Annotated in this window: 77 protein-coding genes and 3 pseudogenes; 37 read left to right on the forward strand and 43 right to left on the reverse strand. The window is 55.2% G+C overall.

Annotation, left to right across the window (positions count from 1 at the left end; genetic code table 11):
- The 4 genes and pseudogenes from JJB97_RS05200 to JJB97_RS05215 all read left to right on the forward strand — a co-directional run.
- On the forward strand, positions 1 to 418 hold a 418-nt coding region (locus JJB97_RS05200), incomplete at its 5' end, for an integrase core domain-containing protein (protein ID WP_238712975.1).
- Positions 419 to 458: 40 nt separating this feature from the next.
- Positions 459 to 590, forward strand: a pseudogene (locus JJB97_RS05205) (ATP-binding protein); the annotation flags it as partial.
- Positions 591 to 1,285: 695 nt separating this feature from the next.
- On the forward strand, positions 1,286 to 2,377 hold the full coding sequence (locus JJB97_RS05210; protein WP_317980907.1) for a porin: 1,092 nt from the start codon (positions 1,286 to 1,288) through the stop codon (positions 2,375 to 2,377).
- 182 nt (positions 2,378 to 2,559) lie between these two features.
- On the forward strand, positions 2,560 to 3,750 hold the full coding sequence (locus JJB97_RS05215; protein ID WP_238712976.1) for an amino acid aminotransferase: 1,191 nt from the start codon (positions 2,560 to 2,562) through the stop codon (positions 3,748 to 3,750).
- A 231-nt stretch (positions 3,751 to 3,981) separates the two neighbouring features.
- Here JJB97_RS05215 and JJB97_RS05220 read toward each other — a convergent pair whose 3' ends face one another.
- From JJB97_RS05220 to cmoM, 7 genes are all read right to left on the reverse strand, one after another.
- Positions 3,982 to 4,614 carry an MBL fold metallo-hydrolase gene (locus tag JJB97_RS05220; protein ID WP_238712977.1) on the reverse strand — a complete coding sequence of 211 codons (633 nt, stop codon included), beginning with the start codon at positions 4,612 to 4,614 and terminating at the stop codon, positions 3,982 to 3,984.
- Between the two features lie 34 nt (positions 4,615 to 4,648).
- A complete protein-coding gene (locus JJB97_RS05225; RefSeq protein WP_238712978.1) occupies positions 4,649 to 5,197 on the reverse strand; it encodes a YcbK family protein in 549 nt (182 codons plus the stop codon).
- A 303-nt stretch (positions 5,198 to 5,500) separates the two neighbouring features.
- Complete coding sequence (gene ldtD, locus JJB97_RS05230) at positions 5,501 to 7,270, reverse strand: L,D-transpeptidase (RefSeq protein ID WP_238712979.1); 1,770 nt, start codon at positions 7,268 to 7,270, stop codon at positions 5,501 to 5,503.
- Between the two features lie 200 nt (positions 7,271 to 7,470).
- Entirely contained in the window at positions 7,471 to 11,922 is a 4,452-nt protein-coding gene (mukB, locus tag JJB97_RS05235; RefSeq protein WP_238713043.1) for a chromosome partition protein MukB, read from the reverse strand.
- Complete coding sequence (gene mukE, locus JJB97_RS05240) at positions 11,915 to 12,634, reverse strand: chromosome partition protein MukE (RefSeq protein ID WP_238712980.1); 720 nt, start codon at positions 12,632 to 12,634, stop codon at positions 11,915 to 11,917. Before mukE ends, mukB begins: the two co-directional genes overlap by 8 nt.
- A complete protein-coding gene (gene mukF, locus JJB97_RS05245; RefSeq protein ID WP_238712981.1) occupies positions 12,615 to 13,937 on the reverse strand; it encodes a chromosome partition protein MukF in 1,323 nt (440 codons plus the stop codon). Before mukF ends, mukE begins: the two co-directional genes overlap by 20 nt.
- 3 nt (positions 13,938 to 13,940) lie before the next feature.
- A complete protein-coding gene (gene cmoM, locus JJB97_RS05250; RefSeq protein WP_238713044.1) occupies positions 13,941 to 14,720 on the reverse strand; it encodes a tRNA uridine 5-oxyacetic acid(34) methyltransferase CmoM in 780 nt (259 codons plus the stop codon).
- Between the two features lie 133 nt (positions 14,721 to 14,853).
- Here cmoM and elyC point away from each other — a divergent pair, with 133 nt between their 5' ends.
- Entirely contained in the window at positions 14,854 to 15,627 is a 774-nt protein-coding gene (elyC, locus tag JJB97_RS05255; protein WP_238712982.1) for an envelope biogenesis factor ElyC, read from the forward strand.
- Here the strand turns inward: elyC and JJB97_RS05260 are convergent.
- The 12 genes from JJB97_RS05260 to JJB97_RS05320 all read right to left on the reverse strand — a co-directional run bounded on the left by JJB97_RS05260 (position 15,610) and on the right by JJB97_RS05320 (position 29,760).
- Positions 15,610 to 16,500, reverse strand: coding sequence for a YcbJ family phosphotransferase (locus JJB97_RS05260; protein WP_238712983.1), 891 nt, complete (start codon positions 16,498 to 16,500; stop codon positions 15,610 to 15,612). The genes elyC and JJB97_RS05260 overlap by 18 nt on opposite strands.
- Before the next feature lie 357 nt (positions 16,501 to 16,857).
- Positions 16,858 to 17,619 carry a 3-deoxy-manno-octulosonate cytidylyltransferase gene (kdsB, locus tag JJB97_RS05265; RefSeq protein ID WP_238712984.1) on the reverse strand — a complete coding sequence of 254 codons (762 nt, stop codon included), beginning with the start codon at positions 17,617 to 17,619 and terminating at the stop codon, positions 16,858 to 16,860.
- Entirely contained in the window at positions 17,616 to 17,798 is a 183-nt protein-coding gene (ycaR, locus tag JJB97_RS05270) for a protein YcaR (protein ID WP_238712985.1), read from the reverse strand. The genes kdsB and ycaR overlap by 4 nt, the downstream gene beginning before the upstream one ends.
- A gap of 455 nt (positions 17,799 to 18,253) precedes the next feature.
- Complete coding sequence (gene lpxK, locus JJB97_RS05280; protein WP_238712986.1) at positions 18,254 to 19,252, reverse strand: tetraacyldisaccharide 4'-kinase; 999 nt, start codon at positions 19,250 to 19,252, stop codon at positions 18,254 to 18,256.
- Positions 19,249 to 20,997, reverse strand: a complete 1,749-nt coding sequence (msbA, locus tag JJB97_RS05285) for a lipid A ABC transporter ATP-binding protein/permease MsbA (protein WP_238712987.1) — start codon at positions 20,995 to 20,997, stop codon at positions 19,249 to 19,251. Before msbA ends, lpxK begins: the two co-directional genes overlap by 4 nt.
- Before the next feature lie 35 nt (positions 20,998 to 21,032).
- Complete coding sequence (locus JJB97_RS05290; RefSeq protein WP_238712988.1) at positions 21,033 to 23,294, reverse strand: DNA internalization-related competence protein ComEC/Rec2; 2,262 nt, start codon at positions 23,292 to 23,294, stop codon at positions 21,033 to 21,035.
- A gap of 559 nt (positions 23,295 to 23,853) precedes the next feature.
- The gene (gene ihfB, locus JJB97_RS05295; RefSeq protein WP_238712989.1) at positions 23,854 to 24,138 is read right to left on the reverse strand and encodes an integration host factor subunit beta; all 285 of its coding nucleotides are present in this window, start codon (positions 24,136 to 24,138) and stop codon (positions 23,854 to 23,856) included.
- A gap of 88 nt (positions 24,139 to 24,226) precedes the next feature.
- Complete coding sequence (gene rpsA / locus JJB97_RS05300) at positions 24,227 to 25,900, reverse strand: 30S ribosomal protein S1 (protein WP_238712990.1); 1,674 nt, start codon at positions 25,898 to 25,900, stop codon at positions 24,227 to 24,229.
- A gap of 154 nt (positions 25,901 to 26,054) precedes the next feature.
- Positions 26,055 to 26,741: a (d)CMP kinase gene (cmk, locus tag JJB97_RS05305; RefSeq protein ID WP_238712991.1), complete on the reverse strand. Its 687-nt coding sequence runs from the start codon at positions 26,739 to 26,741 to the stop codon at positions 26,055 to 26,057.
- 210 nt (positions 26,742 to 26,951) lie between these two features.
- Complete coding sequence (gene aroA / locus JJB97_RS05310; protein ID WP_238712992.1) at positions 26,952 to 28,238, reverse strand: 3-phosphoshikimate 1-carboxyvinyltransferase; 1,287 nt, start codon at positions 28,236 to 28,238, stop codon at positions 26,952 to 26,954.
- A 65-nt stretch (positions 28,239 to 28,303) separates the two neighbouring features.
- Positions 28,304 to 29,392 (reverse strand): 3-phosphoserine/phosphohydroxythreonine transaminase, encoded by a 1,089-nt coding sequence (gene serC / locus JJB97_RS05315; protein ID WP_238712993.1) that lies wholly within the window; start codon positions 29,390 to 29,392, stop codon positions 28,304 to 28,306.
- A 218-nt stretch (positions 29,393 to 29,610) separates the two neighbouring features.
- A complete protein-coding gene (locus tag JJB97_RS05320) occupies positions 29,611 to 29,760 on the reverse strand; it encodes a hypothetical protein (protein ID WP_399198118.1) in 150 nt (49 codons plus the stop codon).
- A 134-nt stretch (positions 29,761 to 29,894) separates the two neighbouring features.
- Between JJB97_RS05320 and ycaO the strand changes: the two genes are divergently transcribed.
- The 5 genes from ycaO to JJB97_RS18840 all read left to right on the forward strand — a co-directional run bounded on the left by ycaO (position 29,895) and on the right by JJB97_RS18840 (position 36,800).
- Entirely contained in the window at positions 29,895 to 31,658 is a 1,764-nt protein-coding gene (ycaO, locus tag JJB97_RS05325; RefSeq protein ID WP_238712994.1) for a 30S ribosomal protein S12 methylthiotransferase accessory factor YcaO, read from the forward strand.
- A 398-nt stretch (positions 31,659 to 32,056) separates the two neighbouring features.
- Positions 32,057 to 32,914: a formate transporter FocA gene (gene focA, locus JJB97_RS05330; RefSeq protein ID WP_238712995.1), complete on the forward strand. Its 858-nt coding sequence runs from the start codon at positions 32,057 to 32,059 to the stop codon at positions 32,912 to 32,914.
- 49 nt (positions 32,915 to 32,963) lie between these two features.
- Positions 32,964 to 35,246, forward strand: coding sequence for a formate C-acetyltransferase (gene pflB / locus JJB97_RS05335; RefSeq protein ID WP_238712996.1), 2,283 nt, complete (start codon positions 32,964 to 32,966; stop codon positions 35,244 to 35,246).
- 222 nt (positions 35,247 to 35,468) lie between these two features.
- Positions 35,469 to 36,212, forward strand: coding sequence for a pyruvate formate lyase 1-activating protein (gene pflA / locus JJB97_RS05340; protein ID WP_238712997.1), 744 nt, complete (start codon positions 35,469 to 35,471; stop codon positions 36,210 to 36,212).
- Between the two features lie 255 nt (positions 36,213 to 36,467).
- On the forward strand, positions 36,468 to 36,800 hold the full coding sequence (locus JJB97_RS18840) for a PA3715 family protein (RefSeq protein WP_451923532.1): 333 nt from the start codon (positions 36,468 to 36,470) through the stop codon (positions 36,798 to 36,800).
- Between the two features lie 303 nt (positions 36,801 to 37,103).
- Here the strand turns inward: JJB97_RS18840 and JJB97_RS05345 are convergent, their stop codons facing one another.
- From JJB97_RS05345 to lrp, 6 genes are all read right to left on the reverse strand, one after another.
- Positions 37,104 to 38,252 (reverse strand): MFS transporter, encoded by a 1,149-nt coding sequence (locus tag JJB97_RS05345; RefSeq protein ID WP_238712998.1) that lies wholly within the window; start codon positions 38,250 to 38,252, stop codon positions 37,104 to 37,106.
- Positions 38,253 to 39,043: 791 nt separating this feature from the next.
- Complete coding sequence (gene serS, locus JJB97_RS05350; protein WP_238712999.1) at positions 39,044 to 40,336, reverse strand: serine--tRNA ligase; 1,293 nt, start codon at positions 40,334 to 40,336, stop codon at positions 39,044 to 39,046.
- A 145-nt stretch (positions 40,337 to 40,481) separates the two neighbouring features.
- A complete protein-coding gene (locus JJB97_RS05355) occupies positions 40,482 to 41,825 on the reverse strand; it encodes a replication-associated recombination protein A (RefSeq protein WP_238713045.1) in 1,344 nt (447 codons plus the stop codon).
- A 7-nt stretch (positions 41,826 to 41,832) separates the two neighbouring features.
- Entirely contained in the window at positions 41,833 to 42,444 is a 612-nt protein-coding gene (gene lolA / locus JJB97_RS05360) for an outer membrane lipoprotein chaperone LolA (protein WP_238713000.1), read from the reverse strand.
- 123 nt (positions 42,445 to 42,567) lie between these two features.
- Positions 42,568 to 46,302 carry a DNA translocase FtsK 4TM domain-containing protein gene (locus JJB97_RS05365; protein ID WP_238713001.1) on the reverse strand — a complete coding sequence of 1,245 codons (3,735 nt, stop codon included), beginning with the start codon at positions 46,300 to 46,302 and terminating at the stop codon, positions 42,568 to 42,570.
- A gap of 121 nt (positions 46,303 to 46,423) precedes the next feature.
- The gene (gene lrp / locus JJB97_RS05370) at positions 46,424 to 46,918 is read right to left on the reverse strand and encodes a leucine-responsive transcriptional regulator Lrp (protein WP_000228469.1); all 495 of its coding nucleotides are present in this window, start codon (positions 46,916 to 46,918) and stop codon (positions 46,424 to 46,426) included.
- 439 nt (positions 46,919 to 47,357) lie between these two features.
- On the opposite strand from lrp, the gene trxB reads away from it, so the two are divergent.
- The 5 genes from trxB (at position 47,358) to infA (ending at position 53,173) form a co-directional block, all read left to right on the forward strand.
- Positions 47,358 to 48,323 (forward strand): thioredoxin-disulfide reductase, encoded by a 966-nt coding sequence (trxB, locus tag JJB97_RS05375; RefSeq protein ID WP_238713002.1) that lies wholly within the window; start codon positions 47,358 to 47,360, stop codon positions 48,321 to 48,323.
- 122 nt (positions 48,324 to 48,445) lie between these two features.
- Positions 48,446 to 50,209 (forward strand): heme ABC transporter permease/ATP-binding protein CydD, encoded by a 1,764-nt coding sequence (gene cydD, locus JJB97_RS05380; RefSeq protein WP_238713003.1) that lies wholly within the window; start codon positions 48,446 to 48,448, stop codon positions 50,207 to 50,209.
- Positions 50,210 to 51,931 carry a heme ABC transporter ATP-binding protein/permease CydC gene (cydC, locus tag JJB97_RS05385; protein ID WP_238713004.1) on the forward strand — a complete coding sequence of 574 codons (1,722 nt, stop codon included), beginning with the start codon at positions 50,210 to 50,212 and terminating at the stop codon, positions 51,929 to 51,931.
- 41 nt (positions 51,932 to 51,972) lie between these two features.
- Positions 51,973 to 52,674, forward strand: a complete 702-nt coding sequence (aat, locus tag JJB97_RS05390) for a leucyl/phenylalanyl-tRNA--protein transferase (protein WP_238713005.1) — start codon at positions 51,973 to 51,975, stop codon at positions 52,672 to 52,674.
- Between the two features lie 280 nt (positions 52,675 to 52,954).
- Positions 52,955 to 53,173, forward strand: coding sequence for a translation initiation factor IF-1 (gene infA, locus JJB97_RS05395; protein ID WP_001040187.1), 219 nt, complete (start codon positions 52,955 to 52,957; stop codon positions 53,171 to 53,173).
- Between the two features lie 470 nt (positions 53,174 to 53,643).
- Here the strand turns inward: infA and clpA are convergent, their stop codons facing one another.
- Together clpA and clpS are read right to left on the reverse strand one after the other, a co-directional pair.
- Complete coding sequence (gene clpA, locus JJB97_RS05400) at positions 53,644 to 55,923, reverse strand: ATP-dependent Clp protease ATP-binding subunit ClpA (RefSeq protein WP_238713006.1); 2,280 nt, start codon at positions 55,921 to 55,923, stop codon at positions 53,644 to 53,646.
- 28 nt (positions 55,924 to 55,951) lie between these two features.
- Positions 55,952 to 56,272, reverse strand: coding sequence for an ATP-dependent Clp protease adapter ClpS (gene clpS, locus JJB97_RS05405; RefSeq protein ID WP_238713007.1), 321 nt, complete (start codon positions 56,270 to 56,272; stop codon positions 55,952 to 55,954).
- Between the two features lie 320 nt (positions 56,273 to 56,592).
- Between clpS and cspD the strand changes: the two genes are divergently transcribed.
- Positions 56,593 to 56,814 (forward strand): cold shock-like protein CspD, encoded by a 222-nt coding sequence (gene cspD, locus JJB97_RS05410; RefSeq protein WP_238713008.1) that lies wholly within the window; start codon positions 56,593 to 56,595, stop codon positions 56,812 to 56,814.
- A 64-nt stretch (positions 56,815 to 56,878) separates the two neighbouring features.
- On the opposite strand, the gene macB is transcribed toward cspD, so the two are convergent.
- From macB to JJB97_RS05425, 3 genes are all read right to left on the reverse strand, one after another.
- A complete protein-coding gene (gene macB / locus JJB97_RS05415; protein ID WP_238713009.1) occupies positions 56,879 to 58,822 on the reverse strand; it encodes a macrolide ABC transporter ATP-binding protein/permease MacB in 1,944 nt (647 codons plus the stop codon).
- Positions 58,819 to 59,934 (reverse strand): macrolide transporter subunit MacA, encoded by a 1,116-nt coding sequence (gene macA, locus JJB97_RS05420; protein WP_238713010.1) that lies wholly within the window; start codon positions 59,932 to 59,934, stop codon positions 58,819 to 58,821. Before macA ends, macB begins: the two co-directional genes overlap by 4 nt.
- Before the next feature lie 252 nt (positions 59,935 to 60,186).
- Positions 60,187 to 61,845, reverse strand: coding sequence for an ATP-dependent endonuclease (locus JJB97_RS05425; protein WP_238713011.1), 1,659 nt, complete (start codon positions 61,843 to 61,845; stop codon positions 60,187 to 60,189).
- 435 nt (positions 61,846 to 62,280) lie between these two features.
- Between JJB97_RS05425 and aqpZ the strand changes: the two genes are divergently transcribed.
- The 8 genes from aqpZ to JJB97_RS05465 all read left to right on the forward strand — a co-directional run bounded on the left by aqpZ (position 62,281) and on the right by JJB97_RS05465 (position 72,199).
- The gene (gene aqpZ, locus JJB97_RS05430) at positions 62,281 to 62,976 is read left to right on the forward strand and encodes an aquaporin Z (protein ID WP_238713012.1); all 696 of its coding nucleotides are present in this window, start codon (positions 62,281 to 62,283) and stop codon (positions 62,974 to 62,976) included.
- 124 nt (positions 62,977 to 63,100) lie between these two features.
- On the forward strand, positions 63,101 to 63,997 hold the full coding sequence (locus JJB97_RS05435; protein ID WP_238713013.1) for a lysine exporter LysO family protein: 897 nt from the start codon (positions 63,101 to 63,103) through the stop codon (positions 63,995 to 63,997).
- A 143-nt stretch (positions 63,998 to 64,140) separates the two neighbouring features.
- Entirely contained in the window at positions 64,141 to 65,793 is a 1,653-nt protein-coding gene (hcp, locus tag JJB97_RS05440) for a hydroxylamine reductase (protein WP_238713014.1), read from the forward strand.
- A 10-nt stretch (positions 65,794 to 65,803) separates the two neighbouring features.
- The gene (hcr, locus tag JJB97_RS05445) at positions 65,804 to 66,772 is read left to right on the forward strand and encodes an NADH oxidoreductase (protein ID WP_238713046.1); all 969 of its coding nucleotides are present in this window, start codon (positions 65,804 to 65,806) and stop codon (positions 66,770 to 66,772) included.
- A gap of 101 nt (positions 66,773 to 66,873) precedes the next feature.
- A complete protein-coding gene (poxB, locus tag JJB97_RS05450; RefSeq protein ID WP_238713015.1) occupies positions 66,874 to 68,592 on the forward strand; it encodes a ubiquinone-dependent pyruvate dehydrogenase in 1,719 nt (572 codons plus the stop codon).
- 37 nt (positions 68,593 to 68,629) lie between these two features.
- On the forward strand, positions 68,630 to 69,631 hold the full coding sequence (gene ltaE, locus JJB97_RS05455) for a low-specificity L-threonine aldolase (RefSeq protein WP_238713016.1): 1,002 nt from the start codon (positions 68,630 to 68,632) through the stop codon (positions 69,629 to 69,631).
- A 15-nt stretch (positions 69,632 to 69,646) separates the two neighbouring features.
- Positions 69,647 to 71,095, forward strand: coding sequence for a DUF2867 domain-containing protein (locus tag JJB97_RS05460; RefSeq protein WP_238713017.1), 1,449 nt, complete (start codon positions 69,647 to 69,649; stop codon positions 71,093 to 71,095).
- Between the two features lie 90 nt (positions 71,096 to 71,185).
- Complete coding sequence (locus JJB97_RS05465) at positions 71,186 to 72,199, forward strand: NAD-dependent epimerase/dehydratase family protein (RefSeq protein ID WP_238713018.1); 1,014 nt, start codon at positions 71,186 to 71,188, stop codon at positions 72,197 to 72,199.
- Between the two features lie 149 nt (positions 72,200 to 72,348).
- On the opposite strand, the gene JJB97_RS05470 is transcribed toward JJB97_RS05465, so the two are convergent.
- Both JJB97_RS05470 and JJB97_RS05475 read right to left on the reverse strand, forming a co-directional pair.
- Positions 72,349 to 73,179 (reverse strand): N-acetylmuramoyl-L-alanine amidase, encoded by an 831-nt coding sequence (locus tag JJB97_RS05470; RefSeq protein ID WP_238713019.1) that lies wholly within the window; start codon positions 73,177 to 73,179, stop codon positions 72,349 to 72,351.
- A complete protein-coding gene (locus JJB97_RS05475; RefSeq protein WP_238713020.1) occupies positions 73,176 to 73,496 on the reverse strand; it encodes a heavy metal-binding domain-containing protein in 321 nt (106 codons plus the stop codon). Before JJB97_RS05475 ends, JJB97_RS05470 begins: the two co-directional genes overlap by 4 nt.
- A gap of 184 nt (positions 73,497 to 73,680) precedes the next feature.
- Here JJB97_RS05475 and JJB97_RS05480 point away from each other — a divergent pair, with 184 nt between their 5' ends.
- The 6 genes from JJB97_RS05480 to artJ (JJB97_RS05505) all read left to right on the forward strand — a co-directional run bounded on the left by JJB97_RS05480 (position 73,681) and on the right by artJ (JJB97_RS05505) (position 78,554).
- Positions 73,681 to 74,223 (forward strand): lipoprotein, encoded by a 543-nt coding sequence (locus JJB97_RS05480; protein WP_238713021.1) that lies wholly within the window; start codon positions 73,681 to 73,683, stop codon positions 74,221 to 74,223.
- Between the two features lie 198 nt (positions 74,224 to 74,421).
- Complete coding sequence (gene artP, locus JJB97_RS05485; RefSeq protein WP_238713022.1) at positions 74,422 to 75,150, forward strand: arginine ABC transporter ATP-binding protein ArtP; 729 nt, start codon at positions 74,422 to 74,424, stop codon at positions 75,148 to 75,150.
- A 22-nt stretch (positions 75,151 to 75,172) separates the two neighbouring features.
- Entirely contained in the window at positions 75,173 to 75,904 is a 732-nt protein-coding gene (gene artJ, locus JJB97_RS05490; protein WP_238713023.1) for an arginine ABC transporter substrate-binding protein, read from the forward strand.
- A gap of 8 nt (positions 75,905 to 75,912) precedes the next feature.
- A complete protein-coding gene (artQ, locus tag JJB97_RS05495) occupies positions 75,913 to 76,629 on the forward strand; it encodes an arginine ABC transporter permease ArtQ (protein ID WP_238713024.1) in 717 nt (238 codons plus the stop codon).
- Positions 76,629 to 77,297 carry an arginine ABC transporter permease ArtM gene (artM, locus tag JJB97_RS05500; protein WP_238713025.1) on the forward strand — a complete coding sequence of 223 codons (669 nt, stop codon included), beginning with the start codon at positions 76,629 to 76,631 and terminating at the stop codon, positions 77,295 to 77,297. The genes artQ and artM overlap by 1 nt, the downstream gene beginning before the upstream one ends.
- 525 nt (positions 77,298 to 77,822) lie before the next feature.
- Positions 77,823 to 78,554, forward strand: coding sequence for an ABC transporter substrate-binding protein ArtJ (gene artJ / locus JJB97_RS05505; RefSeq protein WP_238713026.1), 732 nt, complete (start codon positions 77,823 to 77,825; stop codon positions 78,552 to 78,554).
- A gap of 81 nt (positions 78,555 to 78,635) precedes the next feature.
- Here the strand turns inward: artJ (JJB97_RS05505) and rlmC are convergent, their stop codons facing one another.
- From rlmC to ybjM, 7 genes are all read right to left on the reverse strand, one after another.
- Positions 78,636 to 79,781, reverse strand: coding sequence for a 23S rRNA (uracil(747)-C(5))-methyltransferase RlmC (rlmC, locus tag JJB97_RS05510; RefSeq protein ID WP_238713027.1), 1,146 nt, complete (start codon positions 79,779 to 79,781; stop codon positions 78,636 to 78,638).
- A 98-nt stretch (positions 79,782 to 79,879) separates the two neighbouring features.
- Positions 79,880 to 80,347 (reverse strand): YbjO family protein, encoded by a 468-nt coding sequence (locus JJB97_RS05515; RefSeq protein WP_238713028.1) that lies wholly within the window; start codon positions 80,345 to 80,347, stop codon positions 79,880 to 79,882.
- A gap of 122 nt (positions 80,348 to 80,469) precedes the next feature.
- Positions 80,470 to 80,637: a hypothetical protein gene (locus tag JJB97_RS05520; protein WP_238713029.1), complete on the reverse strand. Its 168-nt coding sequence runs from the start codon at positions 80,635 to 80,637 to the stop codon at positions 80,470 to 80,472.
- Positions 80,638 to 80,762: 125 nt separating this feature from the next.
- A complete protein-coding gene (locus JJB97_RS05525) occupies positions 80,763 to 81,242 on the reverse strand; it encodes a YbjN domain-containing protein (protein WP_238713030.1) in 480 nt (159 codons plus the stop codon).
- Positions 81,243 to 81,331: 89 nt separating this feature from the next.
- Positions 81,332 to 82,234, reverse strand: a complete 903-nt coding sequence (rimK, locus tag JJB97_RS05530) for a 30S ribosomal protein S6--L-glutamate ligase (RefSeq protein ID WP_238713031.1) — start codon at positions 82,232 to 82,234, stop codon at positions 81,332 to 81,334.
- Positions 82,235 to 82,323: 89 nt separating this feature from the next.
- Complete coding sequence (nfsA, locus tag JJB97_RS05535; RefSeq protein ID WP_238713032.1) at positions 82,324 to 83,046, reverse strand: oxygen-insensitive NADPH nitroreductase; 723 nt, start codon at positions 83,044 to 83,046, stop codon at positions 82,324 to 82,326.
- A gap of 313 nt (positions 83,047 to 83,359) precedes the next feature.
- Positions 83,360 to 83,743 (reverse strand): inner membrane protein YbjM, encoded by a 384-nt coding sequence (ybjM, locus tag JJB97_RS05540; RefSeq protein WP_238713033.1) that lies wholly within the window; start codon positions 83,741 to 83,743, stop codon positions 83,360 to 83,362.
- 294 nt (positions 83,744 to 84,037) lie between these two features.
- On the opposite strand from ybjM, the gene JJB97_RS05545 reads away from it, so the two are divergent.
- From JJB97_RS05545 to JJB97_RS05555, 3 genes are all read left to right on the forward strand, one after another.
- Positions 84,038 to 85,726 carry an aspartate:alanine antiporter gene (locus JJB97_RS05545; protein WP_238713034.1) on the forward strand — a complete coding sequence of 563 codons (1,689 nt, stop codon included), beginning with the start codon at positions 84,038 to 84,040 and terminating at the stop codon, positions 85,724 to 85,726.
- A 407-nt stretch (positions 85,727 to 86,133) separates the two neighbouring features.
- A complete protein-coding gene (locus JJB97_RS05550; protein ID WP_238713035.1) occupies positions 86,134 to 87,351 on the forward strand; it encodes an MFS transporter in 1,218 nt (405 codons plus the stop codon).
- Between the two features lie 256 nt (positions 87,352 to 87,607).
- The gene (locus JJB97_RS05555) at positions 87,608 to 88,420 is read left to right on the forward strand and encodes a Cof-type HAD-IIB family hydrolase (RefSeq protein WP_238713036.1); all 813 of its coding nucleotides are present in this window, start codon (positions 87,608 to 87,610) and stop codon (positions 88,418 to 88,420) included.
- 135 nt (positions 88,421 to 88,555) lie between these two features.
- On the opposite strand, the gene JJB97_RS05560 is transcribed toward JJB97_RS05555, so the two are convergent.
- Positions 88,556 to 89,785, reverse strand: coding sequence for an MFS transporter (locus JJB97_RS05560; protein WP_238713037.1), 1,230 nt, complete (start codon positions 89,783 to 89,785; stop codon positions 88,556 to 88,558).
- A gap of 580 nt (positions 89,786 to 90,365) precedes the next feature.
- On the opposite strand from JJB97_RS05560, the gene ybjG reads away from it, so the two are divergent.
- Together ybjG and deoR are read left to right on the forward strand one after the other, a co-directional pair.
- Positions 90,366 to 90,974, forward strand: a complete 609-nt coding sequence (gene ybjG, locus JJB97_RS05565) for an undecaprenyl-diphosphate phosphatase (protein ID WP_238713038.1) — start codon at positions 90,366 to 90,368, stop codon at positions 90,972 to 90,974.
- Between the two features lie 72 nt (positions 90,975 to 91,046).
- Positions 91,047 to 91,808 carry a DNA-binding transcriptional repressor DeoR gene (gene deoR, locus JJB97_RS05570; protein ID WP_238713039.1) on the forward strand — a complete coding sequence of 254 codons (762 nt, stop codon included), beginning with the start codon at positions 91,047 to 91,049 and terminating at the stop codon, positions 91,806 to 91,808.
- Positions 91,809 to 92,044: 236 nt separating this feature from the next.
- Here deoR and dacC read toward each other — a convergent pair whose 3' ends face one another.
- The 3 genes from dacC to JJB97_RS05585 all read right to left on the reverse strand — a co-directional run bounded on the left by dacC (position 92,045) and on the right by JJB97_RS05585 (position 95,610).
- Positions 92,045 to 93,235, reverse strand: a complete 1,191-nt coding sequence (gene dacC, locus JJB97_RS05575) for a serine-type D-Ala-D-Ala carboxypeptidase (protein ID WP_238713040.1) — start codon at positions 93,233 to 93,235, stop codon at positions 92,045 to 92,047.
- 823 nt (positions 93,236 to 94,058) lie between these two features.
- Complete coding sequence (locus tag JJB97_RS05580) at positions 94,059 to 95,165, reverse strand: PQQ-dependent sugar dehydrogenase (RefSeq protein WP_399198146.1); 1,107 nt, start codon at positions 95,163 to 95,165, stop codon at positions 94,059 to 94,061.
- 58 nt (positions 95,166 to 95,223) lie between these two features.
- Complete coding sequence (locus JJB97_RS05585; protein ID WP_238713041.1) at positions 95,224 to 95,610, reverse strand: biofilm formation regulator BssR; 387 nt, start codon at positions 95,608 to 95,610, stop codon at positions 95,224 to 95,226.
- 174 nt (positions 95,611 to 95,784) lie between these two features.
- Here JJB97_RS05585 and JJB97_RS05590 point away from each other — a divergent pair.
- Both JJB97_RS05590 and JJB97_RS05595 read left to right on the forward strand, forming a co-directional pair.
- Positions 95,785 to 96,075: pseudogene (locus JJB97_RS05590) on the forward strand (IS3 family transposase); the annotation flags it as partial.
- Between the two features lie 57 nt (positions 96,076 to 96,132).
- Positions 96,133 to 96,803 (forward strand): annotated as a pseudogene (locus JJB97_RS05595) (IS256 family transposase); the annotation flags it as partial.
- Positions 96,804 to 96,955: the final 152 nt, after the last annotated feature.

The raw sequence follows: 96,955 nt of genomic DNA on the forward strand, positions 1-96,955 counted from the left end.
CATGATCGTTGGATGGCGGGTCTCATCATCAATGGAGACGACGTTCGTCCTGGATGCGCTGGAGCAGACGCTGTGGGCCCGTCGCCCAGCGGAACCCCTCCATCACAGCGATAAAGGCTCGCAGTACGTCTCACTGGCATACACCTGGCGGCTTCAGGATGCCGGGCTGCTGGCATCGACAGGCAGCACAGGCGACTCTTACGATAATGCAATGGCCGAAAGTATCAACGGACTTTACAAAGCAGAGGTGATACACCGTAAGAGCTGGAAAAGCCACGCAGAAGTAGAACTGGCCACGCTGGCATGGGTGGACTGGTACAACAATCGCAGGCTGATGGAGAGGCTGGGCCACATCCCACCGGCTGAAGCCGAAAAAACATATTATGCTTCCAGAAACTGTAACAATCTGGCAGCCTGAGCTTCCTGTCTTAACTCTCTCCAGGATTACCGGGGCGGTTCAGTTGCTGCACCACTCAACCACAGTGAATATAAAAGGAGAAAGTTACCGGTTGAAGGAAAAACGCAAAGCTGGAGTGTTGGCTAAAAACGCAACGCCAATCAGTGATGATGAAATGGCGGAAAGCGGATAACAGAAGTGATCAAATAGCGGACATTAAAAATGGCGAAAAATGGCCATAAATCTTGGCGTTGACAGTGTCCCTTAATCCAGCCTGGATGAACGGAACATCCACTGAGCCCGCATGACAATACCGCACTGGCTTTTCATACCCGCTTTTGTCATGCGCTTTTTTCTTTATTTACCCGACGCCCGCATAATGAGACCAGAATAGCGATTTTTGCAAATTCAGGGCGCGCCGAAAATATGTCTGAATGTGTCTTTAAAATCACTTTATAGATACATTTCCCGGACAAAATACGCGATTTAATCAACAAATTTATATCAACGTCTGCCAGGAATTTTACATTAAGAACAATCAAGAAAAGTGAAGCGATGAAATAACATAACTGAATGCAGATCGTTTTATTCTTCCTTAAAACATCCTTATTTTCAGTGAGATATATAAATAAGTTTTGCTATTTTCATCCATTTTCTGAAATTTGAGGTATCTCACAAAGTTCCCGCAAATACACATTTAGAAACACATATTTTCTTGTTGATACGTTTTATGCATATTTGTATCATTTTACGGCTAGCGCAACGGTATCTCCGATGGAAAGATGCCGTTCAGACACAGAAAGACACTAAACTTTCTTCAATAGTTACGTAAGGAATTATTGACGGCAGTGGCAGGTGTCCATAAAAAACCAATGAGGGTAACAACTAATGATGAAGCGTAATTTCCTGGCAGTGGCTATTCCTGCCCTACTGGCTGCAGGTTCAGTCAACGCAGCAGAAATCTATAACAAAAACGCTAACAAGCTGGATCTGTACGGCAAAGTTGCGGCAGAGCACTCATGGGTAACTAACGGCAACAACACCACCAATAAAGACGGCACTTACGCGCAGTTGGGCTTTAAAGGTGAAACTCAGATTAACGATTCCCTGACCGGCTACGGCCAGTGGGAATACCGTGCGTATGCCAACACCGAAGAAGGCAATCAGGTTAACAAAACGCGCCTGGCTTATGCGGGTCTGAAAATTGCTGATGCGGGTTCTCTGGACTATGGCCGTAACTACGGCATCGTTTACGATGTTGAATCCTGGACCGATATGTCGCCTTCTTTCTCTGGCGAAACCTGGGCAGGCAGCACCGATAACTACATGACCAACCGCACCACCGGCGTGCTGACCTATCGCAACAGCGATTTCTTCGGTCTGGTTGACGGCCTGCACTTCGGCGCGCAGTACCAGGGCAAAAATGAAGGCCGTAGCGTAAACCAGCAAAACGGCGACGGTTTCGGTTTCTCTCTGGGCTATGACTACGAAGGTTTCGGCATCATCGGCGCCTACAGCAAAGCTGACCGTTCAGACAAGCAGGCAGCCGATGGCGAAGGCAAAAACGCTGAGTCCTGGGCGATGGGTCTGAAATACGACGCGAACAATATCTACCTGGCCGCCGTATACTCCGAAACCCGTAATTTGAACTATGTATCTGATGGTATCGCCTATACCGCACTGAACAAAACGCAGAACTTTGAAGCGATTGCGCAGTATCAGTTCGACTTCGGCCTGCGTCCGTCCATTTCTTATGTGAAGAGCAAAGGTAAAGATCTGCCAGTTGGCGCTAACGGCTACTCCGATGCCACCCTGGCTGAGTACGTGACTTTAGGCGCGACTTACTACTTCAATAAGAACTTCAGCGTATACGGCGACTACCGTATCAACCTGCTTGACCAGAACGCGTTCACGCGTGATTACGGCAGCTACGTAGGCGTTGACGATCAGGCTATGCTGGGTGTCGCTTACCAGTTCTAATCCGGGATAACGTATAAACGTTTTCTAAAAAACAGGGCTTCGGCCCTGTTTTTTTACGCCTGAAGTCAAACTGTTAAAGTAATTTGACCTTGCACGCTCTTTTTCATGCAAACGGTTGGCATTTTATTCGCCAGGCGGTAACCTGAAAAACGAATCTCTTCTGATATCAATGGAACCTCGTCATGTTTGAAAACATTACCGCTGCCCCTGCCGATCCTATTCTTGGACTGGCCGATCTGTTTCGCGCCGACGAACGCCCAACCAAAATTAATCTCGGTATCGGGGTTTACAAGGATGAAACGGGCAAAACACCAGTTCTGACCAGCGTGAAAAAAGCTGAACAATATTTGCTGGAAAATGAAACCACAAAAAACTACCTGGGAATAGACGGCATTGCGGAATTTGGCCGCTGCACTCAGGAACTGCTGTTTGGAAAGGGTAGCCCCCTTATTGAAGAGAGGCGTGCAAAAACGGCGCAAACGCCGGGAGGTACTGGCGCACTGCGTGTGGCTGCAGACTTCCTTGCACAAAATACTGCGGTAAAACGCGTCTGGGTGAGTAACCCCAGTTGGCCTAATCATAAGAGCGTGTTTGGCTCAGCGGGGCTGGAGGTGTGCGAGTACAGCTATTACGACGCGCAGAACCATGCGCTGGACTTTGATGCGCTGGTAAACAGTCTCCAGGCCGCGCAGGCAGGCGATGTGGTATTATTCCACGGCTGCTGCCATAACCCTACGGGTATCGACCCAACGCTGGAACAGTGGGAGAAACTGGCCGCCATGTCGAAAGAGAAAGGCTGGCTGCCGCTATTCGACTTTGCCTACCAGGGCTTTGCCCGGGGGCTGGAGGAGGATGCTGAAGGCTTGCGCGTCTTTGCCGCAACGCATAAAGAACTCATTGTCGCCAGTTCCTACTCTAAAAACTTCGGCTTATATAATGAGCGCGTAGGCGCCTGTACGCTGGTTACCGCTAACGAAGAGCAGGCCGGACGCGCGTTCAGCCAGATGAAGGCGTGCATTCGCGCCAACTACTCCAACCCACCGGCGCACGGCGCGGCCGTAGTGGCGACCATACTCAGCAATAACGCGCTGCGCGCTATCTGGGAGCAGGAGCTAACCGATATGCGCCAGCGTATCCAGCGTATGCGTCAACTGTTTGTCAATACGCTACAGGAAAAAGGCGCAAATCGTGATTTCAGCTTTATCATCAGGCAAAACGGTATGTTCTCTTTCAGCGGACTGACTAAAGAGCAAGTTTTACGTCTGCGTGAAGAATTCGGCGTCTATGCCGTAGCATCTGGCCGCGTCAATGTAGCAGGCATGACGCCAGATAATATGGCGCCGCTTTGTGAAGCCATTGTTGCCGTACTCTAAACATACGGCGTGCTGAAAAAAGAGCCGCATCGCGGCTCTCAGAATGATGACAAAGCGGACAAAACACGCCTGCGCTCGCTTTGCAGCTAACAGACAAAAATAATTTCGCTGATTTCCCGGGTCTATTTTACTGATATTTTCAGGCTAAAACGCCACAGGGTTGCGCCTGCGGCCATAAGCCGCCTGGCAGGCGGCTTTATAACCCTGGTCCTGAGGTGGCCAGGCCCGGCGTTAAGCCTGCAAAAAAGGATTGTGTCGTTTTTCATCGCCCAGCGTGGAAAGCGGGCCGTGGCCGGGAATAAACGTTATCTCGTCCCCCAGCGGCAGCAGCTTATTTTTAATCGACGCGATAAGCTGGTTATGGTCACCGCGAGGAAAATCAGTTCGGCCAACGCTGTCTTTAAAAATTACGTCTCCGGATATCAACAGCTTTGAAGAGGCGTCAAAAAACACGACATGTCCCGGCGTATGGCCCGGGCAGTGCAGTACCTGCAACCGGATTTTTCCAACGGTAACGGTATCGCCCTCTTCCAGCCAGCGATCGGGCGTCAGCGGTTGACACTCTTGCAGACCAAACATTTTGCTCTGCTGGGGCAAACCCTGAAGCCAGAATTCATCTTCTTTTTGTGGCCCGACGACAGGAACCGAATAATGCTGCGCCAACTCCGCAGCCGCACCGACGTGATCGAGATGACCATGCGTTAGTAAAATTTGCGTCACTGTCACGCCCTGTGCATCGACTTCCTGTTTAATGCGCCCGGCATCTCCTCCGGGATCGACCAGCGCCCCCAGGCGTGTCTCAGGGCACCCAATTAATGTACAGTTCTGGGCAAACGCCGTGACCGGAATAATGTGATAAATCATACCGTGTTTCTGGCCCTGGCCAGACCTCCGTTAATTACCAGTGCCTGACAGGCCCGGTATCTATGTGCACAAAGTTGCTGCGCGGGTAGTATCCCACACCGCCTGCCCTCATTGCCAATGCAGCTTTACGCACGTTACTTAACGCAACGCCTTCAATATGAAAATCCATCGCTCTGCCTTTAGTGTGATAGCTGTTTTTCGCCACGCCGCGGCTGTGCGCGCGCAGATTGCTGTTGGTTGCCAGCGAGCGATAACCTGAAATGAGCTGAACCTGTTTACGGGTGCCAAGCAGCCCCTGAAGGCGGAACAATTGGTCAAACAGTTGAGGATCTATCGTTTTCACTTTATTGGCTCGATAATCGCGGAAGAAATAGTTAAGACGGGCCAGTTCATCCTGAATGTAGCCTCTGCCATCAAAAAATTCGGCTTTAATCGTCTCACCGGTATGAAGGTTGTTTAGCGTCAAAATACGCGGGCGAGGCGTGGAGAGTGTGGCAAACGCGGACGTAGGCAAGAGAGCGGCTCCCAACGCTACGCCACCCAACGCCAGCAGCTTGCGGCGATTTGCGTCTAATTTTTCCATGTTATTCAGGTCTGCAAAATAAAAATGATCGTTATCCCAAAAAATACTTCGGCAGCAACGGCGGGGTTTGGCCTTTTTTTCCAGTGAGTTAAAGCTGTTAACTTAACACTCTGGAAACATCCCGCATCGTGCGGCGCGCGTCGAGCAGTTGGGTATATATGCACTTCTGGCGCACAAACGCACCTTAACCGGCTAAATTCCATGCGTCAAGGTGCCCGGCCCCCGTCAGACGCAGGCCGGGAGATGGCGCCCAACCGTTACTGACATAAAATGACAACTGTTAATGCCCTAAAATTACAGGCATTAACGAATCAATTTTTCTACTTTCGATAATATCTGGCTGCCGGTTCGCGCACTGAGATCGTAATTGTAAATATCTGTTCGATACTGTGTCCTGCCGTCCTTCCCTACAAAAGCGGTCAAATAATAAAGATTAACGGGAATACTTTGGCGAATATTCACATAGCGCGTATTCCCTTCTTTGAGCGTGGAGGAAACCCGGGCATTGTTCCACCCAGCGTCCTGGAGCAGCATATTGGCAAGCTCAGAGGCTTTATCCACCCTGACGCAACCGGAACTGAGCGCACGCGCCGGGCGCTTGAATAAATTATGGTTAGGCGTGTCATGCAGATAGATCGCGTCTGAACTCGGCATATTAAATTTATAACGTCCCAGCGCGTTTGTCGGGCCCGGCGCCTGCTGGAAACGGAAGGGTAAATTAGACGCCGTAATGGAAGACCAGTTAACCATTCGGGGATTCACTGCTTCCGCATTGCTGCTCCAGCCGCGCAATACTTTATAATTGTGTCGCTCAAGATAACCCGGATCGTTGTACAGCTTCGGCAAAATATCATTACGCGCCAGCGTGGGCGGCACATTCCACGGCGGGTTCAGCACCACATTATTAAGCGCGCTGCTCATCATGGGCGTTTTGCGATCCGGGCGACCGACGATAACACGCGACGACAGCGCCGGATTCCCATCTACCCAGTATGTGAGTGAGTAGTCAGGGATATTAACCATAATCCCGGTATCGGTTTTACCTGGCAGAAGACGCAGGCGCTGAATATTGAGCGCCAGCACGCCTGCGCGCACCTGCGGGGTCATATTTAACGCATCGCGAGTCGACGTACCGATCACGCCATCGGCTCCTATTCCCTGCCAGGTCTGAAAGCGTTTTACGGCAGCAACCAGCGTATTGTCATAAATCCTTGAACCTTTTGGGGCTTTAGCATCAGGCCCATCGCCTGGCAACGCAATAGCCGGGCCGCCGTCAAGCATACCGGTGCGAACCAGTATTTCACGCAGCGCAGGCACATCCGCGCTGCGCTGACCCGGGCGCAAGGTAGCGCGGGCTTTCATTTGCGGCCAGGGGCGCGTGTCCGATACCAGTTCCCGCAATGCGGCATGCATCACGCTGTACTGCGGATGATGCGGCGCGAGCGTCGCGACAAAGTTAGCCACCGTACCCCGGTCAACGGCAATTTGCCACTGGTTAATGACCGCCAGCGGCGGCGTTTCAGTTTTGTACGGCGTCTCGCTATAAAGCCAACGATTACCCTGAGTAGGAATAGAAGAGACAAACTGCAAATAACCAATCATAGCGTCAGACAATACGATATCGCGGGCAATACCGCTGACTGATGGATTGGTTAACAGCTCTACCCAGGCGGTAAATTTCGGCTGAAAACCGGCAATGGCGACTTCAGCAAGCTGCTGCTGAAAAGCGCGTACGGCCTGTGCGTTTTCCCACATCGGCTTCATATCGCGCGCGGCATACAACAGCGAAAGCGCGCTCAGGTAAGTGGGCGTGTAGCCGGAAGGGAGATGAGAGAGAAGCTGAGTCTGGGATTGCACCGCAGCCATACCGCCGTCAGGCGACCCCATCAAGCCAACCATAGCAGGCGACGGCATCATCTGATCGTTCATACTAAACGGTTGCGCAGTTTCGGCGGCCGAAGCGTCTGTAGGGATCACTTCCGGTTCGTCTGCCTGAACGACAAGCGTTAACAGGCTCAGGACCAGACCAGCAACGGCCGACCTTCGAAAACGACATAATTTCGTGAGCAACATCCCTTGCCTCCTGGTTGATCATTGCCTTTTCGACAGACTTATACTGAGTATATAAAGAGAGTTTCCCTTCTGCTCGTCGTAGTGTAAAGAAATTTAGCGCTGATAAAAATCAAAATATCAATTATGTTAAACCTGTTATTTTAACGAAACAGCCCTCTCTCTGTTCAGAGAAAGGGCTGTTTCAGGGCGGCGCGATTTATTCAGGAGGCATCCGCCGCGCGGGCAGGCAGGGTTTCCGGCAGCGGGGTTGCAAAACCACGCAGCCCAACGACGTGAACATGCTCCTGATTCTGAATGACTTTACGCACAAGCTTATAGGTCGTGCCTTTTTCCGGGCTGATGTTTTCAGGCGCCGCGATAATCAGTTGCATCTCCAGACGCTCGCACAGCTCGAACAGCGTATTAATAGAGCGAGCGTCAAGTCGCGCCGCCTCATCCAGAAACAGCAGACGACACGGCGAAATGTCCTTGCCGCGCAGGCGACGGGACTCCTCTTCCCATGACTGCACGACCATCACCAGGATAGACATACCGGTACCAATGGCTTCACCGGTGGACAGCGCCCCGCTCTCGGCCCGCAGCCAGCCGTCTGAACCACGGTTAACTTCCACTTCCATTTCCAGGTAGTTGCGATAATCCAACAGCTCTTCACCGATAGTTTGCGCAGTGCGGTTTCCCATCTCAATCTGCGGATTCAGACGCTGCCACAGCTTCGCCAGCGCTTCGGAAAATGTCAGGCGGTTGCTGTTAAACAGATCCTGATGCTGGCCGTGCTCTTCAGACAATACATCAAGCAGCATAGAGTGCGTTTCGCGCACGTTAACGTTCAGACGCACGCTGTTAACCTGACCAAAGGAGACGCTTTGCAGCCCCTGGTTTAGCATGCGAATGCGGTTCTGCTCGCGCTGGATGGTTTTACGGATGATGTTCGCTACGCTGCGGGAGCTTATCGCCAGCTTCTGTTCACGCGCGGTCAGTTCCTCAGTCAGGCGGCTCAGCTCAATTTCCATCTGTTCGATGGCCTCAACCGGATCGTCGGTGCGAATAATATCCTGACGAATGCGCTCGCGCAGATGCTGGTATACCGCCACAAAGAACTGGATCTTACGTTCAGGACGCCTGGGATCTTCCGACAAACGCAGCACATCGCGCAGATGCTCATTATCCGCCACCGCCAGACGCAGCGCGCCAAGCGCCTTATCCGACATAGAACGCAGATTGTCGCCAGACTCGTACGCCAGCTCACGACGGTGCAGGCGGCGCTCAACGCCGTTTTCCTTCACCATACGCATCACCGCGCACCAGCCCGCCTTCGAGGTCACCACCTGTTCACGCTTTTCAAAATAGTCGCGCTCGTGACGCTTAATTTTACGCGTCAGGTTATCCATTTCCGCTTCGCAGTAGGTCAATTGTTTCTCAAGCTGACTTCTGCGCGAACGGTTATTGCTAAGGGCCGTATGCAGCTCATCACGACGCGCTCTGGCACGCTCTTCGGCGCCGGCATCGGCGCGCACGCCGATATCCTTAAGCTCTTTATACAAATCGGCAAGCAACTCGCGCTTGGTGTCATACGAGCTTTTGAGCGAGGCCAGTAACTGGCTGTACTGGCTAAGCTGGGCTGCATGGCCGCGTAGCGCTTCACGGGCGCGGCTCCGTTCCGCTTCTGCCTGCTCCAGACGCTGGCGCAGCTTCTCATTGAGATCGCTGTTGCCGCTGAGCATCTGCGCTGAGTCGCTGTAGCTAAAGTGAGCGCGACGCTGCACCACTTCGGTCAGCGCAAACGCCTGCTGGCGCGCCTCACGCTGAACCTGCTGCGCGCGCTCGTAATCCTGTTTCAGTTGTTCAAACTGTTCAGGATCGTTTTGCAGTACCGAGGCTACCAGCTCAAGCTTTGTGAGCTGATTGCCATGCTGCTGAATAAAGTGCGCCGCCTCCTGCGCTTCATCCAGGCGCGCCTGAATTTCATCGCGGCGGTCGCCCAGCGTGTCGTCTTCGAGCAGGTTCAGGCGCGGTAGCAGGCGGTTGAGCTGGGCAATCCCCTCTTTTGCCTGCTCAAACTGGCTGCGCTGCTGTTGATTATCGTTTTCATGAGCGCTGATTTCGCGCTCGATTTCCCCCCGACGACCGTTCAACTGACGGATTTCCGCCTCCGGGTCATCCTCAAAGGCAACAGACAGATGCTGACCGATAAAGCGGCTGAAGGCCTGATGAAGGCGCTGGGTTTTCTGTACGTCAAAAGAGAGCGTTGCATAGCGCTCCGCCAGCGTTTCACGCTCGGCATGCAGCGCCTCAATACGGCTTTCACGCGCCGCGCGTCCAAACAGCGGCAGCGTCGGGAAACGTGAGTAACGCCACTGGCGGTCGGCCACTTTCACAACGACCGCTTTTTCCAGTTCTTCGGCGCTGAACACGCTGTCGTCAAAGGACTGCGGATCGCCTTCAATGAGATATAAATCTTCCGGGCAGTCTTCCAGACCGTCGAGCTGCTCGCGCACCCGCGACAGATCCGGCACGACAATCGCATGGCGTGACGGCCCGTACAACGCTGAAAAATAGGGCGCGTCATCAAGGCTGACGTCATCATAAATTTCAGACAATAATACGCCGCCAAAGCGTTCAGCCAGCGCGTTAAGGCGCGCGTCTTCGGCGCCGCCCGGCTGGCTCAGGCGTTCAATTTCTTCATCAACGGCGTTCTTACAAGCGCTGACTTCGTCACGCTCAACGGTCGCTTCACGCTCACGCTCCAGTATCTGCTGGAGATATTCGGTTACGTCAGAAGCGCTTTCAAACTCGGCCCCGCTCTGCTCGCAAAGCTGGTGAAGACCGTTTTGGGCGGCAAGCCAAATCGGCGCGCGCTGGGTCAGCAAACGAATGCGTCCCTGAATCTGCTCCAGCTCCTGGCGCAGCGACATACGCTGCTCGCTTGCAGCCGACACATTGTCCTGAAGCGCCGCAATGCGCTCTTCCAGCTCTGCGGCAAATGCTTCGAGCTCATCCGGCTCAAAACCGCGCCCCTGACGCTTGCAGAATTCACCCAGCAAACGTTCGGCGTCCTGCTGCTCGCGCAGGCGCTGCTCCAGCTCGTTAAGCCGCAGACGCAGCCCCTGAAGCTGCTGCGCCTGATGGCGCTGCTCTGAGGCATCGCGCAGCAAATTGCGCGCGACGCTCCAGGCCTCGCTGCGGCTCACCGGGCCATTAATGGCCGTAACAAGTTGATAAGCTTCCTCAAATTGCGCGTGTGCGGCGCGCGAAACGCTCATCTTCTGATCGAGAGACAACAGTTTTTCGGTCGCTTCCTGCTCTTTAGCCTGGAAGGTTTCCAGCCACTCGTCGGCGCTTTCCGCGGACAAATCCGGTAGATGGCACAGCTCACGGGCACGCTCCAGCGCCTGTAGCGCCTGCTGATACTGAATGGCGCGCGTTTGCTGTACGTCCAGCGCCTGTTGATAGTCGGCAAGCTGGCTTTTCAGTTCATCCACCTCAAGCTCTGCGGACTCGGCGCGGGCCTCGTTCTCTTCCTGCCGCTCCTGCGCTTCGCCAACCACTTCAGTTTGTTCTTCAAGGCGCGCCTGCAACTCTTCAAGATCCGCTTCGTAGCGCTCGATTTTTTCCTGCTGGCGCAGCGCGGTTTGCACCAGGTTCAGGTGATCGCTTGCGGCCTGATAGTCGGTTTCAAGGTCGCCTTCAGCCCCCGCGTGCTCCGCCAGTTCGCGCGCCATCTCAACATGCTTAAACTGTTCTGAGCACAGTTGCTGGCGGCTGGTATTCATTTCACGGCGCAGCTCCAGCGCCTGATCGAGATGAATACGCCTTTCATTGGCGTGGCGCATATAGTCTGCCGCCACATAGTCAGTCGCTTCGGATATCAGGTGTTTAAACAGATCGCGATCGGACTGAGTAACGCGGATGGCTTCCAGCGTCATGCGGTTTTCACGCAGCGCGGCCTCCATGTCCTGGAAAGCCTTACGCACGCCGCCGTTTTCCGGCAGCAGATAATCGCGCAGCGACCGGGTAATGGCGCTGGAAATACCGCCGTAAAGCGACGCTTCAATCAGCTTATAATATTTGCTGCGATCGGAGGCTGAACGCAGGCGGCGCGCCACCACGCCCAAATCAAACATCAGCGAGTGATAGTCGGTAATAGAGTTAAACTGCTTAAACTGTACGCCTTCAATGGCTTCGACTTTATCTTTTAGCTCATTGAGCGCCAGCACGCGCGCCTGGCGATTGCTCAGCGTTTCAGTCACAAGCTGCGTGGGGAGAATGGATGTCGGTAAACCCTGGATGGCAAACGGTTTAATATCCACTTTGCGATCGCGCCCGGCAACCTGCTGCAAACGCACGCCCACCAGCACCCGCTGGCGACGCGAGTTCACGACATCAAGCATGGAATAGCAAACGCCAGCCCTGAGCTTACCGTGCAGGCCCTTATCGCGCGAACCGCTGGTGGCCCCCGCCTCAGTCGTATTACGGAAATGCAGCAGCGTCAAATCAGGAATAAGCGCTGTAACAAAGGCCGCCATTGTTGTCGATTTGCCGGCGCCGTTGCCGCCTGAAAGCGTGGTGACCAGTTCATCAAGATCGAACGTGCGCGCGAAAAAGCCGTTCCAGTTAATCAGGGTCAGCGAGCGAAATTTACCGCGTTCAATCATTTTCATCCCCGGCGTTGTCATCATCCTGACGGGCATCGTCGCTCTCGTCATCGTTCAGTTGCAGATGGTTTTCGACAGGCATTGCTTCACCGTCGCGAATCAGGCGCTTTTGCGCTTCGCGCGCATCGTCGCCGCTACGCACGTCTGCGCCAAAGCGGAACACCGATTCAGTAATGCGAAACTTACTGCTGTCATGCCCGGTAAACCAGATCATGCCGAGGCGACGCAGGCGAGTGAGCGAAGAGCGCACTTTCTCCTGTAATTTTTGCCTGTCCAGATCGGTGCCGGTGGAACGGTTATTCACAAGCTTTAACAGCTTGCTTTCATCCGCCAGCGCCAGCAGTTCATCGTAAAGCTCCTGCTGCGTGAAAATCCCCTCGTTCGCCAGGCGCTCCGGGCTGAGGTAGAGATAACAAAGGATTTTTCCTACCAACATATCCAGTTCAGAAAGCACCGAGCGTGAAATAAGGGTGGTGGAACGCGGGCGCAGGTAGAAAAAACCTTCCGGCGCGCGAATAAGCTCTACATTGTAACGCCCGTAAAACTCTTCGAGCGGCTCCTGGAAGTCCATCAGAAAAGCGTGGTTATCCAGCTCATCCAGACCAATATGTTTACCCGCGCGCAGTTGGCTATCCAGCGCGGGAAAAAGTGGGTTGACTAACGCCTGCGCCAGCTTAACCGGCATAAATTGTTCAATATTTGTCAATGACATGCGCCTGTACTCTGGCTCCGTAATCATTAATCGGCTGCCAGGAGGCTGGCAGGCCAATAAAATCGGCTTCGGCGACGCCCAGGCGCACGGCCTGGTCAACGACGATGCGCGCCACATCGAAATGGCGCGCGCGCGGATATTGCGTGAGATACTCACGCATCACAATGCTGAGATCCAACGGCATATTTTGGGTTTTGTAGACCGCCAGCGCAGCCTCAATCATGGCCGCCAACTGTTCGCGAATCTCATTAAACTCTTCAAATTCCAGCTCGGACGGCAGCTCGCCGGTCACTTCTTCATCGCGCAGGGCCATCTCTTCATCACGCATATCCAGCAGGCGATCGGCATTGGCATACGTCAGCGCCCAGGGGGCGTCAAAATAGTTCTGTACCGACTGGCGCAGGCGTTGGGCAAACACGCGGTTTTTATCCATATCGATCGCGGTACGGATAAATTTATGTACGTGACGATCGTAGCCAATCCACAGATCAATAGCCTGCTGCCCCCAACTGGTAATGCGGTCGAGCTTGGTTTGCAGATCAAACACCAGGTTGTCGATAAAGTGTAAATTATCCATACCCATCGCCGCCTCCTGGATACGCAGCAGGTTGGCCTGCAGCTTATCGCCTGCGGCCTCAAGCGTATCCTGCAATTCACGCAGCGTACCGGACGTTTCCGACAACAGCACTTCACAACTGGAAATAGCTGCGCGCCAGTCTTTATTCAACAGCGCGGCAATATCTTCTTTTACCTGATTTTGCTGCTCGTCCATCACGCGCTGGGTAAGATCGATACTGTCGAAAATCTCCGCTACCGAATATTTTAACGGCGCAAATACATGGCGATGCCAGTGAAATTCGTCCCCGCCCTCGGCGGCGGCGGCGGCGGCGCTTTTCAACTCGCCGGCCACCACGGAAAGCTGCATAGATAGACGCAGCGTGGAGAACTCTCGCTGGCGAATATAATAGTCGGTAATGCCAATGCCCAGCGGAGTGAGGCGGTAAATGGCGTTGCCTTCCGCCAGCTCGCTGGTAAAGCGGTTAAACAGGCGCTGGCGCACCATATCATTGATCGCGTTGTTGGCTCGCTGGGCAATAGTTTCGCTGCTCTGTTCATAAACGTCGCTGACGTGGCGAAAAGCGTCTATTAATTCGCCTTCCGTCAGTTCGCCGTCCAGCCGCTCGCCGTTGAGCGTAGCGACCGCCAGCAAAAAAGCGAGCCTGTCGCCCGGCAGCGAAATAGAAAAATCGTTTTTCCTGGCCCAGGCAACCAGTTCAGGCACTGTCTGGGAAAAATCACTCATAGCTTATCCCTGGTTCTCCGGCTTTTGCGCAATAACGTGAATATAACGCCCCATACTTATCCAGGGCTCCTGCCGGCAATATTGCGTTTCGAGCGCGAGAAGCTGGTCAAAACAGTCGCGCTGTTGATGCTTTTCACGCAGATAATCATGGAACACCCGCACGCCGGTTTTGCTGGCGATACGCCAGCCCGTTTGTTCAAGCCAGCGGTAAACCTGCTCCGGCTGTAGCGGATTATCAGGCGAAAGGGTGCGTTTTTTCTTTTTCGGCATCCCTGAGCGCACATAAGAGAAGTTTCCCGCCACCATATTGTGCATCAGAAGGCCGTTAGCATTGTAGAACATCAACGACAGCGCGCCGCCAGGGGTCAGATACGACCATAGCGACGCCAGTATCGCGCAAGGGTCGGCCACCCATTCGAGCACCGCATGAAACAATATCAGATCAACCGGGCTTTCCAAATGCTCGCCGACCTGCTGGGCGGAAGAATGTATAAAATGCATGTTCCCGCTCACAGCTTTTTCTTCAGCATGACGCCGCGCCCGCGCCACCATTTCCACAGATAAATCACACAGCGTAACGTGATGGCCCATTTCGGCCAGACGGCAGGCGTTCTGCCCTTCTCCGCCGCCTGCATCAAGCACGCGTAACCTGCGCGGCGCAAAGCCCGCCAGAAGCACCTCCAGATCCTGCCACAAAATGGCCTGACGCAGCCGCCCTTTGGTCGTACCGTAAATATTGCGCGCAAACTTTTCGGCAATGTCGTCGAAATTGCGATCGTTCATCGCCAGCACTCCCTGAGCCATGCGCCCGTTACACAAAGCCGCTATTCTGGCATACCCGGCGGGAGAATGAAGCCTTATGGTGTAATATCGCCGGAATTTCTCGGCCACATGCTTAAAAAAGGAACAAAGCACGATGCTTTTTACGCTGAAAAAATACATTGGCGGCCTGCTGATGCCGCTGCCTTTACTGCTGTTGCTAATGGGCATCGCGATTGCGCTGCTGTGGTTTTCCCGCTGGCAAAAAAGCGCGCGCGCAATATTAACGCTGGGCTGGTTAACGCTGTTGTTGATTAGCCTGCAACCCGTCGCTGATAACATGCTCGCGCGTATTGAAAAACGCTACCCCACCTGGCGCGGCGGCGAAAAGGTCAGTTATATCGTGGTGCTCGGCGGCGGCTATACCTGGAACCCGGACTGGGCGCCCGGCTCTAATCTTACCAGCAACAGCCTGCCGCGCGTTGTCGAAGGCGTACGCCTGTGGTTAGCGAATCCCGGTGCAAAAATGATTTTTACCGGCGCCGCCGCGCCCGCTAATCCAGTCAGCACGGCCGAGGCGGGCGCTCGCGTAGCGCAAAGTCTTGGCGTTCCACGAACGGAAATTGTGACGCTGGATAAGCCCAGGGATACTGAAGAAGAAGCGGCTGGCGTGGCGAAATTGCTGGGCCAGCAGCCATTTTTACTGGTGACGTCCGCATCGCATCTGCCGCGGGCGATGATTTACTTCCACCGACATGGGCTAAATCCTCTGCCAGCGCCTGCTAATCAACTGGCCATCACTTCGCCGCTGCAAATGTTTGAGCGGGTAATTCCATCACCCGTATGGTTGATGCACAGCGATCGCGTCGTTTATGAAACTCTGGGGCAGCTCTGGCAGCAATTAAAAGGCGCATCACAGCCAGGGGAGTAACGCCTTCGCGGCGGCATCAAACGCAGGCCGATTCATGCGCCCACAGCTAACCAGACGCGCAACTTCATTCCACAATATGTACAGCCAGCGCCGCCACAGGAAAGACTCCGCCACCGGCGCGCGCTGCAAATAATGCCACAGCAGGCTTTCCGACATCCCCTGCTCCTGAAGGCGAAACAGATCGTATTCGCGCGGCGCCCACAGTATAGCGCCCGGATTCATCACCGCGCTCAGCCGATCGCTGCGCGCGTCTTTAAGCATACTGCCCAGGGTGAAATTACCGTGTACCAATACGCAGGTGTCGGTAAAATTATCAAACAGCCGCGGCAGCGCTTCACGGCTGCGAAACAGCAGCCGGTTATCCTGCATGGTCAGGCTACCGCTTTTAAGTTTACTCACCGTACTCCACAACACGTCTATCCGCTGGCGATACCAGACTGGCCACCGGTTTTCCTGCGTACTGTCAACATCCCCCACACAGCCCTGACTGTCAATCTGATGCCAGCTCAGCAGGGCCTCAATAATCTCTTCTTTAAGCTGCGCCCAGCGCTGAGGCGTACGAGCGGGCGCTTCAACGGATACTCCGCGCAGACGTTCAATAATCAATACATCCTGACCGGTTATGCCCTCATGGGTAATAACGCCATAAACGGCTGGCATTCTCACCGTAGCATAGCGTGCCAGCAGCGACATTTTCCAGGCGATGCGGCTTGCCACGCCCGGCGCGGCGTAACACTTTGCCAGCAGCGGCATAGCCGTCCCTCTGGCATCATAGACGGACCACAGCGTGGTCTCCGGCGTTTCGCTCACGCACTCCAGCCGACTTAGCGGCTCTCCCAGCAAATGACTCAGTTCAGCGCGCAGTCGCTCCATTTGCGTTAACCCTTATTGAAAGACGGGTCTTTATGATGTGCCTGCAACACACGAATGTCACCCCATCATGTCAATGCAAATGATAAGCGCTAAGAACAAAGGACCCAGCGGATTCGCTTCTGGCAAGCTCGCTGTTATTCGAATGCGCCCGCCCTGACAGCGCAATGGTGTATTCGCCGCAAAAAGGCAAGGCGGTTGACAACCCCAGGGCCGAACAAACTCCGCCTGAAATATCAGAAAGTACACCCCGTAAAATTAACAAGTTGATTGTTAACCACTGACTACAGCGAGGGCAACATACCGTTTTTACCCTTTCTGCCGCCCCCTCTGAGCGTTGTCAGCCAGCGCGCCTGGCGTTCATAATCGCCAGTGCTGGCGCATTTCAGCGCGCACGCGTTCAAGATCTTCAGGCGTATCAACCCCCGTGCCGGGTAGCTGTTTAGCCACGTCAACGTGGATTTTTTCGCCGTACCACAGCACGCGCAACTGCTCAAGCATCTCAATATGTTCCAGCGGGCCTGGCGCCCAGCTAACATAACGCCGGATAAATCCCGCACGATAGCCATAAATGCCGATATGGCGCAGCAGCGTATCGCCAATGCTGTCACGCGACCGGGCGAAGCGATCGCGATCCCAGGGTATGGTGGCGCGTGAGAAATAAAGCGCATACCCTTGCGCATCGCGCACCACTTTTACGACATTTGGATTAAACGCCTCTTCAGCATCGCGTATCGGTACCGCCAGCGTCGCCATACCCACGCCGCTGGCAATCAGGTTATCGGCCACCTGGCGCACGATAACCGGCGGAATAGCCGGCTCATCGCCCTGCACATTCACAATGGGCACGTCGTCGGTAAAACCGCACTTTTCCACGACTTCAGCCAGGCGCTCCGTACCGGATTGATGGTCAGAGCGGGTCATACAAACCTCACCGCCCACGGCCTGTACGGCGCGCGCTACGTCTTTATGATCGGTCGCGACAATAATACGCGCCGCGCCCGCTTCACGAGCGCGATCCAGCACGTGAACAATCATCGGTTTGCCGTTAATGTCTTTCAGCGGTTTGCCCGGCAGGCGCGTGGAGGCGTATCGGGCGGGGATAATGGCGACAAAACTCATGGTCTGCTCTCTTGCGCGCTTAGCGGGCGCGCTTCATTTTCCAGCAATACCGGTATACCGTCGCGCAGCGGAAAAGCCAGCGCATCCGCTTTGCAGATTAACTCCTGCGTTTCTTTATTAAACCAGAGTTTACCGTTGCAAACGGGGCAGGCGATGATTTCAAGCAAGCGATGATCCATAATTCCTCCAGAATGGACCGGGGAGCAAGAGACGCTCAGAATAACACAGGGTCGCCCGGAATTTCCCGGCGTTTGCCCCGCCGCGGCGTCAGAAACGCAGGACGCGATGCCAACACAATGTCGTTTGCGTCCTCCCGGCGGGCAAATTCATCCGACGCGACGCAGACTGCGGATTAGCCCTTCGCCCGGCGTCACCGCCGCTTCCGGCCACAAATTGAAACTACAAGCCTGGCCGGCTTGCGGCGCATTTTAGCGTTCACAGACCCCACCCGCGCGCCACAACATTGATAATATCTTTTTGCAGCAGCGACATGCGAAGAATGGCGGCAAGCAAATTCCGCAGCCGGGCACGGCGAGGCGGCCTTTGCAATAATCCCCCGGCGCGAAGCGCAGGTCAGGGCAAGCTGCAACGAAATTCATGCAGCAAACACGCAACCTTCGGTAAGACTTGCGGCCTACGACAGTTTACCGACCTCCTGGCGCGCAAGCGCGGTCAGTTCCGCCAGCAGCTTCTCTGCCGCCGGGTCAGTTAATTCGGCCTCCACCGGTAAATACCACCAGTCGTCACGGGCAAAAGCCCGGCATTTGACCGCGTCTTTTTCAGTCATCAGCAGCGTTTGCCCCGGTTGATAAAAACGGGCGACCTGCGCTTCGCTCAGCGCCTGATGGTCAGCCAACGCGACGGTTTTCTCCACCGCTACGCCACACTGTTTAAGCGTGGCGAAAAAACGCGGCGGGTGCCCAATCCCCGCCATCGCAACCACATGCTCAAGCTCGCTCACCGGGCGTTTTTCACCGTTTAGCAAGTTTACAGCCTGCCCCGGGCGCAGGCGCATAGCAATTTCACCGGTACGGGCGCCGCCTCCGTTAACAATAACGGCATCCACGTTTTTCAGCCGCCCCGCGCGCTCGCGCATAGGTCCTGCGGGCAGCCACCAGCCGTTGCCAAAACGGCGCACGCCGTCGATGACAACAATTTCTTTATCACGGGCCAACGCATAGTGCTGAAGTCCATCGTCAGCAATCACTATTTGCGGCGCATGCGTTTCAATTAACGCCTGCACCGCTGCGCTGCGCTGCGGCGCAACGGCCACAGGCACGCCGGTACGCTGATAAATCAACACAGGTTCATCACCAGCCTGAAGCGGCGTAGTGGTCATGTCCAGCAGCAGAGGATAGCGTCCTGCTTTACCGCCGTACCCGCGTGAGACCACGCCAACGCGAATGCCACGACGCTGTAGCTGTTCAACCAGCCACACGACCACCGGCGTTTTACCATTGCCGCCGGCGGTCAGATTACCGACCACCACCACCGGCACCGGCGCACGCCAGACTTTACGCCATCCCAGCCGGTAGCTCAGGCGAATCGCGCCGCTGACCAGGCCATATAACAGAGAAAATGGCAGCAGCAGTAGCCAGAGCGCGGACTGGCCAGACCAGATGCGCGCTATCATGCGCCGAACTGCATTTTATACAGTTGGGCGTAAACGCCCTTCTGTGCCAGCAATTCGCCGTGGCTGCCGCGCTCAACGATTTTGCCGTCTTCCACCACGACAATTTCATCCGCCTGTTCAATGGTCGACAGGCGGTGAGCAATCACCAGCGAGGTGCGATTTTTTTGCAGTTCATCCAGCGCAGCCTGAATAGCACGTTCAGATTCAGTATCCAGCGCAGACGTAGCCTCATCGAGGATGAGGATAGGGCTGTCGCGCAGCAGTGCTCGCGCAATAGCGATACGCTGACGTTGGCCACCGGAAAGCAGCACGCCGTTCTCACCGATTACCGTGTCCAGGCCGTTATCCATCTTATTAATAAAGTCCAGCGCATAGGCCATTTTCGCCGCGCGCTCAACATCTTCGCGGCTGTACTGCCCGGTACGGGCATAGGCTATGTTGTTGGCGATGGTATCGTTGAACAGATGGACGTTTTGCGACACCAGCGCAACCTGATTACGCAAGGATGCCAGGGTATAATCGCGAATATCCTGGCCATCCATCAGTATGCTGCCTTCCTCAATATCGTAAAACCGGGTAATCAGGCTGGCGATGGTGGATTTACCCGATCCTGAACGGCCAACCAGCGCCACCGTTTTTCCCGCCGGAATGGTGAGATTGATGTTACGCAGCGCGGGCGTATCACGTCCCGGGTAGGTAAAAGTCACATTGCGAAACTCAATATCACCGCATGAGCGCGCAATTTCACGGCTGCCGCTGTCTTTTTCCTGCTCGGTATCGAGAATAGAAAACAGCGTCTGACAGGCAGCCATACCGCGCTGGAATTGCGCGTTGACATTGGTCAGCGATTTAAGCGGACGCATCAGGGCTATCATGGAGGAAAACACGACGGTGATCGTCCCGGCAGTCAGGCTCGCCATTACGCTCGGAAAACTTGCGGCATACAGTACAAAAGCCAGCGCCAGGGAAGCAATAAGCTGAATCAGCGGGTCGGAAATAGACGATGCCGACACCATTTTCATGCCCTGCAGGCGCATACGGTTACTGACTTTGCTAAAGCGTTCGGCTTCGATCTGTTGACCGCCGAAAATCAGCACTTCTTTATGCCCCTTAAGCATCTGCTCCGCGCTGGTCGTCACCTGCCCCATCGTGTTCTGCATATTTTTGCTGATATTGCGAAAGCGTTTAGAGACGATACGAATGGCGACAGAAACAATGGGCGCCAGCACAATAAGGATGAGCGATAGCTGCCAGCTATAATAAAACATCATGATGAACAGGCCGATTATCGATGCGCCTTCACGCACAACGGTGATAAGCGCGCTGGACGACGACGAGGCCACCTGCTCAGAATCATAAGTGATACGCGACAGCAGCGTACCTGTCGATTGCTTATCAAAGAACGCAACCGGCATTCCCATCATATGGTTAAACAAGCGGCGGCGAATCGTCATCACCACTTTGCCAGAAACCCAGGAAATACAGTAGCTGGAGATATAGCTGGTAACGCCGCGCAGCACCATCAAGCCGATAACTACCAGCGGCATCCATACCAGTACAGAACGATCCGTCTTGCCGAAACCGTCATCCAGTAACGGTTTAAGCAGCGATAACATAAACGTATCGCTGGCTGCGTTGAGGATTAAGGCAACTCCAGCCACAATCAGACCCAGCTTAAACGGCGCAATTATCGGCCAAAGGCGGCGAAAGGTCTGCCAGGTGGAGAGATCTTTATCATTATGCATTGTCGAACCAGCTATAGATGAAATAGCCGCATATTCTACCTGTTAACAGGAGTGACGCCAAACCACTGATGATACCAGCGCGGAGAAATATGTTCTCTGAAGCTCAAAACCTGAGGTTGCCCGGCGCCGAATCGCAGCGTTATCTGCCCATGACGCGCCGTGTCATACCATACAATGCGGCGCTCCCGGTAGCGTCGCAACACCACGGCGGACGGCAGCCGCCAGGCGCTATAACGCGCCACCGAGGCAACGGCAATCGCAGGCGACACCTGACTTAATAACAGCGGCGACGATGAGGTTCGGCTACCGTGGTGCGGCACCTGTAATACATCAGCCCGTAGTCGTTCACGCTCGCTACGCACCATTTCCAGCTCTGCCGCCGCTTCAATATCGCCGGTTAACAAAACGCTATGGCGTCCATCGTCAATTTTTACCACACAGGAGTGGTTATTACCGCTTCCTTGCCGCCCGCGTGGCGGCCAGTGGACGGTAAACGTCAACCCCTGCCAGCGCCAGCGCATTCCCTGCCAGCAAGGGTAATGACCTGCCTCCTCCCCGGTACGCATGAAAAGCATATGCGGCCAGGCGGCGAGCAAACTTGCTACGCCCCCGCTGTGGTCAAGATGCTCGTGGCTGAGTATCAGCCCCTGCGGCGTAAGCCGATGCCAGCGCAGCCACGGGGCGATAGTCTGCTGGCCGCTGTCGCCGCCCTGCCAGGCGTTCCCGCTATCATAAAGCATGGCCTGCTGGCGGCGTTCCACCACTACCGCCAGGCCGTGACCGATATCCAGTACGTGCAGCGCCCAGCCTTGCGAATTTTTCTCACGCCAGAATGGATGCAGTAAAGCCGCAACCGTCGCCAGCGCAACGCCGCTCCACGCCAGCCCGCTGCGAAATCGCCATAAAATCAGCGCCGGCCAGGGGGCAAAACTTAGCCACAAATAACGCTCATCCAGCGCCAGCCAGCCATCCGGCAGCCATCTCAGATACGCAAAAACCGCATCAAGCGACCTGTCAGCCAGCGTTAACAATAAGCCGGCTGTCTGCGAAAACCCCGTTAGCAGCATCGCCAACAAAATAAGCGGCACCGTGATAAACGTCACCGCCGGCACCGCCACCAGGTTGGCAGGCCAGTTGCTCAAGCTGACGCCGTGAAAAATCGCCAGTTGCATGGGGAGCAAAAGAAACATCATGCCTGCCTGAAGATGCGCCAGCGACAGCACGTGACGGGCAAACGCAGGCCACGGTTTACTGGCAAGCGGCAGCCATTGATACCAAAACAGCAATCCCGCGACGGCGGATACCGACAACAAAAAGCTGTCGGACAACAGCGCCAGCGGCTCGGCAAAAATCATGACCGCTACGCAAATAAGCCATAGCCGCCAGCCGCTTGTACGTATCCCGCTCAGGCGCAGAGCGCCGCAAACCAGCATGGAAAGAAATGTACGTACCGCCGGCGGCTGCGCGCCGGCAAGCCAGGTGTACGCCCCCGCCGCCAGCAGCCCGCCCCACAAAGGTAAACGCCAGCCAATAAGACGCGCAGGAAACAGAAGCTGCAACAGGCGCATCAGCCCCCAACCTAATGTGCCGGACAGCCCAATATGCAACCCGGAAATCGCCATCAGATGCGCCGTGCCGGTGGCTCGCAGCAGATCCCGATCATGTTGGCTAAGCCCCGCCCGCTCGCCAAAACCCAGCGCCAGCAGCACCTCCTGCCAGGCAAGCATCCGACTCTGGCGTGTAAAACGCTGGATAAAACGGCTGCGTAAATCGCACTGTGTCGCAATAGGAGCGGCGCTGAGTATGCGAGCACGTAACGTAACGCCCATAGCCAGCGCATAACGCTGTGCATCGAATCCGCCAGCATTTAATTTGCCATGTACCGGGCGCAAGCGCAGCCTCATATGCCAACGCTGCCCGGAACACGCCGGTTGTGAAAGCGCAGCGTCATAAACGCGCACGCCGGGCGCAGGAAATAACCACCGTTTACCGATGCGGGTTATACGTAACGCATTCACTTTCTCATTTGTTGCGCCGGTAATAATAACTTCCGTATCCAGCGTATGATCCGCCAACGCCTCCACCGGCCACAGCGCTTGCCTGGCCGCCAGCAGCCCCCAGCACAGCATCCATAATACGAGCGCGCCATAGCGCCATGTGCGTTTAGCGGGCACGGAAACCAGCGCCGCAATACCCATTAGCCCTGATATCGCCTCAAGAGAAGGGATCTCAGCCAGCCACATTAGCGGCGCTATGCCCACAATGACGCACAAACACAGCCCTGTTAACGAAACCATGTCACCTCCCTGTTTCCGCCAGTCTGCGTTAAGCAACCGGTAATAACAGCACCATAAAGGCGCTTCCTCGCGCTGGCTTGCGGAAAAAGCGTTGCGTTTACAGCGTCAGGCAAAGCATTTGAGAGCCGGTTACAGAAAACAGAAGCCGGCAGACGAAAGAAGAACAGAAGGGAGATAAGCGCTATTAGTTCAGATTTGGCGGGCTGCGTTTTATGGCAGACAGCATGATCCTGGCAGCAGGCAAAGCGCGGCGCCCGTTAAGTTCATCAGCGCGTTATAAATAAATGGCGCCGCGCCAGCGTGGGTCTTTCCTGGACTGGTCCGGTTACAGGGTTTTAACGTATTTTACCGGCAGTAAAAAAGCGCCAGACAGGCGCTTCAGATTAATGACAAAGCGGACAAAGCATAGCCTTTGCCTTCTTTGTATTTATCAGATGAAAATCAACGCATCGATTTTTCTGATGTGCCTTCCCGACGTTTTGGGCCAGGAGAGTTTAACCCGGGGTTTAACAACGGCCTCAAAGCGCCCACTGGCGATTTTGTTGCCCAAACCCGCGGCTCAGGCATAAATATTGGCACGGTCGCGCAACTCTTTACCCGGTTTAAAGTGGGGAACGTATTTGCCTTCCAGTTCAACTTTATCACCGGTCTTCGGGTTACGGCCGACGCGCGGCGCGCGATAGTGTAAGGAGAAACTGCCAAATCCCCTGATTTCAATGCGCTCGCCCTCGGCAAGCGTAGAGGCCATATGCTCCAGCATTTCTTTTACCGCATCCTCAACTGTCCGGGCAGGGATATGAGAGTGCTGGCTGGCAAGTCTTTCTATCAATTCTGACTTGGTCATGTATCCTCCATTTTCCATTCAGGCAATATGCTTGCATCTATCGAACAAGGGCGGCCGAAGCCGCCCTTCGAAGTGCGCCAGGCCGAGATTACTCGCCTTTAGCCGCTTTAAATGCTTCAGCCATAGCGTTGGAGAAGTTGCCTTCTTCCTGCTTGTTGTTCACGGAAGCGATAGCGTCTTTCTCGTCAGCTTCATCTTTCGCACGAACGGACAGGCTGATTGCACGGTTTTTGCGATCGACGCCAGTGAACTTAGCTTCAACGTCGTCGCCAACGCTCAGCACCTGGGTCGCGTCTTCAACGCGATCGCGAGAAGCTTCAGAAGCGCGCAGGTAGCCCTCAACGCCGTCAGCTAATTCAACTGTAGCACCTTTCGCGTCAACTGCAGTGACTTTACCCGTCACAATAGCGCCTTTCTTATTCAGCGCCACCCAGTTGTTGAACGGATCTTCCGCCAGTTGCTTAACGCCCAGGGAAATACGCTCGCGCTCTGCGTCAACCTGCAGAACAACTGCCGCGATTTCATCGCCTTTTTTGTATTCGCGAACGGCTTCTTCACCAGCCACGTTCCAGGAGATGTCGGACAGGTGAACCAGACCGTCGATGCCGCCGTCCAGGCCGATGAAGATACCAAAGTCAGTAATAGACTTGATTTTACCTTCAACGCGATCGCCTTTGTTGTGGGTTTCAGCAAACTGCTGCCACGGGTTGTTTTTGCACTGCTTCAGGCCCAGAGAGATACGGCGACGTTCTTCGTCGATATCCAGAACCATCACTTCCACTACATCGCCCACGTTAACCACTTTAGACGGGTGGATGTTTTTGTTGGTCCAGTCCATTTCGGAAACGTGCACCAGGCCTTCAACGCCTTCTTCGATTTCAACGAAGCAGCCGTAGTCGGTCAGGTTGGTCACACGGCCAGTCAGACGCGTGCCTTCCGGGTAGCGCTTAGCGATAGCGACCCACGGATCTTCGCCAAGCTGCTTCAGACCCAGAGAAACGCGGGTGCGCTCGCGATCGAATTTCAGCACCTTAACGGTGATTTCGTCGCCAACGTTCACGATTTCGCTCGGATGCTTAACGCGCTTCCAGGCCATATCGGTGATGTGCAGCAGGCCGTCTACGCCGCCCAGATCCACGAAGGCGCCGTAGTCAGTGAGGTTCTTAACGATACCTTTAACTTCCATGCCTTCCTGCAGGTTTTCCAGCAGCTGATCGCGCTCTGCGCTGTTTTCAGATTCGATAACAGCACGGCGGGAAACAACAACGTTGTTACGCTTCTGGTCGAGCTTGATTACTTTAAATTCCAGCTCTTTGCCTTCCAGGTGCAGAGTATCGCGAACCGGACGCACGTCTACCAGAGAGCCTGGCAGGAACGCGCGAATACCGTTCAGCTCAACAGTGAAGCCGCCCTTGACTTTGCCGTTGATAACGCCAGTAACCGTTTCAGCGTCCTCATAAGCTTTTTCCAGCGTGATCCACGCTTCGTGACGTTTCGCTTTTTCACGGGACAGCAAGGTTTCGCCGAAGCCGTCTTCTACGGCATCCAGAGCAACGTCAACTTCGTCGCCTACCTGAATTTCCAGTTCGCCCTGGGCGTTTTTGAACTGCTCAGCCGGAATGGCGGATTCAGATTTCAGACCGGCGTCAACCAGTACAACATCTTTATCGATAGCAACAACAACACCGCGAACAATGGAACCCGGGCGGGTTTCGATTTCTTTCAGGGACTCTTCAAAGAGTTGAGCAAAAGATTCAGTCATATTGATAATCTTCAGGATTCTTCAATTTAACGTCCACCTGACATCATGTCGGATGGGGTTGTTTCACATGCCTGCTTACAATCCATTGCAGCAGGTACTCCTAATAAATGAAGCCCGAGGGTTAATTGTTCCCTCGGGCCCGCAAATACAATAATCAGGCGAGCGCCAGCCTTTCGCGTGCGTAGTGTAGCGCCTTTTCAATGACCTGCTCAATACTCATGCTGGTTGAATCCAGCACCAGGGCATCCTGCGCAGGCGCCAACGGCGCTACCGGCCGATTACGATCGCGATCGTCACGCTCTTTAATCTCGGCCAAAAGGTGCCCAAAGTTAACATTTATACCCTTTTCCTGCAACTGTAGCATACGACGGCGCGCGCGCTCTTCCGGTGAAGCGTCAAGAAAGATTTTTACCGGCGCATCGGGAAACACCACCGTCCCCATGTCGCGGCCATCGGCAATAAGCCCTGGCGCTTCACGGAAATTACGCTGACGGCGCAGCAGCGCCTCACGCACGCGCGCAAACGCGGCAACCCGGGATGCCGCGTTTGCCACATCCTGCGTACGGATTTCACCGCTTACGTCTTCGCCTTCAAGGATGACCTTCAGCTCCTTTTCATGGGCCGCAAAACGTACGTCAAGATGGGCAGCAAGCGGCGCCAGCGCCTCTTCTGCCTCAAGATCGACCTGATGATGCAGCGCGGCCAGCGCCAACACGCGGTAAATCGCGCCGGAATCCAGCAGATGCCACTGGAGCGCGTCGGCAAGCGCTTTACACAGCGTGCCTTTGCCTGCGCCGCCGGGGCCGTCAACAGTAATTACCGGAACGGGGGCTGTTGTCATCGTCTTCTCCTCTGTACCTTCCGGCAAGCCATTCACATAAAGGGCTGCCATAAATGCCGCGCATTATACGCCCCCAGCGTCAACAAACGTTACTTTTCAACAAAAATATCCATTTCGCCGGCTTGCGTGCAGGAGATAAACGCAGGCTAACGGGGGAAGTAACGAAGCCGCGCGCAAGGCCGACGCCTGCATTCAGGCGTCGGTGAAGCCTCAGGCCGGCGTCGAAATACGCGCCAGTTGCTCAAAGTAATCGGGGAAGGTTTTTGCGGTGCATTTCGGATCGAGAATAGTCACCGGCGTATCGGACAGCGCTACCAGCGAAAAGCACATCGCCATACGGTGATCGTTCCAGGTGCCGATTTGCGCATGCAACAGGCGCGCCGGCGGCGTCACACGGATATAGTCGCGCCCTTCTTCCACCTCAGCCCCAACTTTGCGTAATTCGGTTGCCATAGCAAACAGGCGATCGGTTTCTTTTACACGCCAGTTATAGATATTGCGAAGCGTCGTCGTACCGGCGGCAAACAATGCCGTGGTAGCGATGGTCATCGCCGCATCCGGGATGTGGTTCATATCCATATCAATGGCATTAAGCTCGCCGCGCGTACAGGCGATAAAATCTTCGCCCCAGGTTACGGTCGCCCCCATTTTTTCCAATACATCGGCAAAGCGGATATCGCCCTGCACGCTGTTACGGCCAATACCTGTTACTGTTACCGTACCGCCTTTAATCGCCGCCGCCGCAAGAAAATAAGAGGCAGAAGACGCATCCCCTTCCACCAGATACTCCCCAGGCGAGCGATACTGCTGTTTGCCGCGCACCACAAAGCGCTGATAGCGCTGGTTTTCCACTTCAACGCCAAAGGTTTTCATCAGATGCAGCGTGATATCAATATAGGGTTTTGACACCAGCTCACCTTTAATAGCGATAACGGTGTCCTGCATCGCCAGCGGCGCGGTCATCAGCAATGCGGTGAGAAACTGGCTTGATACGCTGCCGTCTACCTCCAGATTACCGCCGCTAAAGCCGCCGCGCAGACGCAACGGCGGATAGTGCTGTTGTTCCAGATAATCAATCTGCGCGCCGCCCTGGCGCAACGCATCCACTAAATGGCCGATTGGACGCTCTTTCATACGCGGCTCGCCGGTCAGTACGATATCGTTATGGCCAAGGCACAGCGCGGCCGCCAGCGGGCGCATGGCCGTACCGGCATTGCCGAGGAACAGCGACAGCTCGCCGCTGGCGCGCAGAGGGCCGCCAACGCCGGTCACTTCGCAGCGGGTGCGATCGGCAGAAAGCGCATAGTTTACGCCCAGCGCCTGCAGCGCATTAAGCATATGGCGCACGTCATCGCTGTCGAGCAGGTTCGTCAACACAGTCGTGCCGTGAGCAAGCGCCGCCAGCAGCAGCGCACGGTTGGAAACACTTTTTGAACCGGGAAGGTGGATAACGCCGTCAACACGGGCGATGGGCTGAATAGTCAGGGATGCCTGCATGTAACAAAAACTCTCGCTAAAACGGGGAACACCCGCGCCTTACGGCGCGAGAAGAAAAACAAGACTTAACCGTGACGGCGTTCAAAATCAACCATAAAGTCAGTCAACGCCTGGACGCCCGCCAGCGGCATCGCGTTATAGATAGAAGCCCGCATACCGCCTACCGCACGGTGTCCTTTAAGCGCGTGCAGGCCTGCGGCAAAAGACGCCTCAAGGAAAAGATCGTCAAGCCGACTATCCGCCAGTTGAAAAGGCACGTTCATGCGCGAGCGGTTAGCCGTTGCGACATCGTTGCGATAGAAGTCGCTGCGGTCAATAGTGCCGTAGAGCAGATCGGCTTTTTGCTGGTTTATCTTGTCTATCGCGGCAACGCCGCCGTTCTGCTTAAGCCACTTAAAGACCAGCCCCGCCAGATACCAGGCAAAGGTCGGCGGCGTATTGAACATGGAGTCATTATCATTTAATACGGTGTAATCAAGTATCGACGGGCAGGCGACGCTAGCCTTGCCGAGCAGGTCATCACGCACGATAACCAGCGTCAGCCCCGCCGGACCAATATTTTTCTGCGCGCCGGCATAGATAACGCCAAAGCGGCTGACGTCAACAGGGCTTGAAAGAATGGTTGAAGAAAAATCGGCAGCCACTACGGTATCGGAACCAAAATCCGGCATCTCATCAATAGCGATGCCGTCAATGGTTTCATTCGGACAATAGTGAACAAACGCCGCCTCATCGGAAAGCTGCCAGTCGCGCATAGGCTTCAGGGCGCGCTTGCCGTCGACGATGATTTTAGGATCGATAACGTTCGGGGTGAGGTACTTTTTAGCTTCTTTTATCGCGCTGGCCGCCCAGTAGCCGCCGTCAACATAATCGGCAGTTGTTTTATCGCCCAGCAGGTTGAGCGGCAGCGCCGCAAACTGGCCGCGTCCGCCGCCGTGGCAGAATAATACGCGGTAATTTGCAGGAATATGCATCAAATCGCGCAAATCGCGCTCAGCGTCTTCTGCGACCTGAATAAACGCTTTGCCGCGGTGGCTAATTTCCATTACGGAGGTTCCCAGCCCGTGCCAGTCGCGAAGCTCCTGCTGTGCCAGTTTGAGTACATCTGCCGGAAGCATTGCCGGCCCCGAGCTAAAGTTGTAGACCTGAGTCATTTCCCTCACCACGTATCAAAGCGATTTATTTTTTCTGTAGATATCGGTTTTATCATTCGCCGCGGGCGCCTGCAACGGGTAATACCCGGGGGAACCCGGTTGCGCATCCGCGCATGCCGAATATCACTCCAGAAAAAACGCATAACACAGAATTATTCGCGGTCAGGTAACGCGTAGCGCCCGGCTGGCATGACACAGCCGTCAGGATCATAATGACTTCAAAAAGCGAAAGCCGGCGCACGACGCGTCGCCGCGTAATCTTCAGGAAAATAAAAGCCAGTAAGGCGCTGTAAACGCAACGCCACTTCAGGCAGAAAATCAACGGAGAGTGGCTCAAAGGCCATACCGTGCGTATCGAAAGGTTTCATTGCTCACTCCAGGCCTGCGCTTTACCTGTCAGCATAGCGGAAGTTTATTTACCGCTGTGGCGGCTGAAGATGGCGTGGATATCATAAAATCCGTATCATTGCGCGCTTCGCGTACGCCAATAAGTGGACAGGTTATGACTCAAACATTCATTCCCGGCAAAGATGCCGCGCTGGAAGATTCTATCGCACGCTTTCAGCAGCAGTTAGCCTCTCTCGGATTTCATATAGAAGAAGCCTCCTGGCTCAATCCGGTGCCCAACGTCTGGTCAGTACATATTCGCGATAAAGCGTGCGCGCTGTGCTTTACCAACGGCAAAGGCGCCACAAAAAAAGCCGCGCTCGCCTCAGCGCTGGGCGAATATTTTGAACGCCTTTCCACCAACTATTTTTTTGCCGATTTCTGGTTAGGCGAGCAGCGGGCCAGCGCGCCATTTGTACATTACCCCAACGAGCGCTGGTTCCCACTGCCGGAAGACGACAGCCTGCCGGCAGGTATCCTCGACGACCGCCTGCGCGCGTTTTACGACCCGGACAATGCCTTAACGGCATCTATGCTGGTCGATCTGCAAACCGGCAACAGCGCGCGCGGCATCTGCGCCCTGCCGTTTACCCGCCAGTCAGACCAGCAAAAGGTCTATATTCCGATGAATATCGTCGGCAACCTGTACGTTTCTAACGGAATGGCCGCAGGCAACACCGCCAATGAAGCACGGGTCCAGGGTCTATCGGAAGTATTCGAACGCCATATTAAAAACCGCATTATCGCCGAAAGCATCAGCCTGCCGACAATCCCGCCCGAGGTCATGGCGCGCTATCCGGGCGTGGTGGCGTCTGTTGAAAAACTGGAAGCGGAAGGTTTCCCGATTTTTGCCTATGACGGCTCGCTTGGCGGGACGTATCCGGTTATCTGCGTGGTGTTGTTTAATCCACAAAACAGCACCTGCTTTGCTTCTTTTGGCGCTCATCCAGACTTTGGCGTAGCGCTGGAGCGCACGGTCACAGAGCTGCTGCAGGGCCGTAGCCTGAAAGATCTGGACGTGTTTACATCCCCCACCTTTGATGATGAAGAAGTCGCCGAGCATGCGAATCTGGAAACCCACTTTATTGACTCCAGCGGCCTGATATCCTGGGATATGTTCAGGCAGGATGCCGATTATCCTTTCGTGGACTGGGATTTTTCAGGCACCACGGAACAGGAATTCGCCACGCTGATGGCTATCTTCGCCAAAGAAGATAAGGAAGTCTACATCGCCGACTACGAACACCTTGGCGTTTATGCCTGCCGTATTCTGGTGCCCGGCATGTCCGACATTTATCCGGCGGAAGATTTGTGGTTGGCTAACAACAATATGGGCAACCCTCTGCGTGAAACTATCCTCAGCCTGCCAGACAGCAAATGGGAACCACAGGCCTATTTACGTCTGATTGAGCGGTTTGACGACGAAGGGCTGGACGACTTCACCCGCGTGCGCGAATTACTGGGCCTGGCCACCGGAAAAGACAACGGCTGGTACACGCTGCGAATTGGCGAGCTTAAGGCCCTGCTGGCGCTTGCCGGCGGCGATCGTGAGCAGGCGCTTATCTGGACAGAATGGACGATGGAGTTTAACGCCTCTGTCTTTAGCGAGGCGCGCGCCCGCTTCTACCGTTGCCTGCATACGCTGCTGCTGCTTGCACAGGAAGTTGACCGCGATCCGCAGCAATATCGCCACGCGTTTATCCGTATGTTCGGCGCGCAAACGGTTGATGCCGCCAGCGCCGCTATCAGTGGCGAAGCGCCATTTTGGGGGCTGGCGGCAGTGGATAGCCATCTCCAGGCCTTCCCGGCTCACCAGGCCCTGCTTGAGGCATGGGATAAGTTACAACGCGCTAAGGCCAAATTTTGGAAAACCAGGTAATATCCTCAATTACTCCCTTTGAGGTATATTAATTTTTGCTATATTACGGGGCAACTTCTTTGCCCCGTTTTTATTTTCTTGCCGACAAACAAAGAATGTAAATAACACGTTAAATGTAAGTTATTTTTTATTTGGCTTACCTGGGTAAAAGTTGTTCCCCATCGTCAAATGATAAATATATTTAACCTTACATGGAGGTGCCAAACGTTAAATTTCAACTTGAAACATAAAATTTAAAATTTATTTTTATTAAATAAATTAAATACTTATGCTGGAAATGTGTATTATGCGTACATTTTTCAGTCTCTTCAGCCTGGCGAAATATGATCTGCATCAAATTTTCATTTATAATGCTTTGTTAGTATCGTTTCGCCGAATTTAATTAAGAGAGAGTTAGTGTGAAAGCTGACAACCCTTTTGATCTTTTACTGCCACCCGCTATGGCGAAGGTTGCCGAGCAAGCCGGTGTCTATAAGGCAACGAAACAACCGCTAACCACGTTTTTTCTGGCGATTACCGCAGGCGTTTTTATTTCTATTGCGTTTGTTTTCTATATTACCGCCACAACCGGCACGGCTGGCGTCCCCTTCGGTATCGCAAAACTTATCGGCGGCATCTGCTTTTCCCTTGGTTTGATTCTGTGCGTCATCTGTGGCGCGGATCTGTTTACCTCCACGGTGCTGATTGTCGTCGCGAAAGCCAGCGGTCACATTAGCTGGGGAACGCTGCTAAAAAACTGGGTGAATGTTTATATTGGCAATCTGGTAGGCGCGCTGCTTTTTGTGCTGCTTATCTGGCTTTCAGGGCAGCATATGGCAGCCAACGGCGGCTGGGGGCTTAACGTGCTACAGACCGCCGATCATAAAATGCATCATACTTTTATTGAGGCCGTTTGCCTCGGCATACTGGCTAATCTGATGGTCTGTCTCGCAGTATGGATGAGTTATTCCGGCCACAGCCTCATGGACAAGGCGCTTATTATGGTGCTGCCGGTAGCAATGTTCGTCGCCAGCGGTTTTGAGCACAGCATTGCGAACATGTTTATGATTCCGCTGGGCATCGTGATTCGCGATTTTAGTACGCCGGATTTCTGGCACGCCATCGGTGCCTCTGCGAACGATTTTTCACATCTGACCGTTATGAACTTCATCACCGTTAACCTGATTCCGGTAACTATCGGCAATATCATTGGTGGCGGGTTGCTGGTCGGATTGACATACTGGGTTATTTACCTGCGCGATGGCGATAATCACTAAGTTACCGTTGCCAGTAAATCGAAATTCCACATTAGAAGGTAGGTGTTACATGTCCGAGCTTAATGAAAAATTAGCCACAGCCTGGGACGGTTTTACAAAAGGCGAATGGCAGGATGGCGTCAATGTCCGTGACTTCATCCAGAAAAACTATACGCCATATGAAGGCGACGAGTCCTTCCTGGCCGGCGCTACCGATGCAACGACCCGCCTGTGGGATAGCGTTATGGAAGGCGTTAAACTGGAAAACCGCACGCATGCGCCAGTTGACTTCGATACTTCTGTTGCTTCCACCATCACCTCCCACGATGCAGGCTACATCGATCAGCGTCTGGAAAAAATTGTCGGCCTGCAAACGGAAGCGCCGCTCAAGCGCGCCATCATTCCGTTTGGCGGCATCAAAATGGTTGAAGGTTCCTGCAAAGCGTACAACCGCGAACTGGATCCGCAACTGAAAAAAATCTTCACCGAGTACCGTAAAACCCACAACCAGGGCGTGTTTGACGTTTATACGCCAGACATCCTGCGCTGCCGTAAATCCGGCGTGCTGACCGGCCTGCCGGACGCGTATGGCCGCGGACGTATCATTGGCGACTACCGCCGCGTTGCGCTGTACGGTATCGATTTCCTGATGAAGGACAAGTTCGCGCAGTTCAATTCACTGCAAAACGATCTGGAAAACGGCGTTAATCTGGAATCCACCATTCGCCTGCGTGAAGAGATCGCTGAGCAGCATCGCGCGCTGGGCCAGATTAAAGAGATGGCGGCCAAATATGGCTATGATATCTCCGGCCCGGCCACCACCGCGCAGGAAGCCGTGCAGTGGACATATTTCGGCTATCTGGCCGCCGTTAAGTCACAAAACGGCGCAGCGATGTCCTTCGGCCGCGTATCCAGCTTCCTGGATATCTATATCGAACGTGACCTGAAAGCCGGCAAAATCACCGAGCAGGACGCCCAGGAAATGATTGACCACCTGGTCATGAAACTGCGTATGGTCCGCTTCCTGCGTACCCCGGAATATGATGAGCTGTTCTCCGGCGATCCTATCTGGGCGACAGAATCGGTTGGCGGCATGGGCCTTGATGGCCGTACGCTGGTCACCAAAAACAGCTTCCGTTTCCTGAACACCCTGTACACTATGGGTCCTTCTCCGGAACCGAACATCACTATTCTGTGGTCTGAAAAACTGCCGCTGAGCTTTAAAAAATTCGCCGCGAAGGTGTCTATCGATACATCGTCTCTGCAGTATGAGAATGATGATCTGATGCGCCCGGACTTCAATAACGACGACTACGCTATCGCCTGCTGCGTAAGCCCGATGGTTGTCGGTAAGCAAATGCAGTTCTTCGGCGCCCGTGCAAACCTGGCGAAAACCATGCTGTACGCCATCAACGGCGGCGTGGACGAAAAACTGAAAATGCAGGTTGGTCCGAAAGCCGAACCGATTAAAGGCGATGTGCTGAACTATGATGAAGTGATGGATCGTATGGATCACTTCATGGACTGGCTGGCCAAACAGTATGTGACCGCGCTGAACGTGATTCACTACATGCATGACAAATACAGCTATGAAGCCTCTCTGATGGCGCTGCACGATCGTGACGTCGTTCGTACGATGGCTTGCGGCATCGCGGGCCTGTCCGTTGCGGCCGACTCACTGTCTGCTATCAAATACGCTAAAGTGAAGCCGATTCGCGACGAAGACGGTCTGGCTATCGACTTCGAAATTGAAGGCGAATACCCGCAGTTCGGTAATAACGACGCTCGCGTTGACGATATGGCCGTTGATCTGGTTGAACGTTTCATGAAGAAAATTCAGAAACTGAAAACCTACCGTGGCGCAATTCCGACCCAGTCCGTTCTGACTATTACCTCTAACGTGGTTTATGGTAAGAAGACCGGCAACACGCCGGATGGCCGTCGCGCTGGCGCACCGTTCGGCCCTGGCGCTAACCCGATGCACGGCCGTGACCAGAAAGGCGCTGTCGCCTCTCTGACCTCCGTTGCAAAACTGCCGTTCGCCTACGCGAAAGATGGTATCTCTTATACCTTCTCTATCGTGCCGAACGCGCTGGGTAAAGACGACGAAGTGCGTAAAACCAACCTTGCGGGCCTGATGGATGGTTACTTCCATCACGAAGCCAGCATTGAAGGCGGCCAGCACCTGAACGTAAACGTCATGAACCGCGAAATGCTGCTTGACGCAATGGAGCATCCGGAAAAATATCCGCAGTTGACCATTCGCGTTTCCGGCTACGCCGTTCGCTTCAACTCGCTGACGAAAGAGCAGCAGCAGGACGTTATCACCCGCACTTTCACCCAGTCCATGTAATTCACGCTCTGGCTGAAAAAGCGTAGAATAAAGGCCCCATTCGGGGCCTTTTTAATATCGTCTGTCGCCGCTGCGCATCAGCGCAGAGCAACGCGCAAACGGGCAGCCTGCTTTGTCAGCTATCTGTATACTTTGGGTAACTGCCAAAACAGACTCGACACAGCGGAAATTAAGCTGTGCATACACAAGCCCACAGAGGCAACATTTGGAGATATCACCGCAATGTCAGCAGCTATTGGTCGCATCCACTCATTCGAATCCTGCGGCACCGTAGACGGGCCAGGTATCCGCTTTATCACCTTCTTTCAGGGCTGCCTGATGCGCTGTCTGTATTGCCACAATCGCGATACCTGGGATACTCACGGCGGCAAGGAAATCACGGTAGAAGAGCTGATGAAGGATGTCGTCACCTATCGCCATTTTATGAATGCTTCCGGCGGCGGGGTCACCGCATCCGGCGGTGAGGCAATCTTACAGGCTGAATTTGTACGCGACTGGTTTCGCGCGTGTAAAAAAGAGGGTATCCACACCTGCCTCGATACCAATGGGTTTGTCCGCCGTTACGATCCGGTCATCGATGAATTGCTGGAGGTTACCGACCTGGTGATGCTGGATCTCAAGCAAATGAATGACGACGTACATCAGTTACTGGTTGGCGTATCCAACCATCGTACGCTGGAATTTGCCCGTTATCTGGCCGAAAAAGGCATTAATACCTGGATACGCTATGTGGTCGTACCCGGCTGGTCAGACGATGACGACTCCGCGCACCGCCTCGGTGAATTTACCCGTGATATGGGTAATGTTGAGAAAATTGAACTGCTGCCTTATCACGAACTGGGCAAGCATAAATGGGTAGCGATGGGTGAAGAGTACAAGCTTGACGGCGTAAAACCCCCGCCGAAAGAAACGATGGAGCGCGTAAAAGGCATACTGGAACAGTATGGTCACAAGGTCATGTATTAACCCCCCTGTTTTAAACTAACGGCTGCCGCTTCAGGTAGCCGTTTTACTCTTTGCGCTAAACGTGACTGATGGGGAAGCCGTGCGTTTACTGATGCGCGGGATATGAGTATTTTCAGCCCAATGCGCGTATGGCCGGATGCACATCTGACGACAAAAACCGTGGCTACCAGCAGCAACCGGTTTACCAATACCCTCAATGAGTCACCGCAAAGCGCAATTTGCCGGATCTGGCCTGCTTAACCTGCGCTAACGCTAATGGCGCAGGCGCAAAACGCGGATGTACATACAGGCGATCTGGCGCTTCTGGTTCCTGGTTCGGCATCGCGCAGGGTTAAGTCGCGATGCCTTCTGCCAGAGCGCATAAACGATGACGCCATATTTATCAGCAGCATTAAAATCGATACTGCTTGCTGGAAACGCTCCCCGGAACAAAGCGCATTCGGCTTACGGATTCACAGCATCGCAAACGCTCGCGTCCGTCCCTTTCACGAAAACGATCAGTTACGTCATATCGTCAATGGTATTGTACCCGGTAAGCCCAGCGGAGAGTGGGACGGAAACTGCACAGGCGAAATTAACGATACCTAACGCACCCTGACAAGGGTCAGCGCAGTACATCATGGTTATAACGCCATTCGGGTCAGTAAAAGTGTATCGTCACAAGGTTATCCTGACGACGGGGCAAACGGTATACCGAAAGACAAGCGGCGTGGACGCTGCGATACGCTGGCAGGCAATATGTCCTTCCATCCCAACACGTCCTGTTGCCCACTTATCGCTAACAGCCAAAAGCCGGTGAATGCCTGTCATTTTACTGATATTGCGGGCCGAAGTCGTTCGGCCCGGCGTTTGTCCACAGACGTTTACCGCTTTCAATAACCGGTCGCGCGCTCAGGCGTGCGCCAGCGGCGTAGGGTGGTGGCCTGCTTTACGCAACAGCGTCAATAAATAGATAAAAGAGACGCAGGCAAGCATAATGAACAGCAAATTATCGGAGAAATTCTGCATCAGCATGGCCGTCAGCGTCGGCCCCAGCAGGCTGCCGATGGTATAACTTAACAGCAGGGCCTGACTCATCGCCACCAGTTGATGATGCGCCACTTTCTCACAGGCCCACGCCATCGCGACCGGATATAGCGTAAAGCCGGCTGCGCCAAGTATAAACAACGCCGGGGCCATCGCAGCCTGACTCAACATTGCCAGACAACCGACAATAACGACGAAAACCTGCACGCGCAGCACCAGCAGTCTGCCATAGCGATCGGCCAGCCTTCCTATCGGCCACTGGCCAAGTATCCCGGCGCTGACCATCACCGCCATCCAGAAGCCGATGCCGGCATCGCTGATACCCTGGTGATTCAGCCACAGCGGCATCAGGCCATAAAGCGAACCGAGAACGATACCGGAGATAACGCAGCCATTAACGCCGTGACGCGCCTGACGCAGCGTCAACATCGGCCAGATACGCGCATTATCATGCGGTTCATCAAGTCGGGACATAATGCGGGTGAACAGCAGCGGCAATATCGCCGCCAGCACCAGCCCGGTCACCCACGGCAGTACGCTCATAAGTTCGGTCGATAATTTACTGACCATCAACTGGCCTAATACTGTACCAATGTAATAAACCATCATATAGGCCGCCAGCAGGCGACCACGGCTGCGTGAAGTACCGCTGCACACCAGCGCGCTTTCAACCACAACCCAAATCATTGCGCAACCGACGCCGGCAATAAAGCGCCAGCTTAGCCAGCTCCAGAATCCCAGCGTAATCCCCAGCCCCACGCAACCTGCGGCGAAAATCAACGAAGCCAGATAATAGCTGCGGTTAAATCCCAGACGTTTAATCACCCATCCGGCAAAGAAGGTGCCGGCAAGATTACCGGTAAAGTAGGATGAACCGACTATTCCAACCTGCCATGTCGGTATATTTCCATGAGCAAGCCAGAGCGGAACGAGCGTATTCAATACCGCTATCGCCAGCGTCAAAAGAAGCAGGCCGCAGAGTAACATTTGCACCGATCGGGTATAGATGGTCATGGGTATAACCCGTAAGGAAGTTCGAATTTCGTGCGAATCATGACACCGCCGCAGGCGTTGTCAATCCGGCAAAATTTCGCCCTGGTGCGGTTTGCCAGGCAACGATAGAAGTTTTTTATCCAGCGCAAGGGAAAAGGAATAATTAATTTTATTATTCTCTTGTTTTTATTAACTTACTGGAAAACGGCTGGGAGAAATATCAGTAGAAAAATTTCATGAATAAAAGGCATTTTTTTATCGTTTCAGATAGCGTCACCAATACGATAAGTCCCGGTTAGCAGGCGATGGCTACGCCTGTCGTCCTGTACGGATCATAACAACGCCACGGCCTGCTTATCTCACCAACAGTGCCGGCTTATACCAACGCCTGCGGCACAGCAAAGCCATTATTACTTCGCGGCGCGCTCGCATCCCGGCCGTCAGCCTGCGGTTTGCCGATTATAACGGGCGCCTTCACCTTGTGGCCCTGAACACGTTAAAAGCGAACAGGCGTGCTAAGCAAATAAAAAAAGGCCCGGTAAAGGGCCTCAGTTTGTTGACAAAGAAGGAAAAAACGGGGTTTTTCCTTCTTTGTGGTCAGTAGGCGAAAATCAATGCTTTGATTTTCCTTATTTTTTATTGCATTTCATCCATCCTGTCTGCGACAGGATGGGGTTTGTCAGCAGTCTCAGGCCCGGTAAAGGGCCTTAAAATAGCATGGTGTTTATATGAATACTTATTCACAAGCAGGCTTAGCTGACCGGATATTATCCTGTAGGCGCTTTTTAAATAGAATTAAAAAGCACCGTAAGTTAGCCAATATACGCCAGGCCATTCATATACGGACGCAAAACTTGCGGTATCTCGATACGCCCGTCCGCCTGCTGGTAGTTTTCCAGCACAGCTACCAGCGTTCGTCCTACCGCCAGGCCAGAGCCGTTTAGCGTATGCACCAGACGGGTTTTCTTATCCGCCTTGCTGCGGCAACGCGCCTGCATGCGACGTGCCTGGAAATCCCATACGTTGGAACAGGAAGAAATTTCACGATAGGTATTCTGCGCAGGGATCCACACTTCCAGATCGTAGGTTTTACAGGCGCCAAAGCCCATATCACCGGTGCAGAGGATAATTTTACGGTACGGCAGATTGAGCAATTGCAGCACTTTCTCCGCATGGCCGGTCATTTCTTCCAGCGCATCCATAGAGTTATCCGGATTCACAACCTGCACCATTTCTACTTTATCGAACTGGTGCATACGAATCAGGCCGCGGGTATCGCGCCCGTAAGACCCTGCTTCAGAACGGAAGCACGGCGTATGCGCCGTCATTTTAATCGGCAGCGCATCTTCCTCAAGGATTTCATCGCGCACCAGGTTGGTCAGCGGCACTTCCGCCGTTGGGATCAGCGCATAATGGCTACTATCGGACTCTTCTTCCAGCGGGCGAGTGTGGAACAGATCGCCTGCGAATTTTGGCAACTGGCCAGTGCCGTACAGGGTGTCGTGGTTAACCAGATAAGGCACGTAGTTTTCGCTATAGCCGTGCTGCTCGGTGTGCAGATCGAGCATGAACTGCGACAGCGCACGATGCAGGCGAGCAATCTGCCCTTTCATCACCACAAAGCGCGAACCGGTCAACTTAACTGCGGCGGCAAAGTCCAGCCCGGCATGCATTTCGCCCAGCGTCACGTGATCGCGAACGTCAAAATCAAAGGCGCGCGGCGTCCCCCAGCGGCTGACTTCAACATTGTCATTTTCATCTTTACCAAACGGCACGCTGTCATCCGGGATGTTCGGGATAGTCAACGCATAGTCGCGAATCTCTTTTAGCAGCGCGTCCAGTTCGGCTTTCGCCGCATCCAGCTCGTCGCCTAGCTGATTGACCTGCAAACGCAGCGGTTCAATGTCTTCACCGCGCGCTTTCGCCTGGCCTATGGATTTCGATCGTGCATTACGCTCTGCCTGGAGGTTTTCAGTTTTAACCTGCAGCACTTTGCGACGCTCTTCGAGCGCGCGCAACTTATCAACATCCAGCTTAAAGCCCCGGCGTGCCAGTTTTTCAGCGACTGCGTCTGGCTCATTACGCAGCAGATTGGGATCGAGCATGCTTATCCTGTGCTTAACGAAAAATAAAAGGAACGCGACCACAGCCCGCGGTCGCGTTGAGTCGTGTCTGGTGTATTCAGGCGGTTACGCGGCAAAATTTTGCTACAGGCCTGAATCGTCTGGTAACCTTACCGCAACGCCCGCATCAGCGGTAGCGTTTTGTCGGGCTATTTTGATCCTGTTGCGCAAGCCAGGTAAGCTTTTCGCTAATCTTACCTTCCAGCCCGCGAGTGGTGGGCCGGTAATAACGCGTTTCGGCCATTTCAGGCGGGAAATAACTCTCTCCTGCGGCATAGGCGTTAGGCTCATCATGAGCGTAGCGATAGGCCTGACCATACCCCATCTCTTTCATCAGCGCCGTGGGCGCGTTGCGCAGATGCGCCGGCACATCATAGTCGGGGCGTTCGCGGGCGTCAGCTATCGCCGCTTTAAAAGCGGAATAGACCGCATTACTTTTCGGCGCGCAGGCCAGGTATACTAACGCCTGGGCAATGGCTCTTTCGCCTTCCGCCGGGCCGACGCGGGTAAAGCAGTCCCAGGCGGCAATGGCGACCTGCATGGCGCGCGGATCGGCATTGCCCACATCTTCAGAGGCAATGGCTAAGCAGCGGCGCGCGACGTATAGCGGATCGCCGCCGGCGCTAATAATCCGCGCATACCAGTACAGCGCGCCATCAGGCGACGAGCCTCGCACCGATTTATGCAATGCCGAAATAAGATCGTAAAAGCGGTCGCCTTTATTATCGAAACGGGCGCTGCGTTCACCAGCAATTTCGCTAAGGAGTTCAGGCTTGAGCACCCGCTTACCGCTGATATCCGCCTCGGCCATATCCGCCATCATTTCCAGCGTATTGAGCGCCCGGCGCGCATCCCCATTGACCAGTTCGGCAATGGCGTGGCGCGTTTCTTCCGTCAGCACGATATCCTGTCCGCCGTAGCCGCGCGCGTTATCCCCCATCGCCTGCTCAAGCACCTGTTCTGTTTCTTCAACCGTCAGTGATTTCAGCAGATAAACGCGCGCGCGCGAAAGCAACGCGGAATTCAGTTCAAATGATGGGTTTTCAGTCGTAGCGCCAATAAAAGTAATAGTGCCGTCTTCAATGTGCGGCAAAAACGCATCCTGTTGGCTTTTATTAAAACGGTGTACTTCATCCACAAACAGAATCGTGCGCCTGCCTGCATTGCGGTTCTGGCGCGCGCGCTCAATAGCTTCCCGAATCTCTTTTACGCCGGAAGTCACCGCAGAAATACGCTCCACGTCGGCGTTAGCGTAGTGGGCAATAACTTCTGCAAGCGTTGTTTTTCCGGTACCGGGCGGCCCCCAGAGGATCATGGAGTGAAGATGCCCGGCCTCAATAGCCTTTGGCAAGGGCTTCCCGGGCGCAAGAAGGTGCCGCTGGCCGATATACTGAGAAAGATTGACTGGCCGCATACGCGCGGCCAGAGGTTGAAAGCTATTTTCGGAAAAATCGAGCGGCAGGTTACTCACACAGTCCTCACTGACGTTGGTCATCCACCGTCACGCCCTGCGGCGGCGTAAAGGTAAACTTTGACGCATCAACGGCGCCGTTTTGCTGGGTTTTAAGCGCATAACTGCTGCGCTGACCATCCTGCTCAATGGCGCTGAACTGGTTAATAACACCGCTGCTGCTAACGTTAATTGTAAACTGTTTAAGATTGCCGCCGCCGCTTTTCGGCGTGAGTTCGAAGCTGTCGCCATTTTGCCTGATGTTGTACTGCTGCCAGTCGCTGGCCTGATTGCGGGCAATGAGCATAAACGGCGTATTGCTGGTCGCATCTTTAAGCCAGGTGGCCGTCGCCTGCTCTACAAAGGGGTTATAGAACCACAGCGTTTTGCCGTCGGATACCAGCACGCTTTCGTCCGGTTGCGTCATATGCCAGTTGAACAGATTAGGCCGCTTGACCCACAGGTCTCCTTGCCCCTCCTGCACAGCGCTCCCACTGGCATCGGTCACTTTTTGCGTAAAGCTGGCGTGGAAACTGTTGACCTTATCCAGACGGCTTTTCAGCACGCCTGCGGCATCGGCCCAGGCCTGGCTGACCGCCAGTGAAGAAAACAGGGCGCAGGCAATTGCAATCTTTTTCATAGTGTTCCCTTATGCAAGGGCCCCTACGGGGGCCTGAGACAGGCAATGTGGCCTGAACACACGCGTAACAACAGCAGAAAAGGCTTATTTTTCCGTCAGTTACTTAACTTTACAAACGCGGCCTTACTCAAATGGCGGCGGCGCCAGCACCTCACGATTGCCGTTATGGCCCTGCGGGCTGACAATCCCCTGCGCTTCCATTTGTTCAATAATACGCGCCGCTCGGTTATAACCAATGCGGAACTGCCGCTGTACGCCGGAAATGGAAGCCTTACGTTTTTCTACAACAAAAGATACTGCCTGATCGAATAGCGGATCTAACTCCTCGTCGCCGTCAAATCCTCCCGTCCCCCCGTCGCTTTCGCCGTCAGAGGTTATGCCTTCTACATACTGCGGACGACCGCGCGCCTTCCAGTCCTGCACCACGGCATGCACTTCCTGGTCGCGAACAAACGCGCCGTGTACACGCACCGGCGTGGTTGAGTTCGGCCCTGAATAAAGCATGTCCCCCATACCGAGTAACGACTCAGCGCCTCCCTGATCAAGGATAGTACGTGAGTCAATTTTGCTTGATACCGTAAAAGCAATACGCGTTGGGATATTTGCCTTGATAAGGCCGGTAATAACGTCAACCGACGGGCGCTGAGTCGCCAGCACCAGATGGATGCCGGCTGCGCGCGCTTTCTGGGCCAGGCGGGCTATCAGTTCTTCAACTTTTTTGCCTACGGTCATCATCAGATCGGCAAACTCATCCACCAGCACGACGATATAAGGCAATTTTTCCAGCATCGGATGCGTGGCCGCCATGCTATCGCCAGGCTTCCAGAACGGATCCGGGATGGGGCGCCCCATGCGCTCTGCTTCCATCACACGCTCGTTATAGCCCGCCAGGTTACGCACGCCAAGCGCCGACATCAGCTTATAGCGACGCTCCATTTCATTAACGCTCCAGCGCAGCGCATTTGCCGCATCCTTCATGTCGGTGACGACTTCAGTCAACAGGTGAGGAATACCTTCATAAACCGATAGCTCAAGCATTTTCGGATCGATCATGATAAAGCGCACCTCTTGCGGCGTGGCTTTATACAGCATACTGAGGATCATGGCGTTGACCCCCACTGATTTCCCCGAACCGGTTGTCCCGGCCACCAGCAAATGCGGCATTTTTTGCAGATCGGCGACCACCGGTTCCCCGGCGATATCTTTACCCAGCACGACCGTTAACGGAGAGGGGTTATCGCGGAATTTCTGACAGTCCAGCACTTCCCGCAGATAGACGGTTTGACGATTTTTATTCGGCAGCTCCAGCCCAACATAGGGTTTGCCCGGGATCACCTCAACCACGCGCACCGCAACAGTAGACAGCGAACGCGCAAGATCCCGCGACAGGTTAGAGATACGGGCCGCCTTCACCCCTGGCGCCAGATTCAGCTCAAAGCGGGTTATCACCGGCCCCGGAGAGTAGTTCACAACATCGGCCTTGATGCGAAAATCGGCCAGACGCGCTTCCACCAGGCGCGCCATTTGCTCAAGCGCAAACGTATCTACCGGTTCCACTTCCGTCGGCGGTGAAGCCAGAAGATCCAGCGATGGCAGCGGCGTGGTCGGCTTAACCATTATGCGATCGTCGCCATTACGCATTAAAAACGGATGAATCAGGCTGTCTTGCGGCGACTCAGGCTGCGCTAATTGTTGCTGCGGCTGGGGCGCCTGGGCTAGCTGATAACCCTGCTGCGCCTGTGCCGGCGGGTGCTGCGGCTGGGGCGCCTGAGCTGGCTGATAATCCTGCTGCGCCTGTGCCGGCGGGCGCTGCGGCTGGGGCGCCTGGGCTGGCTGATAACCCTGCTGCGCCTGCGCATACTGCGCATCTGAAGACGAGGCGGGTTGCGCGTCATCCTGCCGCTGGGCGCCATAACGCGCGTTCTGTTGTTCGGTAAACTGTCGGGACAGCTCAGCCTGTTCCTCGATGAAATTCTCCTGCGCGGCGTTATCATCGGCGCGCATTTCATGTTGATATCCGTCACCGTAGCGATGCTGCTGTGAGGCGGCGAACTGGCGCGCCAGTTCATTTTGTTCTGAGAGGTCAGCCTCTTCGTCGCTAAGGTATGTCGCTTGCGTTATATCGGATTCGGCCTGCTGTCGCATACGCTCTTCCATGCGCTGCGACGGTATTTTAATACCAAATGCCGAAGAGGCCAGTTCGCGACGCGTGGGCACCCTTACCCTGTTCGGGCGCGGCAACTGCGGCCCAATGCCCTCTTTCACCTGCGGCCGAGGCCCTGCTGCGGCGGTAAACACCGGAGCGGCAACCGCAGCGGCTTTTACGCTTTCACTATGGGTTTGTTCGGCAAACGCCTCATCCGGGGCGGAAGCTGCGGGCAGCGACGATTCCGGACGGGTACTGTGGGCAATCTCACGGCTTTCCTGCGCCAGTTGCGCTTCAGCCGGAATCGGTTGATACCAGGCCGCGAGCTGTTCACGCTCGCGCGCGCGTTTCGCTTCCACTTCTTCAAAATGGTAAAGCGGCGGACGGGCAGGCCTTTCTGGTTCCGATACAGGTTCAGGTTGAACGACCGCTTCAAACGCAGACGACGCAGGCTCGCAACGCCGGGGAGCTGAGGCCGTCGCTGGCCGGGGTTGCGCCGCAAGCGATTCTGGCGGCGTAGCGTGCGTATATTCGTCTGCCCACGGCGGCGGCACAGGTTGTTCCGACACCACCGCCTGCGGCGCAGCGGCGTGAATTACCGACGGGTTTGCCGCAGGCGCGGCGCTCATATCCTTTACCGGCGCTGGCGCCAGCCGGGGTTCTGGCGTCGAGGTGGCTGGCGCGGTCTGCCGGGCTACAGTTGACGCAATTTCAGGCGCAGGCGCCTGAGCGCCGGGCGCGGTTTCGGCCCACTGCGGCTGCGCCGCGGTCCCGGTAACGGCGTCTTCACTTAGTTGCGGCTCAGGGATACCTGCAGGCGCTGGCACAGCGCGCGTGCCGGAAAACAGCACATCGTCAGGCGTAGTCGCGGCACGGGGCGCGTAAAATAGCGGGTCATCCTCGTCGTCCATACGCCTGCCGGAAAAAAGAGCGGCGTCAGTTTTACGGGCCACGGGGTTAACGAATTTATCCGCCACACGCTGGCGGCGGATGCGCGCCATCTTCAGCAAACGCGCGCGGCGGGACGCCCCGGGCGTTTCATGATAATCGTCAGCCTCGTCATCATATTCATCATCCTGCCAGGTATTATCACGCCGCGTACGGTTCGTGGCGAAGGTTAATACCGTCATCACTACGCTGCCAATTTTTTCAGCAATATTGATCCACGACCAGCCGGTAAATAGCGTTACTCCCGCCGCCCAGACGCAGAGTAGCGCAATCGTGCCGCCGATACCGCTAAGCAGCGGCACCATTGCGGAACTGAGCAAACTGCCAATAACGCCTCCTGAGGCAAAATACCAGATATCGTCGGCATTCATCGCCGCCAGACCGCAGGAAGACGCCACCAGCGCCAGCGCGCCTATCAGGCGCAGCGCGACGGCAAAATAATCAATAAATTCTTCATTGTCCCGGCGCAGCCAGGAAAACCAGCAGCCGCCAAGCATAATGACAGGAATGGTATACGCCATGACGCCAAAGATAAAAAAGAGCGTATCGGCAAACCAGGCGCCAGGCGCGCCGCCGAGATTGTGAATAGGTTCATGCCAGGCCGTCTGCGACCAGCTCGGATCGGAGGGGTTAAAACTGAGCAGCGCGACCATCAGATAAACGGCGAAAAGGGCGACAAGTACAAGCAGCGCCTCATAGAGACGGCGCCCGCTGCTCAGCCTCGTCATAACGACATCTTTACTTTCAGTATATTCCTGGCTCAAAAAAGGCTCTCCAGGTTCCTTTTGCTAAAACGGACAACAGCGCCGGGTCACCCCGACACTGCTGCTGTATGGATTAACAGGAGTGTAATCAAACTACGGCGTTTTTGCATCTGTTGCGTGATTAGCGGGTCTTGATAACCAGACGGTTACTCTGTTTAACCTCTTCCATCACCACATAGGTGCGGGTATCGTTCACGCCAGGCAGACGCAACAGGGTTTCACCCAGCAATTTACGGTACGCCGACATATCCGGCACGCGGGTTTTCAACAAATAATCAAAGTCACCGGAAACCAGGTGACACTCCTGTATTTCTTCAAGTTTTTGTACGGCGGCATTAAACTGCTCAAACACGTCCGGCGCGCCACGATTCAGAGTTATCTCAACAAATACCAGCAGCGATGCATCCAGATAATGTGGATTCAGCAGCGCAGTATACCCCTGAATAAATCCCTGACGTTCCAGACGACGTACGCGTTCCAGACACGGCGTCGGGGAGAGTCCCACCCGTTTTGATAATTCGACATTCGAAATACGGCCGTCTTTTTGCAGCTCGTTAAGAATATTGCGGTCGATACGATCTAAATCTTTGCCAGGGCGCTTTTTACTATCTACCATTATTATTGTCTCTCTGTATTCCTTCCACCTGCCTTGCTCCCTGAAACGTTCACTGTTTCCGGGTAACCCTGAGAAGCCCGCCTGTCAAAATTACGCATGGCGTCTGTCCACCCCCTGCGTAAATCTTTCACACTAAGACAGCTATTACACGGGCATCTATACCTGCTTACAGGAATGTTTTCGCAAATGCGCAGGGGATTGTCAAAGCAAAACATCGAAATTTAGTAGAACGTGCCAGATATTAATTACTTCTGAAGTTTACGTCTCATTTTATCATTGTCACAATTGGCACATTAGTTGCGACGTACTTCTCATTTTTTCGCTATGTCACTGGCCAGAGCAATAACGCAAGTTGTTAACAAAACTGTTCGCCTCTTTTTTTGACCAGGCAAATTCCCTACAATCCGGGCACTGTCTGCCAACGAACAATGAGGATCTCATGGGCACGGCCAAACACACTAAGCTACTTATTCTCGGTTCCGGCCCGGCGGGCTACACCGCTGCCGTCTATGCCGCTCGCGCCAACCTTAACCCGGTACTGATTACAGGTATGGAGAAGGGCGGGCAGCTCACTACCACTACCGATGTCGAGAACTGGCCCGGCGACCCCAGCGATCTCACCGGCCCCCTGCTGATGGAGCGCATGCACGCGCACGCCGCGAAATTCGAAACAGAAATTATATTTGACCATATAAATAAAGTGGATTTGCAAACCCGCCCATTGCGCCTCGTCGGGGATAACGGCGAATACACCTGCGAGGCGCTGATAATTGCAACCGGCGCTTCTGCCCGCTATCTGGGTCTGCCGTCTGAAGAAGCGTATAAAGGCCGTGGCGTATCCGCCTGCGCAACCTGCGACGGTTTTTTTTACCGTAATCAAAAAGTGGCGGTAATAGGCGGCGGCAATACCGCCGTTGAGGAGGCGCTTTACCTCTCCAATATCGCCTCCGAAGTGCATTTAATTCACCGCCGCGATACTTTCCGCGCAGAAAAAATCCTGATTAAGCGGCTGATGGATAAAGTGGAAAACGGCAATATCTTACTGCATACCAACCGCACGCTTGAAGAAGTGACAGGCGATCAAATGGGCGTCAGCGGCCTGAAACTGCGCGATACCCAAAATCCGGAAAATCTGGAATCACTGGACGTAGCAGGCCTGTTTGTCGCAATTGGCCACAGCCCGAACACCGCGCTTTTCAACGGTCAGCTTGAGCTGGAAAACGGCTACATTAAAGTGCGCTCCGGCACTAACGGCAACGCGACCCAGACTAGCGTCGCCGGCGTTTTTGCCGCCGGGGACGTGATGGATCACATCTACCGCCAGGCCATTACTTCCGCCGGGACAGGTTGTATGGCGGCGCTGGACGCGGAGCGCTATCTCGACGGGCTGCCCGGTAACGAATAGTTTCCAGTAAATTCTCAACAAGGCGGCGCTGATTGTCGCCTTTCTTTTTGCCGCGATGTAACATTGCGTTGCGCATTCGCCCCTCCTGGCGACCCAATGTTCACTCACCTGCATGGCACGCAATGAATAAAACCCGTCAACAAGAGCTGGCTCGCTGGCTAAAACAGCAGAGCGTTATTTCACGGCGCTGGCTCAATTTGTCCCGACTGCTCGGCGTTATCAGCGGTCTGCTTATCGTCGCACAGGCCTGGCTGCTGGCTAACCTCCTGCACCATATGATTATGGAAAAAATTCCGCGCGAGGCGCTTTTACTCCCGTTTACGTTACTGGTGCTGGTATTCGTGCTGCGTGCCTGGATGGCCTGGCTGCGTGAAAAAGTTGGGTTCCAGGCCGGTATGCATATTCGTCGGCAAATCCGCGCGCAGGTGCTCGACCGTCTGCAACAGGCGGGACCGGCATGGATTCAGGGTAAACCTGCCGGTAGCTGGGCTACGCTTATCCTTGAACAAATCGAGGATATGCATGACTTTTATGCGCGCTATCTGCCGCAAATGTCGCTGGCCGCCGCCGTTCCTTTGCTGATTGTTATAACGCTATTGCCGACTAACTGGGCGGCTGCGCTCATTTTGCTGTGCGCCGCGCCGCTGATCCCGCTGTTTATGGCAATGGTCGGCATGGGTGCCGCCGATGCCAACCGCCGCAACTTTCTCGCATTATCACGCCTTAGCGGCCATTTTCTTGACCGACTGCGCGGCATGGAAACATTACGCCTGTTCCACCGCGGCGCGGCGGAAACGCAAAATATTAAACATGCATCCCGGGATTTTCGCCAGCGCACGATGGAAGTGCTGCGTCTCGCTTTCCTCTCCTCCGCCGTACTGGAGTTTTTTGCCTCACTGTCCATTGCGCTGGTAGCGGTGTATTTCGGTTTTTCCTACCTCGGCGAACTTAATTTCGGCGGCTACGGCATGCCCGTCACGCTGTTTTCCGGTTTCCTGGCGCTTATCCTCGCACCTGAGTTTTTTCAGCCGCTGCGCGATCTTGGCGCGTTCTACCACGCGAAAGCGCAGGCTATCGGTGCTGCGGACAGCCTGCGACAGTTTATGGATTCGCCACTGGAACGCGCGGCGCACGGCGCGGATACGCTAAATGAAAACGAAGCGCTGAGCGTGGAGGCCCGTGACTTAACGATTCTGTCGGCCCAGGGGAAGCGGCTGGCTGGGCCACTGTCGTTCAGTCTGCCGGCGGGCCGCCGCGTGGCGCTGGTCGGCCCAAGCGGCGCGGGTAAAAGCACGCTCCTGGCGCTGCTGTCAGGCTTTTTACCTTATACCGGTTCAGTTACGCTCAACGGCCGCGAGCTGCGCGAGCTTAACCCGCAGAGCCTTCAACATTGTCTGAGCTGGCTGGGGCAGAATCCGCGTCTGCCCGCCAGCACCCTACGTGATAACGTATTACTTGGGCGCGACGTATCCGAAGCCTGCTTACACGCCGCCCTCGAACGTGCCTGCGTCAGCGAATTTCTACCCGGGCTTGCGCAGGGTGTTGATACGCCGCTGGGCGAACAGGCCGCACGTTTGTCCGTCGGCCAGGCCCAGCGCGTGGCGCTGGCCCGTGCGCTGCTTACCCGTTGCGGTCTGTTGTTGCTCGATGAGCCGGCTGCCAGCCTTGATGCCCACAGCGAGCAGTTGGTCATGGCCGCGCTCAATGAGGCCTCACATAATCAAACCACGCTAATGGTCACGCACCAGCTTGACGCGCTGACAGGCTGGGATGAAATCTGGGTGATGCGCAACGGCGTTATCCAACAGCAGGGAACCTTTAGCGAGCTGGAATCCATACCCGGCCCGTTTGCCGACCTGCTGGCATACCGACAGGAGGAGATGTAAATGCGCGCTTTGCTGCCTTTTCTGGCGCTGTTTCGCCGCCATCGCTGGCTGATATTGCTCGGCGTACTGCTGGCGATTATTACGCTGCTGGCAAGTATTGGCCTGCTGACGCTTTCCGGCTGGTTTCTTTCCGCCTCTGCGCTGGCGGGTACTGCAGGCATTTACAGTTTTAACTATATGCTGCCCGCCGCAGGCGTACGCGGCGCAGCCATGATCCGCACCGCAGGACGTTACTTTGAACGGCTGGTCAGCCATGATGCGACGTTTCGCGTACTGCAACATCTTCGGGTATTAACGTTCAGCCGCCTGCTGCCGCTCTCGCCTGCCGGGCTGGCACGTTATCGACAGGGAGAGCTGCTCAACCGTCTGGTTACGGATGTGGATACGCTGGATCACCTCTACCTTCGGGTAATTTCCCCTGTCGTGGGCGCAATGGTCACTATCGGGGCGGTGACCTTCGCGTTGAGCTGGCTCGACGCGCCGCTGGCGCTACTGCTCGGTGGTATTATGCTGCTGACGCTGTTACTGCTTGCGCCGCTGTTTTGGCTGGCGGGGCGGCCGGTGGGAAGCACGCTTACCAAACTACGCGGCCGTTATCGCCAACAACTGGTGTCCTGGCTACACGGTCAGGCGGAGCTGCGTATTTTCGGCGCCAGCACGCTCTGGCGTCGAAAGCTGGAATATACGGAGTTAAACTGGCTGGAAGCACAGCGCCAGCAAGCCGGTCTGACAGCGCTTTCCCAGGCGCTGATGCTGTTGATTGCCGGCATCACCGTAACGGCAATGCTCTGGCTGTCTGCAGGCGGCGTAGGGGGCGACAGCCATCCAGGGGCGCTTATCGCACTGTTTGTCTTCTGTGCGCTGGCCGCCTTTGAAGCGCTGGCGCCGGTTACCGGCGCGTTTCAGCATCTGGGGCAAGTTGCCGCCTCAGCGCAGCGCCTGACGCAAATCTTTAAACAAACGCCTGAAGTTACTTTTCCAGCAAGTGGGCCGGCGCGGCCATCCGGCGCGGCGCTCAACATCGACAATGTCACCTTTTGCTATCCCGCTCACCCCGAACCGGCGCTACGCAACCTGACGCTGGACATTGGCGCAGGCGAACACGTTGCGCTGCTGGGCCGTACCGGCTGCGGTAAATCCACACTATTGCAACTACTGACTCGTGCCTACGATCCGCAGGCGGGCAGCATTCGGTTAAACGGGGCTGCGCTTACCTCTTTCGACGAAACGACGCTGCGCGCCGCTGTCAGCGTTGTACCACAGCGCGTGCATCTGTTTAGCGCAACGTTGCGCGATAATTTATTGCTGGCCTGCCCTGACGCCGGTGATGATGCGCTCTGCTCGGCGCTTACGCGCGTCGGGCTGGAAACGCTGCTTGATGAAGAGGGGCTGAACGCCTGGCTGGGCGAAGGCGGCCGCCAACTGTCAGGCGGTGAAATGCGCAGGCTCGCTATTGCCCGCGCGCTACTGCATGACGCCCCGGTGCTGTTACTGGATGAACCAACCGAAGGTCTGGATGCGCAAACAGAAAATCAAATACTGAGCCTTCTGCATAACGTATGCGCGGGTAAGACATTGCTGATGGTGACTCACCGCCTGCGGGGCCTGGCAACATTTGATCGTATCGCGATTATGGATCGGGGCGAGATCGTGGAACAGGGCAGTCACGCAGCGCTAAAGATGATAAATGGCCGCTATTCTCATTTTCTGTATCGGCTGTAAACTGGATTGACGCTACCTTTTTAGTCTGGAGGCTGGTTGATATGCGCCTGATTCAACTTTCCCGCTATTCGCTTGATTTTCCCTCTCCGGAAGTGGCGTTACGCGAACCTAACGGTTTGCTGGCGCTGGGCGGCGATCTGAGTCCGGCGCGCCTGTTGCTGGCCTATCAGCGTGGTATTTTTCCCTGGTATTCGCCAGGCGATCCTATCCTCTGGTGGTCGCCGGATCCGCGCGCGGTGCTCGACCCTGCCCGCTTTCATATCAGCCGCAGCTTCAAACGCTTCCTGCGCCATATGCCGTACCGCATTACGCTTAATCACGCTTTCGCTGACGTGGTTGCCGGCTGCGCCAGCGAACGCGCCGAAGGTACGTGGATTGTCCCCGAAGTCAGCGCGGCCTTTTATAAACTGCACCAGCTCGACCACGCGCATTCTGTAGAAGTCTGGCTTCATGATGAGCTGGTCGGCGGACTCTATGGCGTGGCGCAGGGCGCGCTTTTTTGCGGCGAATCTATGTTCAGCCGCCGTGAAAACGCATCCAAAACCGCGTTGAAAACATTCTGTGATTACTTTACACGCCAGGGGGGAAAACTGATCGATTGTCAGGTGCTCAACCCGCATACGGCTTCCCTTGGCGCAGCGGAAATACCCCGTCGCTGGTATCTGCAACAACTTTTAGTTATGCAGCGCCAGCCGCTTGCCCCAGACTGCTGGCAGCCGCAGACGCTATTTGCACACCTGTAATAATGTTTTCCACCTTCCCTGCCATCCCATGTTATAATTATTAGCGCTGCGTCAATTGTGCATATTACCCCTGCCGCCGTATGGGATCTTTACAGGTAACGCCCCATCGCTTATCGCTTTGTTCCCCTTATACGCCTGCGTCGCCGTAACCGGTGGGCTGTCTCGGGTAATGCGCAGAATTCACTTTGTCGGCCTTAGCGTCGGCAATTCTTTACATAATACGTGAACTTCGGCATTATCTTGCCGATTCAAACTATGGTAGTGACATCCCGAGGATTAGATGGCCAAAGAAGACAATATTGAAATGCAAGGCACCGTTCTGGAAACGCTGCCTAACACCATGTTTCGTGTAGAACTGGAAAACGGGCACGTGGTTACCGCACATATCTCCGGTAAAATGCGTAAAAACTATATTCGCATCCTGACAGGCGATAAAGTTACCGTCGAGCTGACCCCGTATGATCTGAGTAAAGGCCGCATTGTCTTCCGTAGTCGTTAAGCCGGGCATCACATTTATGCCGCGATAACGCAGGGCCGGAGACAGGTTCCGGCCTTTTGTTTTCTCCTTTTGCAACGCAGACAGGCGAGCTGCATGGCTATGCCTGTATTTATATGTTTTCGCCATTCAGGCATATTTCCCTTTGCCTTTGCTTGCCTCTTATTTTTAGCGCCGCCACAGCCAGACGTCGGCATATTTCTCCTGGCTCCACGGACAGCTATTAACCGCCGCGACGTACGTTTTTCAGCCTGGCCTGTTTACCCGGCTTTTCCGGCGTAAAAAAACCGGGCCTGTTATAACGGCCCGGTTCAGATTGATAACAAAGAAGGAAAAAACGCGGTTTTTCCTTCTTTGTGGCAAGCAGGCGAAAATCAATACCTTGATTTTCCTTATTTTTTATTGTAATTCCTCCATCCTGTCTGCGACAGGATGGGGTGTGTCAGCAGTCTCGGTTTTTTTATGTATAAAGGCTAGTGCGCGGCTTCAGGCCTGTGCTTCTGCGCGCTCAGGAAGTCGTAATTAAGTTTGTCTTCCTGCTTATCCAGCGTCACCGTAACCTGACCGCCGTTAACCAGCGAACCAAACAGCAATTCGTTAGCGAGCGGCTTTTTCAGGTTGTCCTGAATTACGCGCGCCATCGGGCGCGCGCCCATCGCACGGTCATAGCCTTTTGTCGCCAGCCAGTCGCGCGCTTCCTGGCTAACTTCCAGCGACACGCCTTTGGCATCAAGCTGCGCCTGTAGCTCAACGATAAACTTGTCGACAACCTGATGGATAACCGTCGTGGAGAGATGATCGAACCAGATAATGTTATCCAGACGATTGCGAAATTCCGGCGTAAAGATCTTCTTGATCTCCTCCAGGGCGTCCGTGCTGTTGTCCTGATGAATCAGGCCAATAGATTTACGCTCGGTTTCACGCACGCCAGCGTTGGTGGTCATCACCAGCACCACGTTACGAAAATCCGCCTTGCGCCCGTTATTATCCGTTAACGTTCCATTATCCATAACCTGCAACAGCAGATTAAAGACATCCGGGTGCGCTTTTTCAATTTCATCAAGCAGCAGCACGGCGTGAGGATGCTTGATAATGGCATCTGTTAACAACCCCCCCTGATCGTAGCCAACATAGCCAGGAGGCGCGCCGATAAGGCGGCTTACCGTGTGACGCTCCATATATTCCGACATATCAAAGCGCAGTAGTTCAATCCCTAACGCCTTTGCCAACTGTACCGTCACCTCTGTTTTCCCCACCCCGGTCGGGCCGGCAAAGAGGAACGATCCCACTGGCTTATGCTCATGTCCAAGACCGGCGCGGCTCATTTTGATAGCCTCCGTCAGCGCTTCGATAGCCTTACCCTGCCCAAACACCAGCATTTTCAGGCGGTCGCCGAGATTACGCAGCGTATCGCGATCGCTTGCGGAAATGCTCTTTTCCGGCACGCGGGCAATGCGCGCGACAACGGATTCAATATCGCCAACATTCACTGTTTTACGGCGCTTACTGACCGGCATCAGACGGCAGCGCGCGCCTGCTTCATCAATAACGTCAATCGCTTTATCGGGCAGGTGTCGATCGTTGATATATTTTACCGACAGCTCCACTGCGGCGCGCACCGCTTTTGCGGTATAGCGAACATCGTGATGCGCTTCGTATTTGGGCTTAAGGCCGTTGATGATTTGCACCGTTTCTTCAACGGAAGGTTCGGTAACGTCAATTTTCTGAAAACGACGGGCCAGCGCGCGATCTTTCTCGAAAATGTTGCTGAATTCCTGATAGGTCGTGGAACCGATGACGCGAATTTTACCGCTGGAAAGCAGCGGTTTTATCAGGTTGGCGGCATCAACCTGCCCACCCGATGCCGCGCCCGCGCCGATAATAGTATGTATTTCGTCAATAAATAAAATACTGGTGGTGTCCTGCTCAAGCTGCTTAAGCAGCGCCTTAAAGCGTTTTTCAAAATCACCACGGTATTTGGTTCCGGCCAACAGCGCGCCGATATCCAGTGAATAGAGCGTACAGTCGGCCATAACGTCCGGAACATCGCCCTGCACAATGCGCCAGGCCAGCCCTTCGGCTATGGCGGTTTTACCTACGCCTGACTCACCAACCAACAATGGATTATTTTTACGGCGGCGACATAACACCTGAATGGTGCGCTCAAGCTCTTTATCACGGCCAATCAGCGGATCGATACCGCCCACACGGGCAAGCTGATTGAGATTGGTGGTGAAGTTTTCCATACGCTCCTCCCCGCCTGCGCCTGCCTGCTCATCATTGACTGAATTGTCAGCGCCGGGCGCCTGAGCGGCATCATCCTTACGCGTACCGTGAGAAATAAAGTTTACGACATCAAGGCGACTCACTTCGTGTTTGCGCAGCAGATAAGCCGCCTGGGACTCCTGCTCGCTGAAGATGGCGACCAGCACATTCGCGCCGCTGACCTCACTGCGCCCGGATGACTGAACGTGAAAAACCGCACGCTGCAATACGCGCTGAAAGCTAAGCGTGGGTTGTGTGTCTCGTTCTTCTTCGCTCGCCGGCAATACCGGCGTGGTTTGTTCGATAAAGGCCTCAAGCTCCTGACGAAGCGCCGCTAAATCGACTGAACAGGCTTCCAGCGCCTCCCGAGCAGACGGATTACTGAGCAAAGCCAATAACAGGTGCTCGACGGTCATAAACTCATGTCGGTGCTCACGCGCTCTGGCGAAAGCCATATTTAAACTGAGTTCCAGTTCCTGGTTGAGCATAGGCACCCCTCACATTTGTCTGCCTTTTTCAGGCTAATTCCTGCGTACACAGCAACGGATACTCATGTTCCCTCGCATATTTATTCACCATCACAACTTTGGTTTCTGCCACCTCTGCGGTATAGACTCCACAAATGGCCTTGCCCTGATAGTGAACGGTGAGCATCAGTTGCGTTGCTCGCTCCACATCATAAGAAAAGAACTTTTGCAGCACGTCAATAACAAATTCCATTGGCGTGTAATCATCATTCATTAGTATAACTTTATACATAGATGGCGGCTTTAGCGCCTCACGCGCCTGTTCTTTTGTCAGGTGGTCAAAATCCAACCCGTCGTTTGTCTTACCCATCGCCCGATATCGTCTGTTGGTTCGTACCGTCAGGTTAACTGCGGCTTTACTTTCTCAGTTTACGTGCGTTACCGCCGCGTTAACTGACCCCATCTTGCTATCTGATCTTCAATTTTGCGACATCCATCACAATATTGCCATTAGCGTTAACCGCTTCAAATTTTGCGCTATTTTTCCTCGCCACTTCCGGTTTGCCGCTTGACGCAATGGCCTATTTATCTAAATTGTACAATCGTGAGTTGGCGAGGTTTTGAACAGTGGACTCACCCCCTGGTTGACTCCATCTTACTTTATATAAGATCTACGAAGGATGTCGAAGCATGGAAACGGGTACTGTTAAATGGTTCAATAACGCTAAAGGATTCGGTTTTATTTGTCCTGAAGGCGGCGGCGAAGATATCTTCGCTCACTATTCCACTATCCAGATGGACGGTTACAGAACGCTGAAAGCCGGGCAACCCGTCAGGTTTGATGTAAATCAAGGTCCTAAGGGTAATCACGCCAGCGTGATTGTTCCCCTGCAAGCAGAAGCGATCGCATAGCCCCCTGTCTTTATTGTGTACGCCTGCAGACAAAATGCCAGCCTGACAGGCTGGCATTTATTTTTTACTCGCGCGCCAGCGCGTCTATCGGATTCAGGCGCGAAGCATTGCGGGCCGGCAGCCAGCCAAACAAAACGCCTGTCAACGTTGAGCAAATAAACGCCGTCAACAGCGCCAGCGGAGAAAAGCCAATCGACCAGCCGGCTAAAAAAAGCTGTAACACAAACGCAATAAGTAAAGAAAGCGCAACGCCAATGGCGCCTCCCACCAGGCAAACCAGCACCGCTTCAATCAAAAACTGTTGCAGCACGTCGCTGGCTCTTGCGCCGACGGCCATGCGAATGCCAATCTCCCGCGTACGCTCCGTCACCGAGACCAGCATGATATTCATCACACCGATGCCTCCCACCAGCAAAGAGATAACCGCCACCAGCGTCAGAAAAAGCTGTAACGTATGTGTGGTTCTTTCTACTGTTTTCAAGAGCTCGTCCATGTTGTAGGTAAAGAAATCGCGTTTCCCGTGGCGCAACTCCAACAGCCGGTTAAGCTGACGCTCGGCCTCCGCGCTTTCGTATCCCTCCTTCACGCGAACGGTAATAGTGTTTAGCCAGCTTTGCCCGCTGATGCGACCGGCCACCGTGCTCCAGGGCAACCAGACGCGTAAAATCTTACTGCTGCCAAACATAGACTGTTTCTCACGCGTAACGCCCGTCACCGTCGCAGGCATATTGCCAACCAGCAGCACTTCGCCTATCACGTCAGGCTTATCGGGGAACAACTGGCGACGCGTATTTTCATCAATGACCGCCACCTGGGCGCGCTTTTGCAACTGTTCTTCGTTGAAAGGTTTACCCTGGCTGAACGTCATGCCGTAAACATCAAAATACTGGCCGCTAACGCCATTCACGCTGGCCGCAGCATCGCGGTTGCCGTAACGCAGACGCAAATTTTTAGAGATAGATGGCGTTGCCGAATGCACCCACGGCTGGCTGGCGATAGCGTTGAGATCGTCATGTTTCAACGCCTGTTGCGTGCTGGGATCGTCATCGCCAAAATCTTTGCCGGGGTAGATGTCGATGGTGTTCGTGCCGATAGAGCGTATATCCTGAAGCACCATTTGCTGCGCGGCGTCACCAACTATCACTATTGAGGCGACAGAAGCGATGCCGATAATAATGCCCAGCATCGTCAACAGCGTGCGCATTTTATTCGCGGCCATCGCCAGCCAGGCCATCGTAAGCGCTTCACGAAAGCTGCTAAAAAGCTGGCGCCAGGAGCTGCTTTTTCCCGCCGCGCTTTCTGTCGCAACGCGCACGCCGCCGCCGCCCGGCGCAGGATTGCTGATAAGCTCCCCATCACGAATCTCAATAATTCGCCCGGCCTGCGCCGCCACGCCCGGATCGTGCGTAACGATAATGACGGTATGGCCGCGCTGGCAGAGATCTTTTAGCGTGGCCATCACCTCATTGCCGGAGTGCGTGTCCAGCGCGCCGGTAGGTTCATCGGCCAGAATGACCTCGCCGCCGTTCATCAGCGCACGCGCAATACTGACGCGCTGCTGCTGGCCGCCGGAAAGCTGAGAAGGGCGATAGTCGGTGCGATCCTGCAAACCAAGGCGTGTCAGCAACGCTCTGGCTCTCTTCTGCCGTTGCGCCAGCGGGATACCGGCATATACCGCCGGAACTTCCACATTCTGGCTGGCATTGAGGTGCGACAGCAAATGGTAGCGCTGGAAAATAAACCCGAAATGCTCACGCCGCAGCCGCGCTAACTTATCCTGATCAAGCCGGGCTACATCGACGCCCGCCACGCGATAGCTGCCGCTGGTAGGCTTGTCCAGACAGCCGATAATATTCATGAGCGTTGATTTGCCGGAACCGGAGGTACCGATAATCGCGACCATCTCTCCCGCTTCCACGCGCAGCGAAATGCCCTTAAGCACCTCAACCTCGCTGTCGCCGGAAGGATAACTGCGCCGGATATTCTCCAGCTCAATCAGCGCACTCATCGAGCGTTCTCCGGCAAACGCTGACCAATTACCACCTCATCGCCCTGCGCCAGTCCCTTCACCACTTCAACCTGCGTATCGTTGCGCATGCCGATCACCACCTCTCGCTCATGGGTTTCGCCATTGCGCAGCACCGTCACTTTATAGCGTCGATCGCCTGTGGCGTCGCCCAGCGCGCTCAGCGGAATCGTAAGGATATCCTGCTTACCGCCAAGCTGGATATTGACCTGCGCCGTCATATCGAGACGAAGAATGCCTTTTGGGTTAGGCACTTCAAAGCGCGCATTATAAAAAATGGCGTCGTTGACTTTTTCCGGCGTCGGCAGGATATCTTTTAGCGTGCCTTCATAACGCGTTGACGGATCGCCAAGCACGGTAAACCAGGCCCGAAGGCCGGGATGCAGATGAATAACGTCCGCTTCGGATACCTGCGCTTTTACCAGCATCGTGCTCATATCAGCCAGGGTCAGAATGTTCGGCGCCTGCTGCGCGGCGATAACCGTCTGCCCCTGACGGGTCGTGATCTCAGTGACTTCACCGGCCATAGGCGCCACAATACGCGTGTACTCAAGATTAGTTTTAGCCGTATCCAGCGAGGCCTGATTACGTTTTATTTGTGCATCAATCGTCCCAAGCTGGGCGCTTTTTACCGCAAGCTCGGTCGCCGCGCTATCGAGTTCCTGACGCGACACCGCCATTTTCTTCGCCAACGCCTGCTGTCGGCCAAGCGTAACTTTCGCCAGCCTCATTTCCGCCTGCGCCTGCTGGCGCTGGGCGTTAAGTTCCATCAGTGTCGCTTCCACTTCTCTGATCTGGTTTTGCGCCTGTTCCGGGTCGATAACCCCCAGCAACTGACCTTTTTTCACCCGATCGCCGATTTCCACCGACAGCGTTTTTAACTGTCCGCTCACCTGCGCCCCAACGTCAACCTTACTTAATGCGTCAAGCTTACCGGTAGCAAGTACGCTCTGGCTCAGTTCTCCCTTACGCACAATCAGCGTCTGATACTGCGGCTTCGGCGCGTTTAACTTTTTCCAGCCCCACAGCGCCAGAATAAGCCCCGCCGCCAGCAGCAGCCAGTAGAACTTTTTCATTCTGAATTTCATTCGCATCCTTCCTGATGAACCCTTTTACCCTTGATTCAGCGTCGTAAAATTAAAATCGTTCGTGAAGAAACTGTTTATGTTATGCATCAGTCGCCATAGCGCCGTTTTTCTTCAGGCGCCGCAAGTTTAAGCCGCACGCGCGGGGGATACCAGCGTGAAAGCGGTTTTAACGTAAAGAGGCCCGGTAACGGGCCTCACAGATTGTTGACAAAGAAGGAGAAGGCATTACGGGCGCCTGCCCGATGCGTTAAAAAGCGGCTAATCAGCGCGCCCGCGCGCCAGCCAGACCACGCGTGAGAACATTTTACGCATCAGCGGCGGCACCGCCTCAACCCCTCGCCGTTCCGCCTCCATCGCCACCTCCAGCGCCAGATCCGGCTTTGATGAACGATGAATAGCCTTAGTAATCACCCGACGCATGTTCATTGCCACCCCTTGCGGAATTTGCGCCACGCGGTGGTAGACGTTATCGAACCCCTGACGATACATGAAATGTTCCATGTCCAGCGCAGGCAACAGCGTCAGGCGCTCGCGCTCCTGCGCGCTGTTTTGTTCAAGCAGGCCACGCACGGTAGCCGCATATTTTTTTCCGGCCTCGTCGCCGTCTGCCAGCACGTGCCATTCGATTCCCATACGCCGGGCAAATTTAATCAGCGGCCTTAACCCACACTGGGCAAACTCAATCACCTTTACCCCTTCTGCATCGAAGCGGTAACCGCACTGGCGCGCCAGCTCGTTCATGACCCACACCTCCGTCTCCCCCTCCACCAGCAGCCAGCAGCGGGCGAAAAGCGAGGACGGGCGGTTAAAGCGAATATGAAAGGCGATACGGCGGCTGTCTTCCGCATTCATTCCCCCCGGCCCCAGCCGCCAGGCGGCTACGCGCCCGGATTCACGCACTAACCTGCACACCTGCTCTATCGGCGTCAGCGACAGCAGTTCGCCGGAGTTGGTCGTCACCACTTTTTGCAACGGCAGCAGGTTTAGCAAATGCCAGGCCACAGAGAGCATAATCGGATGCAGCCGCGTTTCCGGATCTTCCACCAGCACCAGGGGACGAGCGCCGCGATCGAGCCTGACGCTGCCTTTGGCCTGTAGCAGCATGGAAAACATTCCCAGTAAAATCATGCGATGCGCTCGCCCGTTCGGCTTGTCTATCATGCGGTTGATATCGTCAAGGTAGCGCCAGCCGCGCCGCTCGTCATGAGAACGTTTGCGCTGCTGGCGCGGTATATGCGGGTTGACGCCCTGCTCAATAAAATAGTGCTCCAGTAGTTGCGCCATAGCCGACAATCCCTGCCGCAGTTGAGCGTCGCTTAACTGCTGCGGCCTTGCAGCCAGTTGGCGCGCCAGCCGCGCCAACTCACGCTCGTTGACGCCGTCGCCTGCGCCGCCCGGTATCGACCCGCCGCGTACGCGCCGCGTAAAACGCGCGTCGCGCAAACGCAGCACCGGATTAAGCCGCACAATATGGCGCGCGATGCGATCGATGTCTTTTAGCGCCAGCGCCTCGCCGCGCTCGTCAAGAAAACTGCGCAGCGTCATCACTTCGCCGCAATCGCCAAGCTCGCCTTCCAGCCGATAATAAATACGCTGGTAGCCATCTTCACAGGCATTCCAGACCTCGCTTAGCCCGCGATAGCGGCGCCTGCGCATCTGGCCGGGTGTGGTTTCGCGAAACGTCAGGATAATATGCAAATGGCGCTCACGGTTTTCCTGCTCCCCCTGAGGAAAATAGAAATCATCGCCATCAAAAGCATACAGCGTATCCCGCGGCGCAAGTAGCAGCGTCAGGGCATCCAGCAGGCTCGATTTTCCCCAGGCGTTTTCGCCAATCAGTACGGTATTTTGCTCAAGCAGCAAAGACAAACGATAAATACCGCGAAACCCTGCAACTTCAACGCGCTCAAGAAACATGAACTCCCCCTGTCGCCTGTTATTTTTTATCCGCCTTTTATTACATATAACGCAAAATATAGCGAACCCCTGCTCGTGAGAATATTCACGTGTCCGATATGTCTAATGGATTAAAAAGATCCTCCCATTCATGCTAAGGAGATATCCGGGAGAAACAATATCGCATCCGAAAAACAAAATTAATCACCGGCGGATATTTCCCATTTGCAGGCGGCATCGCTATTTTCAGACGGTTAATATTTGCGAAAGCGCGTCATGCACATTGCTTTAAAACAAACAAGTGGAATATATTACGCAGGCCGGGGCGGAGCTGCGTTTTAAACTATGGATAACATTCGCCTGCGCCCCAACGGCGAAGGTAAGCAATGACCGGGATAGTGTTGCTTCACTTATCCTGCCTCGGACATTGTCTCATTATTTATACAGAGGTAGTTTATGTTCAGAAAATTAGCAGCCGAATTCTTTGGAACCTTTTGGCTGGTATTCGGTGGCTGTGGCAGCGCGGTGCTTGCAGCCGCTTATCCGCAATTAGGCATTGGCTTTGCGGGTGTTGCGCTGGCGTTTGGCTTAACCGTCCTGACAATGGCTTATGCCGTAGGCCATATTTCCGGCGGTCATTTTAATCCGGCGGTTACGCTCGGTTTATGGGCCGGCGGTCGTTTCGCAGCGAAAGACGTTATCGGCTATATCGTCGCTCAGGTAATAGGCGGTATCGCCGCAGCGGCCGTTTTGTACGTGATTGCCAGCGGCAAAGCCGGCTTTGACGTCGCAGCAAGCGGTTTCGCCTCTAACGGCTTTGGCGAACATTCACCGGATAATTACTCCATGTTGTCCGCCATCGTGATCGAAATTGTTCTGACCTGTGGCTTCCTGATGGTTATCCTGGGCTCTACCGATAAGTTCGCGCCGGCAGGCTTCGCGCCAATCGCTATCGGCCTGGCGCTGACGCTTATCCACCTTATCAGCATTCCGGTCACCAATACGTCCGTTAACCCGGCACGCAGCACCGCTGTTGCTATTTTCCAGGGCGGCTGGGCGTTACAGCAACTGTGGCTGTTCTGGGTGATGCCTATCGTTGGCGGTATCCTGGGCGGCTTTATCTATCGCAATCTGCTGGAAAAACGCAGCTAAGTTTGCCGCAGGGGCAGCGCCGCTGGCCCCTGCTCCTTTCCCCTGAATGAGTCAACTTTACTCATTTCATCAGGTTGTGTAGTGTCTGTGCCTCTTATTATTTTCTGCAAGGAACAGCCGTGCCATGTTGTCCGGTTTGCTAATTATTCTTATTCCGCTGTTTATTGGTTACCTTATCCCGCTGCGTCAAACGTCAACAATAACGTTCATCAACCGCATGCTAAGCTGGATTGTGTACGCCATCCTTTTTTTCATGGGCATCAGCCTGGCTTTCCTTGAGAACCTCAACAGCAATCTGCTGGCCATCCTGCGCTATTCCACCGTCAGCATTATCGTCATTATGGCGTTTAATACCGCAGGCCTGCTGCTGCTGGAACGCGCCTCGCCGTGGCGGCACCCGCACCGCCAGGAAAAACTCCCTTCACGTATAGCTATGGCGCTGGAGTCGCTGAAACTGTGCGGCGTTGTGCTGGCCGGGTTTGCGCTCGGACTAAGCGGTATGGCATGGCTACGCCACGCCACCGCCGCCAGTGAATATACGCTGATTTTTTTGCTGTTCCTGATAGGCATTCAATTACGCAGCAGCGGCATGACCGTGCGTCAGATCCTGCTTAACCGCCGCGGTACGCAAATCGCGCTGGTTGTGGTGGCGACCTCGCTACTGGCGGGCGCGGTTAACGCCGTGCTGCTTGGCCTGCCGCTGAAAACCGGGCTGGCAATGGCATCCGGCTATGGCTGGTACTCTCTTTCCGGAATACTGATGACAGAGTCTTACGGGCCGGTAATCGGTAGCGCTACCTTTTTTAACGATCTACTGCGCGAGTTGCTGGCGATAATGCTGATTCCCTCCCTTGCCCAGCGCAGTCGCTGCGCCGCGCTGGGGCTGTGCGGCGCCACGTCAATGGATTTTACTCTGCCTGTATTGCAACGCAGCGGCGGCGTGGATATGGTTCCTCCCGCTATTGTGCATGGTTTTTTGCTAAGCCTGGTCGTGCCTTTACTGATGGCGCTGTTCGCGTAAGAAAACGCCCTGGCGGCACACATCTGCCGCCAAAATTGCGTTAAATCAATTTCTCATCAAATTCCCTGACAAAGCGCTTTTCTCCACGCAAGCAGAGTTTTAACCTTAAAGATGCATATTAAATATAACTTTAAGGTGTCATCATGTTTTGCGTGCAATGTGAACAAACTATTCGTACTCCGGCAGGCGACGGCTGCTCTTATGCTCAGGGCATGTGTGGTAAAACCGCCCAAACGTCCGACCTTCAGGATCTGCTGATTGCAACGCTCCAGGGCCTGTCTGCCTGGGCTGTCAAGGCGCGTGAGCTGAACATTATCGACCATGAGGCGGACAGCTTCGCCCCGCGAGCGTTCTTCTCAACCCTTACCAATGTTAACTTCGATTCCCCGCGTATTGTGGGCTACGCCCGCCAGGCCATTGCCCTGCGCGAATCCCTGAAAGCGCGCAGCCTGAAGGCCGATGCCACCGCTCGCGTCGACAACCCGATGGCTGATCTGCTGCTTGTCAGCGACGATCTCGGCGAACTTCAGCGTCAGGCGGAAAACTTCACGCCAAACCGCGACAAGGCCGATATCGGCGAAGATATTCTTGGTCTGCGCCTGCTGTGCCTGTATGGCCTGAAAGGCGCGGCCGCATACATGGAGCACGCCCACGTGCTCGATCAGTACGATAATGAAATTTACGCGGAATATCACCGCATCATGGCATGGCTCGGCACCTGGCCTTCCGACATGAACGCCCTGCTTGAATGCGCCATGCAGATAGGCCAGATGAATTTCAAAGTCATGAGCATCCTGGACGCCGGTGAAACCAGTAAGTACGGCCACCCGACCCCGACTCAGGTAAATGTAAAACCGGTCGCAGGTAAAGCGATTCTGATTTCCGGTCACGATCTGCGCGATCTCTACGACCTGCTGGTGCAGACCGAAGGCACGGGCGTGAACGTTTACACCCACGGTGAAATGCTGCCGGCGCACGGCTACCCGGAACTGCGCAAGTTCAAACACCTGGTCGGCAACTACGGCAGCGGCTGGCAGAACCAGCAGGTAGAATTCGCCCGCTTCCCTGGTCCTGTCATCATGACGTCTAACTGCATCATCGATCCGACCGTGGGCGCTTACGATGACCGTATCTGGACGCGCAGCATCGTCGGCTGGCCGGGCGTAAGCCATCTCGAAGGTCACGATTTCAGCCCGGTTATCGCCCAGGCGCAGCAGATGAGCGGTTTCCAGTACAGCGAAATTGAACATCTGATTACCGTTGGCTTCGGCCGTCAAACCCTGCTCAGCGCCGCTGATTCGCTTATCGATCTGGTTAGCCGTAAAAAGCTGCGCCACATTTTCCTCGTAGGCGGCTGTGACGGCGCACGCGAAGAGCGCAGTTATTTCACCGACTTCGCCACCAGCGTGCCGAACGACTGCCTGATTCTGACGCTCGCCTGCGGTAAATATCGCTTCAACAAGCTGGACTTCGGCAACATCGAAGGTCTGCCGCGTCTGATTGACGCCGGTCAGTGTAATGACTCCTATTCAGCCATTATTCTTGCCGTTACCCTTGCTGAAAAACTCGGCTGCGGCGTAAATGATCTGCCGCTGAGCCTGGTGCTTTCCTGGTTCGAACAGAAAGCGATTGTGGTATTGCTGACGCTGCTGTCTCTCGGTGTGAAAAATATCGTCACCGGGCCAACCGCGCCTGGTTTCTTCACCCCGAATCTACTGGCTATCCTCAACGAGAAATTTGGCCTGCGCCAGGTCACCACCGTTGAGCAGGACATGCAGCAACTGATGAGCGCATAAGGAAAAGATGATGACAATGCCTACTTCTCTGTGCCCGTATCGTATGCAGGTACACCACATTAAGCAGGAAACGCCGGATGTCTGGACGCTGTCGCTGTTCTGCCACGATGCATGGCCATACGAAGCAGGCCAGCACGCGCTGGTCAGCATCCGTAACTCAGCCGACACGCTGCGTGCTTACACCATCTCTTCCACGCCGGGCGTTAGCCCGTTCATCACGCTGACCGTGCGCCGCATCAACGGCGGCGCCGGTTCTCAGTGGCTGACGCGTGAAGTAAAACGCGGCGATTACCTGTGGCTTTCTGCGCCGCAGGGCGATTTTACCTGCGCCGCGCATCCGGCCGGGCGCTACCTGCTGCTGGCCGCCGGTTGCGGCGTAACGCCGATTATGTCTATGCGCCGCTGGCTGGCGAAATACAGCCCGATGACGGACGTCGAAGTCATCTACTGCACCCGTTCGCCGCAGGACGTTATCTTCGCTGACGAATGGCGCGCCTTCCCGGTTACGCTGTTCGCTGAAGAGGGCGCGGCCCAGGGCTTCATTCCCGGACGTATCACGCGCGAGCACCTGGCTTGCATTCCTCACCTCAAAGATCGTACCGTCATGGCCTGCGGCCCGGCGCCGTGGATGGAATTTGTTGAAGAGCAGGTGAAATCTCTCGGCGTAACCCGCTTCTGGAAAGAGAAATTCTTCACGCCGAGCGCCGCGCCGGCGACCAGCGGCCTGAAGATCTCCACCCTGCAGCCGGTACGCGAGTTCTATGCGCCGGTAGGCGCTACGCTGCTTGAAGCAATGGAAAGCAATAAGGTGGCGGTCAACGCGGCCTGTCGCGCGGGCGTCTGCGGCTGCTGTAAAACGAAAGTCGCTTCCGGCGATTATACGGTTTCCAGCACAGCAACGCTCACCGAACAGGAAATCGCAGACGGCTACGTACTCGCCTGCTCCTGCCACCCGAAAAGCGATCTGGTGCTCGCCTGAGCCTTACGCCGCCCCGGTCGGGGCGGCACATTTCGCCTCCTCTCACGCTCCCCGTCAACTACGCTTAATCGCATCATCCAGACGTTAATACAGGAGATGTGATGAAACAGAGCGTGGCCGCATACATCGCCAAAATCCTCGAACAGGCAGGCGTTAAACGCATCTGGGGCGTGACGGGTGATTCACTCAACGGGCTGAGCGACAGCCTTAACCGCATGGGCACCATCAAATGGATGCCCACCCGCCATGAAGAGGTGGCCGCCTTTGCTGCGGGCGCAGAAGCGCAGCTAAGCGGCGAACTTGCGGTGTGCGCAGGTTCCTGCGGCCCTGGCAATCTGCATCTGATTAACGGTCTGTTCGACTGCCACCGCAACCGCGTGCCGGTACTGGCTATTGCCGCCCACATTCCCTCCAGCGAAATCGGCAGCGGTTATTTTCAGGAAACTCATCCACAGACGCTGTTTCAGGAATGCAGCCATTACTGTGAACTGGTTTCATCGCCAGAGCAGATCCCGCAGGTGCTGGCTATCGCTATGCATAAAGCGGTGCTCAATCGGGGCGTGTCGGTTATTGTGCTGCCGGGCGATGTGGCGCTGATGACTGCGCCAGAAGGCGCCAGCAGCCGCTGGTATCCCGCGTCGCGGCCGGTCGTTGTGCCGCAGCGGACGGAACTGGAAAAATTAGCGCAGGTGCTGCGCTATGCCAGCAATATCACATTACTGTGCGGCAGCGGTTGCACCGGCGCTCACAGTGAACTGCTCGCCCTGGCTGAAAAGCTCAAATCCCCTATCGTTCACGCCCTGCGCGGCAAAGAGCACGTTGAATACGACAACCCTTACGATGTGGGCATGACCGGGCTTATCGGCTTCTCCTCCGGCTATCACGCCATGCTTAACGCCGATACACTCATTCTACTCGGCACCCAGTTTCCCTACCGTGCCTTTTACCCCACCAACGCACGCATCATTCAGATAGACCTTAATCCAGCCAGCATTGGTTCGCACAGCAGAGTAGATATCGCGCTGATTGGCGATATCAGGGCCACGCTTGCCGCCCTGCTGCCAATGCTGGAAGAAAAAACCGACAGGCGCTTTCTTGACAAAGCGCTTGCGCACTACGCTAACGCCCGCAAGGAGCTGGACGCGCTGGCAAATCCCGGCAAACATGGCATACACCCTCAGTATCTGGCCCACCAGATAAACCGCTACGCGGATGATGATGCGATATTCACCTGCGACGTAGGCACGCCGACGGTATGGGCCGCGCGCTACCTTGCCATGAACGGCAAGCGGCGGCTGCTTGGCTCTTTTAACCACGGCTCGATGGCGAACGCAATGCCGCAGGCGCTGGGCGCCAAAGCCTGCGCGCCGGAACGCCAGGTAGTAGCGATGTGCGGCGATGGCGGTTTCAGCATGCTGATGGGCGATTTTCTGTCGATCGCGCAGATGCAGTTGCCGGTCAAAATTGTGGTGTTTAATAACAGCGTGCTGGGGTTCGTTGCGATGGAGATGAAAGCGGGCGGCTACCTGACCGATGGCACCGAACTGCGCGAGACTCACTTTGCGCGCATTGCTGAAGCCTGCGGCATTCGCGGCATTCGGGTAGAAAAAGCCGAAGAGGTCAACGCAGCCCTGGAACGCGCCTTTAGCCTGCCCGGCCCCGTCCTGGTGGATGTGAAAGTGGCGAAAGAAGAGCTGGCCATTCCACCACAAATTAAACTTGAACAGGCTAAGGGGTTTAGCCTGTATATGCTGCGCGCCATTATCAGCGGACGCGGCGATGAGGTCGTTGCGCTGGCAAAAACCAATTGGTTGCGGTAAAACGGCGAATTCATTTATCGAAACACAGGGAGTTCCCGTGATTGATTTACGCAGCGATACTGTAACGCGCCCAGGACGCGCCATGCTCGAAGAGATGATGCACGCGCCTACCGGCGATGACGTCTATGGTGACGATCCGAGCGTCAATGCGCTACAGGATGAAGCCGCTACGCTTGCGGGTAAAGAAGCGGCGCTGTTTCTACCGACCGGAACCCAGGCTAACCTGGTGGCGCTGCTCTCCCACTGCCAGCGCGGGGATGAATACATTGCCGGACAACTGGCCCATAACTATCTTTTCGAGGCAGGCGGCGCAGCCGTGTTAGGCAGCATCCAGCCGCAGCCCATCGATGCCGCGCCCGACGGCACCCTGCCGCTGGAAACGGTAGCGGCCAAAATTAAGGCTGACGACATACACTTTGCCCGCACGCGTCTGCTGAGCCTTGAAAACACCCACAACGGCAAAGTGCTGCCGCGCGATTATTTACAGGCCGCCCGGCAGTTTACCCGCGAGCGCGGCCTTGGCCTGCACGTTGACGGCGCGCGCCTTTTCAACGCGGTGGTGGAATATGGCTGCCCGCTGGAAACCGTCGCGCGCGAGTGCGACAGCTTTACGATTTGTCTGTCAAAAGGGCTGGGCGCACCGGCTGGCGCGCTGCTGCTTGGCAGCAAAACCTTTATCGCTCGCGCTCTGCGCTGGCGCAAAATGACCGGCGGCGGCATGCGCCAGGCGGGCATTCTGGCTGCCGCAGGCCGCTATGCGCTACGCAATAACATTGAACGCCTGCAAGAAGATCACGCCAACGCCGCCTGGCTTGCCGATGCGCTACGCAACGCCGGGGCCGACGTCAGCCGCCAGGACACCAATATGGTGTTTGTCCGCATACCGGCCGAAGACGTATCCGCATTCAGGGAATATCTGCGACAGCGCGGCATTCTTATTAACGCAGCTCCCGTCACGCGTCTGGTTACCCATCTTGACGTTAACCGCAGCCAGCTTGAACAAGTCGCGCTGCGCTGGCAGCATTTTTTTAACCGTTAAATGGCAAGCCTGGGGATGAACGCTACAGGGTCTATACTGGTGCTCGGCGCCAGCGGCTATATCGGCCAACATCTGACATTACGCCTGAGCGCGACCGGCCAGCGGGTTATTGCCGCTTCACGCCGCCTGGAATGGCTGCAAAAGCAGAACTGGCCCGGCGTAACCTGCCGCTACGCCGACCTGGCGAAACCTGAAACGCTTGCGGCGCTGCTCGAAGACGTGGATACGTTGTATTACCTCGTACACAGCATGGGGGACGGCGCGGATTTCGTTAAGCGCGAAATTCAGGCCGCTCGCCATTTACGCGATGCGCTGCGCGCGCATCCGGTCAGGCAGATAATCTTCCTCAGCTCGCTCCAGCCCCCCCGGACCAGCCAGACATCCAGCCACCTTATCGCCCGCCAGAAAACCGCCGACACGCTGCGTGAAGCGGGCGTACCGGTCACGGAGCTGCGCGCCGGCATTATCATCGGCGCCGGTTCTGCGGCGTTCGAAGTTATGCGTGATATGGTGTATAACCTGCCGGTACTGACGCCGCCGCGTTGGGTGCGCTCACGCACCACGCCCATTGCGCTGGAAAACCTGCTGACCTACCTCACAGGCCTCAAAGAACACCCCGCGAGCGAACATCGCGTGTTCGAAGCCGCCGGGCCGGAAGTGCTGAGCTACCAGCAGCAGTTTGAGCGCTTTATGGCCATCAGCGGCCGTCGCCGCCCGCTCATTCCCATTCCCTTCCCAACCCGCTGGATATCCGTCTGGTTCCTGAACATGATTACTTCCGTACCGCCAACAATGGCGCGCGCGCTAATCCAGGGGCTACATCACGATCTGCTGGCGGACAACCGGGCGCTGCATGCGCTCATTCCTCAGACGCTAATAAGCTTTGACGATGCGGTGCGCGCCACGCTTGAGGACGAAAAGCATCTGGTTAATTCCCGGGACTGGGGCTATGACCCGCTGGCATTTTCCCGCTGGCGCCCGGATTACGGCTATTACCCTAAACAGGCCGGTTACACAGTGAAAACCTCCGCCAGTAGCGCCGCGCTGTGGGAAATCGTCAATCAGACGGGAGGGGAAAAAGGCTACTTTTTCGGCAATGTGTTATGGAAAACCCGCGCATTTCTTGACCTGTTGGTAGGCCACAGGCTGGATAAAGGCCGTCCCTCCCGGGCATATCTGAAAATCGGCGATCGGGTGGATAGCTGGAAAGTCATCGTCGTTGAGCCGGAAAAAGAGTTAACCATGCTGTTTGGCATGAAAGCGCCGGGCCTTGGCCGGCTCTCTTTTACCCTTCGCGATGAGGGCGAACAGCGCAGCCTTGATGTGCGCGCCTGGTGGCATCCGCACGGCATGCCAGGGCTGCTGTACTGGCTGCTGATGTTCCCGGCGCACCTGTTCATTTTTCGCGGCATGGCGCGCAATATCATTCGTCTTGCGGAGCAGACGCCGATCAAACAGGGTTAATCGGAGCGATTCTTATCGTATGCCCATTGCAACCAGGACGAATTCACGGAAAAATGCCCGCGAAACCAATAAACTCAACAGCGGGTCGACATGAAGGTACTGGTCACAGGCGCCACCAGCGGTTTGGGACGCAGCGCGGTCGAATATTTACGCAAGCGCGGCATTAGCGTGACGGCGACCGGGCATAACGCAGCAATGGGTAAACTGCTTGAGCGCATGGGTGCGGAATTTATCCATGCCGATCTGACTGAACTCATATCCTCTCAGGCCAGAGCGATGCTCGAAGGCGTGGACACGCTGTGGCACTGTGCCGGTTTCACCGCCCCCTGGGGCACGCAGGAAGCCTTTGATCTTGCCAACGTGCGCGCCACCCGCCGCCTGGGCGAATGGGCCGTCGCCTGGGGCGTTCGCACCTTTGTGCATATTTCTTCGCCGTCGCTCTACTTTGATTATCACCACCACCGCAATATCCAGGAAGATTTTCGCCCGGTACGTTTCGCTAACGAATTCGCCCGCAGTAAAGCCGCCAGCGAAGAAGCCATTACGCTGATGGCGCAGGCTAACCCGCGCACGCGCTTTACGGTGCTGCGTCCGCAAAGCTTGTTTGGGCCGCACGATACTGTCTTCTTTCCGCGCCTGGTACAGATGATGCGCCATTACGGCAGCATACTGCTGCCGCGCGGCGGCGAAGCGCTGGTGGATATGACCTACCACGACAACGCCGTACACGCCATGTGGCTTGCCAGCAGCGAAGCCTGCGATGGCCTGGCGTCCGGGCGCGCGTACAATATTACCAACAAGGAACCAAGGCCGCTGCGCGAAATCGTCGAGCGGCTTATTCAGGCGCTGGGCATCCGTTGCCGCATTCGTTCAGTACCGTACCCGATGCTGGATTTAGTGGCGCGCAGCCTGGAGCGATTGGGCAGCAAAACCTCACGCGAACCCGTGCTGACGCACTATGGCGTATCGAAGCTTAACTTCGACTTTACGCTCGATACCCGCCGTGCCGAAACGGAACTGGGTTACTTTCCGGTTGTTACGCTCGACGACGGTATAAAGGCAACCGCCGCCTGGCTGCGCGATCACGGCACGTTTCACCGCTGATGACGGCGTTATTCAGCATAAAAAATGCAAGCCTGCAGGGCGCCTGATACATTCACTGTCCGGCATTATTACGCAGCGCTTTCCCCCAAAAACGTCCGTTAAACGCCTGCGCAGCGCGTCTGTTTGCGCAGGCCGCGCCGCGCTCAGGTTTACCCATATTTCTCCAGCAACGCCTGCGCAATGGCCTGCGTTTGCGCATCTGCCTGGCCGTCGTAATTTTCCGGGCGAAAGTGCATCTGGAAAGCGGCGATGACGCGCTGCTGTTCCTGTACCGTTAAATCTGGCTTCACGTCATAACCGTAGCGGGCCAACAATGCAAGCAACGTCGCCGTATCAACCGGCTGGCGGGGGTTGCGTCCGTTAAGATAAAACGCCACCCGGGCAGGGTCCGGCCATGCGCCGATACCCGCCTGCGCAAGCGCCTGCCACGGAAAGAGCGGGCCGGGGTCATCCTTACGCTGCGGCGCAACGTCGGCATGGCCAACCACATTTTGCGGCTCAATACCGTTACGCCGGATAATGTCGCGCGCCAGCCGCGTCAACGTCTGAATCTGCGCGTCGGAAAACGGGTAAAACACTTTTACGCCGTTTACCTCACGGTAACCGGGATTCTCCAGCTCAATACCTACAGAAACGCTATTGACTCCCCGATAGCCGCGCCAGTAGCTGATACCCGCATGCCAGGCTAATTTTTCTTCCCCGACCAGCGCCCAGACCAACGGTTTACCGCCGCTTACAGGCGGCTGCTGCGAAAGCAGGTAGTGAACGCTGACTTCAGGCCCGACAAGCAGGCTCATCGAGCGCTCAAACGAGGCAGCGGTATAGTGAATGACGAGCATTCGCACGCGAGAATAGGCATTGCGCGCCGGATGGTTTGTATCAATCCGGTAATCACCGCGATCGACAATGCCTTTCTCACGGGCGCACCCTGCCAGCGCAAGCGCCAGTAATAGCCAGAGTCCCTTTTTTCGCGTCTTCATCGCGTTTTCACCGCTGTTCCACTCACGCTGACCATCAACATACTGCCGTCCTTGCCAACCGTTTCATAATCAATATCAATGCCGACGATAGCATCAGCGCCAAAAGAAGCGGCCTCTGCTTCCATTTCACGAAACGCAATTTCCCGCGCCTTACGTAACTCTTTTTCGTAAGCGCCTGAACGACCGCCGACAATATCGCGGATACCGGCAAAAAAATCGCGAAAAATATTTGCGCCGAGAATCGCTTCACCGGTTACCACGCCGCAATACTCAACAATCGTTTTTCCCTCCAGAGCGGGAGTCGTTGAAAGCTTCATCCATTTTTCTCCTGTATCAATAGACTCACTGTGAACATCAACAAACCGGGGAGCGGTGACAAACGCCGGGCCGAACAACATCGGCTCCCCAATAACAGCAAACTGACATCCCCGACAGACAGACTATGCTTTAACCAGCATGAATAATAAACCGCCGCCTCTTGTAAAACATAAGGAAGTCAGGATGAAACGTTCTGAACGGGCGCTTATTGCGCCTTGTGTACTGCTACTGAGCGCCTGCGCCGCGTTCACCCCCGTGACCGTCCCTCCTGCCTATAAGGATAACGGCGTTCGCGTCGGCCCCTGCGTCAGCGGCGGTCCGGATAGCGTTGCGCAGCAGTTTTATCATTATCGCATCACGCATCCAGGCCCGGGGTTGAACAATCTGGCAGGCCTGCGCCCTTACCTGAGCGACGCGCTGTGGCGTCGGCTACAGGCAGCGCAGCGCGCGCCACAGATGCATTCGCTATTTCTGCAAAACGACCTGTTTACCAGCCGCACAGGCGGTATTGACGCCGCACGCGTGAGCAGCGCCTCCACGCTGCCCAACACCGACGCACGTAATATACCGCTGCGCGTAACCCTTACCAGAGGCAACCAGCAGTGGCAGGACGAAGTCCTGATGGTGCGCGACGGCAAGTGTTGGTCAGTTGACGACGTACGCTATCTTGCGCCATCGGTCTTCGCGCCATCAGGTTCGCTGCGCCTGTCGCTTGAAAATCGCTGATTTCAGGAAGGCGCCGGTAAAACGCGCTGACGCGACGATAAAGCCGCCCACACCTCTTCCTGGCGGGCGACGCCCTGATATTTTGTGCTAAATTTCCAGGATTACGTCGTGTTTTTTTTAGTTTTAACGCACAAATATTGCATAACTATTCTGTCAGCGTTACTATTCGCGGCCTCAATCGCTATTCAATTACAACGCATGAGCATTCAACTAAACGGCATTAATTGTTTTTATGGCGCGCACCAGGCGCTGTTTGATATCACACTCAGTTGCCCGCAGGGTGAGACGTTAGTGCTGCTTGGGCCAAGCGGCGCGGGCAAAAGCTCTCTGTTGCGGGTATTAAACCTGCTGGAGATGCCGCGTTCAGGCCAGCTCGCTATTGCGGGTAAACAATTTGATTTTGCCAAAGCGCCGGCTGAAAAAGCGATTCGCGAGCTGCGTCAAAACGTAGGTATGGTATTCCAGCAATATAACCTTTGGCCACACCTGACGGTTGTGCAGAACCTGATTGAAGCGCCGTGCCGGGTGCTGGGATTATCAAAAGACAGCGCCCGCGACCGCGCGAATAAACTGCTCGAACGCCTGCGCTTATCGCCTTATGCCGATCGCTATCCGCTGCATCTTTCCGGCGGTCAGCAGCAGCGTGTAGCGATTGCCCGCGCGTTAATGATGGAGCCGCAGGTGCTGCTGTTTGACGAACCTACCGCAGCGCTGGATCCGGAAATTACCGCCCAGATAGTCAGCATTATCCATGAACTGGCGCAAACCAATATCACGCAGGTTATCGTGACGCACGAAGTGGAGGTGGCGCGTAAAACTGCCAGCCGGGTGGTCTATATGGAAAACGGACATATCGTTGAGCAGGGCGATGCGAGCTGCTTTAACCACCCCCGGACCGACGCGTTCAAATCTTATCTTTCTCACTAAACGTTAGATTGGGAATATGACAATGAAAAAAATTCTGCTTGCCGCGCTGTTAGCCAGCCTGAGTCTTTGCGCCACAGCCGCACAAACTATTCGCTTCGCCACAGAGGCCTCTTACCCTCCGTTTGAATCCATGAACGCGGACAACAAAATCGTCGGCTTTGATGTCGATCTGGCGAACGCGCTGTGTAAAGAAATTAACGCGACCTGCACTTTCAGCAACCAGTCGTTCGATAGCCTCATCCCCGGTCTGAAGTTTCGCCGTATCGATGCCGTGATGGCCGGTATGGACATTACGCCGGAGCGTGAAAAGCAGGTGTTGTTTACCAACCCCTACTACGATAACTCAGCGCTGTTTATCAGCCTTGCCGGGAAATACGCCAGCATTGAGGATCTTAAGGGCAAAAAAGTGGGGGTGCAAAACGGCACCACGCACCAGAAATACATCACTGATAAGCACCCGGAAATTAACACCGCCGCTTACGACAGCTACCAGAACGCGCGTCTGGATCTGCAAAACGGACGCATTGACGCCGTGTTTGGCGATACCGCAGTCGTAACCGAGTGGCTGAAGGCCAGTTCAACGCTTGCCGCCGTTGGCGATAAAGTAAAAGACAAAGATTACTTCGGCACAGGCCTCGGCATCGCCGTACGCCATGGCAACACGGCGCTTCAGCAGCAGTTTAACGACGCGCTGGACAAAGTGAAGAAAGACGGCACTTACGGCGCCATCTATAACAAATGGTTCCAGAAGTAACTAACTGAATGAACGAAATTTTTCCTTTAGCAAGCGCTGCCGGGATGACGCTTGGCCTCGCGCTTTGCGCGCTGGTTACAGGCCTGGCGCTGGCCATGTTGTTCGCCGTGTGGGAGTCCGCCAGGTGGAGGCCCATCGCCTGGCCTGGCACGGCGCTGGTGACTATTTTGCGTGGCCTGCCGGAAATTCTGGTGGTGCTGTTTATCTATTTCGGCACATCGCAACTCCTGTTAACGCTCTCGGACGGTTTCACTCTTAACCTGGGGGTGGCGCAAATTCCCGTGCAGCTACAAATAGAAAACTTTGACGTCAGCCCCTTCCTGTGCGGCGTGATTGCGCTGTCTCTGCTGTACGCCGCTTATGCATCGCAAACGCTACGCGGCGCGCTAAAAGCGGTAGCGCAGGGCCAGTGGGAATCAGGCCAGGCGTTGGGGATGAGCAAAAGCGCTATCTTTTTTCGTCTGGTAATGCCGCAAATGTGGCGCCACGCGCTGCCGGGCCTGGGTAACCAGTGGCTGGTGCTGCTTAAGGATACCGCGCTGGTGTCGCTAATCAGCGTCAACGATTTGATGTTGCAGACTAAAAGCATCGCCACCCGCACGCAGGAGCCGTTTACCTGGTATATCGTCGCTGCGGCGATATACCTGGCGATTACCTTACTTAGCCAGTATGTGCTGCACCATATCGACAGGCGTGCGACGCGTTTTGAAAGGAGGCCCGGCTGATGCTTGAGTATTTACCCGGGCTAATGAAAGGCCTGCATACCAGTCTGACGCTAACTGTTGCATCCATTGCCGTTGCGCTGGCGCTGTCACTGGTTTTTACCGTCATTCTGACGCTAAAAACGCCGCTACTGTCGCTGGCGGTACGCGCCTACATCACGCTGTTTACCGGCACTCCGCTGCTGGTGCAAATCTTTTTAATTTACTACGGGCCGGGCCAGTTCCCGTCGCTCCAGCAATATCCGTGGCTGTGGCGCCTTTTATCTGAGCCGTGGCTGTGCGCGCTTATCGCGCTATCGCTCAACAGCGCCGCTTACACAACACTGCTGTTTCACGGCGCCGTGCGCGCCATTCCCGAAGGCCAGTGGCAGTCCTGCCAGGCGCTGGGGATGCGTCGCAAAGATACGCTGGCGATTCTACTGCCCTATGCGCTCAAGCGCGCGCTCTCTTCTTATTCCAACGAAGTGGTGCTGGTATTCAAGAGCACGTCTCTTGCTTATACCATTACGCTAATGGAGGTTATGGGCTATGGTCAGCTTTTGTATGGGCGCACATATGACGTGATGGTATTCGGCGCAGCAGGGATAATTTATCTGATTGTCAATGGGCTACTGACGCTACTGATGCGCCTGATTGAACGCCGCGCGCTGGCGTTTGAGCGCCGTAACTAAATACACCTTCGCAAAGCGGGCCGGCACGCCCGCAAAGGCTGTTGTTAAACTCCGGGCCGAACAATTTCGGCCCGCGCTCCGGCAATTAAAACAGCAAATTCAACGCGTTGATTTCCAAAGGATAACCGCAAGGAGGGCAAATTTACGTTTTGCTCTCTTTAGCATCATTCTCAGCGGGCCTGCCGCCCGCTCAGATTGTTGACAAAGAAGGAAAAAACGGGATTTTTCCTTCTTTGTGGTAAGCCGGAGAAAATCAATGCTTTGATTTCCCCTATTTTTTATTGTTTTTCATCTATCCTGTCTGCAACAGAATAAGGTTTGTCCACAGTCTCAGCGGGCCTGCCGCCCGCTTTTTTGCGGCGTTTGCGCCCCTGCCCCGCCTCGTCCTGCTTCCAGCTCGCCGCGTCCCCTGGCGCACATAATAAAATATCAATATTTATGCTTGTTAATTGAATATAAATTCATTTCATGGCAAGGTAGTGAACGATCCGGAACACAATAATACTCACAGATGAGAGCCAACTAATGAAAAAATATCTTATCGCCGCCGTACTTACCGCTATCGCCTTTAACGCCGGCGCAGCAAGCAAAATTCGCTTCGCCTCTTCCGCGACTTACCCGCCTTTTGAATCGCTTGACGCCAGTAACCAGATTGTGGGATTTGATATGGATCTGGCAAAAGCGCTGTGCAAGCAGATGCAGGCGGAGTGTACCTTCACGAACCACGCCTTCGACAGTCTGATCCCGGCGCTGAAATTTCGTAAATACGATGCCGTCATTTCCGGGATGGATATTACGCCGGAGCGCAGCAAACAGGTTGCATTTACCCATCCCTATTATGCGAATTCAGCGCTGGTGATTGCGAAAAAAGGCGCCTATACCCGCTTCGATCAGCTAAAGGGCAAGCGCATCGGCATGGAAAACGGCACCACGCATCAAAAGTATTTGCAGGAAAAACACCCGGAAGTGAAAACAGTGGCCTATGACAGTTACCAGACGGCGATTATCGATCTGAAAAACGGGCGGCTCGACGGCGTATTCGGGGATACCGCCGTGGTAAATGAATGGCTTAAAACCAACCCACAGCTTGGCCCGGCGACGGAAAAAGTCACCGACGCGCAGTATTTCGGCGCGGGCCTTGGTATCGCGGTGCGCCCGGACAATACCGCATTGCTGGAAAAACTCAATGACGCGCTGGCGGCCATCAAAGCCGACGGCACCTATCAAAAAATCAACGACCGCTGGTTTGCGGAATAACCGCGCGGCCGGCGGCTGATTTTACAGCCCCCGGATAGCCGCCGCTTACGGGCGCGCCCTGCCACAGGCGCGCTTTATCCTTCACGACGCGTTATCCTCCGCTCTTTCCAGCAGCGTCAGCACTTCATAATGCGCGGTGTGCGCAAACATATCAAAAAGCTGTACCCGCACAATGCGATAGTCGGGCAAAAGCCGCAAATCCTGCGCCATTGTCTGCGCATTGCAACTGGAATAAATTATCCAGCGCGCGGCCATACGGCTTAGGTACTCGCACAGCGGCGCGCCAATGCCGCGTCTTGGCGGGTTAACCAGCACCAGGTCGGGGATAGCGTGTTGCCCCAGCGCAAACTGCGTAGAATCCAGCGCCTGAAAGCGCAGATTATCCGCAAGCCCCAGCGCTTTGGCGGAACGCTGCGCACAGGCGATGGCTTCAGGGGCAATTTCAATCCCGGTCAGCCGCATTTGCGGCGTGGCGCAATGCAGGCCAAAGCCGCCAACCCCGCAAAACAGATCCCACATATGCGTTACCGGCAGCGCGCGCACCCAGTCGCGAGCGGCAGCGTAGAGCGCAGACGCCACCTGCGGATTGGTCTGAAAGAAACTCTGCGGCCGGATCCATAGCGGCACGCCGTTGAAAACCTCCGCCAGCGCCTGCTGCTCTGTCAGCCAGATTTCCCGCTCACCTTCCATAATCGCCATATGCACCGGCTGGAGGTTAACGGAAATCACTTTCAACTGCGGTAATTGCGCCCGCAGCCAGGGCAGCGCCGCGCGAAGCTGAGGGAGTTTCGCCTCCGAGCGCAGCACAAAACGCAGCATCATAGCGCCATCATGCTGACTTTCTGTCAGCAACAGGTATTTCAGTTCGCCGCGCCGCCGCGCTACGTTATAGGGCGTCAACCCTGCGCGAGCAATAAATGGCTTTAGCGTCGCAAAGACGGGTTGGAAAGAGTCGGGGTAAAGCGGGCAGTCCGTCAAATCTTCAGCCGTGCCGTCACGGCGCAGCATACCCAACAGCGGGCGCTCCACGCTACCGCTGACGACCATCTTAGCTTTGTTACGAAAACCGAACGCCGGGCCGCTGACCGGCGCAAGCCACTCCCCTACGGCCCGCCCCGCCAGTAGCTGGCGCAGGCTGGCCATTTTGGCGCAAAGCTGCTGCGCCATCGGCTGTTCCAGCCACTGGCAGGAGCGACAGCGGCCGGCGTGATAGAGTGCGCATTGCATAGATAAAAACCCCGAAGAAAAAACGGCGCTGATTGTACCACCGCTAGCGTCCAGGCTGTGTCCCTTAATTCTCATGATGCTGGATTAAGGGACACAGCCTAGTGTACCCGGAAAAACAGGCGGCTGCGGGGCGGAATAAAGAGCAGAAACAGTACCAGTACATCCGGCAGCTTTTTAGTGACCAGCGCACGGAAAATATCGCCCGGCGTTTCGCCTGGCAAACTGAAAAGCTCAGGGTAGCCCCAGCCCAGCGAGGCGGACATCAGGTAAACAGAGGAGAGAATTTGCGTAATAAGGAAAAGCCAGCGCCCCCAGTTGCGCCCTTTCATCACAACAAAAGCGCAACGCAATTCAATACAAAGCACAAACAGGCTACCGAGAAAAACCAGAGTAAGCGGCCAGGTTTGCGCGCTGCGCTGAATCAGCTCTCGCAGCCCACGCACCCCCATCATGTCGAAAACCATAAAGAGATCCAGCCCGCGGGTCATGATAATAGCGGTAGCGGCTACCATGACCAGCACTGGCGGATTGAGTCTGGCGTGAGACAAGGTTCGTTTGTTTAACATTTGGCGGCTTCAGGCTTCCTGCACAATACCGACGCCGCTCACCGGCAGCGCCAGTATGATGATGGCAGATTTCCATACATTCAGCCACGTCTGGCACGCAGAAACGCATGCGTTTGCTGCTTTTATGCTCGCGACATTAAGTACCAGTTAGCCAACCATACCGCACCAACAACGGACAGAAACAGCGCCAGCGGCGCATTAAACGCATGATTATTCCCCGCCAGGCCTGGGGCGAGGCAGCGCTGGCAGCGCGCCAGCCCCGGCCTGAAGCGCCCCCTGGCGTAACGCACTTTTTCGCCGGCGAGGCGAAGAAAAAAGCCTGGCAGGCATGGCGGGGCGAAATAAGGGAAAAGCGCGCGATAAATCAGCGGCAAAAACGCTAACGCATCGGGCGCCTTGCGCCCGGTAACACGAATCAGTGCAGGAAAGGCGTTTCAACCACAATGGTGCTGCGTTCTTCCTCGTCGGAGGTATACAGCAAGTGGTGGGCGCTCGCTTCAAGGATGACCATCGAGATTTGCTCTTCGCTCTGGCGCACAAACAGCGCGAACTGCTCGTCGGTCACACCCGCGCTCACGCAAAGAGACTGGCACACAACCAACCGCGGCATGTTATCGTCCTGGATGTCAAGAAACGCTTTCACCGTAAGAGAGCTGGCATTGATGGAAGACAAATCGGCACAGAGCGAAAGCAGCGCTGAAGGCTTTACTTCTGCCAGGGCAGAGAACAGCACCACATTATCCACCAGGTCGATTTTGGCGTCGAAAACCCCTTCGACGTTCTGCATATGCGGCAAATGCAGAGCCTGACAGGTGTCGCACTCAAAAAAGCTGACGCCAAGATCGTCGAGCCAGCGGCGCAGGGTGTCAAGCGAGGGGATAACGGTGGTACCCATAACGGACTGATAACCTCTGATAGCGAACAAAAGAGCGCATATTACGCAAAAGGCGTAAACAGCGCCATGATCCCGGCGACAAAATGATCTCAACCGCCGGTTTTCAGGCAAAAGCCAGGGCGTGCGTGATGCTCAACCCAGCTAATCATTTTTCCGGCAATATCCATACCGGACGTTTTCTCTATCCCTTCCAGCCCGGGCGAGGCGTTAACTTCCATCACCAGCGGGCCGCGTGCGGCGCGTAAAATATCCACGCCCGCCACTTCCAGCCCCAGCGTTGAGACAGCCTTGAGCGCAATCTCCCGCTCCCGGGGCGTAATGTTGACCACACGCGCCACGCCGCCGCGGTGCAGATTGGAGCGAAAATCCCCCTCCTTCGCCTGGCGTTCAATGGCCGCAACCACCTGGTCGCCCACCACCAGGCAGCGAATATCGCGGCCTTTAGCTTCGCGGATATACTCCTGCACCAGGATATGGGCATTCAGGCCGCGAAAGGCATCGATAACGCTTTCCGCCGCCTGCCGCGTTTCAGCCAGCACAACGCCAATCCCCTGCGTGCCCTCCACCAGCTTAACGACCAGCGGCGCGCCGCCTACCAGCTCAATCAGATCGCTGGTATCGTCGGGTGAATGAGCAAAGCCGGTAACGGGCAGGTCAATGCCCTGGCGCGCCAGCAGTTGAAGCGAGCGCAGCTTGTCCCGCGCACGCGCAATCGCCACCGATTCATTGAGCGGCCAGCTCCCCATCATCTCAAACTGACGCAACACGGCGGTACCATAAAATGTGATAGCCGAACCAATGCGCGGGATCACCGCATCGTAATGAGGAAGCTGTCGCCCCTTATCATGAACCGAAGGAGAAGCCGGATTGATATTCATATAACACGAAAGCGGATCGATAATATCCACCAGGTGCCCACGCTGTGTGGCGGCCTCGCGCAGTCGTCGACAGGTCCAGAGCGTACTGTCTCTGGATAAAATGGCGATTCTCACTCTTCACCTCATCTTTGGCAGTATGAATCGACAAGGCGCGCATCATACCACTGCGTCCGTCTGACCACGAGCCGGGCGCGGCGATTTTATTAGCGCGTCGCCCACCCTTGCCTGTGCAGGTAGTCAAGGATAAACGGGCGGCTCTCTTTGATAAGGGTGCGGCGAATATGATCGCTCCAGGTATCGCGGCGGTTGTTGCTGCTGCGCGAAAGATAATATTCAGCCAGGCGCGTATCGTACTGCGCCAGCGCCTCAGGATCGACAGGGTGATAATGATTTTCATGCACAACGACAGAGGCCGGCAACCGAGGCTTTAAATCGGGATTATCCGCAGGCCATCCCAGACACAAACCAAATAGCGGCAGCACGTGCTTTGGCAACGCAAGCAACCGGGTGACGTCTTCTATGTTATTGCGAATACCGCCAATATAAACGCCGCCCAGCCCCAGCGATTCAGCGGCAACCAGCGCGCTTTGTCCCATCATCGCCGTATCCACTACGCCAAGCAGTAGCTGCTCTGCCAGCCCAAGCTCTGCCTGCGGGCAAATTTGCAAGTGGCGATTAAAGTCAGCGCAGAAAATCCAAAACTCTGCGGCCTGCGCCACGTGCTGCTGGCCGCCGGTCAGCGGAACAAGTTGTTCACGCATTGCCTTATCCGTGATGCGGATAATAGACGTACACTGGAGAAAGCTCGAACTGGACGTTGCCTGAGCACTGGCAATAATCGCTTCACGCTGCGCTTTAGTAAGCGGCCGATCGGTATAATGGCGAACGGAACGGTGGGCGCACAGCAGATCAATGGTTGGCGTCATCTCTTTTTTCCTTGGGTAAATGCGGCGCCCTGAGGCCTTATCAGCGACTAAGCGACCTGACAGGCCACGGCCCGGAGAAACATCATGGCAGCAAAGCGTATCGGCGCAGCGCGGAAAAACGCTATCGCTTATAGCAACAGCCCCGTTAAAAAACCGGCAACAGCGAGATATAACGGTGATGGAAAAGTATGACTCGCCAGCAGCCAACCAGTCCCGGCAAAGCGTTAAACGCGCGCCTTGCTCTGCGCTTGTTGCCAAAACGACGCCAGTATACTCAGGCTTTACCGGCGTGGATTAACGAACAGCGCTATTTTTAGCGCGCGTGCGTGCGGCGCTGAACGCGAAGATGTCGGCGTAGCCGGTTAATAAACAGAGAAAGCAATGTGCCAATGGCGCACCAGAACACGGCGCTGAAAAGCCAGGCCATCTCCTGGAGCACCGGGCGCGCGGGCATTTCCCCGACGTAAAGCAGCAGAAAACAGACCGGCAACGCCAGCAGCGCGCCATAAAGCGGCTTATGCAGCGAACCGCAACGCAACAGCAGCCCGCCTGCCAGGCCCGGTACGATAAACAGCAGCAGGCTTGGTTCGGCTTTGCCCAGCACGCAGATCGACGCGCCGCTCAGTTTGTCGTATATAAACACCAGAATAAAAAGTGCAAAGCCGCAGGCAATCCCCGGCCATGAATGACGGCACATAACCAGCACTCCTCCAGACATTGTTACAGTCTCATTTTCAATATTCGACCCTGGTGGATCTGTCCACTTGATAAATACTTCAGCAATCCGATGCCAAAACAAACTGGAAAACAACGCGGTATTCATACTGGCCGTTGATTCTTAATGCGATTAAACTAACGGCACCCCGAAAGGGCATAAACTTGTTATTTTTTATAATGCGGATGGTCTTAACTGCAGACATTCCTTATAAGGACACTAGCGCAAAAGGCTATCGCATTCAACAATTTACTGGTAAACAAGAAGTTAGACTCCGTGAATATAAACGTCGCAGAATTGTTAACCGGGAATTACATCCTGCTGTTATTTGTGGTTCTCACCTTAGGACTTTGCCTGGGGAAAATCAGGCTTGGCTCAGTGCAACTGGGTAATTCCATTGGTGTTTTGGTTGTTTCGTTATTGCTCGGTCAACAGCATTTCGCCATTAATACCGACGCGCTAAACCTGGGCTTTATGCTGTTCATTTTTTGTGTCGGAGTGGAAGCCGGGCCAAACTTTTTTTCTATTTTCTTTCGCGACGGTAAAAATTACCTGATGCTGGCGCTGGTGATGGTCGGCAGCGCGCTGCTGATAGCGCTCGGGTTAGGCAACGTATTCGGCTGGGGAATAGGCCTGACTTCCGGCATGCTGGCAGGGGCGATGACCTCCACGCCGGTACTGGTAGGCGCAGGCGACACGCTGCGCCACTCCGGCCTTTCAGGCCAGGCGCTGGCGCTTACGCTCGATCAACTCAGCCTGGGTTACGCGCTTACCTACCTCATCGGCCTCGTCAGCCTGATTTTCGGCGCACGCTATATGCCCAGACTACAGCATCAGGATCTCCAGACCAGCGCCCAACAAATCGCCCGCGAACGCGGGCTGGATACCGACTCCACGCGCAAAGTGTTTTTGCCGGTTATTCGCGCCTACCGGGTTGGTTCAGAGCTGGTGGCATGGGCAGACGGCAAAAATTTGCGCGAACTGGGCATTTACCGCCAGACCGGCTGTTACATTGAACGCATTCGCCGCAACGGCATCCTTGCCACGCCCGACGGCGATGCCGTCCTTCAGCAGGGTGACGATATCGCGCTGGTGGGCTACCCCGATGCTCACGCCCGCCTGGATCCAAGCTTTCGCAACGGTAAGGAAGTATTTGACCGCGATCTGCTCGACATGCGTATCGTTACCGAAGAGATCGTGGTGAAAAACCACAACGCCGTGGGCCGCCGCCTCGGCCAACTCAAGCTTACCGATCACGGCTGCTTTCTTAACCGCGTGATCCGCAGCCAAATAGAGATGCCGATTGACGACAATATCGTCCTTAACAAAGGCGACGTCCTTCAAGTCAGCGGCGACGCGCGCCGCGTCAAAACCGTGGCCGATCGCATCGGCTTTATCTCAATTCACAGCCAGGTCACCGATCTGCTGGCCTTCTGCGCTTTCTTTATTGTTGGCCTGATGATTGGGATGATTTCCTTCCAGTTCAGCTCATTTAGCTTTGGCTTCGGCAACGCCGCCGGGCTGCTGTTTTCCGGCATCATGCTTGGTTTTCTGCGCGCCAACCACCCTACTTTTGGCTATATCCCCCAGGGCGCGCTGAACATGGTGAAAGAGTTCGGGCTGATGGTATTTATGGCCGGGATCGGCCTGAGCGCCGGTAGCGGCATCAGTAACGGGCTTGGCGAGGTAGGCTGGCAAATGCTGGTTTCCGGGCTGCTGGTCAGCCTGCTGCCGGTAGTCATCTGCTTCATCTTTGGCGCCTGGGTACTGAAGATGAACCGCGCGCTGCTGTTCGGCGCCATTATGGGCGCACGCACCTGCGCGCCTGCGATGGAAATCATCAGCGATGCCGCGCGCAGCAATATTCCAGCGCTTGGCTACGCGGGCACTTACGCCATTGCTAACGTATTACTGACGCTGGCAGGAACGCTGATTGTCATTTTCTGGCCAGGGGCGGGCCTGTAACGTTACGAAAATAAGTTATTTTAAAATAAAGTGAACCTTTAAGAGAGGCGCAAGTCATAAAGAGTGCCACTGCTTTTCTTTGATGTCCCTAAATTTGTGGAGCCCATCAACCCCGCCGCTTTCGGTTCAAGGTTGATGGGTTTTTTATTGCCTTACCTTTATCTTTATTAAACTAAAATGCACTTTCTGGCGTCGCGACAGTGCGTTATACCTTTCTGTTCGCTGCGCATAACGCCGTTATCCCGACATTGCCAGCGCCGCTCAAAACGCCCGAAGCTGAGCGAAACCGTTTAACTCTCCGGCCTGGTTAGTACGTAAAACAAACCCGTTAACGCAAGCTGCGTGCTTGTGTACAATTGGACAAGAGATTGTTAGTGTCATTTTTATTTCGCCCAAACCGGACTGCCATGACCGCCGTTTCCAGCCGCAAATCGCTTCTTCGCCGCACCTGGGCGCTGTACGCTTTCTTCTTTCTCCCCGGCCTGCTGATGGCGTCCTGGGCTACGCGTACGCCCACTATCCGCGATGTGCTGGCGGTTTCTATCTCTGAAATGGGCATTGTATTGTTCGGCCTGTCTGTCGGCTCCATGAGCGGTATTCTCTGTTCCGGCTGGCTGGTCAAACGCTTTGGCGCTCAACCGGTAATTCGCAACGGGATGATGCTGGTGGTCGCCGGTATGTTGATGATGAGCCTCGCGCTATGGCTCACTTCGCCGTGGCTGTTCGCCCTTGGCCTGGCAGGACTTGGCAGCGGAATGGGCAGCGCTGAAGTGGCGATCAACGTAGAAGGCGCAACCGTGGAGCGCCTGCGGCAAAAAACGCTGTTGCCGATGATGCACGGGTTTTACAGCCTCGGCACGCTAACGGGCGCCGGTTTAGGCATGGCGCTCACCGGTTCCGGCCTGCGCGCCGAACTGCACCTGTTGCTGGCCGGGCTTATCGTTATTATCCCTATGATGATTGCAATGACCGCGATCCCCGCCGGCACGGGGAAGCAATCTCTTGCCTGCGGCAATGACGCAGCGGCGCGCCCGGGCAAGCCGTTCTGGAAAGATGGTAAACTGCTGCTAATCGGCCTAATCGTGCTGGCGATGGCCTTTGCCGAAGGGTCCGCCAACGACTGGCTACCGCTACTGATGGTGGATGGACACGGCTTCAGCCCAACCTCCGGCTCGCTAATTTATGCCGGGTTCACGCTCGGTATGACGCTTGGCCGTTTCGGCGGCGGCTGGTTTATCGATCGCTACAGCCGCGTGGCAGTGGTGCGCGCCAGCGCGGTGTTGGGCGCGCTTGGCATTGCAATGGTTATCTTTATTGATAGCGCGTTTGTCGCCAGCCTGTCGGTTATTTTCTGGGGGCTTGGCGCATCACTGGGGTTCCCACTCACTATTTCTGCCGCCAGCGATACCGGCCCGGACGCGCCAACCCGCGTTAGCGTTGTTGCCACTACCGGCTATCTCGCCTTTCTGGTTGGCCCGCCTCTGCTGGGTTTCCTCGGCGAGCGCTATGGCCTGCGCAACGCCATGCTGGTCGTGCTGGCGCTGGTTCTTATTGCTGCGCTGGCGGCAAAAGCCGTAGCCAAACCTCCAGTTGTTACGCATTGTGGTAAAGCGCAAACGCAATAACGACACATTCAGCCCCCTATGCCCTGCGGGAATGGGGCCGCGCTAAGCGGTATATCGCGACACGGATGCCGTTAACTATCCCGGCAGACCGGGCGTGGATAACGCCGGCGCGCAGTTCACACGAGGTTATGCGCCGCCAAAACGCGTTGCCATTATCAAAACTTGCGCTACCGATCGCCGGCGCTCACGGTAAATACGGCGATGCCCTGCTGGCATCATTCACCCAGCCGGTATCGGCGGGCCTGAGGAGACAACCATGCCTGTAAAAATGATCGCCGTGGATATGGACGGCACCTTCCTGAACGACGACAAGCGCTACAACCGCGCGCGGTTTCTCACACAATATGCGCGCATGAAGGAGCAAGGTATACGTTTCGTCGTCGCCAGCGGCAATCAGTACTGGCAGTTAATTTCCTTCTTCCCGGAAATCGCCAGTGAGATAGCCTTCGTAGCCGAAAACGGCGGCTGGATAGTATGCGAAGGCGAAGATTTGTATAACGGCGCGCTAAGCCGCGACCAGTACGCCACAATGGTAGACCACCTGTTAACGCTGCCGGACGTGGAAATTATTGCCGCCGGCAAAGAAAAGGGCTGGACGCTGCGCCGCTACAACGACAGCTTTCACCGGATGGCGGCAAAGTATTACCACCGCCTGGAGCGCGTGGACGACTTTTTCACCATTGACGATACATTCTTCAAATTTGCGCTCAACCTGCCGGATAACCGGCTACAGCAAACCATGCGCGACCTGCAAAAAAAATTGGGCGATATTATGGTACCGGTCACCAGCGGCCACGGCTCTATCGATCTCATCATTCCTGGCCTGCACAAAGCAAACGGGCTGCGGATACTGCAACAGCGCTGGGGCATTGAGGATCGCGAAGTGCTGGCGTTTGGCGATGGCGGCAACGATACCGAAATGCTATGCCAGGCCGGATTTGGCTTCGTTATGGCAAACGCCCCGGACAATATACGCGCGCTCACGTGCTATGAGGCGCCGCACAATAATCAGGAAGGGGTGCTGGAAATCATTGAGAAAGCACTGAACGGCGAAGCGCCTTTTGCTTAAAAGAGAGGATTACGCAGCCGAAATAACAGAAAATGAAGTGGCTATTTTTCGGCTGACGGCAACAAAGCGGGCAAAATCACCTTTCTGCCCGCGCTGTCGTGAATCAGAGGCGGGAAACCCCACCCCACGCCGCGATCATGACGGCTGGCGGGCCGCCCCCACACTTTTATCGCGCAAAAACAGCACAATTAATACCAGCCACACCAGCCCACAGGCCAGGTTAAACAGGTTGAATAGCCCGTTTCCCCCCAGTAACCAGGCATGCTTGCTCAACTCAATACCTGCAGTGAAAATAAGCATCTGCAGCATTCCCATCGCCGCTGATACCGTGCCTTTGCTCATGGGGCTGGAAAATAGCGTCAGGCGCACCAGCCCGGCATTCGCCAGACCAATGCCAAACGCGTATATGCTAAGCCCAAGCGTCATTAACAGCCAGGCGTGCGGTAAAATAACGGTGGCCAGCGCCGCCAGCACCAGGCCGACAATGACAGGCCAGCCGCCGAAAATAATCAGCGAACGTACGCTGCGCCGCGACGTGAATCGCGCCAGCACCAGGTTACCGGCAATCAGCGCGCCAAAAATCGGCACCTGCAATATACCGTATTCAAAGCTGCTAAGTTGTTCACCGCTGATGATAATGACTGGCGACTGCGCAATCCATGCCAGCAGCGGCAGGCTGACGAATCCTGTCGCCAGCGCGCCGGTCATAAAACGGCTGTTTTTCACCACGTCGCGATAGTCGCGGCCAAGCTGAGCCACCGACAGCTTTTCACCCAGCCGGGTAGCCGTTTCCGGCATAGCGCGCCACAGCCCCCCCAGCGATACGGCGCCCAGCGCAGCAAACAGCACAAACATTGTCTGCCAGGGGGCAACATGCACCCAGCCTGCGCCCACCAGCGGCCCCAGCAGCGGCGCAATCAGCGCGACGTTCGCCATCAGCGCCGTAATTTTGATACATATCGCCTCTTCAAACGATTCCTGAATGGCGGCGTAGCCCACCGCGCCAATGAAACACAGGCTGATACCCTGCAAAAAGCGAATTACGGTGAATTGTTCAATTGTCTGCGCAAGCAGAATGGCAAGGCAGGAAAAAATAAACCATATCACGCCTGTGAGCATTACCGGACGGCGCCCAATGCGATCCGACAGCGGCCCCAGCAGCCACTGCAAAAACATACCGCCTGCAAGGTAGGCGGTCATAGAGGTCGGCACCCATTCCATCCCCGCCTGGTATTGCTCAACAACCGCCAGCATACCGGGCTGGATCATGTCGTTAGCGATATAGGTTGAAAACTCATAAAGTACAAGGCAGAGCGGAAAAAGCAGCGCCCGGCGCCCCAGGGGCTTAGCTAAAACAGTATGCATAAGCGGCTCATGTAAAAGAAAACGCGCAAAGTTTAATGAAATTACCAATTCCGGCATAGAGAAATTATGACAGTACGTGAATAAATTGCGCTGCCATCTGCCTGATTTAATTTTTTTAAGCTAAATTTGGCAGGCTTGACGGTAACTTAATCTGCCGTGTTCCCCGTTAATCGCCCCCCCGGACGCCGGCCAATCGCGTAATGAATTAGACATTCCCTCTTTACCGGCTGGCGCTGAACTTTTATCTTTATCCTCTTTTCTGGCTGCCGCACAGCGAAACGCGCGCTCGTTACCTGATTAGTACTGGTTTGATGTCTACAGTACGCTTTACGTGACAGAATAACCGCTGGCAGGCGCTCAAGGACGACATTATTGCAGGCAGCGTATTGGCTGCTGATACGCCCAGTAGCGCCAGCAGCGAGCGTGGCGCGAGCATTTCCGGGCCTGACAATGCGCGTTGGGCAGCTCATGCGCGAAGCGCATTTTCCCCAAAACGGCAGGCTGGCCGGTGGGTCTGGCTACCTCTGGCTACGGGCTGGGGGAATAGCTGCTACAATCCTGAATGAGAGCAGGTAGTTATATGTTAGAAACGCTAAATCGCCACTGGTTTTTATTAGTTAACGCAACGCCTGCCTCAAGCGACTGGCAGATAGATACCGCAAAGTACATAGCACGCGATCTGATTTATATCATGCCCGTCCTGGTGGCGATGATGTGGCTTTGGGGATCGCATCAACGCACCAACGAACGCCGCCATATGGTCATTAAAACGGCCCTCGCGCTGGCCGCCAGCCTGACAATCTCCTGGCTAATGGGGCTGCTGCTGCCGCATCCACGCCCTTTCGCCGTCGGATTAGGATATAACTTCCTGCAACATACGCCGGACAGTTCGTTCCCGAGCAATCACGGCACAACCAGTTTCACGTTCGCTCTCGCTTTTCTGTTCTGGTATCGCCTGCTGCCCGGCGCGCTGCTCTTTATTACCGCCTGCGCTATCGCCTGGGCAAGGGTTTATCTCGGCGTTCACTGGCCGCTTGATATGGTGGGCGGCCTGCTCACGGCCCTGTGCGGCTGTCTGATAGCTCAGCTCATCTGGAACTACCAGGGGCGGCACCTGCATCTGGCGCTCTCACGGCTCTATCGCCTCTGTTTTGCTGTGCCTATTCGTAAAGGCTGGGTGCGTGACTAGCACGCCTTCCCCCATTAAGATAGCGCCATAACGCGTTTTCTGGCGTAAACGGCACTGTTTTTGGAAAAGTATATGGAATCTCGTCGTGAACAACGCATCACCTGGCTACTGCAGGCGCTGCGCCAGCGTGACAAGCTTCGTCTGAGAGAGGCCGCAGCGCAACTGGGCGTTTCAGAGATGACGCTCCGCCGCGATCTTAGCGCAGACGATACGCCCGTTGTACTGCTGGGCGGACATCTGGTGCTGGCGCGTAGCGCTGCGGGCGCTCATTATCTGTTAAGCGATCAAAAAAACCGACATGTGAAGGAAAAGCGCCACGCCGCCCGCCTCGCCGCCGCGCTCATCAAGCCGCATCAGACGCTTTTTTTTGACTGCGGCACCACCACGCCATTTATTATTGAAGCGCTGGCGCCGGAACTGCCGTTTACCGGCATCTGTTATTCGCTTAATATTTTCCTGGCGCTGCGTGAAAAACCGCAGTGCCGGGTCATTCTCTGCGGCGGTGAATTTCAGCCCGGCAGCACAGTTTTTTGCCCGCTTAACCTTCGCGAAACACTGGCTAATCTCTGCCCCGATCTCGCCTTTCTGTCGGCGGCGGGCGTCCACCCACGCCAGGGGGCAACCTGTTTTAATCTTGACGAACTGCCGGTCAAACACTGGGCGCTGGCAATGTCGAAGAAACGGGCGCTGGTCGTGGACAGCAGCAAATATGGCGTAGTACGCCCTGCCCGCATGGGGCCGCTGTCGGCGTTTGACGCGCTAATAAGCAATGCGCCTGCGCCGCAGGAGTTAACCCGGCAGGCGCTGGCGCAAGGTGTTGAAATGATTTCCTGACAGTATCCAGCGCCGCATCGCCTCCCCTTTTTCTCACTGCGCGCCCGCGCGGCAAACAGGGCCAGATAATAACGTTTTGATTTACCTGGTTTATCATCCGGCCATTTCGGGCTGATTCTATTCGGCCGACATTTGACGGCACTCGCAGGCGTTGAGATAAAAAAATACCCTGCCAGGCTTGCGCGCGACAGGGTAGAACGGCTTTTTATTCTAACGCGGCAAGGCGCGACGGGTCATCAGGAGAACCAGCCGTGAAACTTCATCAGCACAAAATCGACAAGACGGCTGAAGAATCCCCCTTTATTCACGGCTTCCATTACCACCAGTGGCCGCTGCTCAATAGATTTACCGTTAAGCTGGAAATCAATAGTGCCTACAACCTGGCCTTTTTTCAGCGGCGCGGTCAGTTGCGTACTGTTGAGGGTATAGCTCGCTTTGAGGTTTTTCATCTGCCCGCGAGGAATAGTTACCGCACCGCTGTCGCCTGCGCCCAGGTTCACCTCTTTGACATCGCCATACCACACGCGCTGCGAGACAAATGGGGTATCCGGCTTCACCGGCGTTACGGTTTCATAGAAGCGGAATCCCCACGTCAGCAGCTTCTGAGATTCACGAAAGCGAATACCGTCAGTTTTAGTGCCAAGCACGACCGATACCAGCCGCATGTTATCCTGCGTGGCCGATGCCACGAGGTTATACCCCGCGCCGGCAGTGGTGCCGGTTTTCATGCCATCCACATTCAGGCTGGAGCTCCACAGCAGCCGGTTGCGGTTTAACTGACGAATATTGTTAAAGGTAAATTCTTTTTCTTTATGGACGGCGTATTCGTCCGGCACGTCGCGAATTAGCGCCTGACCAAGCCGCGCCATATCGCGCGCGGTGCTGTATTGCCCCGGCGCGTCCAGGCCGTGTACTGTTTTAAACATCGTATCGGTAAGACCAAGCTTGCCGGCATAGCTGTTCATCAGGCCGATAAACGCATCCTGACTGCCCGCTACATGCTCGGCCAGCGCAATACAGGCGTCATTACCGGACTGAATAATCACGCCTTTATTGAGGTCTTCAACAGAAACGCGATCGCCCGGCTTCAGAAACATCACCGAAGATCCGCGCAGCGCTGGATTACCGGTTGCCCACGCGTCCTTACCGATGGTCACCATATCCGTAAGCCGAATTTTACCCGACTTGATTGCCTGGCCAACCACATAGCTGGTCATTATCTTGGTGAGGCTGGCGGGGTCCAGCTTCGCATCGGCATTACCTTCGGCCAGCACCTTACCGCTGGCGAAATCCATCAAAATCCACGCTTTTGCGTCAATTTCCGGCGCAGCCGGTGTCTGTTCGGCATGCGCCATCGGCGCCGCCGCCAACAACAGCGCGCCGGCTGCCGCCCATCTGCGTATCGCAGCGAAAATCAAACTCGTCATATATTCCCCGGGTATCCATTCTTTAACCCCGCCAGGCCCGGCGGCCTGCGGAGAAACGAAGAAGTAATAACCCACAAATCATCTTAAAGAAACAGTGAGTTGGTAAAGTTTGTTAAGTTTACCCGATAACCCGGCGGCCCGCTGCCAAAGCGCGCATTTTTTCGCGCTACCGGATCGTGAAACCAGAAAATTCTATAATCGCTTTTATTGATGTGAAGCATTAAGCATGCGCCATACGAAGCAGAGAAATGATACCTGTGTAAAAAGCGCTGTGATGACCTAAGTCGCGCCAGGAAGCATACCCGCGCGTCCCGGCGGGCGGCGAAGATGGGCTAAATCGAAGGCGGGCTAAAACAAGGCGCAGCCGACAATGCCGCCTGATGGCCTGTAACTCCGCCTGCGCGGCGAGGCCCCGGCCTGTTACAGTGGAAACACACAGCGTTGTGCGCTAACCGGCGGCGCAATACGGGCAGACGCCGCTGTGGCAGGTAACGTTTGCCGCGCGTCAGGGAAAATTGAACAGACCAGGCTCCCGGTACACTCACGCAGCCATATCGCAGCGTATTTATCACCCTGATGCGCAACGCCCGGCATATTGTACGCAGTATTGCCGGTTGCGCCGCTCTGTCTGCCACGCCGTGATGGCGTTAGCGCGGCAGCCGGGGCTTTCCGGCAAGTGTACCGGCTCTGGCATATCGCGCCCGGTCCGTAGGGCGCTTCCCTGTTAAAGCTTCAGTACCGAACTGGCGCCACACCCGCAACTGTGAATGCGGTATCAAAGGCTGTGCCGACGAACCGCGTTAAAAAACGGTGATAATTTTGCTTAGCGAGCCTTTGGGCTTATTTTCAAAAGCTGGCCGTCGGATTCATCGGTCAGCACATATACATAGCCGTCCGGCCCTACCCGCACGCTGCGAATCCGCTGCCCAAAATTGGTGAGCAGGCGCTGTTCATCGCTTACCTGTCGGCCTTCCACCTTCAGAGAAATGAGCGCTTTTTGTTTCAGCGCGCCGATAAATAGCCGATATTTCCACTGTGGAAAAACATCGCTATTGTAAAATGCCATGCCGCTGATAGCGGGCGACACTTTCCAGTAATACACTGGCGCAGTCACGCCCTGCGCTTCGCCTCCCCGGGTTTCCGGGTAAGGTTCGCCGCTGTAATCGACTCCCCAGGTGGCAATGGGCCAGCCGTAGTTCTTTCCTGCCTGTGCAATATTAATTTCATCGCCGCCGCGTGGCCCGTGCTCATGCATCCAGATTTCGCGGCGAAACGGATTGAGCGCCATCCCCTGTGCATTGCGAATACCATAAGCCCAGATTTCCGGTCTGACGCCCGCGCGCCCGACAAACGGATTATCCTGCGGTACCCGGCCATCGGCGGTCAAACGCACCACTTTCCCCTGTAATTTGCTGAGATCCTGCGCAGCATTGCGCTGATTATTCTCCCCCAGCGCAATATAAAGAAAGCCTTTTGCATCAAATGCCATACTGCCGCCAAAATGATTGCCGGTTGAAAGTTTTGGCGTCTGACGAAACACTACGGTGAAATGTTCAAGCCGGGTCATATCTTCACTAAGCCTGCCATAGCCGACTGCGGTGCCCGCCTTACCGGTCGCATCGCCTTCAGCAAAGCTGAGCCATACCCGGCGGCTGGCGGCAAAGTCCGGGGCCAGCACAACATCCAGTAGCCCCCCCTGGCCGTGCGCCCATACTTTCGGCACGCCGGCAATGGGGCCAGAAAGCCCCTCTTCAGGCTGCCAGCGCAGAAGTTGCCCGTTACGCAGAGTAATCAGTATCCCCGCCTTGCCCGGTAAAAACGCCAGCGACCAGGGATGGTTAAGTTTGCTTTGTAAAATTTCCACGCGGGCAGGCGCACAAACCGCAGCGGCAGAGAACAATATAAGACAGAAAATTAATACGCGCCGCAGGCGTGCCGCCGTCACACGCTTGCGCAGTCCGCCGCCGGCTAAGCAGGCCAGCATCGCATTAGTCCGTTGAGATAACCGCACGGGCTTGTTCCAGCGCGCTTAACGCCTGGCCGAGTTCTTCTACGCTTATTGCCAGCTTTTTCGCATCCACGCTGCACCACTGTGGACAGTCACGCGGCCCGCTCATCAGGCAGAGCGCAGCGTGCGATAGCGCAGCCATTGCATGCTGCAAATGTTCACTCTCCTGCCCGGAAAGCTGCGCGCCTTCGCGCGAATGAAACACGCGATACTGGGCGTTAAGTTCAAACAACTCATCGCGCAGCCGTTCGCTTTCCGCCAGCGACACCGAGCCGCAGGCGCGACAAATCTGCAACGTGGAAAACAGCGCGCGATAGGCGGCATTGAGCCTGCGTACCGGCAGTTTCCCACTATTGGTTACATGCATAGTCCCTCCTCTGCTATCCAGACAGTATCGTGGTTAAGTATATGAGAAAATTATCAGTCAGCAGGGAAAGATAAAAAATTTACCGCTACCGCCTGCGCCACCACAGAAAAAGCGCGCACGTTAGCGATCTTCCCCTGCGCCGGGATCTGTTCTTACCCAACAATAGTGGACACGTGTAGCGACCGCGGCGGTCAGTACTGTTCAACGGATTACCAGAGCTTACTGAAACGCCATAATCTGCAGGGTAGTATGAGCGCCAGAGGCTGTTGTTATGACAATGCCTGTGCAGAAAACTTCTTCCACACGCTGAAGGTGGAATGTATTCACGCAGAGGACTTTGCCAGCCGGGAAATCATGCGGGCAGCGGTATTTAATTATATTGAGTGCGATTACAATCGGTGGCGTCGTCACAGTGCCTGTGGCGGTCTCAGTCCGGAACAATTTGAAAACCAGTACCTTGCTTAGGGTTGTGTCCATATTACGCGGGTAGGATCATTTAGTCTCCAAGAAACCCGGTACGGTTCAGTTTACACCGTGCTGGCGCTGAATCTGGAGGGCAAAAAGGAAGTCCCGGGCCTGTATCTGTCGGAAAACGAAGGGGCGAGCTTCTGCTGTCGGTATTAAGCAACCTGCAAAATCGCGGCGTGGAAGACATTCTGATCGCCTGCGTGGACGGGCTGACCGGTTTCCCGGAGGCGATAAACAGCATTTATCCGCAGACAGAAGTTCAGTTGTGCGTCATTCACCAGATACGCAACTCGATTAAATACGTGGCTTCAAAGCACCATAAAGCGTTCATGGCTGACCTGAAGCCGGTGTATCGTGCGGCGCCAAAAGAAGCGGCAGAAACGGCGCTGGATGAGCTGGAGGCGAAATGGGGCCAGCGGTATCCGGTGGTACTCCAGTCGTGGCGTCGCAAGCGGGAAAACCTGTCAGCATACTTCCGCTATCCGGCGAATATCCGCAAGGTCATTTACACCACAAATGCTATCGAATCGGTACATCGGCAGTTCAGGAAACTGACAAAAACCAAAGGGGCTTTCCCGAATGAAAACAGTCTGTTGAAGCTGCTTTATCCGGGACTGATGAATGCAAAGGAGAAATGGACAATGCCCATTCAGAGCTGGAATTTGACATTGTCGCAGTTAGCCATTTATTTTGAAGGGCGACTGAATAATGTGATGACGCTGTAGAATTTTTAACGTGACACAGAATTCTGAACGCTCTCCAATGTCATTGTATTTAAAATATTTTTTGGTACGCGATTGATTCTCTTAGTGCCAATCAATAGTATCATTGACAGTTCCCCGCGTAAGCGCTGAGGAATCCCCAGTAATGGGCGGGT

Source organism: Tenebrionibacter intestinalis (assembly GCF_016632365.1).
Classification (GTDB): Bacteria; Pseudomonadota; Gammaproteobacteria; order Enterobacterales; family Enterobacteriaceae; genus Tenebrionibacter; species Tenebrionibacter intestinalis.

What these genes read in the sequence shown, in the direction of transcription:
- JJB97_RS05345 (WP_238712998.1), bottom strand. Translation starts at nt 38,252, where the DNA reads ATGACCATCTATACCCGATCGGTGCAAATGTTACTCTGCGGCCTGCTT.
- mukB (WP_238713043.1), bottom strand. Translation starts at nt 11,922, where the DNA reads ATGATTGAACGCGGTAAATTTCGCTCGCTGACCCTGATTAACTGGAAC.
- rpsA (WP_238712990.1), bottom strand. Translation starts at nt 25,900, where the DNA reads ATGACTGAATCTTTTGCTCAACTCTTTGAAGAGTCCCTGAAAGAAATC.
- JJB97_RS05260 (WP_238712983.1), bottom strand. Translation starts at nt 16,500, where the DNA reads ATGGAGCGACTGCGCGCTGAACTGAGTCATTTGCTGGGAGAGCCGCTA.
- JJB97_RS05480 (WP_238713021.1), top strand. Translation starts at nt 73,681, where the DNA reads ATGAAACGTTCTGAACGGGCGCTTATTGCGCCTTGTGTACTGCTACTG.
- serS (WP_238712999.1), bottom strand. Translation starts at nt 40,336, where the DNA reads ATGCTCGATCCCAATCTGCTGCGTAATGAGCCAGACGCAGTCGCTGAA.
- JJB97_RS05210 (WP_317980907.1), top strand. Translation starts at nt 1,286, where the DNA reads ATGATGAAGCGTAATTTCCTGGCAGTGGCTATTCCTGCCCTACTGGCT.
- cmoM (WP_238713044.1), bottom strand. Translation starts at nt 14,720, where the DNA reads ATGAACGATCGCAATTTCGACGACATTGCCGAAAAGTTTGCGCGCAAT.
- aat (WP_238713005.1), top strand. Translation starts at nt 51,973, where the DNA reads ATGCGCCTGATTCAACTTTCCCGCTATTCGCTTGATTTTCCCTCTCCG.
- cspD (WP_238713008.1), top strand. Translation starts at nt 56,593, where the DNA reads ATGGAAACGGGTACTGTTAAATGGTTCAATAACGCTAAAGGATTCGGT.
- JJB97_RS05290 (WP_238712988.1), bottom strand. Translation starts at nt 23,294, where the DNA reads ATGGTTTCGTTAACAGGGCTGTGTTTGTGCGTCATTGTGGGCATAGCG.
- JJB97_RS05475 (WP_238713020.1), bottom strand. Translation starts at nt 73,496, where the DNA reads ATGAAGCTTTCAACGACTCCCGCTCTGGAGGGAAAAACGATTGTTGAG.
- mukE (WP_238712980.1), bottom strand. Translation starts at nt 12,634, where the DNA reads ATGTCATTGACAAATATTGAACAATTTATGCCGGTTAAGCTGGCGCAG.
- artJ (WP_238713026.1), top strand. Translation starts at nt 77,823, where the DNA reads ATGAAAAAATATCTTATCGCCGCCGTACTTACCGCTATCGCCTTTAAC.
- lolA (WP_238713000.1), bottom strand. Translation starts at nt 42,444, where the DNA reads ATGAAAAAGATTGCAATTGCCTGCGCCCTGTTTTCTTCACTGGCGGTC.
- macB (WP_238713009.1), bottom strand. Translation starts at nt 58,822, where the DNA reads ATGAGTGCGCTGATTGAGCTGGAGAATATCCGGCGCAGTTATCCTTCC.
- JJB97_RS05425 (WP_238713011.1), bottom strand. Translation starts at nt 61,845, where the DNA reads ATGTTTCTTGAGCGCGTTGAAGTTGCAGGGTTTCGCGGTATTTATCGT.
- JJB97_RS05515 (WP_238713028.1), bottom strand. Translation starts at nt 80,347, where the DNA reads ATGTTAAACAAACGAACCTTGTCTCACGCCAGACTCAATCCGCCAGTG.
- artJ (WP_238713023.1), top strand. Translation starts at nt 75,173, where the DNA reads ATGAAAAAAATTCTGCTTGCCGCGCTGTTAGCCAGCCTGAGTCTTTGC.
- deoR (WP_238713039.1), top strand. Translation starts at nt 91,047, where the DNA reads ATGGAATCTCGTCGTGAACAACGCATCACCTGGCTACTGCAGGCGCTG.
- trxB (WP_238713002.1), top strand. Translation starts at nt 47,358, where the DNA reads ATGGGCACGGCCAAACACACTAAGCTACTTATTCTCGGTTCCGGCCCG.
- kdsB (WP_238712984.1), bottom strand. Translation starts at nt 17,619, where the DNA reads ATGAGTTTTGTCGCCATTATCCCCGCCCGATACGCCTCCACGCGCCTG.
- pflB (WP_238712996.1), top strand. Translation starts at nt 32,964, where the DNA reads ATGTCCGAGCTTAATGAAAAATTAGCCACAGCCTGGGACGGTTTTACA.
- ldtD (WP_238712979.1), bottom strand. Translation starts at nt 7,270, where the DNA reads ATGTTGCTCACGAAATTATGTCGTTTTCGAAGGTCGGCCGTTGCTGGT.
- rlmC (WP_238713027.1), bottom strand. Translation starts at nt 79,781, where the DNA reads ATGCAATGCGCACTCTATCACGCCGGCCGCTGTCGCTCCTGCCAGTGG.
- JJB97_RS05225 (WP_238712978.1), bottom strand. Translation starts at nt 5,197, where the DNA reads ATGGAAAAATTAGACGCAAATCGCCGCAAGCTGCTGGCGTTGGGTGGC.
- artP (WP_238713022.1), top strand. Translation starts at nt 74,422, where the DNA reads ATGAGCATTCAACTAAACGGCATTAATTGTTTTTATGGCGCGCACCAG.
- JJB97_RS05550 (WP_238713035.1), top strand. Translation starts at nt 86,134, where the DNA reads ATGACCGCCGTTTCCAGCCGCAAATCGCTTCTTCGCCGCACCTGGGCG.
- hcp (WP_238713014.1), top strand. Translation starts at nt 64,141, where the DNA reads ATGTTTTGCGTGCAATGTGAACAAACTATTCGTACTCCGGCAGGCGAC.
- lrp (WP_000228469.1), bottom strand. Translation starts at nt 46,918, where the DNA reads ATGGTAGATAGTAAAAAGCGCCCTGGCAAAGATTTAGATCGTATCGAC.
- JJB97_RS05215 (WP_238712976.1), top strand. Translation starts at nt 2,560, where the DNA reads ATGTTTGAAAACATTACCGCTGCCCCTGCCGATCCTATTCTTGGACTG.
- lpxK (WP_238712986.1), bottom strand. Translation starts at nt 19,252, where the DNA reads ATGATAGCGCGCATCTGGTCTGGCCAGTCCGCGCTCTGGCTACTGCTG.
- artQ (WP_238713024.1), top strand. Translation starts at nt 75,913, where the DNA reads ATGAACGAAATTTTTCCTTTAGCAAGCGCTGCCGGGATGACGCTTGGC.
- elyC (WP_238712982.1), top strand. Translation starts at nt 14,854, where the DNA reads ATGCTTTTTACGCTGAAAAAATACATTGGCGGCCTGCTGATGCCGCTG.
- JJB97_RS18840 (WP_451923532.1), top strand. Translation starts at nt 36,468, where the DNA reads ATGGCGCAGGCGCAAAACGCGGATGTACATACAGGCGATCTGGCGCTT.
- pflA (WP_238712997.1), top strand. Translation starts at nt 35,469, where the DNA reads ATGTCAGCAGCTATTGGTCGCATCCACTCATTCGAATCCTGCGGCACC.
- JJB97_RS05525 (WP_238713030.1), bottom strand. Translation starts at nt 81,242, where the DNA reads ATGGGTACCACCGTTATCCCCTCGCTTGACACCCTGCGCCGCTGGCTC.
- clpA (WP_238713006.1), bottom strand. Translation starts at nt 55,923, where the DNA reads ATGCTCAACCAGGAACTGGAACTCAGTTTAAATATGGCTTTCGCCAGA.
- msbA (WP_238712987.1), bottom strand. Translation starts at nt 20,997, where the DNA reads ATGCATAATGATAAAGATCTCTCCACCTGGCAGACCTTTCGCCGCCTT.
- cmk (WP_238712991.1), bottom strand. Translation starts at nt 26,741, where the DNA reads ATGACAACAGCCCCCGTTCCGGTAATTACTGTTGACGGCCCCGGCGGC.
- JJB97_RS05435 (WP_238713013.1), top strand. Translation starts at nt 63,101, where the DNA reads ATGTTGTCCGGTTTGCTAATTATTCTTATTCCGCTGTTTATTGGTTAC.
- cydC (WP_238713004.1), top strand. Translation starts at nt 50,210, where the DNA reads ATGCGCGCTTTGCTGCCTTTTCTGGCGCTGTTTCGCCGCCATCGCTGG.
- ybjM (WP_238713033.1), bottom strand. Translation starts at nt 83,743, where the DNA reads ATGTGCCGTCATTCATGGCCGGGGATTGCCTGCGGCTTTGCACTTTTT.
- serC (WP_238712993.1), bottom strand. Translation starts at nt 29,392, where the DNA reads ATGACTCAGGTCTACAACTTTAGCTCGGGGCCGGCAATGCTTCCGGCA.
- clpS (WP_238713007.1), bottom strand. Translation starts at nt 56,272, where the DNA reads ATGGGTAAGACAAACGACGGGTTGGATTTTGACCACCTGACAAAAGAA.
- cydD (WP_238713003.1), top strand. Translation starts at nt 48,446, where the DNA reads ATGAATAAAACCCGTCAACAAGAGCTGGCTCGCTGGCTAAAACAGCAG.
- poxB (WP_238713015.1), top strand. Translation starts at nt 66,874, where the DNA reads ATGAAACAGAGCGTGGCCGCATACATCGCCAAAATCCTCGAACAGGCA.
- artM (WP_238713025.1), top strand. Translation starts at nt 76,629, where the DNA reads ATGCTTGAGTATTTACCCGGGCTAATGAAAGGCCTGCATACCAGTCTG.
- dacC (WP_238713040.1), bottom strand. Translation starts at nt 93,235, where the DNA reads ATGACGAGTTTGATTTTCGCTGCGATACGCAGATGGGCGGCAGCCGGC.
- nfsA (WP_238713032.1), bottom strand. Translation starts at nt 83,046, where the DNA reads ATGACGCCAACCATTGATCTGCTGTGCGCCCACCGTTCCGTTCGCCAT.
- mukF (WP_238712981.1), bottom strand. Translation starts at nt 13,937, where the DNA reads ATGAGTGATTTTTCCCAGACAGTGCCTGAACTGGTTGCCTGGGCCAGG.
- JJB97_RS05560 (WP_238713037.1), bottom strand. Translation starts at nt 89,785, where the DNA reads ATGCATACTGTTTTAGCTAAGCCCCTGGGGCGCCGGGCGCTGCTTTTT.
- JJB97_RS05470 (WP_238713019.1), bottom strand. Translation starts at nt 73,179, where the DNA reads ATGAAGACGCGAAAAAAGGGACTCTGGCTATTACTGGCGCTTGCGCTG.
- JJB97_RS05320 (WP_399198118.1), bottom strand. Translation starts at nt 29,760, where the DNA reads ATGAAACCTTTCGATACGCACGGTATGGCCTTTGAGCCACTCTCCGTT.
- JJB97_RS05460 (WP_238713017.1), top strand. Translation starts at nt 69,647, where the DNA reads ATGAACGCTACAGGGTCTATACTGGTGCTCGGCGCCAGCGGCTATATC.
- infA (WP_001040187.1), top strand. Translation starts at nt 52,955, where the DNA reads ATGGCCAAAGAAGACAATATTGAAATGCAAGGCACCGTTCTGGAAACG.
- JJB97_RS05220 (WP_238712977.1), bottom strand. Translation starts at nt 4,614, where the DNA reads ATGATTTATCACATTATTCCGGTCACGGCGTTTGCCCAGAACTGTACA.
- ycaO (WP_238712994.1), top strand. Translation starts at nt 29,895, where the DNA reads ATGACTCAAACATTCATTCCCGGCAAAGATGCCGCGCTGGAAGATTCT.
- aqpZ (WP_238713012.1), top strand. Translation starts at nt 62,281, where the DNA reads ATGTTCAGAAAATTAGCAGCCGAATTCTTTGGAACCTTTTGGCTGGTA.
- macA (WP_238713010.1), bottom strand. Translation starts at nt 59,934, where the DNA reads ATGCGAATGAAATTCAGAATGAAAAAGTTCTACTGGCTGCTGCTGGCG.
- ihfB (WP_238712989.1), bottom strand. Translation starts at nt 24,138, where the DNA reads ATGACCAAGTCAGAATTGATAGAAAGACTTGCCAGCCAGCACTCTCAT.
- JJB97_RS05465 (WP_238713018.1), top strand. Translation starts at nt 71,186, where the DNA reads ATGAAGGTACTGGTCACAGGCGCCACCAGCGGTTTGGGACGCAGCGCG.
- JJB97_RS05555 (WP_238713036.1), top strand. Translation starts at nt 87,608, where the DNA reads ATGCCTGTAAAAATGATCGCCGTGGATATGGACGGCACCTTCCTGAAC.
- ybjG (WP_238713038.1), top strand. Translation starts at nt 90,366, where the DNA reads ATGTTAGAAACGCTAAATCGCCACTGGTTTTTATTAGTTAACGCAACG.
- JJB97_RS05585 (WP_238713041.1), bottom strand. Translation starts at nt 95,610, where the DNA reads ATGCATGTAACCAATAGTGGGAAACTGCCGGTACGCAGGCTCAATGCC.
- hcr (WP_238713046.1), top strand. Translation starts at nt 65,804, where the DNA reads ATGACAATGCCTACTTCTCTGTGCCCGTATCGTATGCAGGTACACCAC.
- ycaR (WP_238712985.1), bottom strand. Translation starts at nt 17,798, where the DNA reads ATGGATCATCGCTTGCTTGAAATCATCGCCTGCCCCGTTTGCAACGGT.
- aroA (WP_238712992.1), bottom strand. Translation starts at nt 28,238, where the DNA reads ATGCAGGCATCCCTGACTATTCAGCCCATCGCCCGTGTTGACGGCGTT.